Raw genomic sequence first — 113,311 nt, 5'->3', positions numbered from 1 at the left:
CCGAGTTAAGTCGAATGGCTGAAATGGGATTGGAAGTTGACGCCTAACATTCACGATTTATCGGGTTGTAGCGTAAAAACGGCGGATTTTTATCTCTTCTGTTAGAATACGGCGATTGGCGGTGTTTTGGCGGATTCGCGTTAGGAATTCGAACTTGGTCCCCGTTAACAAATTAAGCCGCGAATTTCGATATAGTCCGTTCAACTAAACGCAGGAATCGTTTGTTGCGAGCCCCCGCAACCAACGATTCAAACACTCCCGCGCGAATCCCGCCGGGAGTTTTTTGTTTTTTGCAGCCTTCAGGTAAGAATTGAACGGTTTTCTTTGGAATTCCCAACCGGCGTAAATTAAGCGGTTCAAGCGGTGAAAGTTGCCGTTTGGTGGCGTAGCGCTTTGCGACATGAAGCGCTTGCAAGGCTTCTCGTTATGCAAACAGCGATGGGCGCGAGTGCGCCGGTTGATGCTGGTATGATTGCCCGTCCCCGCTACGTGGGTAGATGAATGAATCCGAACGGCACCATGGCGGCTGCGGACGATGAACTTCTGACACGGGATATCCCAACCAGCTCGCTGTCGAAACCGCTCCCATTCGCAATAGGATATTGTGCAAGGGTCACGGTGTTAGTTGCGCAATGCGCACAGTGCTCGTGCTCTTTGTCACTATGTCGCCCATTATGTCTGCCACCCAAACATTAGCGATTTCGGAAATGTGAGAGGGCGGTTATGTTCCTCCGAATCTTTGGGACTACATGGGCGGTCGATAGAAAATGTATATTCGAAATGGGGGGCTGAGATTCCGGCCAGCTACCCATGCAGGACGGCGGGCGGAGCCAGCCAAGGAAGCGGTCTTTGGCGGCGATCAGACCCATGGCATTTCGCTGGCAGATTTCAGTGAGCTCATTTCAACGAGTGAAGCGCTTGGTTGGCGAAGCGTCTTCGTATCCCGCCAGATAGAAAACCCGTACCGGAGGTCGTTTCCCGCCTGCGGAAATCCGTTGGTGAGCTTTGTTCTCAATGGCCCGGTCGTTTTCAGCCGAACGATTGATGGCATTACGCAGGAAAAGAAATTTCTTTCCGGCAGCTTCGGGATCGTTCCCGCCGGGACAAGGTTTGAGGTGCGGAATGAGCGACGTTTCGCCTCCCTGCATATCTATGTGAAGCAAGCGCTCATCGAGGAGATTGCGGCGGAGAGTGCGCATGGTGATCCTTCCCGCGTTAGAATCCTGCCCAGGTTCGCCATGCTCGACCAGCTTCTTGAACAGTTGGCAGTCGCATTATGCGAGGCTGCGGAGAATCCGCTTGCTTCTTCGGCTCTTTACGCCGACCAGTTGGCGAGGGCTTTCGCGGCAAGACTTATCTACAAGCACTCGACCTTGGCTGTCAGCGAAATACCGGCGACGCAGGGACTCGATCCAAAACACCTTCGATTGGTCAAGGATTATATAGAGGCTAATCTGGCCTCCACTCTGTCGCTGGCGGATATGGCCCGCCAGTGCAATCTCAGCCCCAATCATTTCAGCCGCCTGTTTAAAAGGGCGACCGACCTGACACCCTATCAATATGTATTGCGCCGCCGGATGGAACGCGCGCAGCGCCTGCTTTCCGAGACAGACCTGCCCATCGCACAGATCGCGCTCGATTGCGGCTTCGGCAATCAGGTGCACCTGACCCAGACCTTCAAACGCTTTATCGGTTTGAGCCCTGCCTCGTTCCGGTCCAGACATGCTTAATCAAATATTGAAGCGTTCTTTGCGAGCGTTGCAAACCAGCAACATAAGTATCCATGTCCTCTAATATGGTGATATTCTCTAAAAGATAGGTGATTTTCGATAAGACCTCTCCGCAAGCGTATGTCTCTATGCGCTTGATGCAGATCAAGAGGGGATAGTGTGTCGAATGTCATGTTCGAGCGGACACCGCGGGTAGAGCTGCCGGCGATGTCGAGGGGCTTTTCTGCACTTGCGGTCAAGAGAACTGAGGACAAGCGCGCGCATGCGCCTGTCCTGCCGGGCATTGATGTCTTCGCTACCAAGACCGAAGCGGTCTGGAGCGTGCTTACGGGCCGCTTTGCTGAACGGCTCAGTCCAGCGGAATTCGATCATCTCTATGCGCTATTCATTTTCGGTTTGACTTCTCCAGCCTACGAAGCGGAGCAGCCTGCCGTTCATCTTGGAATTTGCCGGGAACTGCTGGAACGCAAACTTTCACCCGGCCGCGCCGACGCCGCGTTGCGCCTCGTGCCGGAGACGACGGACTCTTGGGTCCTTTCCGCCTTCGAAACGATGGAGCGCCGCGGCGTTGAAACAGGGCGCGCATTGACTGAAACATATGAGGAGGACTTGTAGATGAGTGGTTCAACTGAAATCCTTTCGTCGGCAAAGTTCCGCGGCGGCTTTTCAGGCAACTGGATGGCTGGAGCATCCGAGTCCCGTTCCCTGCGTCGCCGCCTGATGGCGGTGTTGCGTCTGGCGCATCGTGTGCTGGGGGTACGGCGCAAAAATATGGGGCTCGGCCTGTTGGGGGCTGGCGGCTCCATCCGTTCGAATCTTTTCTCATCGGCAGGCCCGGTATTTGCGCTCGGCGGCATGAGCGCGCTTCTCGCACTCGGTCTGCTTGCCGATCCAGCCTTTGCAAATAACGTCTCCGGCGGTGCAACCGTTGCGCCGGGAGTGACACGGGCCATCGCGATAGGTGCGAATGATCCGGCATGCCCCTCCGGGACCTATGCAGGGGCAAACGGCGTTACGGTAATTGGCTGCAATGCGACAGCCACCGTCACTGACCCCACCGCATACATCGAGGGCCTGGGTTTCAACGGCGGCGTCGTTATCGGTCAGGCAGCCGCGTCCACTGGCGCGAATACCGTTTCGCTCGGCAATATCGCGATCAGCCATGGGGATAACAGCATCGCGATTGGAACCGGCTCCGAGGCTGGCGTTGCGGGAGCCGCCATCTCCAACGCCATTGCCATTGGCCGCATGGCAACCGCAAGGAATGAGGCTACGACCGCCATCGGCCTTTCAGCGGATGCCAGCGGTCTGGAAGCGACAGCGATCGGTTATGATGCGTCAGCATTGGGATTTCAGTCCGTCGCAATCGGTCGCCTCAGCGCGGCTGACGGAAACAACACGCTCGCTTTCGGAACGAGCGCCAAGGCCAGCAACTTTGCTACCATAGCCTTTGGCGCCAATACCGTTTCCGATGGCAATAGCACCGTGGCGCTGGGTAACGCGGCGCAGGCACATGGTTTCCAGAGCGTTGCGATGGGTGGAACAAGCTCGGCTGACAACGGGGGCACTGCCATTGGTGGCGTGAGTGTGGCGACGGGATTGAACTCCACCGCATTGGGTCGTGCAACAACTGCTACGGGCGAATCCGCGGTGGCCCTCGGTATTCAGTCGCAAGCAACGGCAAAAGGCGCTCTTGCAGCGGGATCATCCGCAACGGCAAATGCCGAGGACGCCATGGCAATGGGAACCAAAGCCGCTGCCTCCGGCGTGCAGTCTGCTGCGCTTGGTTCCAACGCGACAGCCAGCCAGCTAGGTTCATTGGCGCTGGGAAGCGGCGCGGCTGCAGGGGCAAATGCGGGCGATGTCGCACTCGGTTCCGGCTCGGTGACGGCGACAGCGGTAGCGACGAAGAACACCGTAATCCGGGGCGCTACATATACCTTCGCCGGCGCTAATCCAACCTCGACGGTCAGTGTTGGCGCGGTGGGAGCCGAGCGCACCATCACCAATTTGGCGGCGGGCCGGATCAGCGATACGTCCACGGATGCCGTCAACGGCTCGCAGCTCTTTGCGACCAATCAGGCCATCAACACCCTGGCGACCAGCATCGCGGGTGCGACGCCGCATTATTTCAGCGTCAATGACGGCGGCTTCCCCGGCGGAAACTACAATAATGATGGTGCTACCGGCGGTCGCGCGATTGCCATCGGCGTCAATGCCAAGTCGGCCGGGATAGATGGCATCGCTCAGGGCACGAACGCTGTCGCAAGCCAGCAGAATGCCATTGGCATCGGTTTTGCTGCACAAGCGACGGGGTTGAATGCTGTCGCTCTTGGTGCCCGCACCGTTGCGACGGCTGGTGCTACAGCCGAAAGCGCTATCGCCATCGGCACCGATGTGACCGCTTCTTCAACCGATGCAATCGCCTTGGGCCGCGTGAGCAAGGCGACGGGTCAAGATGCAATCGCGATGGGCCACAACGCAAATGCCAGCTTGGATCAAGCCGTTGCAATCGGCACGAATTCCGCGGCAGTCAACAATTCCATTGCCATGGGCTATAACGCCAAAATCACGGGCGCGGGCGCTTCTGTTGCCATCGGTTACAATACCACTGTGACTGGCGCCAGCGCAGTCGCGCTTGGAAACACAGCTTCGGTCACGGGCGATTTCGGCGGTGTGGCCATTGGCATTCTTGCAAGATCCACGGCCAGCCATGCCGTGGCGATGGGACGGGAAGCGAGCGCCGAGGGCATCAATGCCATAGCGCTCGGTACGGGAGCCACGGCGACTGGCCAGAACAGCATCAGCATCGGCAAAGGTAACGTGGTGAGCGGCGCCAATTCCGCCGCCATCGGCGATCCCAGCACGGTCACCGGCTCGGGCTCCTATTCGCTCGGCAACAACAATACCATCAACGCCAACAATGCGTTTGTCGTCGGTAGCGGCGTAACCGTAGGGGCCGGCCTCGACGGAGCCGTGGTGCTTGGCAACGGCTCGACGGTCTCGGCTGCTGTGGCCACGCCAAACACTGTCATCGGCGGTAAAACCTATAGTTTTGCCGGCGGCGCGCCAGCGGCTGGTGATGTAGTAAGCGTGGGGTCGGCAAGCGCTCCGCGTCAAATCCAGAACGTTGCCGCAGGACAGATCAGCGATACGTCTACGGATGCCATCAACGGCTCGCAGCTTTATGCGACAAACACGCAGGTCACTCAGAACACCACCGACATCAGCAATCTGGACGGCCGAGTGACGACCGTCGAAGGCGATGTCGCCAATCTCGACACCCGCGTAACCAACATTGGTGACACCATCACCAACATCAACAATGGCGCGGGCATCAAATATTTCCACGCCAATTCGAGCCAGCCAGACTCGCAGGCCATCGGCACGGATTCCGTCGCCATTGGCCCGAATGCGGTCGCCAATAATGCGGGCGATGTCGCCATCGGCCTGAATGCCACAACGGAAACGACCGTTGCCGTCAGCGGCACGACCATCGGCGGAAATAGCTACAGCTTTGCTGGGGCCAACCCGGCTGGTGCCTTCTCGGTCGGTTCGGCAGGTGCCGAGCGCCAGATCCAGCATGTCGCTGCCGGACAGTTGAGCGACAGCTCGACCGACGCCGTCAATGGTTCGCAGCTTTATGCGACCAACCAGCAGGTGACGAAGAACACCACCGACATTAGCAATCTGGATGGCCGGGTGACGACCGTCGAAGGCGATGTCGCCAATCTCGACACCCGCGTAACCAACATTGGTGACACCATCACCAACATCAACAATGGCGCTGGCATCAAATATTTCCATGCCAATTCGAGCCAGCCGGATTCGCAGGCCATCGGCACGGATTCCGTCGCCATCGGTCCCAATGCCGTTGCCAATAATGCGGGTGATGTCGCCATCGGCCTGAATGCCACAACGGAAACGACCGTTGCCGTCAGCGGGACGACCATCGGCGGAAACAGCTATAGCTTTGCTGGAGCCAATCCGGCTGGTGCCTTCTCGGTTGGTTCGGCAGGTGCCGAGCGCCAGATCCAGCATGTCGCTGCCGGACAGTTGAGCGAAAGCTCGACCGATGCCGTCAATGGTTCGCAGCTTTATGCGACCAACCAGCAGGTCACGAAGAACAGCATCGACATCAATAATCTGGATGGCCGGGTGACCACGGTCCAGGGCGACCTCACCAATCTCGGCAATCAGTTCGTAACCGTCGGGGGCATGGTCAACAATATCAGCACCACGCTCACCAACATTGCCGGTGACACGTCCACGACTTATACCGACGCGAATGGCGATGGCATCCGCTATGTGCGCACCAATGACCGGACGCTTCCCGTGACCGACTCCTTCGCGCAAGGGATCGGCTCCAGCGCCCTTGGCTATGATGCGACGGCGGTGGCCGACAATTCGCTTGCGCTCGGTCGCGGCAGCCGCAGCCTGGTCGAGGACGGCGTCGCGCTCGGCTCGGGTTCGGTTTCAGACCGGGCAACGGCACCAAGCAGCGGGAAGATACCCATCGGCGCCTCGGGCATCATCGAATACAACACGACCGATAAACAGCTGCTCGGCGCGGTTTCGGTTGGAACATCGACCTCATATCGCCAGATCACCAACGTAGCGGACGGCACGGAAGCACAGGACGCGGTGACGATGCGCCAGCTGCAAGGCGCTATCGCCTCCGTCTCGGCGACGAGCACCAAATATTTCCATGCCAATTCCACGGCGGATGATTCGCTTGCGGTGGGTGAGGAGTCCATCGCCGTCGGCCCGACCACGGTGGTCAATGGCAATAATGGCATCGGCATCGGCAATCACGCGGTCGTGGATCAGACCGCGCCGGGTGGGACTGCCATCGGTCAGGGTGCGCATGTGATGCTCGCCGACGGCGTGGCGATTGGCACACAGTCGACGGCGGCCGGGGTCAACTCGATTGCTCTGGGTGCGGGAGCGACCAGCAATCACGCCAACAGCCTTGCCATCGGCGCATCTTCAGTCACGAGCGTGGGAGCACAGTCCGGCTATACGGCCTTCGCGCTGGCGGCCGCTCAATCCTCGGCAGGCGAGGTTTCTTTCGGTTCGGCAGGAGCCGAACGCAAGCTCACCAATGTAGCGGCAGGTTCGGCGGATACGGACGCGGTGAATGTTTCGCAATTGCGCGGCGTTTCCCAGAACGTCACCAACCTTTTCGGAGGCTCGACCGTCGTCAATCCGGACGGCTCCATCACCGGGCCGACTTACAATATTCAGGGCAACCAGTACACCACCGTCTATGATGGTTTCACGGCGGTGGACAACAGCCTGACCAATCTGCAGAACCAGATCAATGGCGGCGGCGGCATAAAATATTTCCATGCCAACTCCACCCTGGCGGATTCGTCCGCGACCGGCGCGAACAGCGTCGCGATCGGTCCGGAGAGCATCGCCAGCGGCTCGGGCAGCCTCGCCGCCGGCAACGGCTCAAGCGCAACCGGAAATGGTTCGGTCGCGCTCGGTGAAGGCGCCAAGGCCACCAATGGTAATGACGTGGCGCTCGGTTCGGGTTCTGTCACGGAAACGGCTGTCGGCACGGCGGGCACCACTATCCGCGGCAAGGACTATGAATTTGCTGGCACCGCGCCGGTCGGCACGGTCAGCGTCGGTGACAAGGGCTCGGAGCGGACGATCACCAATGTCGCCGCGGGGCGCATTTCTGCCGATAGCACCGATGCCATCAACGGCTCGCAGCTTCACGCGACCAACCAGGCGATCGAGGATTTGCAGGGCGGTGTCGGTGAGGTCAAGGATAACGCCGTGTTCTATGATCTCAATCCCGACGGCAGCAAGAAGAACAGCGTGACGCTCATCGGCGGGGATGTGAACGCGCCGGTTGTGATCTCCAATGTCGGCAAGGGTGTGAAGGACAATGACGCGGTGAACGTGGCGCAGCTTCATGAAAGCTTCAATGAAGCGAAGTCCTACACGGATAGCCGCGTCAATTACGCAATCGACAATTCGAAAGCCTACACCGATCAGAAATTTGACCATCTGAACCAGAAGTTTGATCAGCTGAATCAGAATCTCGATGGCATCCGCTCCGAGGCCCGTTCGGCTGCGGCGATCGGATTGGCTGCGGCATCGCTGCGCTATGATGATCGCCCCGGCAAGCTGAGCGTCGCCATGGGCGGCGGTTACTGGAAGAGCAAGGGCGCGCTCGCCTTCGGCGCGGGTTACACCAGCGAGGATGGCCGCATGCGGACCAACCTTTCGGGCACCGTTGCCGATGGCGACGTCGGCGTCGGCGCGGGTATCAGCTTCACGCTGAACTGATGGCAAGGCTCGTTCCATTTGCCATCATGGCCTCGATCCTCCTGTCCAGCGCCGCGGCGTCTGGACAGGAGACCGGCTCGCCCGGCTTCCGGATCAAACCTTCAGATGTCGCGGTTCCGGAAGGCGTCAAACCTGGCCAATACCAGCGGATCATCCGGCCCTTTGAAAACTGGACGCTGATCTGCGACGAGAATCTGCAAAAGAAGCAGCGCGTCTGCAATGTGACGCAGATCATCGAGAACCAGACGGGGCAGATGGCGTTCAGCTGGTCGCTGGCGGCGACGCAGGACGGCAAGCCATATATGATCCTGCGCACGGCTCCGGTGGCAAAGGCCGATGGCGCGGTCTCTCTGAAGTTTGACGGGCGCAAGGAGCCCGTGCAGGTGACGCTTGACGGCTGCAATCAGGCGGTGTGCGTGGGGATGCTCCCCGTTGGTCCCGTCATGCGCGAGCAGATAGCGAAAAACACGGCGCCCGTGGTTTCCTATCCCACAAGGGATGGCAGGACGATCACCGTGACCGCAACCCTCAAAGGCTTGGCGAAAGCCGTCGAATCCATCAACTGAAGGCATTTCCATGACCCGGCAATCGATTCACGATCGCATCATGTCCCGCAATCCGGCTACTTCCGCCGACGCTGGAGAAGAGCGAAAGGCCGCAGGGCGCAACTGGCCGAAGACGGCGCTTCTCTCCGCTTTCGGCGTCGTCATTCTCGGCATTGGCGGCTATGCGGCCATGCATTACGACAAGGCGGGGGCGCTGTTCTCCCAGCAGGCGGCGGCAGAAACCACGCAGCCGGATTCAGGTCAACCGGATACGCCATTCCTCCAACATGCGAAGGAGGCCGGGCTCCAAACCTGCTCGACCCTTTTCCCGGCGCTTGGTGCGCTTTTGACGAACGGTTCGCAATATAACGTCCAGTCGGCATGGAACACCAAGGCTCCCAACGAACATGCAATTCAGGCGTTCGTAGGCATGGATTATGCATCGGAGAGCTATAAGGGAAGCGCTGCGGGTATCGTTTTTGCCGCTCCGTCAGGTTCGGCCTGCGAAGGCGCGATGATCCGCGTGGCACCGTTTGCCACGTCCTGCAGCAACATTCCTTCCTTGCTGCCGCAAGGAAGCGTACTGGCCAATACGCTCGGGCAGGTGGCCGTTTATTCTCTGGCCAACAACAATGGCAGCGCGATGCTTCTGCCTTCTGGAAACAGCTGCGTGGTCATTTCAGTCGCATCGGCCAGCAAATAAGGAAATCGCACCATGAGGATCGGCTTCGCAATTTTCGCCTTGGGGTTATTCTTCACCCAGACGGGGCAGATCGCTGCGGCCGATCTGCCCGCGGCCATGGACGTTCCCGTGCCGCCACAAGAAGAGCGCGGGATCTGGGCAGCGATAGCCTATTCCGAAGCGGACCAGAAACACGGTTTCTTCTGGGGAGCCGACAAGCGGCAGGAGGCAATGGATACGGCACTGAATCATTGCAGGAATGCTGGCGGCAACGAATGCAAGGTGGCCGAGGTTTTCCGAAACCATCGCCACTGGGACGACGACGACAATACCGGTTTTCCCTATAACCATTGCGGCGCGCTTGCCGTTGCAAAAGAGCGCGCCGGGCAGATTTTCCCCTGGGCGGCTAAATCGGCCCGCACACGCAAAGATGCAGAGGACCGCGCCTTGAACGCCTGCCAAGGCGCCGGCGGTACAAAGTGCCGGGTCCGCGAGTGGGTGTGCACCTGATAGAAGAGCTTGTTACGCATTTGGCGGCGGTGACAGGGCGGAGAAATTGCATATTACCGGTTGGAGCCGAAACAGTCGGTTCGGACAAAAACAACTAGCAAATTCAATATGAAACGTTGCGTTGACCGGTAATAGCGCTCATCGCTATTTCCCCTTCCAGACAGGATCGCGCTTTTCAGCGAATGCTCGGGCGCCTTCGAGATTATCCTCCGATCCATAAAGAATGTCGACCGTCGCCAACTTGCGTCGCATGATGAGGTTCATCATGGTTTGGAAATCTGCGCTTTCCGCGCGTCGGACAGTTTCTTTGATCGCAGCGTAAACGAGCGGTGGACCGGAGGCGAGCAGACGGGCGATCTCCCAAACGCGTTCTTCGAGCTTCTCCTGAGGCAGGACTTCGTTAACGAAACCCCAGCGATGAGCTTCTTGAGCGTCGACCCAGCGGCCGGTCAGCAAAAGTTCCATGGCTATGTGGTATGGAATGCGTTTCGGAAGCCGGATACTTGCTGCATCTGCAATGGTTCCCGAGCGAATTTCCGGAAGCGAAAAGGTCGAATGGTCCGAGGCATAGATCAGGTCACAGGACAGCGCCAGTTCGAAGCCCCCGCCTGCGGCCATGCCACTGACACATGCGATGACAGGTTTGTTCAGGTCTCGCAGTTCCTGGATACCGCCGAAACCGCCACTTCCGTAGTCGCCATCGATAGGCGCGCCTTCTGCCGCGGCTTTCAAATCCCAACCGGCAGAAAAGAAACGGTCGCCAGCGGTCTTGAGGATGGCGACACGCAATTCCGGGTCATCGCGGAAGGCTGCGAAAATTTGACCCATCGCGCGCGATGTCGGCAGATCGATGGCGTTGGCCTTGGGCCGATCCAGAGTCACTTCCAGAATAGCACCGTCCCGGCGGGTTGTTATGGCGCCTTCGGCATATGTACTCATTTCATCTGCCTTTCCATACGGGATCGCGCTTTTCGACCGCTGCGCGCGGTCCTTCCAGCGCGTCTTCGCTTTCGATCAGCGATTTGAACAGTGGGAAATTACCAGCCCGCATGGCGGCGTAGCTTTCGGTCAGGCTCATATGTTCGGCCATACGCGCTGTCTGTTTGGCTGCGGCAACAGAAAGCGGTGCGGAGCGCAGGATACGGGCAGCGAGCCTACGGGCAGCACTCATCAGCTCTGCCTGCGGCACCACGTCATTGACCAGGCCCCAGCGGAGGCAGTCTTGCGCACTGAAACGCCGCCCTCCATAAAGAACTTCATTCGCTATAACCTTGGGCAAGAGCTTGGGCAGAACAAATGAGCCGATATCCGGCAGAACGCCGAGCGAAGTTTCCGGCAGCCAGAATTGCGCGTGGTCGGCGGCAATGATGAAATCGGCAGTCAGGAGAATTTCGAAACCTGCGCCGATGGCATAACCGTTGACCGCGCAGATGACAGGCTTCTCCAATCCGGGTAATTCGGAAAAGCCATAGATTCCGCCCTGACCATAGTCGGCGATATACCCATCTCCGCCGGTTGAAGCCGCTTCGTTCAGATCCCAGCCGGCGGAAAAAAACTTCTCGCCCCCGCCTGTGAAAATAGCAACGCGCAGATCCGTGTCGTCTCGAAACATGGCGAAGACATCGCCCAGCTTTCGGCTGGTTGGCTGGTCGATGGCATTGGCCTTTGGCCGGTCGAGCGTGATCTCCAATATCTGACCGTTGCGAACGGCCTTCACCTCGTCAGTCATCAAGCTCTCCTGTTGCGTATCAGGGCATCGACGGCGATTGCATCATCCGCTGTGACGATGAGCGGGTTGATGTCGAGCTCTTCAAGTTTCCCTGCCTGCGCGAGCGCATAGTTGCCAACCTGCCACGCGGCCTCGACGGCGGCTTCGATGTTGGCTTTAGGCTTGCCGCGAAAGCCGGTCAGAAGGGGAGCGGAGCGCAGGGAAAGAAGCGCCTCGCGGATTTCATCGCGGCTCGCAGGTAAGAGTAGCGAACGTGTATCATTCCAAAGCTCAACCATCACGCCGCCCGCGCCAATGGTCAGATAAAGCCCGAATTGCGGGTCGCGTGCGATGCCGATAATCAGTTCAGCTACACCGTCCTGAACCATTTTCTCGACCAGAAAATCGCATTTCAAAGCAGTAAGCGAAAGGGCGGCAGCGCGTACTGCTTCGGCATTCGCCAAATTGAGGCGCACTGCCGCCATTTCCGTTTTGTGGAGCAAGTTTTCACCAACGCCTTTGAGAGCGACGGGATAACCTAGCTTTTCGGCAAGGGCGACAGCATCATTGATAGTCGATACTACTCCGCCTGTTGGGGTTATCAGGCCGATTTCGCGCACAGCGGATTTCGATGACCACTCGTCCATTGCGGTGGCTGCAGATGGCAACGCTGGCGCTTGGTCAGCCAGCATTGGAGATTGCGGTTTCGACCAGATTTCGCCAATCCAGGCAGCATTGGCTGCTGCCGCAAGCGCAGTTGCAAGCCCCATCATCGGGGCTATTCCTGCGGCTGTCAGACGTTCGGCATGGGCTTCCGTCATGTTCTCCGGCAAACTGGCAACCAGCGCAAAGCGACCGCCTCCAGCCTTGTGCGCCGCTATCGCCGCTTCGAGCGATGTTTCGCAACCATTGTCAGCACAACGGTCCCCACGTGGAAAGTCGAACACCAGTATGGTCAGACCGAAATTGCCATCGAGCATAGCGCGATAGGTCGCAGTCAGCGACGGTCCGTTTCCCCATGTAAAGGTGTGGTAGTCGAGGGGATTCGAGATGGTGACCATCTCGGGCAGGGTGGCGCGAAGCCTGTTTGCCTCGTCCGGCGCCAGCGGTCTGAGATCGAGACCAGCGGCGCTTGCAAGATCGCCGACAAGTGAGGCTTCGCCGCCGGAACAGCTCATTGAGCCGAGGCTGTTGTCCGGTGAGGGACCAAGCACATGCAGAAGCTTCAGCGTTTCGACAAATTCGTCGAGCGTTCCAACACGCACGACGCCACATCGCGCAAAGAAAGTGTCGGCAAGCGTGTCGGCTCCGGCAAGCGATGCTGTGTGTGACAGGGTCATCGCCTGTGCCGCGGCGGAAGTTCCGACCTTGATGGCGACAACGGGCTTTCTCATCTCACGCGCTCTGGCGAAGACACGTTCCAACCGTGAAATATTGTCGAAGCCTTCTATATGCAAACCGAGAACGGTAACCCGGGGGTCTTCGAGCGCGGCTTCCGCCAATTCGGAAAGACCGGTCTGTGCCTGATTTCCGGCTGTCAGCACATAGGCAATGGGAAGACCTCGGCGCTGCATCGTAAGATTGATCGCTATGTTGGACGATTGCACGACGATGGCGGCACCGCTTTCCACCCTCTTGCCGCCGTGCTGGTCGGGCCAGAGCAGGGCTCCATCAAGGTAGTTGATGAAGCCGTAGCAGTTGGGGCCGAGGATCGGCATTTCGCCTGCCGCTGCCAGCAGGGCCTGATTGCGTTCGGCGCCGTCGGATACTTCGTTGAAGCCAGAGGCAAAGCACACTGCGCCGCCACTTCCCCGCGCTGAGAGCTGGCGAACAATATCAATTGTTCCGTCGCGGTTGACGCCGATGAAACTTACATCCGGTGCGCCGGGAAGGTCGGCGACAGATCGATAGCAGGGAATATCGTCGATAGTATCGCGGGTGGGGTGGACAGGCCAGAGTTCTCCCTCAAAGCCCATTTTACGGCATTGCCTGAGGACAGCCATAGACCATCCTCCGCCAAAGATGGCGATGGAACGGGGACGCAAGACACGAGACAGGTTCTTTTTGCTCACGATCAGGCTCCGAGCGGACGAAGGAGGTCGCGGGCGATAATGTGGCGCTGAATCTCGCTTGTGCCGTCCCATATCCGCTCGACACGGGCATCGCGCCAGAAGCGTTCCAGCGGTAGGTCGTCCATCAGGCCCATGCCGCCATGCACCTGTATGGCACGATCGGTGATGCGGGCCAGCATTTCGGACGCGTAGACTTTTGCCGAGGCAATCTCGCGATTTGCGGGCAATCGCTGATCGAGGCGCCAGGCCGCTGCCAGCGTCAGCCAGTCGGCGGCATCTATTTCGGTAATGGAGTCCGCAAGCTGGAAGCCGACGCCCTGAAAGCGACCGATAGGCTGGCCAAATTGCTTGCGCTGGGCGGCGTAGTCGACCATCAGGTCGAACACGCGGCGCGCACGCCCGACCGCCATTGTCGCAACTGTTATGCGGGTCGCGTAAAGCCACTCATTCATGACCGCAAAGCCGCCATCGACCTCTCCGAGAACCTGCGCATCGGGAAGACGGCAGTCGTCGAATTCAAGGATCATGTTCTTGTAGCCGCGATGGCTGACGGACTTGTAACCCTCTCGGATGGTGAAGCCCGGTGTTCCACGGTCCACCAGAAAGGTCGTGATCTTCTTCTTCGTTCCGGCGGAGGACTGTTCCTCGCCTGTCGCCATGAAGACAATGACGAAATCGGCGTGTTCGGCGCCTGAAATGAAATGCTTGGTGCCGTTCAGAACCCAGTCGCCACCGACGCGGCGCGCATTGGCTTTCATGCCGCGAATGTCAGAGCCAGCGTCGGGCTCGGTCATGGCAAGTGCATCCATCCTTTCGCCGCGCACCGCTGGCAGGAGATAGCGCTCGATCTGCTCTCCCCTGCAAGCCATGAGAATATTCTGCGGGCGTCCGAAAAAATGGGTGAGCGCCATTGATCCACGTCCGAGTTCGCGTTCCACCAGTGCAAACTCAAGATGGGAAAGTCCGGGACCGCCCGCCGATTCCGGGAAATTGCTGGCATAGAAACCAAGTTCGATGGTCTTCCGCTTGATGTCTTCGCCGATCTCTTTTGGCACATAACCGAGCTTTTCGACGGTCGTTTCATGCGGATAAATCTCGTTCTCGACAAAGCTTCGAACTGTCGAGACGATCATTTCCTGCTGTTCAGTCAGTCCGAAATGCATAGCGTTCCTCCCAGTCGCTTTGCCAGACCGTCCCGGCCTATGGCGTCGTTATTTCTATAAGTGCGGGCCCCTCGACAGCCTGGGCGCGGTTAAGCGCCCCGGCGAGTTGCGCAAGGTTGAGTGCGCCTGGATGAAGCGCATCCTGATTGTCTTGATTAGTGAGGCGGATATGTTCCCCCGGTATGCCATAGGCCTGCGCGAGCTTGAGAAAATCGGGAGGTGTGGGGCGCACGCCAACCGGTTCAATGCCCCGAGAAAGCATATAATCTTCGATTTCCTGATAACCATGATTGTTCCAGACGACGAAAATTACACGCGCTTTTTCGTCGGCGGCAGTGCCGAGAGTGCCGAGACAGAACTGGAATCCCCCGTCCCCCACCAGGCAAACGACTGGCGTATCAGCCTGCGCGAGACTGGCGCCCACCGCAGCTGGTGGGCCAAATCCGAGCGCGCCGTAGCCCGTTGAAGCGTTGAACCAGCGTCGCGCGCCATCGGCTTCGAAGAACAGATTGCCGGCATAGGCGAGCTGTGTGGAATCGCCGACTATGATACTGCCGGGCAGTGCATCCCGAATGGTGTCCAGAACTTCGGTCAAAGCCTGCATCTTGGGTGAGAGGAAGTCGTATGCCGCAGCCTTGGCCGCCGTTGCGCGCTCCTTTCCGTCCTCACGTGGTGCCTGAGGAAGAAGCTGCAGAGCAGAAATGAGATCTGCCGTTATTGGGGCAGCATCGCCCACGATCATCAGGCCAGCCGGGGCGCTGGTTGCCTCCGCATCCGGGTCGATGTCGATGCGGATCATGCCGGCAGGAGGTTCGAAACCTCCGTCTACATACATGTCGTAATCGGTCGGACCGAACTGGGTTCCAATCGCAATGACAAGATCGGCATCGGCGATCAGCTGGCGGATAGGCGGCAGGCTGGGGCTTGCCTCTACCGCGAGCGGATGATGGCCAAGCAAACCACGGGCGTTCGTTGTGGTCACGACCGGGGCGTCAAGCATCTGCGAAAGGACGGAAACGGCATCACCCGCCCGGTTGGCGCCTCCACCTGCGAGGATCAAAGGACGGCGGGCTTCGGCGCAAAGTGTTGCAGCGGCTTTGATTTTCCCGACATTGGAATCCACAGCCGTAGCGCTCGCAACTGCCGGGGACTTGCGCAAGTTTCCTTCAAACGGGGCTTCCATAAGGTCCGTCGGGATTTCAATATGGACAGGGCCCGGACGTCCGGATTTCATCCGGGCGAAGGCACGGCCAACCAGTTCTGCAAGATCGCCGGGCTGTTCCAGTCGCTCTGACGACAGGGCGATTGTTCGCATGGTCGCGGCCTGATCGGGAAGCTCGTGCAGGTGTCCCTTATACTGTCCGAGCGTGTGGCGCGCGTTGACGCCTGAGATGACGAGCATCGGTATGGAATCGGCCCGCGCCTGCGCCATCGGGGTTATCGCATTGGTAAGTCCCGGACCGGTAATCAGCAGGCAGATACCCGGCTTGCCAGAAACCCGCGCATAACCATCTGCCATGAAGCCCGCATCCTGTTCGTCGCGCGGGATAACATGCCGGATGCTCGATCCGGCAAGGCCACGATAAAGTTCGGCTGTGTGCACGCCCGGAATGCCAAATACAGTATCGACATCGTAGGCTTCCAGAAGGCGGATCAGCGCTTGCCCGACCGTTAATTCGCTGCTCATGAAACCAGACTTTCGGCCCTGCAGTTTAGGCTGCGGGCAAAACGGGCAATGCGGTCGCACGCCTCGATAATCCTGTCTTCGGGAACGGTAACGCTCATGCGGACCAGATTCTTCGCGACCTGACCGAAAGATGTGCCGGGCATCATCGAGACATAGTGTTCTTCAAGCAGGCGGCTGGCGAATTCCTCGCCATTCAGGCCGGTCCCGCCGATATCCAGTAACACGAACATGCCGGCTTCCGGCATCAGGGGCTTGATCCCCTGAACGCCGCGCAACCGTTCCACGATCAGCGCGGACCGCGCCTTGTATTGCGCGCGCATGATTGCTGCGGTCGGCAGATCGTGTGTCAGCGCATAGGCCGTCATGTCGGCAATGAAAGGTTGTCCACCGAAAAGCATGGATTCGGAGAAAGGCAACAGCCTTTGGCAAAATTCTTCCGAACCGACCGCCCAGCCTGCACGAAAGCCGGGGGCTGCGTGTGACTTCGATATGGAGGAGACCACTATGGTGCGGTCCGCCATTTCCGGAAGATCGAGCGGCGACGCAAATGCGGCCCCGAAAGTAAGCTCTTCATAAACCTCATCGCACACGATCCAGAGATCGTGCTTGCGGCAGACTTCGCTGATCGCAGCAATTTCGGGTTTTGTGAGAACCGCTCCGGTCGGATTGTGCGGGTTGTTGAGAAGCAATACCCGGCAGCCGGGTGTGATTGCCGCTTCCAGTATTTCCGCTCGAAGATGAAAACCATCTTCGGCCCGCAGTGGCACCGGGACGATATCGGCTCCCGGCGCTCGCACCACGCCTTCATAGGTTGCGTAATAGGGATCGGGAACGAGAACCTTGTCGCCACTCTCGACCAATCCTGTCAAAACGGCATAAAGCGCGGTTTGGGTTCCGGGAAAATAGAGGACATTATTGGTTGTGACGACACGGCCGGTGCGCTTTGAATATTTTGCGGCCAGCGCCGCCAGCACCGCCGGTTCGCCGCGACCGCTGGAATAGCGGGTGCGTCCGGCGCGCATGGCGTTATTGCACACTTCGAGCAGCGAGGCATCGGGGGCAACGTCGGGTTCGCCGATCGTAAATTCTATAACGGGATGGCCAAGCGCGCGCAGTTCCCTGCCTCGTGCGTGGACTCGCCATTTGTCCGAACCCAGCCCTGAGAGTCTATCGGTGATGGAGGCGTAATGCATGTCATTCTCTCGGAAGTGGTGGCACGTCGGGAAGCTTGATGCCGAGAAGAGCGCCGATTGAGCTTAGTCCGATGCCAATTTGCGTGGTTTCGTCGATTTCATCCGCGCTGAGACAGCCTTCGATCCAAAGGCCGTCAATCAGGGCGTTGACTGCGATGGCGAGGTTTCGGCACGATTGCGGGATCGGTTCCCGGCCTTCTGCCGATAACACCTCTGCAATCAAGGTCTCCATGGCTCGCCGGAAAGCGAGATAACCTTCGCGATGTTCGTGTTCCAGATCTGGATCAAGATGAACCTGGCTGACGAAAGTCGCCCAGAGCGAAAGCATCCGCGGATCGGCCACGGTTCCGCCGAGGCTGGCTGCGATGAACCGCGTCAGCCGGTCGTGGGGCGTTCCGCCGTCCGATTCCAGAACGCTCAACGCGGGCAGGGTCATCATTTCGATCACGCGCTGGTAAGCGGCGGCGATGAGATTGGCCTTCGATGCAAAATGATGGCGAATGAGTCCATTGCTGACGCCTGCACGCGCCGCAACCGCACGAACCGTTGTCGCCTGTATGCCGAGATCGGCAATGCAGTCGAGCGTAGCCTCTATCATGTCCGTGCGACGATCGAAGTCCGGCGCACGTCGAAACGATGCGGTCATCCTCTCCTCCCTCGATGTCTGACTATGCACTTGCGCAATACTTATTCAAGTGTATAGTCAACGTCAAGGGAACGGTTGGCCGCTTGTCGAGAAGTCGGAAGAACTCCGAAGTGGTTGACAATAAAGCAATATCCAGGTGGCTTGCGACAAACCGTAAGGGTGTCGGGCCAAGGGAGGTTTGTGCCGCATGAGTCAAGGCGAAGAGGCGATCTCCGTCGTCGACCTTCACAAGCGTTTCGGTGATCTCGAGGTGCTTAAAGGCGTTTCACTCAGGGCGCGCGAGGGCGATGTCATCGCCATTATTGGCGGATCGGGCTCCGGCAAATCGACATTTCTTCGCTGCATCAACATGCTGGAACTGCCAACATCGGGAGCGGTCACCATCCACGGTGAAACCATCGCCATGCGAAACACTGGCAATGGCGGCCAGATACCTGCGGACCGAAGGCAGATCGAGCGTATTCGCACGCGGCTTGGAATGGTCTTCCAGAGCTTCAATCTCTGGCAGCACATGACCGTCCTGGAGAATGTGATCGAAGCGCCTGTGCATGTGCTGGGTGTGCCCAAGGCCGAAGCGACAGAGCGGGCCGAAGCGCTTCTAAGGCGCGTCGGGCTTTACGAGAAGCGAGACGTCTATCCCGCCTTCATGTCCGGTGGCCAGCAGCAGCGTGCCGCGATTGCGCGGGCGCTGGCGATAGAGCCATTGGTGATGCTTTTCGACGAGCCGACATCCGCGCTGGACCCTGAACTGGTCGGCGAGGTTCTCACTGTTATAGGTGATCTGGCAAAGGAAAAACGCACTATGATCCTGGTTACGCACGAGATGAAGTTCGCGCGTAAGGTCGCCAATCATATCGTTTTTCTGCACGATGGCAGGATTGAGGAAGAGGGGCCTCCAGAAGAAGTCTTCGGGTCGCCCAAATCCGAGCGATTGAAGAAGTTTATCAGTTCAACACACTGAAATGGGAATGGGAGTAGTACCAATGAAGTGTCTATTAGCTACTTTGTGCGTCGGTGTAACAGTTGCTGTCTCGAGTGTCGGGGCGGCAAGTGCCGAACAAGTGAAGCTCGGTATCGCAGCAGAACCTTATCCCCCCTTCACGGAACCCGACGCCACGGGAAAATGGCACGGCTGGGAAATTGATTTTGCAGATGCGGTCTGCAAGGAGGCCAAGCTTGATTGTGTGATAACGCCGGTCGCCTGGGACGGCATCATCCCTGCACTCACCACTGGCAAGATCGACATGATCGTCGGCTCCATGTCGATGACGCCTGAACGTCGCAAGACGATCGATTTCTCCGACAAATATTATAACACACCGACAATCGTCATCGGCACGAAGGATATCAAGTTCGACGCCACGCCGGAGGGGCTGAAGGACAAGACGATTGGCGTGCAAGTGTCTACTATCCATCAGGCCTATGCGGTGAAGCATTTCGCGCCCGCCGGTGCCACGATCAAGGAATATCAGACACAGGACGAAGCCAACAACGACCTCACCGCCGGGCGCATCGATGCCGTGCAGGCGGATTCCCTGGCTCTGCGGACGTTTCTTGCGACGGATAACGGCAAGGCATGCTGCGAGGAAAAAGGAAGCGTCGCTCAGGATGTCGAGGTTCTGGGGCCGGGCGTGGGTATCGGATTGCGCAAGGGCGATACGGAACTCAAGGACAAGCTGAACGCCGCGATCAAGGCCATCCGCGCGAACGGAACTTACGATACGATCACCAAAAAATACTTCGATTTCGACATTTACGGCCAGTGAGTTTCATGGTCAGCCGGTGTCTCTTCGGCTGGCTTCCCCGATTTCAGCATGAACGGAACTGGCCATGGATGCGCCATTGATCAACTGGAGCCTACTTGCTCTCGACCCGCCCGGATGGGGAGGGGTACTTCTACAGGGCTTCTGGCACACGTTGCAAATTGCAGTGGGCGGTTATTCGCTCGGTCTGTTGATTGGCATGTTGGGTGCGCTGGGTAAGCTCTATGGCGGCCCGATCATTCGCGATCTTCTGGAAGTCTATACGACCGTAGTGCGTGCCGTGCCGGAACTGGTGCTGATCCTTATCCTCTATTACGCGGGCACCGACCTGTTGAACCAGCTGCTGGCTCTGTTTGGTCGTGGCAAAGTCGATATCAGCGGGCTTGCGGCCGGTATTTTCGTCATCGGGGTCGTGCAGGGTGCATATTCGACGGAAGTCCTGCGCGGTGCGATCAAGGCGATCGCACCCGGCCAGATCGAGGCGGCGCGCGCTTTCGGCATGCCACCGTCCAAGATGCTCAGACGCATCACGATACCGGCCATGCTGCCCTTCGCCATACCGGGCCTCGCCAATCTTTGGCTTATCTCAACCAAGGATACAGCCTTACTGGCCGTTGTCGGTTTCAGCGAACTGACCCTGGTGACAAGACAGGCGGCAGGCACGACCAAGCATTATCTGCTGTTCTTCATGGCGGCTGGCGTGCTGTATTTCGGACTCACCTTGATTTCGAATGTCTTCATCGGCTTTATCGAGCGGCGCGCGCGCCGGGGTTTTGCGCGGATCGACTGAGATGAGCACATCTTCAGCAGCATTTGAAAACCAGACATCCGCCAGAAACCGGCTCGAACCACACCGCCTTGTGCTGATTGTCATTGCAATCGCGCTGTTTGCTTCGGCGATTTTATTTGGCCGCTGGGACTGGCTGCCGCAATACCTGCCCCGTCTAGGCTCCGGTATTGCGGTAACTCTGTCCATGCTTTTCGGGTCTGCAATTCTGGGGTTTATGCTGGCTCTTCCCCTCGGATTGCTTCAGGTGACTGGCCCATGGTGGTTGAGCTGGCCAGCGAAAGCGTTCTGCACCGTCATCCGGGGGACGCCGTTGCTGTTGCAGCTGTGGCTGCTCTATTACGGCCTTGGGTCGCTGTTTCCCTCAATTCCCGGCATTCGCGGCTCCTTTATCTGGCCTTATCTGCGCGAGGCATGGCCGTATGGACTTGCCGCGCTGACGATCTCTTTCGCGGCCTATGAGGGGGAGGTCATGCGCGGTGCGTTTGCTGGCGTGCCATCCGGCGAGCTGCAGGCCGGTCGTGCATTCGGCATGTCACCTTGGAAAGTATTTCGCCGTATCTGGCTGCCGCGCGCGATCCATCGCGCGCTGCCGACACTGAACGGCGAATCGGTCCTTCAATTGAAATCGACGCCGCTGGTGGCAACCATAACCGTCGTCGATGTCTACGGCGTCGTTTCGCGGGTGCGCCAGGAAACCTATCTCACTTATGAGCCGCTTCTGCTGCTTGCCTTGATCTACATGATACTGACCGCAGGCTTGGTCTGGGTCTTCCGGCGTTTTGAGAACAGAATTCCGACGAGAGGTGCTTGAATGCGCGATTTTTCACCCGCTGTTCTGAACAGCCTGCCCGAGCTAATGGCGTTGCGGCATGACCTTCATGCGCATCCCGAACTGGGACTTGAAGAGAAACGAACCTCCGAGATCGTTGCGCGGCAGCTTGAGGCTCTAGGTTACAAGGTAACGCGAGGACTTGCAAAAACCGGGGTCATTGGGACTTTGACGAATGGATCGGGCCGGAAGTCGGTCGGCGTTCGTGCCGATATCGACGCGCTTCCCATTCATGAGCAGACAAATCTGCCCTATTCCAGCAAGTCCCCGGGTCTGATGCATGCCTGTGGACATGATGGCCATACGACGATGTTGCTCGGTGCTGCCAAGGCTCTGGCTGAACGGCGCAATTTCGACGGAACCATTCATCTGATTTTCCAGCCGGCGGAAGAGAATTTCGGCGGTGCCAAGATCATGATAGACGAAGGATTGTTCGACCGCTTTCCTTGTGATGCTGTTTTTGCTCTTCACAATGACCCCGGCATTCCCCTTGGCAAGTTTGCTTTTCGCGATGGGCCGATCATGGCTGCAGTCGATGAAGCGTTTATCAGGGTGAACGGTTACGGGGGACATGGTTCGGAACCGGAAAAAACTGCCGATCCCATAACAGCGGGCGCTTCGATCGTGATGGCCCTGCAGACCATCAAGTCCCGTAACGTGCCAGCGCTCGATCCGGCGGTTGTGACGGTTGCCGCATTCCATGGTGGTTCGGCCAGCAATATCATTCCATCGACGGCAGAAATCGTGGTCGGCATTCGCACTTTTTCGCCCGCCATTCGCGATCAGATCGAGCAAGGCATCAAACGTGTTGCAGCGCATCAGGCAGAGAGCTTCGGACTAACTGCTGAAGTGGAGTATCTGCGCAGTTACGATGCGACGATCAACCATTCCGCGGAAACTGATTTCGCACGCTCTCTGGCGGTGAAGTCCTTCGGTGCGTCGAACGTGATTGATCTGGAGCGTCCTTTCATGGGCAGCGAGGATTTTGCATATATGCTCCGTGAGCGACCCGGAACCTACTTCTTTGTCGGGGGCGGCAAGGGAGAGAACGATTTCCAGCTCCACCATCCGTCTTACGATTTCAATGACGACCTGATCCCTATCGGCGCGGCCTTCTGGACCGAGCTTGCTGAAACCTATCTCAAACCCGAGTGATCTCATGACCGCCGTTTATGAATTCAATGCAGCTATTGTGCGTATGCCGGGACGCTCCGTCATCAATGGTTTGCGCGCCGATAACAGGGGCAATCCGACCTACGAAGGTGTCAGGGAAGAACACGAAGCCTATGTGCAGGCGTTGCGAAACGCTGGTGTCGAGGTGACGGTACTGCCACCGATGGAGGATTTTCCCGATTCGATATTTGTAGAAGATCCGGCGCTGGTGTTCCACGAAGGCGCAGTTCTGCTGCGTCCCGGTGCACCATCGCGCATGGGTGAGACGGCCGAAATAGAACCGGTTCTGCGTTCGCTCTTTGAGAATGTCGTGTCGCTCCCTTCACCCGGTTTCGCCGATGGTGGCGATGTGCTGGTCACGCCTAGTGTGGTGATGATCGGCCTGTCGGCGCGTACCGATAAAAGTGGCGCCAAAGGGCTTCGTACAACGCTGGCTACCCTTGGTCGCACGGCAGAGATTGTCGAGACGCCGAAGGGTGTACTGCACTTCAAGACCGACTGCTCGCTGCTGGACGAGGAGACGGTGCTTGCAACGCACAGGTTGGCGGGCTCGGGCTTCTTTCGAGGCATGCGTGAAATTGTGACGCCGGAGGGTGAAGAGGCAGCCGCCAATGCGCTTCGGGTCAATGATGTCGTTTTCGTCGGCGCGGATTACCCCCGTACCATCGACTTGCTTGATAGGGAAGGCTACAGGGTTGTTGCGCTGAAGACAGGCGAAATCGGGCGGATTGATGCAGGCCTGTCATGCATGTCGCTCAGGTGGCGGCGGTAATCTCTTAAGTGCTTTCAAATGGATCGGCGCGGTAATACCGCGCCGATTTTCGTTCGATGTTGCTCAGGCCCGACGCCTCTATGATGGCGCGTTCAACGCACGAGAGACCGTTTGAAGCGAGCTTCGAGCTTTGCCTGTCCATATTCCAGAACGACGGAGAGGGCCCAGTAGATCATTGATGCCGTTATGAGCATTTCAATGTGCCGGAACTCCGTCTGACCTTGTGTGCGGGCAAGATACATGAGTTCCCATACACCGATGACAGAGACGAGCGACGAGTCCTTGAGCATCGCGATGAACTGGTTGCCCGTTGGCGGAATGATGATGCGCATCGCCTGCGGAAGAATGACCAGCCACATGGTTTGCGATGGTCCCAGACCCAGAGCGGCGGCACCTTCCTGTTGCCCGCGCGGGATGCTTTCGATGCCCGCACGAAAGATTTCCGTCATATAAGCGCCGTAACACAGCGAAAGCGCCAGAATACCGGCGGGGATCGGCCCAATGACATAACCCACCTGCGGCAAGCCCAGATAGATAATGTAAATCTGCATCAGCAATGGCAGGCCGCGGAAGAGCGAAGTGTAGAACGTCGCCAGACCGTAGACCAGACCGTTCTTGGAGAGTTTGGCCACAGCGCCGATGAGCGCCAGAATGGTTGCGAAGAAGATGGAAGCGGTGGAAATATAAAGCGTCGTGACGACACCCTGGCTGATGAGAAATCCGATCTTTCTGGCTATGAATTCAAACGAGAGATTGAATGAATAAAAGAAGATCATCAGCAGCAGGAACAGTTCCAGCCATATGGCCGTGATCTGTGCCCAACGCGGGAAAAGTCTCAAAAAGCTCCAATTGGCAAAGATGACGAGACTGAGCAGGACAGAGGAAAGCAATGTGGCCTTGGTGAAGCCGGCCTTGGCGACTTTCGGGTCAATGCCCAACAGGTTTGTTATGCCGGAGAACCGGACGTTCATGAAACAGAAGAGCGCTGTCAGAATAACAAAAAACGCTATCTGAACAGTACGTTTGGCGGCCTCAGGCCGTGTGAGAAAAAACCTCCCGAGCATATTCTTTCTCCTGTCAGCCTGCTTTTCGCTCGGCAAGCCAATCCTGCATCTGCAATTTCCAATAGGTTAGCTGAGCAGCGGCGAGCCCCGCTGCTCCTCCTGCCCAGACCAGCCCGAATTTTTCGAAAAGTTTGTAACGGTCACTTTGTCCGCAGATGGCTTCGGCAACAACCTTGCCGCCGATGGCGGTCGTGTTGAGCCCGTGGCCGCCAAATGCGGTGCAATACCAGGTGGCGCGATCCAATTGGCCGATCTGTGGCATGAGATGTCTCGCATAGGACATCAGGCCGGACCATGCCAGTTCCGTCTTCAGCGAAGCGAGCTGAGGATAGGTCCCCACCATTTCGTTGCGCAGTTCCCGCACGACGCCGGGCGTATCGGCTGCTCTTGTCGTGATGCGTCCGCCCCACAACAGTCTGCGGCCGCCATCGATCACGCGGTAATAGTCACCAGCCCGCCGGTTGTCACCAATCGCGGATGTGGTGCGGATTGCCGATGCGATCAGTTCAGGCGCTTCCTCGCTCACCATCACATAGGTTGCGATAGGCAGATAGGCCCGCTTGATCTGCCCGACCAGCCCGTCTGTGTAGCCGCCGGTGGTGATCAGCACGGCACCGGCTTTGACCTGTCCCTCAGCCGTCTTTACAAGCTTGCCATCGCCGTGATCGAGCAATTGGACGACACGGCTATGCTCGAATATCCGCCCGCCGAGCCGCTCTATCTCGCGCCCAAGTGCCCGCAGATAATTCAACGGATGGATATGAAACGCATTGGGGTCGGTGACAGACTGGAAATAGCGCCTGGAATTCAAAATGTTGCGCGTTTCGGCTGTGGTATGAAAGTCAAGCTTGTAGTCATAGTCGCGATAGAGTTCGTCGGCGTAGTGCTTCAGGCTGTCGCCATCGTCGTATCGTCGAACGCTCATAATGCCTGGTGATAGCCGGGCTTCCTCAATCTTCAGGGCGGTAATGTTCTGACGAACGAACTCGACGCCTTCGATGGACATTTTGTGGAGCGTTTTGGCAACATCGCGCCCGGCGCGGGCAGCAATCGCGTCGCCGCCCGTCGCGAAACCGGGACTGACAAACCCGCCATTGCGTCCGGACGCGCCGAAACCAATGCTTTCGGCTTCCAGAACAACGACTTTCTTGCCTGCGCGCGACATCTGCAAGGCAGCCGACAACCCGGCTAGCCCGCCGCCGATCACCGCGATGTCTGCTGTTATTTCACGCTCCAGCATCGGGCGCGCGACGTCGTCTGCCTTGGTACGGCTATAGTAAGTGACAGGATATGTCATGGTAACACCAAATAAGCGTATCGTATGAGCCATCGCATCGATGGCTCATTTCAATATCGAAGCAAGGGGCAGATCAGTCGGCGCTGTAGTCCTTGCCGTACCACTTTGCTGTGAGTGTCCCAAGCGTGCCGTCAGACTTCATCTGCTTGATGATTTCGCCAATCTTGGCGGTCCACTCGGGATCGTTCTTCTCGGCGATAACGACGAGCGGCTCGCGGAAGGCATATTCGCCTTCAAGGATTTTTACGGGATAGCCGTTCTTGATGGCGTTCTGTGCTGTCTGCTCCGGTGCGACGATGGCATCGATACGAACGCCATCTCCCAGTCTCAGATCGTCGAACGGCAGCATGGAATCCGCGAAGGTACGAATTTCGCCCGGATTGAGCTTGTACTCGATCGGCGGGAGGCCGGGTGCGTCGATCTCCAGCTGGTGACGAGCGTAATCTTCCGAAGTGGTGGCTGTTTCGACGCCGATAACCTTGCCGTTAAGGTCCGCGACCGATTTCGCCTCGCTGTCCTTATGCACGACATAGACATATGGGCTGTAGTAATAAATGCCGGCAAAATCGATGACATTCGCGCGTGCCTTGGTCGGAGTGACCGATCCGACGCCTACGTCATAGCGTCCCTGCCAGCGTCCGCCGGTCAGTGTCGCCCAGTCCGGTGTCTCGAAGGATACGGCGACGCCCAGGCGCTTGCCGATCTCGTTGGCCACGTCAACATCGAATCCGACGAGTTGGTTGGAATCGTCCAGAAAGCTTTGCGGAGGCCAGCCTGCATTGGTTGCAACAACCATGGCCTTCTTTTCCATGACGCGATCCAGCGTCTCTCCCGCATGAGCTGCGAATCCTGATGCCAAGATGGCACCTGCGATACCCATTATTGTTATGATTTTTCTCATCTTATCGACCCCTCCACTGGTCTGACGCATGAGCATTGCATAAACGCGCAAGCGTCGGCTAGGCGGCTCGAAGAAACGAATTATGAAATTAGCGTATGATTATATGCCAACTGCGCAGGATGCCGCTCGGAAGAGGGCGAGTTCGGGGCCGTTTGCTCAAGGCCCCGCTATCGTGAACTTCACTGTCCGGGCTACTGATTGCGTACCGCCATTGCTGTGACTTCGACCCGCATCTCCGGCGTGGCCAGCCCGGCTACGCCGACAGCGCAACGAACCGGAAAGGGCTTTTTGAAAAAGCGCAGATAGACTTCATTGAAGGCGGGGCGTTCGTTGATATCGGTCAGATAGATCGTCAAATGAATGACGTTTTCCAGACTGCTGCCCACCTTTTCCAGTGAAGTCTTGAGGCTGTTGAGCGTGCATTCGCTTTGGGCGATTATATCGCCGGTTTCCATTGTGCCATCGGCCCGGATCGGAATATGGGTGGTTACCAGAAAATTGCCCACGCCTGCGACATCGGAGGAAATCTCGCTTTCGTCCGTGTCTTCAAGGAAAAAGGGCGCTGTGCTGTTTGTCATGGTTCTTCTCCAAGAGTTCCAAAGGTGCGAAGCGCTTGTCGAACAGGTTGCTGCTTAACACAAGCAAAACCGCTTCGCATTTTTGCTGGAAATGCTTCGGCTAAAGACCAGAGAGCTGTTTCATCGTGCACAAGGCTGCCCAAGACGAATATGGTGGTAGCAAGAATGTGTACCGATCGGGGCGGGCAACCTATTGCGATGGCGGTCAGGCAGGTCTAAGAAACTGAGGCGGAAGCGAGGAGGCTTCCACTCAACGACGACCGTTCCGGTCTGAAGGCAATCCATGACAGAAAAACACTCTCATCGCGGGCTTGTTGTTGCCGCGATCATGGCAAGCATGGCCATGATTGCAGTCGAGGCGACAATCGTATCGACCGCAATGCCGCAGATCGCTGCGCAATTGGGCCAGCTCAATCTCTATTCCTGGGTTTTCTCATCGTTCCTTCTGACCCAGACGGCGACGACCGTGGTGTTTGGAAAATTGGCCGATATCTACGGCCGCAAGCCCGTGCTTATTTTCGGCATCAGCCTGTTCCTGATCGCGTCGATACTGGCAGGCTTTGCATGGTCGATGCCTTCGATGATTGTCTTCCGGCTGTTGCAGGGCATTGGGGCAGGGGCGATCCAGCCCGCATCCATGACTGTTGTGGCGGACCTTTTCCCGGGCGCCCAGCGCAGCAAGGTTCAGGGTTATCTGGCCAGCGTCTGGGCGCTGTCAGCCGTTGTCGGACCGTTGCTTGGCAGCTTGATCATTCACAATCTCAACTGGGCTTGGGTGTTCTGGATTAACGTGCCTGTCGGCGTTCTGGCGGCTTCGGGCTTTCTTCTCTTCCTGCATGAAGAGAAGCGCTCCAAACCCGTATCGGTCGATGTGCTTGGCGCAGCGCTTTTTGCCGTCTCGATTTCATCCCTGATGATCGCGCTTACACTCATGGAAAGCGCGGTCTCGCCGGAAGCGGTTCTGGCATTGGTTCTCTTCGGCTTGTCACTGGTTGCTTTCATCTGGCAGGAGCGGCGCGCAAAGGAACCCATGGTTGCACCGGGCTTGTGGCTGAAGCGCCCGATCGCATTCTCCAATCTGGCGGTTTTCCTGGCCAGCATGTCGATCATGGGGCTGACGACGTTTCTGCCGATGTATGTGCAGACGGTCCTCGACCGTTCGCCTGTGATCGCGGGTTTTGCCTTGACCATGCTGCTGCTTGGCTGGCCGTGCGGCGCGACGATTGCCTCGCGGCAGTTCACGCGGTTCGGATTGCGCCCAATCATGATCGTCGGAAGCATTTGCATTCCGATCGGGACTTCTCTGCTCGTCATGCTGAACCCGTCCAGTCCAGCAACACTGGCGGGCGCCGGTTCCCTCATCATGGGGTTTGGAATGGGCCTGCTCAACATCGGCGCGCTGATCCTGACGCAGGATAGCGTGAACTGGTCGGAGCGCGGCAGCGCCACGGCGTCGAACGTGTTTTCGCGCAATCTGGGCAGTACGCTTGGAGCGGCCATTCTAGGGGCCGTGCTGACCTACGGGCTCGCCAACGCCAATCACGGTCAGGCGATTACGTCAGATCAACTTCGGGACCTTCTGAATGGCGTCGATATGTTGATAGATCGGCAGGAGCTTCGGCTGGCCCTTCAACAGGCGCTGCACACCACGTTTATAGCGATGATGCTCATCGCCGTGCTCATCGTGCCCGCCTGCCTCTGTGTGCCGGGGGTTAAAAAGACCTACGAAGAAAACGTGGTGACCTGAGTGCTCTCGGATTTCTGCAAGGGAAGGGCTTAGCCGACGATTGATTTCAGGTCGGCTGGACTTGTGCGGCTACTGCAACCGCACGGGCCCACTTTGACGATGAAAAACCGCCTGAAAAGCAAAAATCCCGGACAAAGCCGGGATTTTGTTGCCGTACTTAACGGAAAACTGGAGCGGGCGAAGGGATTCGAACCCTCGACCCCAACCTTGGCAAGATTAGACTGCTCCTTCGCCACAGCACGCTACAATACGAAAACACGCGAATTTACAAAGAGTTATTGACTGCCATCGTACGCCGCCATATCCTCTCTTAACCGTCGAAACGCGTTTTTCTGGAGACATTTTGGAGACAATGACACCTCCGGAAATCTTTGTCTCCAGCGAGAGGAATGAGATGCCGACTATCAAACTGACACGGAGGGCCATCGAGGCGTTCGCACCGCCGGCCGAGAAGCAGATCGTTCACTGGGACAGTGATATTCGTGGCCTTGGCGTGCGCGTGCTACCATCGGGCCTCAAGACCTTCATCCTGCAATACCGCAATGCCGAGGGTGTGAAGCGCCGGATCAACGTTGGTCGTTATGGTGTCCTCACCGTTGAACAGGCGAGAGATCTTGCAAAAATCAAGCTCGGCCAGATCGCGGGAGGCGAGGACCCGGCTGACGAAATCCAGCAGGCCCGCAAGGCCATGACGGTCGAGGAAATGTGCGACTGGTATCTCAAGGAAGCACGAGCGGGAAACATCCTCGGCCGCAAGAACCGTCCCATCAAGACGTCTTCGCTCGATATGGACGAGAGCCGCATCAAGACCCACATCAAGCCGCTCCTGGGAAAGCGCCTTGTTCGTCATCTGACGATTGCCGACGTCGAGCAGATGCAGACTGACGTCAAGAACGGCAAAACCGCGAAGCCGCGGTCAGGCGGCCGTGGTGGGCAGGCTACCGGTGGCGCCGGCGTAGCCGGACGGTGCGTGGGAACCCTTCAGGCCATCATCGGCCATGCCAAGCATAAGGGCCTCCTCACGGAGCATCCGACAAAGGGCGCAAAGAAGCTGTCGAGCAAAAAGAAGGATCGCCGTCTGAGCGTTGCGGAGATCGGCGCCCTCGGCAAGGCGATCGCCTATGCCGAGCGCAACGGGGAGAATCCGACGGGTCTCGCGGTCATTCGGCTGCTCCTGCTGTCCGGCTATCGGCGCGAGGAGGCCCAGGCCATGCACCGCTCGTGGGTTCATCCGGAAGGCGGTTACGTGGCCTTTCCGGATACCAAGGGCGACGCGCAATTGCGCGCCATTGGTCCAGCGGCAATCCGCGTCATCGAGACGCAACCGCTCACTCTGGGCAACCCGCATGTATTTCCCTCCGCGACGGCGGATGGGCCGTTTACGGCGGTTCGTTCTTGCCTCGAGCGCGTCTGCAAGCTCGCGGGACTGAGCGGCGTGACACCCCATACCCTGCGACACACATTCGGCAGCGTGGCCGGGGATCTCGGCTTCTCGGAATTGACCATTCGCGCCATGCTCGGCCACGCATCGCAGAACGTCACACAGGATTACGTCCACATTGATGAAGCCCTGAAGCTCGCGGTTCGAATGACATCGGACGAGATTGAAAAATTGCTCGAGCAAGGCGCGAAGCAACTCGCCGCCATGCCACGGGCGGCATAATGCCCCGGATCTCCTAGAGCCGGGAGGCGACGCCAGCGCATCCCTACAGATCGGTGCCATCGCAGCGCAGACGGTACTCACGGCTTTGCCACTTGAAAAGTGTAGTCCTGAGGACTATAGATATGGGGGGGCTTCGTTCAGTATGGCCGTATTCGCAACGAGGAGTTTGCCCGGTTTGCACGCAAGTCTCGTCTCGCGGCCGACAAGCTGCTCCAGGCGGCAGCGGAGGTCATGTTCGGCCGCTTCGACGCCAATCTCGGCGGAGGCGTCTACAAGCAACGCGTTGCACGGGACGGGGGCGGTAAGTCTGGCGGCTTTCGCACGATTGTCGTGTTCAGGGCCGGAGAGCATAGCTTCTTTGTTCACGGCTTCGCCAAAAGCGAGAAGGCGAACGTGTCGGCAAAGGAATTGAAGGCGCTCAGGCAGTTGGCGAATGTGTTGCTCGGGTTTTCGGACGAGGAACTTCGCATTGCGCAAAACGCCGGTGAATTGGTCGAGGTGGTGACAGATGGCGACGAATAGGAAGGCTGACAGCCGCATCCTCGCTTCCGTTCACAAGACGGCTGCGGGTTTGCACAGGGCCGGCTTGGTCGAGAAGGCGACGATGCGCGAGTTTGATGCCATATGCCTTACGCCAGTCGAACCTCTCAGTCCGGAGGAGATCCGGGCTCTACGCGAGCGCGAGCAGGTCTCGCAGCCCGTATTCGCGCACTATCTGAATGTGCGAAAAGATGCTGTCAGCAAATGGGAGCGCGGCGAGAAACGCCCGGACGGGCCTTCGCTCAAACTGCTTAATCTGGTCAAGGCCAAGGGCCTTCGAGCTATCGCATAAAGGCGCATAGGCAGTCCCGCTCATCGAAGTGGATCCTTCTACCGGGAAGAATCCATCTCGATTCTTGGCTGCGAAAGGAGCAGGCGCATTGTGGCGGGGGCGCAAGCCGCATAGGTCACGGGCTGGGCCCCGGCATGTCTGCCGCCAAGGCGCAGGTGCTCATGCCCGGCCTGATCATGCAGGAGGCCGATCCGGTCGCCGACATGAAAGCGCTGGAGCGGCTGGCGCTGTGAAGGCTTCAGTGCGTTGCTCCGATCGCCGCGGCAGTTCCTCCGGGCGGCATCGTGATCGACTCGACCGGCGCGGATCATAGCGCGGACGGCAATCCTCCTGCTAAGAGCAGGATCGTGGTCTCCGTTTGACCAGACGGGTACTTTCTCTTCTCTTTTTCGGGTCAGACGGACAGCGTGAAATTGGCCCGGCTGGGCGCCGGGCCAGTTGCGACGTTATGCGGTCGAGAGAGGACGGTTTGTCGTGAACCAGAGGCTGATCGCTGCGAGGACCGCGACGACTAGTCCGGCGATCACATGGACCCACATCGCGGACACCACGGCCGAGAAACCGACGACCCAGGGTGCGATTACAGCCCACAGACCGAGCACGACGTTGATCCATTCCTCAGCCTGGTGAAAAGCATAGAGCGCGGCAACCGCGATCAGCGTGACTGCAGCGCCAACGATCCAGGCATTCCATGCGGCATAGGCTTCGGCTGTGTAGCCGAGATACCAGGGCGACAGCAGCAGACCGAGACCGGCAATGATGTTGACAACATCGAAGGCCGTCCGGCTATCGGCAGACAGAGATTTCAGCATTGTTGATTCCTCCTTGTCGATTGGGTTGCGTCATCAATGAACCGTCTTCCGCGAGCGGGAGGCGGGTGCGGCGACGACAGTTTCGCTGCCATCGTCGCGAAGCCGGGGAACGGGATCGAGGCGCGGAAGACGCTTTCCGTCCTGCCTGGGAAGCGACGTGTCAACTCTTCCCGCGTGAACACGCCCGCCGCGATCTCGTGTAGCGCCAGGTCGCTGACGCTGGCGTCATCTATGTCGAGCCTTGGCTCGGCACCTCGGTTGAGCGCCCGACTGCGCGCGGCAGCGGCAAGTGTGAGGGCGAATCTGTTGGGCAGAACCTTCTCGCAATCGAAGACAATATGCGGGTCCATCATCGCACCTCATGCAGCTTTTTGTGCGCCTGCATTATTCGGGTCGGCAGCAGCCTCGCGCTCGAGCGCGAGCAGCGCCAGCTCGACCTCGTGAAGGCGTGGCGGCCGGTTGTTCTCAGGCATGCCTTCGTTGGTCGCCTGATCGATCAGGTACTCCGTCCAGGCCCAGTTCATGAGAATCGACCGTTTGGCATCCAGCGTCAGCCCCGGATCACGGACCACGCCCATGGGCGTTGCCCAGCTTTCGGGGCCAGAGGGATCGTTGCGGTTCACGGCGCCATCGAGGGCGCGACCGTAGCTTGCCTGAAGACCCGAAAGTCCGAGCCGGTCGAGCGTTGCGTCTGAAAAGGCATGCGCGGAGCTGCCGTTCGGCGCAGATATCTCGCTGGCGCGTCGGCCAAGGCTGTTTCCACGCCGCCCGTTGGGCCTCTGAACAACATAGGTCAGACCCTGCCGCTCGGCGTAACGGATCGCCGATTTCAGCGTTGGGAAGCTGAGCTCGACCTGGGTCAGCGTGTCGTCGCCGCCCGTATAGCCCATCAGCGGTTCGATGAAGGGCGCGGTGCGCCGCTCGAAAACGAGGTGCCAACCCTTCGTGCGCGCCTTGCCCGAGGTCGTCACGGAACGAGACGGCTTGTAGATGCGTGCAATCGCGTCGTCCGGGAAGACCGAGCGACCCATTGAAAGGGGCTTGCGCCGATTGTCGTTCAAAGGCGCGGTTCGCGGGATATGTGGTTTCGTCGTTTCGTGTACGTGTGTGAGAATCTCCATCATTCATCCTCCCTTATGTGGCGAAGGATGCCGCCGGCGGCGGCCGAACGGCCCGCCGCTGGCGGCTGCCATGCGTCAGCTCTTGATGGCGATGCGCTTGACCTGTGACTGCGCCGTCTCGCTCTTGGGTAGGGTCACGGTCAGCACGCCGTTCTTGAACCGCGCGTCGACCTTGTCTTCCTGCACTTCATAACCGAGCGGGATGCGGCGTTCGAAGCGGCCATAGAAGCGCTCGGAGAATTGCCTGTCCTTGTCCTCCGTTTCGGAACGCTTCTCGCCCTTCAGCGTCAGCACGCCGTCGTTGAGCAGAACTTCGATGTCCTTCTCTTCAAGACCGGGCACCTCTGCCGTCACTCTGATTTCCTTCTCGCCGTCGGAAATCTCGACGCTTGGCCAGTCTCCGCCAAAAGCGGAAACGCCACCAAGGGACGGCAGGCCCGAGCCGAAGCCGCGGAAGACATCGTCGAACAGGCGGTTAACCTCGCGATGCAGCGACAGGAACGGGTCGCGCTCGCCATCGCGATAAAGGCTTGGGGTCTGATTGCCATTATTGCGACCCCAGGGAATCAGATCACGGACACTCATTTGTTTTCTCCTTTCCGTTTGTTGGACAAAGCTTTCCCTTCGGCGCCGGGCAGTGCCCGGCGCCCTGCGCGGACTACGCTGAGGGAAACGGCCTTAAGCGGCCTGCTTCTCGGCCTCGATCTGCTGCGTCTCGACCTTTGGCAGCGCCTCACCAGCGACGATCTCGATCCGGCGCGGCTTCATCTCTTCGGGAATCTGGCGCTTGAGATCGATCGTCAACAGCCCATCGGTGAGGCTGGCGCCAACAACCTTGACGTGATCGGCCAGTTCGAAGCGGCGCTGGAAGGCACGTCCGGCGATGCCGCGATGCAAATACTGGACGTTGTCTTCGTCCGCCTTCTGACCGGCGACCATGAGCATGTTCTGCTCCTGGGAGATGGTCAGATCCTTCTGGCTGAATCCGGCCACCGCCATGGTGATGCGGTAGTCGTCCTCGCCAAGTTTGGCGATGTCATAGGGAGGCCAGTTGTCGATGCTCTCGACGCGGCTCGCAGCTTCGAGCGCGTTCAGCATCCGGTCGAAGCCGACGCTCGACCTGAACAGGGGAGAAAAGTCGAAAGTGGGTCTCATAGCCACATCCTCCATTGAGCAACATGGGTACAAGTTCTCGTGCCGCCGGACGCTGTTGCATCCGCTCGGCATGCCGGTCCCCGGAATGGGCGACCAGCAAAACATTATTTAGTTCAGGCGTTTGGCTGTTCAAGAGACCTGCGTCTTCGCTGCGCAGCTTCTCACGCCTCATATCGAGCGCGGCCAGCACATTAATGCCGCGCTCGATATGAGGCGGCGGCGTCGGCCTTAGCGACGGCATTACGTTGCGCTTCGAGACGTGGCTGATGTCCAATTGGGAAAGCGCGCTCGGCCTAAGGTTGCACCTTGAACTCTGCAACGAACTCGGCACCGTCGAAATGCAGGGTCAATTCGGACCGTCCGTCCAGGGACAGGCTGATTACATCCTCCACAACGCGCGAGCCGGAAAACGCGCGAGCCGGAACCCTTGCGGGTAGGATCGGCATTGATGGTCTTGGCGCAATACTCTCGCCAGCGAAACCGGACATGCGTCCCACCGTCTTCACCCCGGCACGCGGTCCACGCTACCTTCACTTGGCCTTCGGGCGTTGCCCAGGCACCTGCCGCCGATCGACGGCAGCCTCGCCGGAGGCCCCTCGCGTCCTTTTCGTTGACCAAACATAGCCTTAAAGCTATACAGGCGGAGATTCATTGTCGGTGGAATCACGACATTGGCTAACCTGTCTTTTGGCAGCGACGTAATCACGCCAACACTCATCAAGGAAGGGCAGCAAGATGGGTAGAAGCACCGACCATATCGTTGCTCTCCTTCCTCATGACCACCAGGCCGTCATAGATGCGCCTCAGCAGGATATGACGCGAGAGATAGAGGGTTTGCGCGAACTTCGTCAGATCGCAGGCAAAGCGCAGGCGGATATTGCTTCCGCTTTGAATATCACTCAGCCATCCGTCTCCAAGATCGAGAAGCAGACCGACATGCATCTTTCGACCTTGCGAAACTACGTGGAAGCTGTCGGTGGCGAATTGGAACTGACTGTTAAGATGCCCGAGCGACCTGCACTGAAGATTCATCATCTGGGCGAACTTACGCCAGTCCGTGCCGAGTCGGTGCGAAAGAAGAGCGACGCGCCGTCGCCGAGGCGGCGTCATGGATGAGCTGCAACGGTCCATTTACGTCGACCGATTTCAACTGGCGTTCCACAAACTGAAGGGTGCAGCCTTTCAGGATTGGTTCGTGCGGCTTGCAGGGTATGCCTTCGGTCCCGACTTCGAGGAAGTGCGTCCCTATGGACGCCATGGAGATCTGAAATGCGATGGTCGCCGGATCAGTTCAGGTTCCGTGTTCCAGTGCTATGCGCCCGACGCCATGAAGGAGGTCGACCTTATCGCCAAGGTCGATGCTGACTTCCACGGCGCGCGTGCGCATTGGGGCGGTAACATGCAGGAATGGGTGTTCGTCCATAACGATGGACGCGGACTTCCGCCAAACGCGGTTCAGCATCTCGACGGGCTTCGTCGGGCCCATGCGCCGCTTCAAATCGCAACATGGTCCGAACCGGAACTGCTAGATCTCACCATGAAACTCAATCTGACCGGGCTTCAGGCCCTCTTTGGCCCAGCGGCCTCGATCGCAATCGTTGATCGGTTGGTCATGTCCGATCTAGTGCCGATCATCGAGGCGCTCCAGCGCCAAGAGCCAAATCCGAGCGATCCGCCCCTAACACCGCCGTCGCCGGAAAAGTTGGAAAAAAACGCTCTTTCTGACGAATCGGGCCTGTTTCTGCGCATTGGTCGACGGAAGTCGGCGCTCGTTGATACGTTCTTCCAGAAGATTCCCCGTCCTGATCTCGGCGAGCGCATCGCCGAGGCTTTCCGACTGCGATATGCCGAGCTGAAAGCTCTCGATCTTCCGGCCGATACGATCTTCAAGCACCTTCAAGATTATGCAGGTTTCAACGGCGAGCCGAAACGCCAGGGAGCAGCACTGGCAGTCCTCGCCTATTTCTTCGATAGCTGCGACATCTTCGAAGATCCGGCCATCATTTCCGTGGAGGCGTCATGATCCTCCCGACAAAGCATGTCCGTCCTGATCGCGCGCTCATCGGCGTCGGCGCAGAGGTTCTCGATATTTTAAAGCGGCCGATGACCATGTCGCGGCTGTGGGACGAGATGCGCGGACGCCGTTCGCTTCATGCTCCCAACGCTCCAATTGACTATCAATGGTTCATTCTCTCGCTCGATCTGCTCTTCACGATTGGTGCGGTTGACTTCGATCGCGGCCTGGTGCGGAGGGTTCAACCATGATCCGCCGTTTCGGCAGCGACCTCGCGTCCTTCAAGACACTGACCTTCAAGCCGGGTTTGAACATCCTGCTGGCCGACAAGAGCGAGGGCGCAAACGATCGCCAGTCGAGGAATGGTGCGGGCAAGACCAGTTTCATCGAGCTGATCCATTTCCTGTTTGGCGCCGACGCGCGCAAGGATAGCATATTCCGCTCTGATGCGCTGACGGCGTGGACCTTTGACGTCTCCGTCGACATAGCGAAAGAAACCATCTCGGCGGCCCGTAGCGGCGCCAAGCCGAGTCGGGTCTTTGTCAATGGCGCCGTCGAGAACTGGCCGATCCCGCCGCAGTTCGACACGCGCGCCGGCCTGTTCGAGTTGTCGAACGAGAACTGGAAAGCCAACCTCGGCCAGCTCTGGTTCGGCCTGCCCATTTCGGCGGGGGACGAAGCCGAGCGTTTCCAGCCGTCATTCCGCTCGCTCTTCTCCTATTTCGTCCGTCGTCAGAACAGCGGCGGCTTTCAGCAGCCAATGCAACATTCGGGGATGCAACAGGCATGGGATCAGCAAGTCTCGATCTGCTATCTGCTTGGCCTCGACTGGAGCATTCCCGGCCGCTTTCAGGAACTGCGCGCGCAGGAGAAGGTCGCTCAGGAACTGCGTAAGGCCGCCCGCAGCGGCGATCTTGGCCGGTTCTTCGGCAAGGCGGCCGAGCTCAGAACGAAGCTGACTGTCGCGGAGGCTCGTGCCGTGCGGCTTCGCCGGCAGCTTGAAACGTTCGAGGTTGTGCCAGAATACAAAGCTCTGGAGCGTGAGGCGAACGAAATTACCCGCGAAATTGACGGGATGAACGTCGAGAATGTGGTCGATGGCGATCTCCTGCAACAGCTTCGCGCGTCGCTGGTCGATGAGGATGCACCCGACTTGGGTGACGTTACGAAACTCTATGCGGAGGCCGGCGTCGTCCTGCCCGACATGGTGCGGCGGCGTTTTGACGAGGTGGAGCGCTTCCACCGAACTATCATCGAGAACCGGCGCGCGCACTTGACCGCCGAGATCGCCTCGGCAGAGGCTCGCATCGCTGAACGCGATCAGCGCACAGTCGAGCGCGACCGGCGGCGTCGTCAGATAATGGGTGTGCTGCGCTCCGGTGGAGCACTCGAACATTATACATCGCTGCGCGAAGAAGCTGGCCGGGCCGAGGCCGAGGTCGAGGGGCTTCGCCAGCGGCTCGAGACCGCTGAGCGGATCGAAAGCACCAAGGCTGAACTCGACATCGAACGGGCCAACCTAACCAAGGCGCTACGTGACGACATCCACGAGCGGACCGACATCATCCGCGAGGCTATCCTTATTTTCGAGTCGCTCTCGGAGTCCCTTTACGAAAAGGCGGGCAGCCTAACGATTGCCGAGACCGGAAGCGGCCCCCAATTCGAGGTCCATATCGACGGACAGCGAAGCAAGGGCATCACCAACATGCAGATATTCTGCTTCGATCTCATGTTGACCGAAATTAGCCTGAAGAATGGTCGTGGTCCCGGCTTTCTGGTCCATGACAGCCATCTATTCGATGGGGTGGACGAAAGGCAGGTTGCTAAGGCGTTGCAACTCGGCGCCGAACGGGCTGAGGCAGCCGGGTTTCAGTACATTGTCACAATGAACTCGGACGCGCTGCCGCGTGAAGGGTTCAAGGCCGGCTTCGATATCCGCTCCTATGTCATGGACACAAAGCTGACCGACGCGACGGACACCGGGGGGCTATTCGGCCTGCGGTTTGAGTAGGCCCGCCCATGCGATCAACTCCCTTCACCCGTCCGACCCTGATTGCTGCGGTGGAATTGCTCGAACAGCACAGCCAGGCGCGCTTTAATCAGGTCGTACTTCGTCTCGGGCTTGAGGATGAGATTTCGTCGAATACCGGCATCAGCGTCGCGAAAAAATGCGATCTGCTTGGACGCATTGTCGTCCAGCGCGCCGATGCAGTCCTCGACACGCTCGATGGCCGCATGACACTCGGCGAAGCCGTCGTGCGCCAAGCGGCACTGCTGGCACAACCTGACGCGCTTCATCCATTGCAGACAGCGTTTGCCCGTGGGCTTGCCCGCGATGCCTTTGTATTGGTCTGGGACGACAATGGTCGGAACCCATCCCTCCGAGCCGCGCTGCCGGGGGAAATCCAGCTTCCCGAAACCGACGATGAAGTACATCGGCTTCTAAAGTCTTTCGCTTTCATGACCCCACTCGGTCATCTCGATCAAGCGATCGAGGCGCACACCCGCGGCGATTGGGCTGCGTGCAACGGACAGCTTCGCACGTTCCTTGAAAGCCTGTTCGACGACATTGCCCGCAACGTCCGCCCGGAAGATGCAGCGAAAAGGCCCCACGCCGAAAATCGCCGGGCGTTGCTGGCGGAAATCGGCTTCCTATCGACAAGCCGCAATGAATGGACCGGAGACGGCAAGAACTACGTCAATGGCCTTTTCAAGATGCTGCACACCGAGGGATCGCACCCCGGTCTTTCGGACGAGGATCACAGCACTTTCCGTCTCCACGTCGTGCTCGTTACCGCGCGAACCTTCCTCCGGCGCTTAGCCAACGGGCAATAGGAGATGCGAATGAGTAGATGGACAGCGGACGATCTGCGCCGATTGGACCTGAAATATGCCGAGGAAGGCGTTCCCATCCACCAGAGGCCGTTCCGGGCCGCGATGGAGTTGCTCGGCTCCAGTTTCGTGATGGGTGTGGGCGGCAATCCCGAGGTCAAACGCATCATGGATGCTTATGCGGCCATGATGCCGGAAGTTGAGACGAGTTGGCCCGGCACCGGCATCGGATTGGTGGCTTCGGTTGATCAGGTGCGAAAGGCCGTTTTTCCCGTCCTGTTCGGTCAAAATTCCCTCCAATCTTGGCAGATGACGGGTTTCGAGAATGCCGAAGAATGGTGGAATTGGTGCCGCCGGGATCGGTCAATCGCCGCTGACGTCGCCCTTGCCGGCGCTGACATTCACGATTTCACAATGGGTCTCAACGAGGTTGAGCAACGCAATGCTGATGCGGTGACGCTTTGGCGGATGGCGGGATCGAATCTCGAAGACGTGGCGAACACATTACCTACCGCGTTCAGCCACGACTCGGTGGTCCAGCCAATCTGCATGGCGGCAGAGTTATCCATGAAGGCAGCACTGGTTTGGGATGGTGTTGATCCCGACTCTTTCCGAAAAGGCAAGGACGGTCATAACTTGGCTGTGCTCGCCCAGCGTATGGCTACAGCACGGCCGCACCGCGACGACGCGCGGGTCCAAGCGGTGGTGTCGAGCCTGCCGCCTTATGTTGCCAGCCGATATGAGCCCGCTGGCTTGAAACGGCTTTCGGTAGTCAGGTTGGCACTCGGTGTCCAATTCATTGCAGCGTCCAGTCTGAGGCGGATTGCGGCAGCCGATCTCGCAAGCCAGATGGAAACTGATCCCGATTGGCCGGGACCGAGACCCGCATTTACGACCTGAAAGTCTGTCCGAGAATGTGTCAACTGATCGGGTGGCACTTAGCGTTGGATGATCGCTACGCTTGGGTCGCATGTCCTTTTCGTTGATCCGACATAGCTTTGAGGCTATTTATGATAAAATGGGATTATGTATCTTTCACCTTTGACATTGAACGGCGAGCCATTGTGCTCGTAGCGGGCGATAAGCCCCGCGGGAGCCAGAAGCGCTTCTACCGGCAGCTCATCGCGAAAGCGGATCTCCGGTTTTCTGAACATCTGGAAAGCCTAAAACCCGCTAAGAAGGGACATTGAGATGGCACGGAGCCTTAACGGCATGATTGCCACGCTTCCCCTAGACGAACAGGAAACCATCGAAGCGCGGTATCAGGAGCTGAAGCACGAGGTCGAGGGCCTGCGCGAGCTTCGCCAGATTACGGGCAAGGCGCAGGAAGACATCGCAATGGCCCTCAACGTTAAGCAGCCGTCCGTCTCGAAGATCGAGAAGCAGGCGGATATGTATCTGTCCACCTTGCGTGGTTATGTCGAGGCCATCGGCGGCAAGCTAGAGCTGACGGTGAAACTTCCAGCACGTCCCGCACTTCGACTGCAAAGCCTCGGAGATGTTAGCAGCCTGAACGTCCCGGCACCTGGCGTTGCGCGGCGGCAAAAGTCGCCAACAGTGCGGTGAATCTTGATGCTCCCATTTGACAGCAGCAATTCTACGCCGACACCCAAGTGCCGCTTGTGCGGTTCAGACCTAACCGCCGCCAACGACTCAGAAGCCCACATCATCCCGAACGCCTTGGGCGGTCGGCTGAAACCGAAAGGGATTCTCTGCCGGACCTGCAACACGACGTTGGACGATCTGGCCGACAACGCGCTGGTCAAGGCTTTCGGCGATTGGCCAACGCTTCTCGATATTCCAAGGGACCGTGGCCAGAACCCACCGAAGAGGCTCGAAACCCGCGATGGCAAGGTGATACGAGTCGATCGGGACGGCTCGCTGACACGAGTAGATGTCCTCTACGATGTCGCTGCGATCGAGGACGGCCATAAGGTCCAGATCGGCGCAGGCGATATGAAGACCTTTCGGCAATTGCTTCAACGCGCGGCGAAGCAATTCCCGCAACTCGATCCAAAGGTTGCCGAACAACACGCCCGAACAGTTGGCATCGAGGACGGCGACTTGCTCAAGGTCGGTCTGGATTTCAGCCCCAAAGCTGTTTTTGGCGGAATTATCACGGTGATCTGGCTTTTCCTGATCGCGAAAACCGGCCGGGCCTTCATGGATCAGCAACAGCTTTCACAGGTGATCAAAAGGATGCAGTCCCGAGGCGGCACTTTCCGCTACCTGATCGAAGGACTACCGGGCCTGCAAGGCCCCGATGTGCCTATCGGTCACAAGATCATCGTAAGGTCCATTCCCTCCACGGGCGAGCTTATCGCCTATGTTGAGATCCTCGGCATATTGAAGGTCGGCGGGGTTTTCGCCGCAGCACCGCCACCTGGGATTCCTCTTGAGTTCATTTATGCCCACGACGTCTTGGGACGACGTGACGTTAGCGCCGACTTTTCCATCGACGCGAGCGCCTTCGAGCGGAAAGACTGGAAAACCGTTGGGCTCGGAGCTGCCGATACGGAAGCGTTGCGAGAGCATTTTCGCGAGGCTTTGGAGTCTGTCTTCGAACCGCACTATCGGAAGCGGTTCACCCAGGCGGCGGGCGATCAACTGTAATGCCGGCGTGGTCTCGCCGGCTGGCTCGCACCATGCCTTCGTCACCGCGCGACCAAACGGACTGCATTGGCATCAGGAAATCCTGAATCCCGTCTTTATGTATTTGCGATTCTGCGACCGTCGGTTTGAGGGGGAAAGCCTTCCCCCTGGCTGGCACTGCGTTGCTGGCACGCCCCTTTCTGCGGGGAGACCCGCAACGCCCCCTATAGAGTGAGAGTGCGGACGGGTTTTGCCGTGACGGGTTGAGGGCCGGAGGAGAGTCTTCCGGCGCCCGTCGCGGAGAACCGCGATGTCCAGACATGATCGCAGCGTTCGCACCGGCTCGGGCCGGACGAACCTCTATGACGAAATCACCACCAAAATCATCGCCGAGCTGGAGGCCGGTCGTGTGCCGTGGGTGCAGCCCTGGGGCACGTCGACAGCCAAGGCGCCGCTCGGCCTGCCGAAGAACGCCGCCACGTCCCGCAGCTACAGCGGCATCAACGTGCTCATCCTCTGGGGCGCTGTCATCGAGCACGGCTTTCCCTGCCAGGGCTGGCTCACATTCCGGCAGGCGCTTTCGCTCGGCGGCCATGTCCGCAAGGGCGAGCGTGGCACCACGGTCATCTATGCCGACCGATTCACGCCGGAAGACGAAAAGCGCCGCGCCCGCGAGACCGGCGAGGAAGCACATACCATCCCTTTCCTGAAGCGCTTCACAGTCTTCAATGTGGCGCAATGCGACGGGCTGCCCGACGACATCGCCACCGTCGCGCCGCCGCCACCGCCCGGCCTGACAAAGCCGAGGGTCGAGGCGCTCATCAAGGAGACCGGCGTCGATTTCCGCATCGGCGGCAACCGGGCCTTCTACGTCCCATCCCAGGACTATGTGATGGTCCCGCCGCCCCAGGCGTATTTCGAGCCGATCAACTGGCACCGGACGGCGCTGCATGAACTCGGTCACGCCAGCGGCCATCACAGCCGGCTGAACCGTGACCTGACCGGCTCGTTCGGCTCAAAGAAATACGCCTTCGAAGAGCTGATCGCCGAGCAGATTTCGGCCTTTAGCTGCGCCGCTCTCGGCATCGTGCCGACGGTGCGCCACGCCGATTACATCGGCAGTTGGCTGGAGGTCATGCGCGAGGATTCCCGCGCCATTGTGCGGGCGGCTTCGCAGGCGAGCAAAGCGGCCGACTGGCTGCTGTCCTTCCTGCCGGAAGACGAGCAGCGGCCTGCCACGCCCGAGACCGCTATCGACAGGAGGGCCGCATGATCCTCCTGACGGACGAGCTGCGTGCGCAGCTACTCGCCAATGGCCGCCAGCGCGATACCGATCATGTGCCGGTCGTCAAATTCTTCAACCCGCTCGGCGCCGGCGTCTGGCTGGCGACCGAACTCGATGCCGACGGCGACATCCTCTTTGGCCTGGCCGATCTCGGCGAGCCGGAACTTGGCTATTTCTCGCTCGAGGAGATCGCCTCGGTGCGCCTGCCTTTCGGACTCGGCATCGAGCGCGACATTCTCTTTTCCGGCGACCTTCCGATTTCGGTCTGGGCCGAGGCTGCCCGGGAAACCGGCAGCATTCGCCGCGCCGAACGGATCATCTATGCCGCGGCGCGTGCGCGGCGGGAGGGCATCTGATGCGCTTCCGCCGTTGGCATAGACCCGAACCCTATGGTGACACGTCGCGCAAGCGTGCGGCGTTTCTCCGCAAGCAGCGCCTCGAACGCGAGGCGTTGCCGCTCTTCGCCGACGAGATCGCCGCCGGCCAGCACGACGTCGACGAGGAAATGGCCCGCCGCGCCGTCTGGTGGAACGAGGCCGAACGCGAACGTCGCGGCCAGCGGGCCGCGTGGTGGCGGAAGGGTCGGGCCCGGCTCTTCGCGCTGCCCGACAGGCTGCGCGCCCGTGTCCGCGAGATCTGGCGGACCTGCCCTTATCCGGCCGACCCGGCGAGCTTCGCCGATTTCCTCCACCAGATCGCGGTTGGAAAGCTCGATCCCTGGCGCCCGCGTTGGCAGTTCCATCCCGAGCGGACTGCGCGGATCACCCGCGATCCGTCGACCTTCGGCGAAGCCTTCCGCCGGATCGGCGGCCGCAAGGCCGGCATCGGCCCGAGCGCGCCGGACGTGGACGAGTTGCTTTACTGCGGCAATCTCGGCTCCGGCATCCTGTTTCTCCGGTCGCGGCTGCGCCCGGTCGAAACGGGCGGCAATGTCCACATCGCCGCGAGCCATCACGCCGACGCCGCCGAGCGGCTCGAAATCGAGGTGCGCGGCGCGTGCTCGGATGCCGAACTGGCGCTGATCGAGCGCTTGGCGCAGGCGACCGAGACGCGGCCCGTCACGGTCCAGCGTATCGTCATGGGAGGCCGAATGTTTGAGGACCGCGTGCGGCAGCCTCAAACTGCTCAGATGTTGTTCAGCCGTTGGTATCAGGCCGATCGAGGACCATCAGTGCGTGGTGAAGCCACCGTCCACTGGCAGGGCGACCCCGACTACGAAGCTTGCTGCCGGACTGCATAGCCATAGGACCGCCGCGGCAACTTCTTCCGCCCGCCCCAGACGGCCGATTGGCTGCTCCTTCATGATCTCGGCCATTGCATCCGATTGGCCTTGGAGCATGTCCTGCACCATGGGCGTGTCGATCACCCCAGGGCAGACTGCATTGATGCGGATGCCGCGGGGGGCATATTCAACCCCGGCGCTCTTAGTCATTCCGATGACGGCGTGCTTGGTGCCGTGATAGGCGGCGCGTCCTGGCAGCCCGACTAGCCCACCCAAGGACGAGCAGTTTACGATCGCGCCAGAACCTTGCTCTCGCATGATCCGCAGTTCGTGCTTCATGCACGCCCAAACGCCGCGCTGATTGACGGCCGTGACGCGCTCGAAGCTGCTGAGGGGCTCGTCCGCGGCGTCGGACGGCGGGACTTGGATGCCCGCATTGTTGAACGCCATATCGAGACGCCCGAATTGGCTCACCGCCAGATCGACCGCCGCCGCCACCTGCGCCTCATCGGCAACGTCGCAAGCGACGGCGATCGCGCTCCCGCCCTCGCTGACGATGCGGTGGGCTTCCTGCTCGGCAAGATCGCCGTCCAGATCGGCCAGCACGACGGACGCTCCATTGTGGGCGAAAGCCCTGGCTGTTGCGAGACCCATGCCCTTTGCCGCCCCGGTAACGAGCGCGACCTGGCCTTTGAAATCGTAAGTCGGGTTCATGAATCAGTTCTCCTTTCCAGCATTGTCGGTGCGCCGCTTCTTCCCGAGGACCGGGAAAGCGCTTGCGGCCCCGTAATCCGTTTCATCCACTTGCTTGAGGGTCTCGATGTCAGCGTCAGAGATCGAGAAGTCCAAGGCAACGTTGCTCTTCATATGCGCGGCATTGGCGGTCTTCGGCAGCGGGAGCAGGCCGAGTTCAAGGCAATACCGGATGCAGAGCCGCGCGATGCTGACGCCATACTTCTCGGCGATTGCGCCGACGGTCTCGTTGGTCAGCAGCGCGCCATGGGCCACGGGCGAATAAGCCTCGACCAGGATACCTTTCGACCGGCTGTAATCGATCAGGTCGAACGGCGTGTTCCCCACATGGACGAGAACCTGATTGACCATCGGCTTGACGCTGCCGTTGTCGATGAGGTTGTCTAGGTCCACGCGCTCGAAATTGGACACACCGATCGCTCGAAGCTTGCATGCGACGTAAGCCTGTTCGAGTGCAAGCCAAGCTTCGAGATTGCCCTCGAAGAAGTGCTCGCCCTCTCTGAATTCCGCCCATGGCTGCGGGCTGTGGATCAGCATCAGATCGATGTGATCCAGGCCGAGAGTCTGGAGCGATCGGTCGATCAGTTGCCTGGCCTCTCCATAGGTCTTGCATTCGGCCGCGAGCTTTGTGGTCACGAAAATCTCACTGCGGGGAACGGCGCTTGCGCGGAGACCATTGCCCACGCCGCGCTCGTTCTCATAAGCCTGCGCGGTGTCGATGTGGCGGTAGCCGATCGCGATCGCTTCTTGCACGGCCCGTTCAGCGTCGGCATCCGGTATTCTCCAGGTGCCAAGACCAAGTTTCGGAATCTTCACGCCGTTGGCGAGAGTGAATGTTTCCTCCAGGATCATTTTTCCAGCCTTTCGTTCTGTTTGTGAGTGCTTCGTCTTCGAAGACGGCGGCCAATGACCCTACTTTCGACCGGGCGGCTCCACATCAGCGAACAGCATGAAGCAAACTTAGTTGATCAGTCCGGCTTGGATTAGCGTCCTTGCGCGCAATGAACTGATGAGCAATGCTCAGTAATAACCAGGAGGCTTCATGAAGCTGAGTCGGGTCGATCTGGCCGATTTCGCCTATTTCCTCGCCATTGCGAGGCATGGGAATTTTCGTCTTGCTGCACTGGAAATGGGCGTAACGGCCTCGGCCTTGAGCCATGCCATAAGGGGGTTGGAGGAGCGCCGTGGCGTGCGATTGTTGAACAGGACCACACGGAGCGTAACTCTCACGGCGGCTGGTGAAGAACTCCGAGCGTCGATCGAGGAGCCGCTGGAGGCCGTGAGCCAAGCCGCCGAAAACCTCAACAGGTTCCGCGATGCGCCGGCCGGCCGGGTGCGGATCAATGTCCTTGGAGATGCGGTGCCCCTCCTGCTCGAACCGGTCATGCCGATCTTCGTGCAGCACTATCCCGAGGTCGAGGTTGACGTCAGCGTGAACAACAAGATGGTCGATGTGATCGCTGGCGGCTTTGATGCTGGCATCCGCTACGGCGGAACCGTGCCGGAGGATATGATCGCGCAGCGGCTTTCGTCGGACATTCGCTGGATCGCTGCGGCCTCGCCAGCCTATCTGGAGCGGTTTGGGTTACCCCAGACGCCACAGGAACTGCAAGAACATCGCTGTATTCGCATCCGCTTGGGCAATGACCGGATCTACCACTGGGAATTCGAGCGGGGCGAAGAAAAGGCTGAGATCGCGGCTCCCGGTCCGGTTACGGTCGACGAAACTCATGCCGCGGTCGGCTTCGGCCTTAATGACGTCGGTATCATCTATGGAGCGGAGCCGGTTCTTCGCCCACATCTCGAAAGCGGCGCTCTACGAATCGTACTTGAAGATTGGGCATCCATGGGCAGCGGCTTTCACGCCTATTATTCCGGACGCCGACAGGTGCCGACCGCATTGCGTTTGCTCATTGATCTCATCCGCGAGATCGATCCGATCGGCAGAAAATAACGCCATCATTGCGCCTGGCAAAACCAAAACGAAAACAAACCAAATCTTCCAAGCACCCGACGAGCTGATACCTAACGCTGCGCCGGAAATAGCGGGGGAATGCGGAGCGACCGCAGCGCGTCGACGGGTAGCGTCGCGCCTGCGGCCCGGTCGAGAGGGAGAGGAGGGAAGGGGATTTCGTGACGGGTTGGAAGGTCGAGAGAGGGTCTCGGCCGCCCGTCGCGGAGAAACCACCATGGCCAAAGTTGCCAGGAAGTCGAAGAAGTCTGCTGTCGCGATGATCGAATTTTCGCGTTCTCGCGATATTCCATTCAACCGCATCCACCTGTCGAAGGATAATGTCCGCGAAACCGACGTCGAAGCCGGCCTCGATGATCTGACCCACGATATCGACCGGCGTGAGGACATCGTGCAGGGCCTCAATGTCCGCGCCATCCTCGATGCCGACGGCAACGAGACCGGCGATTTCGAGACCCCGGCCGGTGGCCGCCGCCACCGGGCGATCGCGCGCCTTGTCGCGGCCGGGCGCTTCCCCGAGGACGGCCTCGTCCCTTGCCTCGTCAAGAAGGCGAACGCCAAAACCTCCGCGGTCGACGACTCGCTCGCAGAAAATATGTGGCGTCTTGCCCTTCATCCGCTCGACCAGTTTCGGGCATTCAAGCGCATGTTCGACGAGGGCATGACGAAGGAGGAGATTGCCGACGCTTATCGCACGACGCCGCGCTACATCACGCAGCGCATGCGCTTGGCTTCGGTTTCGCCGGCTCTTCTGGAAATCTACGCCCGCAACGGCATGTCGCTGGCGATGCTGGAGGCGTTCACCGTCAATCCCGATCACGCGCGCCAGGAGCAGGTTTGGGAGACTGTCCAGAACGCATACAATGTCCAACCCTGGCAGGTCCGCCAGTATCTCACCCAGACGACGGTGCCCTCCACCGACAAGCGCGCGTGCTTCGTCGGCATTGATGCCTATGAGGAGGCCGGCGGCGTCATGCTGCGCGACCTCTTCTCCGACAATGACGGCGGCTGGCTGGAGGACGTCGCGCTCCTCGATCGCCTGGTCTCCGAGAAGCTGAAGGCGATTGCCGACGAGGTGGCGGCCGAAGGCTGGAAGTGGGTCTCCGTCGAGGTCAATCTGCCCTATGGCTACGACAACGGGCTTCGCGCCATCACCGGCAGCTTCGTCGACCTTACCGACGAGGAGCGTGCGGTCCGGGATGCATTGCGCGAGGAGCAGGAACGCCTCGAAAACGAGTATGCCGACCACGACGAGCTGCCCGATGAGATCGATCAGCGCTTGGCCGAGATCGAGTTGGGCCTAGCCGACTTCGAAAAGCGGCCGGTCGTCTATGATCCCGCCGAGATGGCACATGCCGGCGCCTTCATCAGCATCGACCGTAGCGGCGCACTTGTGGTCGATCGCGGCTATGTCCGTCCCGAAGACGAGCCCGTTGTCGAGATCGACGGTGAGGAAAGTGATACCGTGACGGCCGCGGCCGGGGCAGGCGACGGCGGTAATGTCCAGCGCGCTGTCATTACCATCGGCGGTCAGCCGGTCGAGACCGATGAGGAGGAGGAGGGCGTCAAACCGCTCCCCGAGCGCCTCGTCGTCGAGCTTACGGCTTATCGCACGCTCGCCTTGCAGGACGCGCTCGCCAATAATCCGCATGTCGCGATGACGGCGCTCCTGCATCGGATGGTGATGCAGCGCTATCACTATTCCGCTCCGGACGGATGCCTTGAGGTCTTCGTCCGTCAGAAGCTCTCCTGGACCCAGGGCACCGATCTCGGTGACAGCCCGTCCGCAAAAGCGATCCGCGAGCGCAATAACGCCTGGAAGTCGGACCTCCCGTCCGACGAGGCAGCGATCTGGGACTGGATCGCGGCACTCGACGATGCGAGCCGCATGGCGCTTCTCGCCCATTGCGTCAGCTATGGTATCAACGCGCTCTACGAGCGTCCGAATATCCATAGCGCCTCCGGCATCTCGCAGCATGGGCTCGACCGTCGTCTCGCCGGAGCCGACCGGATTGCCCGTGCCACCGGCCTGGACATGGTGCTCGATGCGGGATGGCGGCCGACCGTCGAGAACTATTTCGGTCGAGTGACCAAGACCCAGATCCTCGCTGCGGTGCGTGAGGGCGCGGGTGAACGGGCGGCGCAGCTTATCGACCATCTGAAAAAGGGCGACATGGCTAAGGAGGCCGAGCGCCTGCTGGCCGATACCGGCTGGCTGCCCGAACCGCTGCGCCTGGTCGATCTCGATGGTGATGCGGCCGCCGACACCGATGGCGAGGTCGAGGCTTTGCCCGACTTCCTCGCCGGCGACGGTGACGACGAGGAAGCAGCGGCTGAAGAAGAGGAAGACCGGCAGCACCTCGTCGCTGCGGAATGACCGCATACGGGGCGGCGCAGGCCGCTCCGTATCGTTTTTCAACTCGCCCGGCCATAGCGCCGGGCATTTTTTATGGAGGTCGTCATGGCTGACCACATCGACACCGACTTCATCTTTCGGGCCGACCGCGAAAATCCCCCGGCCGAGCGGTCGCTGCCCTGGGAGGAGACGCGCGACGGCATCACCGTCGTCGTCGAGCCCAAGCCGCATTGGGCCGAGGATTTGTGGGCCTTCCGCCTCGATGCCCGCGAATATTGCTACTATGCCGACTGGAGGCGGTGCGGTGCGCGCGCTCGGTTCAATGGCCATATCGATACCTGTGGCCATGACCTGCTGCTGAAGGCCCGCGCCCTGATCGTCTGCGAGATCGCCGAGGGGCATTGGAGCTGACCGTCATTCCGGTCGAGTTTCAGTTCACCAGCATCCGCCATCCTTGCGCAACCATGTGGAGATGAATTCCGTCTCCGGCCTGGAACACGTCGATCCGGTTGAGACCGGCATGAAGGGGGGCTGGCGCGGCGCGGCACCTGCGATGGGATTTCGGCATCCTGTCAAAGGCAGAACACCACCCCCGCTTCCATTCGCTGACCTTGGTCTGAGCCGTCTCCTAGTCAATCAACCCACGAGGGGTCGGCTTACGCGAGCGTGCCGCCCTCGCGGATTCGGGACATGCCCGAACGCGCGAGGGTGATTGCAGATCCGTTCAGACACTTCGGGCGCCTGTCGCGCGGGGGATGGTCCCCCGCCTCCAGAGACAGGAGCCGGAACCCATGTCCTACGCAGATGCCACCGCCTTCGCCGCCAGCCTCGCCACCACGCTGATGGTCTCGATCGTCGTGTTCCAGGCCGGAGACGGAACCCACGGCGCCATGCCCGCCGACGAATTCGACGGCGACGAGGAGATGGTGAAACTGGAACTCGATCCATGGAGCTGAGGTGCGCAAGCGCCTCATTCCCGACGGCCCGGAACGCTCAAGAGGCGTCCGGGCCCTCCGCCTTGCGATGGTCGGCCCATCGTCGGAAACGGCACCGAGGCGGACGCCTTCGGCAAGAGAGGAAGAGGTCGGGGCTTTGGCCGTGACGGGTTGGATGCGGAGAGAAAGGCTCTCGGCGCCCGTCGCGGAGTGATCCCGATGACCTATGCCAGCCAATCCACCTTCGCCCCGATCGGGCAGGTTCTCGCCGACCGGGTGCTGCCCGGATTTCGGCGGGCGCAGAAGCTGCCGCTGCGCATCTCCTGCCTCGGCACCGTCAGCTATGCCGGAGCCGCCGATGCCGATTATCGGGACCGCAGCGTCTCGCTTGGCGAGGCTGCTTCGCCGGAAGACGCCTTCGCTCTTGCTGCGCTCCGCGTTTCGCGCGGCGATCTCGGACCGGGCGACGACACCGCATTGCACTTCGAGCCGCGCCTGATCGTCATTCAGGACAGCGCGCTCGGCCTGGTTCTCGCCGGCGAAATCCGCGGCGGTATCATCCTCTGGCGGCAGCCGGTCGCCAGCGACGGCGAGGCCCGCCGCATCGTTATCGAAGCCAGCCGACAGCGCGGCGTGGCCTTCGCAGCCTCCGTCCGGGGCGATCATGCGTCGGCCCGCGCCCTGCGATTCGGAGCGGCCTTGCTGGAAGCGCGCCTGGTCGATCCGCTTTGGCGCGAGACCGCCGCCGAGCTGCTCCGGCTGCCGCAGGCGGCCTGATCCCATTTCCTTCCTTCAATCAGCCCGGCCTCGCGCCGGGCTTTGTCGTTTAGGAGCCTGACATGGCCGACTACTTCACCCATTTTTCCTGCCTGCTCGATGTGGGACGCCCGACAACGCTTCCCGCGCCCTCGATCTCTACAATCAACTTTCCGAGGAAGGCGCTTCGGAAGAGCCGCGGTCCGACGGATTCCTCCTGTCGATCCAGCCCGAGCATGGCGGCACCAAACTCTGGATGCGCGATGACGTCACGGGCGACCCGGAGCGCCTGATTCAGTTTGTGAAGCGTTGCGCCGCCGAATTCGGACTGACCGGCCGCTGGGGGTTTCAGTATGCCACCACCTGCTCGAAGCCGCGCGTCAACGGCTTCGGCGGCGGCGCTCATGTGCTCGATCTCGCCACCGGGGAAACCTTCGCCTGGACCTATACCGACGGCTGGCTTGCCGAGGTGCTGGATGGAGGTGATCCGGATGCCTGAGATCATCGAAACCACGGTCTATCGGCTCGACGAGCTTTCCGATGCCGCAAAGGACAAGGCCCGCGCCTGGTATCGTGAAGGCGGCTTCGACTATGACTGGTACGATTCCGTCTATGAGGATTTCCAGCAGATCGCGGAAATCCTCGGAATCCGCTTCAAGACCCGCACCGTCCGCCTCATGGCCGGCGACACACGTCAGGAGCCTCGTGTCGCCTTTACAGGCTTCTGGTCGCAGGGCGATGGCGCATCGTTCGAATGCTATTATTCGTATCGGAGGAATGCCGCGGCCGAGATCCGATCCTATGCGCCGCAGGACAAGAAGCTGCATGAGATTGCCGATGCGTTGCTGGCGATCCAGCGCCGGAACTTCTACCAGCTTCGCGCCGAGACCAGGCATCGTGGGCACTACTATCACGAGTATTGCATGTCCATTTCGGTCGAACGTGACAGCCCCACCTATCAGGACATGACCGCCGACGCCGAGGAGATCGTCATCGAGGCGCTGCGCGATCTGGCCCGCTGGCTCTATCGCCAATTGGAGCGCGAATACGAATACCTGTCCTCGGACGAGGCAGTCGATGAGACGATCATCGCCAACGAGTACACCTTTACCGAGACAGGACGCCGGTTCGGTTGATGCTTCCAGGCGCCCCACCTAACGGCGTCGGCGGACCATCAGGTTCGTGAAGGATTGCGATGCCGCGCTCCCCCGGCGGTGGAACGCGGCAATCCATCTCATTGGCTTCAAGAATACAAACCGTCCGCCTCATAGGCGGCGGTTCGTGTTGATCGCAAATCAGAGTTCCTGCGCCGTCGGCCGGAACAAAATCTCGTTGACGCCGACGTCCTCGGGCTCGCTGATCGCGAAGGCGACCATACGGCCGAAGGTTTCGGCGGGCACGCCGACCTGACCAACATAATCCTGGTTGGTCTTCTGAACGTCCTTTTCACTGATATGCTCAAGGAGTTCAGTCTTGACAGCGCCCGGCGATATGATCGTGACGCGAATGTTATCCGCTGCGACATCCTCTCGCAGTCCTTCGGACAGGGCTCGTACACCAAACTTCGTCGCCGAATAGACAGCGGAGCCGCCGAAAATCTTGTGGCCCGCAACGGACGAGAGATTGATGATATGGCCCGACTTCTGCGCCTTCATCAAGGGAAGAGCTGCGGCTATGCCGTAGAGCACACCCTTGAGATTGACGTCGATCATCTGATCCCATTCATCGACCTTCAGCTGGTCCAGCGGCGAAAGCGGCATCACACCGGCATTGTTGATGAGCACGTCGATACGACCGTAGGTCTTCACCGCCGCGTCCACGAGATTTTTCAGATCGTCCCGCCTGGTGACGTCCGTGACGACGGCCGTGGCCTTGCCGCCAGCTTCTCTGATTTCCGCTGCAAGCGCCTCGATCCGGTCGGCGCGACGCGCGCCCAGCACGACGCTCGCGCCTTTGGCTGCGAGATGCCGGGCGGCTGCAGCGCCCATTCCGCTGGACGCGCCGGTTATGACGATCGTTTTTCCATTGATGCCTTGTGTCATCACAGTTTCCTTTGAGTTTCGAGGTCAGGATATTGATAAGATTGGTCACGCCGCTTTCAGCAGACGCCGGCCATTGCCGATGAGCACAGCGGCGATTACGGCCAGAACCACGCTGCCGCTGAAGGTTGCGGAGATCGTCATGCCATCCAGCAGCAGTCCGCCGATCACAGCGCCCAGCAGGATCGACGACTGGATTGCCACGACCATCAGGCTTCCGGCAGCTTCGGGCGCATCGTCGGCATTCTGCGACATCCATGTCATCCAGATCACCGACATGGCTGTGTTCATCGCGCCCCAGATCGCGAGGAACAGGGCAACCGCGATCACCGAACCGCCGAGGAACAGCAGGCCGAGCGTGCAGCCGCCCATCAGCAGCGCCGGCAATTTTAGGAGGGGTGCGACGTTGCCGCTCAGAAAACGACCCGAAGCCCAGGTTCCGATGAACCCGGCGCAGCCGAGCACGAGCAGCAGCACCGAGAGCGTCGTTACGCCCACGGCTGTCACCTGTTCCAGAAACGGGCGCAGATAGGTGAACATGGTGAAGGCCGAGCCCCAGGACAGCATCGCCGCGATAAGCCCGCGCAGGAAGTAAGGACGCTTCAGCAGGCCAAGCATGGTCCGAAAGTCCTGACGTTGGCGGGCGGGCAGCGACGGCAAGGCGATCAGATGCCAGACCAGATTGATGGCGACGATGGGCACCAGTGCCCAGAACACCGCACGCCATCCGAACATACCGCCCAGATAGCTGCCGACCGGCGCTGCAAACGCTGCTGCGATGGCCTGTCCGCCATACATCAGGGCAAGCGCGCGCGGCACGTCGCCTTCGGGGACGAGGCGCATGATGATGGCGGTGGCCAAAGACCAGAATCCGCCGATGCAGATTCCGAGCAGCGCGCGACCGATCATCAGCACCGCGAAATTCGGCGCCGCCGCCACCAGAACCAGCGAGAGCAGCATGAAAGCCGTCAGCATGACCAGAACCCACTTGCGGTTCAGCGTCCCGGCCGCCGTGGTAATGACCATGCTGGCCGCGACCGCGAAGAGGCCGCTGATCGAAATCGCCTGTCCGGTCTGGCCCTCGGTTGCCCGCAGTCCTTCCGCCATCGGCGTGAGCAGGCTGACCGGCATGAACTCGGACGCAATCAGCATGGCGACACACAGCGCCATCGAGAAAACCGCACCCCAAGCTGCGGCAGGTTTCGTTCCTGCTTCTATTGTGGATTCAACCACCATTCGTTCGACTCCTGCGCGATTGTTGCAGTGCAAACATAGCCGTTGCCGCACAAAGCAATTACCGGGCAGAATTTGCATGAACTTATCGACGTGATCGAATAATGTGATCGTGCAAATAGCGAAGGAGCCGCATGTCCAGGACCGACCTCAATCAACTGACATGGTTCCAGGTCGTCGCCGAGGAACGAAGCTTCACCAAGGCGGCGGCCAAGCTCGGTGTGGCGCAGTCGACGCTCAGCCACGCCATTAAACAGCTCGAAGCGCGTATGGGCATCCGCCTTTTGACGCGCACGACCCGCAGCGTGGCGACGACCGCCGCAGGCGAACGTCTTTTCCAGACGATCACCCCGCGCTTCGCCGAAATCGAAGACGAGATCGCGGCTTTGATGGATTTCCGCGACAAGCCGTCCGGCTCGATCCGACTGACCCTTTCTGACCACGCTCTGAAAAGCGTGGTCTGGCCCAAGCTGAAGCCATTTCTCCAGAGCCATCCCGATATCAGCGTCGAACTCGTTCTGGACAGTACCTTTCGCAACATCGTTGAAGAGGGTTTCGACGCAGGCGTTCGGCTCGGTGAGAGTGTCGAGAAGGACATGATCGCGGTTCGGATCGGGCCGGACTGGCGGCTTGTTGCCGTGGCGTCGCCGGCTTATTTCGCGGCTCACGGCGTCCCCGACCATCCACAGCAACTCGTTGGGCATATTTGCATCAATATGCGCCACGAGCGCGCGGGCAGCCTTTATGCCTGGGAATTCGAGAAGGACGGAAAGGCGTTGCGCGTCCGTGTCGGCGGCCAACTGACCTTCAACAACTCCTACGCCATGATCGACGCGGCGTTAAACGGCTTCGGTATCGCTTACCTTCCGGAGGACACCGTAAAGCGGGACATAGAGAGCGGTTCGTTGGTGCAGGTTCTCGACGATTGGTCGCCGTCCTTCGACGGCTATTTCCTCTATTATCCGAACCGCCGGCAGAATATCCCTGCGTTCAAAGTGATCGTTGAAGCGCTGCGGCATCGTTAGCCCCCGGTAGAAGCGGGAATCCGGTCAAGATTTGGAATGCCTTAGAGCGAGAGTGAGGCCGGGACGGGTTTGAGCCCGTGCGGATCGAGAGAGAGCGCTGCGCGGGGTCTATCCTGTTCGCTCTCCCAAGGCTTCTCCCATGAACATGATTTCCGCATCCGCGGCGGCATCCGCCACCGCGCCGCTTTCGCTTGTCCCTGACACCGACATTCCTGCCGCCGTCTTCGCCGCGGCGCAGCTTCTCCTGCCTCACCTCGAACGCGGCCAGCGCGTCGACGCCGCTACGCTGCGCGGCGCGATGGAGGCTACCTTCGGCGCGTCCGACGCGACCGGCGCCTGGAACTGGAAAACGGCCTATGACGCCTGCGAGGCGGCGACCGTTCTTTTCCTGCGCAAATACGGCAAGGCGCTTTTCCGTAAATCCACTTCGCCGGCAGCAGTCCTGCCGCAGCTCGCCAAGATCGCCGGCCTCCTGCCGACGCATACGCGCCGCTCGGAGGAATCCCAGTCCTACCAGCAATTCTCGACGCCGATCTCGCTCGGCCTCGCGGCCGTGACGGCGGCGGCGATCACTCCGGCCGACCGCGTGCTGGAGCCGTCAGCCGGCACCGGGCTTCTCGCCATCCTGGCCGAGATCGCCGGCGGCACGCTTGTCCTGAACGAACTCGCCGAGACCCGCGCCGGGCTCCTGTCTCTTCTTTTTCCGGCCCTGTCCGTTTCCCGCTTCGACGCGGCGCAGATCGACGATCATCTCGATGCCGGCATTCTGCCATCCGTCGTGCTGATGAACCCGCCGTTCTCCGCCATTGCCAATGTCGAGGGTCGGATGGCCGACGCCGCTTTCCGCCATGTCGCCTCGGCGCTTGCGCGCCTTGCTCCCGGCGGCCGTCTCGTCGCCATCACCGGCGCCAACTTCGCGCCCGATGCTCCGGCCTGGGCCTCAGCCTATGGTCGGCTGCAGGAACGTGGTCGCGTCGTCTTCTCCGCAGCGATCGACGGCTCGGTCTATGCGAAGCACGGCACGACCTTTCCGACCCGCCTGACCGTCATCGACAAGCTGCCGGCCGACGATCCGTCCGTGTTCCCCACTGCGCCCGGCGCCGCGCCGGATGTGGCCACTCTGCTCGGATGGCTGGCCGAGCACCTCCCGGCACGCCTGCCGGTCGATCCGTCCGTCTCCGTTCCTGTGGTCGCGCCTCGTACCGTCCGCGCCTACGTAAACCGGGTGGCCAGGGCTGCGCCCGTCGTGGCGCATGCCGAGCCGAAGGGCGCTCCGCTCGATTATGAAGTCGTCGACTGGAGGCCAGCGGATGCCGGTCGCCTTTCCGATGCGATCTATGAGGAATACGGACTTCAGACCATCCGGATTTCGGGGGCACAGGCGCATCCGACCCAGCTCGTGCAGTCGGCGGCCATGGCGAGCGTCGCCCCGCCGAAGCCGAGCTATCGCCCCACATTGCCGGCGAACGTCCTCGATCTCCTGTCCGACGCGCAGCTCGAAACGGTGATCTATGCCGGCGAGGCACATTCGGATTTCCTCGCCGGTGCGTGGACGGTGGACGAGACGCTCGACAAGCTGACCGCTGCATCTGAGGACGCCAAGGACGCCGTCCGGCTGCGCCAAGGCTTCATGATCGGTGACGGCACTGGCGTCGGCAAGGGACGGGAATCGGCTGCGATCATCCTCGACAACTGGCTCCAGGGACGACGCAAAGCCGTCTGGATTTCCAAGTCGGACAAGCTGATCGAGGACGCGCAGCGCGACTGGGGCGCGCTCGGCATGGAGCGCCTGCTGGTCACGCCGCTGTCGCGGTTTCCGCAGGGCAAGCCGATCACGCTGAGCGAGGGCATCCTATTTTTAACCTATGCCACGCTGCGCTCCGACGACCGTGGTGAGAAGGTTTCGCGGGTCAAGCAAATCGTCGAATGGTTGGGCTCCGACTTCGATGGAGTGGTGATCTTCGACGAGGCGCACCAGATGCAGAACGCCGCTGGCGGCAAGGGAGAACGCGGTGACGTCGCCGCCTCGCAGCAGGGCCGCGCCGGCCTGCGTCTCCAGCACGCGCTTCCGAATGCCCGCGTCGTCTATGTCTCGGCCACCGGCGCGACCACCGTCCACAATCTCGCCTATGCCCAGCGGCTCGGCCTGTGGGGCGGGGAGGATTTCCCCTTCGCAACACGCGCCGAGTTCGTTGAGGCGATCGAGGCCGGCGGCGTGGCGGCGATGGAAGTGCTCGCCCGTGATCTTCGCGCGCTCGGCCTATACACGGCCCGCTCGCTCTCCTTCGCCGGCGTCGAATATGAGCTGGTCGAGCACGAGCTGACGCCTGAGCAGGTCCGCATCTACGACGCCTATGCCGGCGCCTTCGCCATCATCCATAACAATCTGGATGCGGCGATGCAGGCCGCCAACATCACCGGCGGCGGCGAGGGTGATTCGGGCACGCTCAACAGGCAGGCGAAATCCGCCGCCCGCTCGGCCTTTGAGAGCGCCAAGCAGCGCTTCTTCGGCCATCTGTTGACCAGCATGAAGACGCCGACCCTGCTTCGCTCGATCGCCGCCGATCTGGAGGCAGGCCATTCGGCCGTCATCCAGATCGTCTCGACTGGCGAGGCGCTTATGGAACGGCGGCTGGCGGAGCTTCCGACCGAGGAGTGGAATGACGTCCGCGTGGACATCACCCCGCGCGAATACGTCCTCGACTACCTCGCCCATTCCTTCCCGGTCCAGCTTTACGAGCCATACACCGACAGCGAGGGCAATCTGTCGTCGCGGCCGGTCTATCGTGACGGCCAGCCCGTCGAAAGCCGTGAGGCGGTCGCGCGGCGTGATGCGCTCATCGCGAAGCTCGCCAGCTTGCCGCCGGTTCCGGGCGCGTTGGACCAACTCATCCAGCATTTCGGAACGGACATGGTGGCCGAGGTGACGGGCCGGTCGCGCCGCATCGTCCGCAAGCGCAGCGGCAGCGTCACCATCGACCGGCTTGTGGTTGAGACGCGCGCAGGCGCGGCCAATCTGTCCGAGACGCAAGCCTTCATGGACGACCACAAGCGCGTCCTCGTCTTCTCGGACGCCGGCGGCACCGGCCGCAGCTACCATGCGGAGAAGTCGGCGAAGAACACGCGCCTGCGCGTCCACTACCTCCTCGAGGCGGGCTGGAAAGCGGATACCGCCATTCAGGGCCTCGGCCGGACGCACCGCACCAACCAGGCACAGCCGCCGCTCTTCCGGCCGATCTCGACCAACGTGAAGGCGGAGAAGCGCTTTCTCAGCACGATCGCCCGCCGCCTTGACACGCTGGGCGCGATCACCCGCGGCCAGCGCCAGACCGGCGGTCAAGGGCTGTTCCGGCCCGAGGACAATCTGGAGAGCCACTACGCCCGCGACGCGCTCCGCCAGCTTTATCTCCTGCTGGTTCGGGGCAAGGTCGAGGGCTGCTCGCTCGACCGCTTCGAGTCCGCCACCGGCCTGAAGTTGATGGACTCGACCGGCATCAAGGACGAGTTGCCGCTGATCACGACATTCCTCAACCGGCTGCTCGCGCTCACCATCGAGCTTCAGGGCATCCTGTTCGCGGCTTTCGAGCAACTCCTGACCGCCCGGATCGAGGGCGCGATTGCTTCGGGCACCTATGACGCTGGGTTGGAGACGCTGCGCGCCGAAAGCTTCGTCATCATCGATCGCCAGACGATCTATACGCATCCGCGTACCGGCGCGGAAACCAGCCTGCTCACGATCAACGAGCGCAGGCGCAACCGTCCGGTGACGCTCAACGCCGCTCTCGCCGAACTCGGCGATCCGCGCGCCAGGCTGCTAGTCAACGAGCGCTCGGGGCGTGCTGCTGTTCAGATCCCGGCCAGCAGCATCATGCTCGACGATGGCGAGGTCGAACGCCGCGTCCGGCTGATCCGGCCGACCGAGGCACACAACATCCCGATACGCTTCATGGGCGAGACCCATTGGGTCGAAGCTGATAGGGACACCTTCGCGTCGGCCTGGAACGCAGAGATCGCCGAGGTGCCGGAGTTCACTGACGCGACCCTCCATATGGTCACGGGCTTGCTTCTGCCTATCTGGAAGCGACTGCCGAACGACTCGACCCGCGTTTATCGGCTTCAGACCGACGACGGCGAGCGCATCATCGGCCGCAAGGTCTCGCCGGCCTGGGCCGCCAATGCGACCGCGACCGGCGCAGCCGCGATCATGCCCGACGACGCCTTCACCGCACTGATGGACGACCGCACCATCCTCGACCTCACTGAGGGACTCCAGCTTCGCCGCGTCCGCGTCATGGGCGGGAACCGCATCGAGCTGTCAGGCTTCGATGACACGATGCGCGAGCGCCTCACGGCCTATGGCCTGTTCCACGAGATCATCTCGTGGAAGCTGCGCATGTTCGTACCGACCAATGCCAATGGTCCCGCGGTTCTCGCCAGGGTGCTCGGCCGCTGGCCGATCGAGCGCATCGGCGAGAAGGAGGCAGTGTGATGGCCCGTCGCGACGCTTCCGAACTCGCATCCCTTCTCGGCCGCAACGCCGAGGCGGTTTGCCGCCACTACCTGTCGTCCGGCCAGCGCGCTGGACGATACTGGGTGGTCGGGGACGTTCAGAACAGCCCTGGCCGCTCGATGTTCGTGCGGCTGACCGGCCCTGAATCCGGCAAGGGCGCTGCGGGGAAATGGACCGATTCCGCAACCGGGGAACATGGCGATCTGCTTGACGTCATTCGCGAAACACTCGGCCTTATCGACTTCAAGGACGTGGCAGAGGAAGCGCGCCGCTTCCTTGCTCTCCCGCATCCCCAATCGGAGAACACGAGGACACCGACCGGCAGGACGTCGAACATCGCTGTCGGTTCGACCGAAGCGTCGCGGCGGCTCTTCGCCATGTCGCAGGCGATCGGCGGCACACTCGCGGAGATCTACCTGGGCGCGCGAGCGATCAACTCCCTCGTGGGAACCACCGCGCTACGCTACCATCCGCGGTGCTACTACAAGCCCGATGAGCATTCGCCCACCGAGATCTGGCCGGCGATCGTCGCTTCTGTCACCGATCTTCACGGCAACCAGACCGGCGCACACCGCACCTGGCTCGCCCCGGACGGTTCGGGCAAGGCGCCGGTCGAGTCACCGCGGCGGGCGATGGGCGACCTTCTCGGGCATGGCGTCCGCTTCGGCGTTGCCGGTGAGGTGCTCGCGGTCGGCGAAGGCATCGAGACCGTGCTGTCGCCCCGTCAGGTTCTGCCCCACATGCCGATGATGGCGGCGCTCTCCGCGGCTCACCTTGCTGCCATCCTGTTCCCGGCGACGCTGCGCAGGCTCTATATCCTCAGAGATCGCGACCCGGCGGGGGACGGTGCACGAGACAGCCTGGTCGCCAGAGCAAGGAGCGTCGGGATCGAGGCGATTTCGGTGTCGCCGATCGCCAAGGACTTCAACGAAGATCTGCGCTGGCGCGGCATCGACGCCCTCCGGGCGGCCTTGATGGAGCAGCTCCATCCTGATGACGTCCACCGTTTCGTGGAAGGGTGAGGAGCTCGGCGGGGGACAAGGCGCGGTGGAGGCGTCTCCACCTGCCGTCTCCATTCATCATCGGAAGCATCCTTCGAAGTCGGAGAGAGCGGCGCCCACGGCCTTCTGAGAGGGCGACCGGCCCACAAACGGCCCGGAGAGGCAATGGCCGCGTTCGGGCTATTTTCCGCCGGCGGGCAAGCCCGCCTTTGCATCGCGAAACAAAATAGCCCGTACCCGGCCATCGGAGCCCTCGCGAGGGCACGAGGGTGCCAGTCCAGTCCGTTTGTGGGCTTTCGACGCCTGCGAAGGCCGCGATGGGCGCGGTCTCCAGACAAAGGACGCTTCCGATGACGAACGAAGACGATAACGCAGGTTTCGAGCCGAACTACACCTCGTCCCCCACCGATCATCTCCTCACCGAACTCCAGCTCTACGGCTGGCGGCCGTATCAGGACGAACCCGATCCCAGGCCGCTCCCGGAGGGCAACGCCGTCGCCGCAGCCGTCGCAGATATCTTCGACGCCCTTGTCGCGACGCTCGGCGACACCCGCCTCGAACCCGACCTCGAGGAGTTGCTCTGGGGAACGGTCAATCTCTTCCATCGCGCAGCGAACCGGGTCGAACGCGATCTCGACGACAACGAGCAGGCGCAGCGCCGCCTCCAGCGTGAACAGGACGGCAGCGAGATCAAGTCGGTCGAGCTTGAGCGCCTAACGGCAGAAGGGCAAACCCTGATCGAGCGGCGCAACAGCATGGAACTCTTCCGCGACGTCGCCTCCGAAGCCTTCGAGCACCACACCGGCAGCGCCTGGCGGCCCCGTACCGGCTCGATGGTCAACCATCGCAACCTCACCGCCGCGATGATCGACAGCCGGGATTTCCTCGCCGCGAAACACCGGGCCGAGAGCGAGGTGATGATGCCTGCCGGTCCCAAGGTTGCCTTGACCGGAGGCGCCGACTTCAACGATCACCGCCTGATCTGGGCAAAGCTCGATCAAGTCCATGCAAAGCACCCCGACATGGTGCTGATGCACGGCGGCACGCCGAAGGGCACTGAACTGATCGCCTCCCGCTGGGCAGATAGCCGCAAGGTGTCTCAGGTCGCCTTCCGGCCCGACTGGACGAAGCACGGCAAGGCCGCGCCCTTCAAGCGCAACGACGCGATGCTCGACGTCCTGCCGGTCGGTGTCCTCGTTTTCCCTGGCACCGGCATTCAGGAGAACCTTGCGGACAAGGCCCGCAAGCTCGGTATCCCGGTCATGAAGTTCGACGGCGGCGCGTAAGCGCCGCCTCCTTGCCACTGCGCAGGCTATAGTTGTTAAAGTTGGTCCGCATTGTAAAAGATTTACGGGTAGGGGTTTAATAGGCGCATGACATCAATAGCTACCGGCAATGCCGAGCAGTATGGCAGCAGTGAGAAGCTTGCCGCTCGCGCCCGGCTCAATAGCGAATACACGATCGCCGAAATCGGCTGGTTTCCCTGGGTGGCGAAGCAGCTTCCGCTCAAGCCTGGCGACAGCATTCTAGATGTCGGATGCGGTCCCGGCTGGTTTTGGGCGGCTACCGCAAACAACCTGCCGCCAAACCTGCACCTCACGCTTTCCGACCTTTCGCCGGGCATGGTGCAGGAAGCCGTTGAACGATGCCGGCCCTTGCCATTTGCATCTGTCATAGGCCGACAGGCCGAAGCGGTAGCCTTGCCCTTTGAAGACGGCGTCTTCGATGCCGTCATCGCCATGCATATGCTCTATCACCTGTGCGACCCTGCGAAGGGAATTGCCGAAATGCACCGAGTTCTGAAGCCGGGCGGTTTCCTGGCGGTAACGACGAACGGCGCCGGGAACATGCGCGGGCTGTATGCGCTGACAACCGTGTTCGGCAGCGCGCCTGTGGATCCGGCCGGCGCTGCTTTCGGATACGACGCCGCCGAACAGCTCATGCAGACCCACTTTGGCAATGTGAACATGACGCAGCATCCGGCTCGCCTCCGCGTGACGGAGCCGGAGGACGTATTCCTGGCCCTTACGTCCTATCCGCCCGGAGACGCGGCCGACGAGGCGCAGCTTGCTGCGTTTTCGGATGCGATCACCGGAGCGTTTCAGGCCGGAAATGGTGTTCTTGAGGTCGGCAAGGAAAGCGGACTGTTCATCAGCATTAAGGCGGCTTGAACTGTCGCAGGTTTTTGAATTTCGCCACTGACGGATCCAAATTCCGAAACAATTTAGTGTCTTCTGGCTCGGAGCTCCCGCTCATTTGATTCCGATTGAGAGATTGCATGAGACGTGTTTTCAAGTTCACTGGTTTTTGCTTGGTCCTTTTGATCGTCGCAGTCGCTCTATATGGTGGAAAAGGATACTGGGACGCTCTTTCGGACGCTCCGCAACTGCGCCAGCGCGCGGATGATTTGATAGCGCAGGGACGAGGGGGAGCCTCGCTTGGTGCGGAACATCTGGCGATATTGCTGAAGGTTGAAGACCCGAATTTCGCCAACCATACCGGAGTAGATTTTTCGACCCCCGGCGCTGGGGCGACAACGATCACGCAATCGGCTGCCAAACGCCTTGCGTTCGAAGAATTCCATCCCGGTATCGGCAAGATTCGGCAAACGGGCTACGCGATTGGTTTGGAACGTCGGCTTTCCAAGGAGCAAACCCTTGCGCTCTGGCTCGACACATTGGAGATGGGCGAAGGCCCTGAAGGATGGATGAGGGGTTTTCACAAGGCGAGCTCCGCGATCTATGGCCGGCCACCCGCAGAGTTAAGCAACACGGAGTTCATTCGACTGGTGGCAGTTCTTATCTCGCCGGGGGCATATAAGCTCAGAGAGAACGATACCGCGCTTAATGAGCGTGTCGGACGGATTGAGCGTCTGGTGGCAGGAACGTGCGCCCCCGAAGGGCTTGGCGACGTTTGGCTTGAAGGATGCCGGCAAGCTTCCGATAGCTGACCGTCTGTCGCGCAATTCCCGAAACCTGCGACAGTCGCACAATGGGATTTTCGCAAAGGGTTGCACTCGGGGGATTTGAGAGCTGAACGTAGCTTCGAAAGTTCAGCGAAGGCTTGACTATTGAAGGTGTCGATGGCTCTTATGAAAAATCCTTGCAGAACCGGTACAGTAGCATAGTCGCAGGCGGAGCGTATCTACAGGCAGCCTGTCGTGATTCTCAACCGATCATGTGGAGGCTTCCATGTCGCTCATCCTGCTCGCCATCTCCTTGACGATAGCGTTCTGCATCTTTGCCTACAATCTCGCGATCTACGCTTTGCCTTTCATGGTTGGTCTGTCGGCCGCCCAATATGCATGGGGCGCTGGAGCCGGCATTTTCCTGTCCGGGTTAGCCGCCGTCGGCGCGGCATTGCTTTCGATCGGCCTCGTCATCGCGGTTCTCGGCTTCGCCAGGAATCCGGCTCTGCGGCTGATCGCTCTCGCCGTCTTTGCCGTACCCGCCGTCATCGCCGGATATGCACTCATCCACGGCGTCGCGAAGAACGCCATCGATCCCGGCCTGATGCTCAATTTGCTTTCCGGCAGCGCAGGTCTGTTCATCGGCATCGCGGCCATGGTCAATCTGAACGCCCTTGGCGTGTCGTTGTTCTCACGCTGATCGATCGGCCGCGATCCGGCATGACAATGAAAAAATCCGGCGGCTTGCTCCGCAGGGTTTCGCGGTTCCCACGCAGTAGAGGCTGTCGCGTCAACGCTGCCTTTGTCGTCCTTGCTTTCGGTTTGCTTCGCCCGGCTTGGGAAGTCGGTCATGGCTTGAGATCGGCATGCCGTGGGCAATCGATGCCCGCCAGTCCGTCCATTTCGTAATGGGGAAGCGAGGGCGAACCAGAACCTTCATGCCTTTCGCGCAATTCCGCTGAATCGGGCCATCCGTCGTCGAAGACGGTGATGCAGTGCTGTTCCGTGCCCGTAGAGCCCGACAGCCTCCTCGTTCTTCTCCCGCCATGTGTTCGTCCGAACGGCGAAGACGCAGGATGGCCGGAAGGTAAGAAGGTCGGGTATCGCTCCGAAGCGTGCAGGTCCGTGAGCCTGCCTGGTCGCTGTTACCGGCAAGGACAATGGTTCTGCTGCGCGTCTGCGTTTTCCTGCTTTCAAAGGCACCAATCCCTCCGACTGACTGATCCCCTAAGTCCGTTCGGTTTCCACCAACAACCCCCGCGGCTCCCAGCCGTGTTGCCGCGCAAGCGCGGCTGCCCGCCCCACCTGGGGCCTTAGGGGCGAGCTGCCGAAAGGTTCGGCAGTTGCGGGAGTCTCCCGACGGCCTTGGCCGGGTCTCGTCGGAGGGATGGTCCCTCCGAGAAGCAACGGAGACTTACAATGCAGAACATCGTCATTCTCGCCGGCAACATCGGTCAGGCCCCCGAAACCCGCACGCTCCAGGGCGGCACCCGGATCACCCACTTCACGCTGGCCACCTCGCGCCCCCGCTATTCCGACGGCAAGGTCGTCCGGGACGAGAAGGGCTACCGGGTCCAGGACACGGAATGGCACCGCATCACCGCCTTCAACGGCCTCGGCAAGACGATCCAGGAATATTGCGAGAAAGGCATGAAGGTTCTGGTTCGCGGCCGCATCCACTACTCGAAGTGGACCGACCAGCAGGGCAACGATCGCTACGGATGCGAGATCATCGCCGAGACGGTCGACTTCCTGAGCCGGGCGAAGCAAACCGAAAGCAACGACGGCAAGTTCATCGACGACGATGACATCCCGTTCTGAGCGGGATCCTTGAAGCCCGGCGGCGCAAGCCGCCGGGTTTTCATGTTCGCACCGGATCGCGGCCGACGCGTGTGGCACCGGCCGTCCAATAGGCTGGCCGTGCGCCGAGACGACCGAATCAGCCGCCAAACGAAGGCTGATTGCACCACCGGTCAGGCATTTCATGCTGGCCAAGAGAGCGAAGAACGACTAAATTAGTCGTAGTTCTGGAGTGCGCACAGGTCCGAATGGGAGGTGATCATGCATGATCACCGCCCGACAATCACGGGCCGCACGCGCGTTGCTGGGTTGGACGCAGGAGACGCTCGCTGACAAGGCCCGAGTAGCATTGACCGCACTGAAACGCCTTGAATCCGAAAACGGCCTCGAGGTGTACGAATCGACGCGCGATCAGGTGCGCCGGGCTCTTGAATCGGCCGGGATTGTTCTCCTTTCGACAGACAAGGGCGAAGGAGTTTTGCTCCTGCATGACAGGATCGATTCGTCCCGGTAGTCGCGCCGGGCACCGAATTAGCAAACCCTTGTCAAAAAAGGGGCTATCTCCTGTGCGAGATGGTTAACGGCCCAGCGCGTTAATATGGTGGCTCGATGGGACAGAGGACTCAAACATTTCTGGACGAACCACCGTTCAGCGAAACGATCACATCTTATGATCGTGGGCATATGAAGCTCTACATGCGGTTGCTCGACGCCCATCGAGACGGCGCAGACTGGCGCGAGGCCGTGCATGTCCTGTTCGGCCTCGATCCCGATCACGAACCCGAGCGTTGCCGCTCTATCCACGATGCGCATCTGGCGCGCGCCCGGTGGATGACGGAGCACGGATATCGCGAACTGGTGCGTGAAAGCCAGCGCGGGTCGCGATCGTGATGCGCGGGACGCATCACCTGTTGAGGCGCGACTGACTTCCCCAGATCAACCAAAACGGGAATCGTGACTCTCCCAAAGAACTAGACAGATACTTGGGAGGATCGGCCTTGACACCTGATGCTTCGACCTGGCGTTCTTCGGAATATGACCATCTGGATAAGCTGACCGCATCCGATCTGGCTTGGGAATGGCTTCGCCGTAACAACGCCTATGACGCGGATTTCGAGGCTTCCGTCTCCGCTCGCGGAACGCCTGAACCACTAACCGAGCGAATTCGACAGCGGTGGGGGTTGCGATTTCCCGGTCGACCCCCTTACACCTCCGCCGGAAGCGCCGGTTTTCTGGCTCCCGCAGGAGGATACAAGCGTTGTCGTGCTCACAGAGGCGCCACTTGACCTCGGCTCCAGTATCCCAAGCGATGCTCCCGCGCTGTGGCGGCGCGAGCCGTCGACGGGCGATGATGACGCTGCATTTCGCTTCGCTCTCGCGAATGGGCAATCGCTCCAGATCATTGACCGCGCCCTTGACGTAAAAGAAAATGCCGTTGCGGTCATTCCTCTCGGCATAGATGGCTTCGACCGGATCGAAGCCGTCTACCGATTCCTCTCGGCCTTGCATGGCCGCGCCATTCCCCCGGACACGCGTCTGACGCGTCAGCAGCGCGCCCGCCAGCGCCGGATGCTGCGGGCCTTCGACGGCTATCGCGCCGGCGCAACGCAGCAGGAAATCGCCGAGGTCATTTTTCACATCGATCATCTCGATCGCGACGACTGGCAGGCGTCGTCCATACGCCACGCCATCAAGGCGCTCCTGCGCGATGCCCGCGCGATGATCGCGGGCGGCTATCGAAAACTCCTTCGTCATCGCCGCCAACCCTAGCGCGGTATCGCCCTCTACACGGTGGGCGAATTCGATACCCTCCAACTTCGCCCTGCAACTCGCCGGCTTTCCTCCGCCACCGTGGTCGTTGTCCGCCGCTGATCCGCGACGGCTATCCCCAACAGCACGGAGGCCCGATCCATGCCACATGAACCCGTCGTTTTCCCGCCGCGTTTCCTGCGCACCAAGGAAGCGGCCGAGTTCCTCAGCCTCTCCGCCCGCACGCTCGAAAAGCACCGGACCTACGGAACCGGTCCGGCCTACCGCAAGCTTGGCGGCCGCGTCGTCTATGCCATCGACGATCTCGAAACCTGGGCCGCTCGCGGCGCGGTGACGTCGACATCCGATCCGCGCGGCTCCGTGCTGCCGGCGAAGCGCCACACGCCAGCCCAGCCGGTCCACGCCGGTCGCTACGCACGCTGACCGCGGCCGGTTCCGTTCATGGCGGTGCGGCGTCGATCCCTTTCGGAGCGCGGACAACTCGATCTGTTCCGGGCGCTTCCCGGCGACTTCGCGCCACGAGACGCGCAGGATCTCATGGCTTATCCCTTCTTCTCCCTTTCCAAGACCCATCGCGTCGCCCCGATCGATTTCGTCGCCGGCAACGTGACGATCCGGGTCGAGGCGGTCCCCGATCATGGTATGGCCACGATCTGGGACGCCGACATCCTGATCTGGGCGGCGAGCCAGATCGTCGAAGCCCGCGATAGCGGGCTTCGCACCTCGCGGCTGATGGCTGCCACGCCGTACGAAATCCTCACCTATGTCGGCCGGGGCACGAGCTCACGCGACTATCAGCGCCTGAAAGCCGCGCTCGACCGGCTTCAATCGACCACCGTTTCCACCTCGATCCGCCAGCCGACTGAAGGCCGCCGTCATCGCTTCTCGTGGATCAACGAGTGGCAGGAGCGCACCGACCGCAACGGCCGGCCCGAGGGCATCGAACTGATCGTGCCGGACTGGTTCTATCAGGCCGTCCTCGACGATGCGCTCGTGCTGACCATCGACCGGACCTATTTCGATCTGACGGGGGGCCTTGATCGGTGGCTCTACCGCCTGGTGCGCAAGCACGGCGGTCGCCAGCGCGACGGATGGCGTTTCGACTTCCGTCACCTTCACCAGAAATCCGGCAGCCTGTCGCCGTTCAAACGCTTTGCCTTCGAGCTGCGCGACATCATCCGGCGCCAGCCGCTGCCGGGTTACAGGCTCTTTCTCGAAGCCGAGATCGGCGGGCGCCTGCTGCTCGCCTTCGAGCCGCTGCCCGCCTGTGGACAGGCTGTGGACGGCCTCGTGCTATCGGGAACCCGGACTATCGTGCTATCGGGAACCCGAGGCTCGTGCTATCAGGAACCCAAACAGGGTGTAAGGCAGGGAAACTATACACGAAATCGCGCCCTTAACTTAGAGTCTAACATAGACTCTAACCTTGAAGAGCGCGCGCGCGATGTGGAAAACCTCATCCGCGACGCCGCCAGAAGCCTCAGCGTAACCGCCAGGAAGAGCGCGCCAATCGAGCAAGGCACGCCGGTTCGCACGGAAACGCGCGACCGCGATGGCTCCTCCGTTTCTGCCGACTCCGCGATGCTTGGGCTTCCTCTCAATCCACCGGGAGGACGCCGATGATCATCGCGCTCCTCAACCAGAAGGGCGGCGTCGGCAAGACGACGCTCGCCCTGCATCTCGCCGGCGAGCTGGCGATGCGCGGCAAGCGCGTGACGCTGATCGACGCCGACCCGCAGGGCTCGGCACTAGACTGGTCGCAGCAACGTTCGCGCGAGGGCCTCCCGCGCGCGTTCGGTGTCATCGGCCTGGCACGCGATACGCTGCACCGCGAAGCGCCAGAACTCGCGCGCGACGTCGATCATATTGTCATCGATGGCCCGCCGCGTGTCGCCGGTCTCATGCGCTCCGCGCTGCTCGCCGCCGACCTCGTGCTGATCCCGGTACAGCCGTCGCCCCTCGACGGCTGGGCCTCCGCCGAGATGCTGGCGCTCCTGGCGGAGGCGCGCATCTACCGGCCTCAGCTCGCCACCCGTTTCGTTCTGAACCGCTGCGGCGCCCGCACAGTCATCGCTCGCGAGACGGCCGAGACCCTGGCCGACCACGATCCGCCGGTGCTCCCAAGCACCATCGGCCAGCGCGTCGTCTTCGCCGACGCCGCGCAGACCGGGCGGCTCGCCTCGGACATCGACCGCCGTTCGCCCGCCGCGCGCGAGATCGCGGCGCTGGCGGCCGAGATCGAACGCCTCCACATCGGGAGGGCTGCGACATGACGCTCCTCACCGGCGACTGCCGCGAGCTGATGCCGCGCCGCAGCCCGTTCGACATGATCCTCGCCGATCCGCCCTATGGTGACACATCGCTCGCCTGGGACCGTCGCGTCGAGGGCTGGCTTCCGCTCGCGCGGGCTGCGCTTGCGCCAACCGGCTCCCTGTGGGTCTTCGGCTCTTTGCGCAGCTTCATGGTAACGGCAATCCGGTTCGCAGATGCGGGCTTCCGGATCGCCCAGGCGATCGTCTGGGAAAAGCAAAACGGCACGGGCTTCCATGCCGACCGCTTCAAGCGCGTGCATGAACTCGCCGTCCAATTTTACCCCGCCGAGACGCCGTGGCGCGACATCTACGTTGACGTCCAAACCACGCCCGATGCGATGGCCCGCACCGTGCGGCGCAAGCAGCGTCCTCCCCATACCGGCCAGATCGACGCCGGCCACTATGTCAGCCACGACGGCGGGCCGCGCCTCATGCGCTCGGTCATCTACGTGCGCAACTGCCACGGCCGCGCGATCCACCCGACCGAAAAGCCGTCGTCGCTCCTCGAAATCCTGATCCGCACAACCTGCCCGGAGGGCGGTCTGGTCGGTGACTGGTTTGCCGGATCGGGCGCGGCCGGGGAAGCCTGCCGGCTCTCCGGCCGTCGCTACCTCGGCTGCGAGATCGACGCGGACATGGCCGAGCGCGCCCGCGCGCGTATCGCCACCGTGCTGCCGTTCCATGACGGAGGTCCGTCATGACGGCGCGCACCGACAGGCGCGGCTTCGCGAAGCGCCCCGCCGATCCCGATGGATGGATCAAGGCCGGCAACACGCCACCGCCACGCAATGGCGCAGCCGTGACCTTCACGGCCCGCCTCACCATCGACGTAACGCCAGAGCTGCGCGGCCGGATCAAGATCGCCGCCTTCTGCCGCGGCGTCACCGTCGCCGACATGCTGCGCGAGTTGTTCGAGCGCGAATTCCCCGACACCCAAGGAGACACACCATGACCGGCAATGCGGCGCTCCGCATCGGCGGCCGCCGGTTGCCGGACGGTCCCGCCGCGTTCACCACGCTCGTCGAACTCACCTGGATCGAGAAGCGCATCGAGAACTGGATCAGGTTCGGTCGCGAAAGCTACGGGCAGAAACTCGAACGCCGTCACAGGGTCGTCGGCTTCGCGCCCGGCACGATCTTCTGCCTCGTCCGCTGGGCCGCAAACGACTACGGAACGATCATCTCGCGCCTGGACATCGTGCGCGCGGTCGACCGTGGTGAGCCGTTCCAGACGCTGCCCTTCGTGCGCCCCGGCGGCGAAATCCTTCTGAAGGTCGAGAGCTGGCCGAAGGTGGAAGACGTGCTTCGTCACGTCGACGGCATGGAGGCCCTCGGCATCGATGCCGCGGACGCCGATCCCGACCACTGGCGGCACGTCGCGCACTGGATGAATGCCGGCGAGGCGCCACGCCCGTACACGGCCGCGCGCCATCAGGCGTGGCTCCGGCGGCAGGAGATCGGGCGATGACGCGGCTCGGCTATCTCGCGGCGACATCCGTCGCCGTGCTCGGCATTGCCGTCGCCAGCGCCGCGCCGATGCCGCTGAAACTCATCTGGAACGCGACGGCGAGCGCTCCGATCGGCTTCTACACGGTATCGCCGGCCGGGCGGATCGAAGTGCCCGATCTCGTCGCCGTCATGCCGCCGGAGCCGTTCGCCTCCTTCATGGTCGAACGCGGCTATGTCGGCCGCGACGTGCCGATCCTCAAGCACGTCGTCGGTCTGCCGGGGCAGCGCGTGTGCCGCGACGGCCGCGCCATCACGGTGGACGACATTCCGCTCGGCGAGGTCCACGACCGCGACAGCCGTGGCCGCGACCTGCCGGCCTGGCTGGGCTGCCGCGTGATCGGCGGCGGCGAACTTTTCCTCATGAACCTCGAAGCCGCCGACAGCCTCGACGGCCGCTACTTCGGCCCGTTCCCCGCGGCGGCGGTGATCGGGCGGGCCACTCCGCTTTTCACCGACGAGGACGGCGACGGCCGCTTCGTCTGGCGCGCGCCGACGCGGTGAGCGCGCATCCTTCGCAATTCCACCGCAGCACAGGAGACCATCACCATAGCCCAGATTGGACATTTCACCCGCACGGAATTCGGCTTCGAAGGGCGGCTCAGGACGCTCGGCATCGACGAGGAAATGACCCTCGTCACCGCCGAACCCTCTGACACCGAGAACGCGCCGAAGTACCGCGTCCTGCTCGGTGACGAAGACGGCCTCGACATCGGCGCGGGCTGGGTGCATGTCGGCGAGCGCGCCGGCGAGTTCGTCTCGATCATCCTCTACAGCCCGCTTCTCGGCGGCACGTTTCGCGCAAATCTCTTCCGCGCCGGCGACGACGGTTCCGCCTGGGTGCTGAACACCGTCCAGCCCTCCAAGAAACGGCAGGAGGACTGAATGGCGGCGGCCCGAATCCGCGCCCGCGCCGGACGCTCTTCCGCCGTCCGGCGCTCAGCGCTCCTTCTCCTTTCCGGCCTGATCTTCGCCACAGCCACAACGCCGACGGTTCTGGCGCAAATCGCGTCCCCGGCGAGCGCCGTCGCCGCGCATCCACATGCAGCTCATATCGCTGAAGCATCGCGACGCTTCGGCATCCCGCCTGCATGGATCGTCGCCGTCATGCGCGCCGAAAGTGCGGGCGACGTGCGCGCCGTCTCCTCAGCGGGCGCGATGGGTTTGATGCAGGTCATGCCGGACACCTGGGCCGAGCTTCGCGTCCGCTACAGCCTCGGCCGCAATCCTTATGACCCGCGCAACAACATCCTCGCCGGTACTGCGTATCTACGCGAGATGTGGGATCGCTATGGCGACATCGCCGCTATGCTCACGGCCTACAATGCCGGTCCCGCGCGCTATGACGAGCACCGTTCGAAGGGCCGCCCGCTGCCCGCCGAGACGCGGGCTTACGTCGCTTCGCTCGCGCCCACGCTGCGCGGCGAGCGCCCTTTGAAGAACGGTTCGGCGGTCGCCCGGCCGCTCGACTGGCGCGAGGCGGCGATCTTCGTCGGGCGCGGTGGCGGCGCTGCCAGCGCCGATCCCGCATCTCCAGATCGCTTGCCGGACGACGCCCGTTCTCCCGTCACGGCGACACCGCAGATGCTTGTGACCACGCAGCCGGACGGGCTGTTCGTCGCTCGGAATGCCGCTGGGAACCGGCGATGAGCGGCCCGGCGACATTTCGCATCCTATCGTGCGCTGGCGTGTCGTGGAGAGCGCCGGGGGTGGCGGCAGGCGCAACAACCGGACGATGGCAGGATAAAAGGGCGCACGGTGCGCTTCGGTCGGGCGGTTGTTTTTGTTCATGTTTTCGGCGCGTTCCGCACCGTGCAGCGCTGGCGCGCACCGTGCGCTCCGCGCCCATCTTCCTGATTTCCTTTCTTGTTTTGCACCGTGCGGGGCCGCGTCATGTCCGATGACCACGAGTTTCGCATCCGTCCGGGCCGCATCAGATCGACCCGCGCGCAGCAGGCCCGGCCTTTCGTCGCGCAGGCGCTTGCCGCAGCGAAGAAGGCAGGCGGCGGCGTCTCGCGATCCGGCCGCGTCACCTCCGGCAACCGTTCGCGCTTCGGGCGCGGCCAGCGCGCCAGCATCCAGGCCAATCGCCTCATCACGTCGCGCACGCGTGGCGCCGTCGTCAAGGCGCGCGTGGTTCGCCACTCCCCACGATCCGCACCGCTCGGAACGCATCTCGACTATCTGCGCCGTGACGGCGTGACCCGTGACGGCGAGAAGGCACGGCTGTTTGGGCCGGAAACGGACAATGCGGATGCGCGCGCCTTCGCCGAGCGCTGTGGCGATGACCGGCATCACTTCCGCTTCATCGTTTCGCCCGACGACGCGCCCGACATGGCGGACCTCAGATCCTTCACCCGCGATCTCGTCGGCCAGATGGAAAAGGATCTCGGCACGAAGCTCGACTGGGTGGCCGTCGACCACTGGAACACCGAGCATCCCCATGTCCACCTGATCGTGCGTGGCATGCGCGATGACGGTCAGGATCTCGTGATCTCGCGCGACTACATCAAGGAAGGCATGCGCGACCGGGCGCGCGATTTCATCACGCAGGAGTTGGGGCCGCGCACCGATCTCGATATCCGCCGTTCCCTCGAAAGCCAGATCGAGACGGAGCGCTGGACGCAGCTCGATCGCCAGCTCGTCCGTGACGCCGGCAAGTCCGGCATCATCGATCTCGCTCCACACGCCGACCGCCAGCCGGACGAATTCCATGCTTTCAAGGTCGGCCGTCTGCGGACCTTGGAGATTCTCGGCGTCGCCGGGCAGGTCGGTCATTCGCAGTGGTTCATCAAGCCCGAGGCGGAGAGCGTCCTGCGCGAGCTTGGCGAGCGGGGCGACATCATCAAGCGCATGCACCGCGCGCTCACCGAACGCGGCATCGAGCGCGGCTCGGCGAGTTATGTCCTGGCCGGCGAAAGCCTCGACGTGCCCGTTGTCGGCCGCCTGCTCGAACGTGGTCTCGATGACGAGCTGAAGGGGACGGCCTATGCCGTGGTCGACGGCGTGGACGGCCGCACCCATCACATAAAGCTGCCGCATCTCGACGCTGCCGGCGACAGCCCGTCCGGATCGATCGTCGAGCTGCGCGCCTATGAAGATGCGCAAGGCCAGCGCCGCGTCGCACTCGCAGTCCGTTCCGATCTCGACATCCATGCGCAGGTCAACGCAACGGGCGCGACCTGGCTCGATCGGCAGGCGGTCGCTCGCGAGCCTATCGCTCTGTCGGAGGGCGGCTTCGGCGCCGAGGTGCAGCAGGCGCTGGAGCAACGGACCGAGCACCTGATCGGAGAAGGTCTCGCGGAGCGGCAGGGCGGGCGCGTCGTCTTCGCACGGCGGTTGATCAACACGCTGCGCCAGCGCGAGGTCGATACACTCGGCCAAAAGCTCGCCGTTGAGACCGGCCTTCCATTCAACCATGCTGGCGGCGGAGAATATGTCGCCGGCTCCTATCGCCAGCGCTTCACGCTCGCCTCCGGCCGCTTCGCCATGATCGACGACGGCCTCGGCTTCCAGCTCGTCCCTTGGTCGCCCTCTCTCGAAAAGCAGATCGGCCGTCACGTCTCCGGCGTCGCGCGCGACGACGGCGGTGTCGATTGGGACTTCGGGCGCAAGCGCGGGCTCGGCCTCTAAACTTGACTAGAAAAGGAACATCGCCATGTCCGCGACGAAAATCCTTTGGGGGCAGATCATCGTGGTCTTCCTCATTGTCCTCTCCACCACCTGGGGCGCGACCCAGTATGTCGCGTGGAGCCTCGGGTTTCAGGCGCAGCTCGGTCCGCCCTGGTTCGTGCTGGCCGGATGGCCCGTCTATCATCCCCCCGCGATCCTTTGGTGGTGGTTCTCCTACGACGCCTATGCGCCAGCGATTTTCCAGACGGGTGGGATGATCGCCGCGTCGGGCGGCTTCATCGCTATTGCGGTCGCCATCGGCATGTCCGTCTGGCGAGCGCGCGAGGCCAAGCACGTCGCGACCTATGGCTCGGCCCGCTGGGCCGAGAAGGCCGAGGTCAAGGCCGCCGGACTGCTTGACCCCGACGGCGTGGTGCTCGGTCGATATGAACATGAGTATCTCCGCCATGACGGACCGGAGCATGTGCTGTGCTTTGCACCGACACGCTCGGGCAAGGGTGTCGGGTTGGTCGTGCCTTCGCTTCTGACCTGGCCGGGCTCGGCCATCGTGCATGATATCAAGGGCGAGAACTGGCAGCTCACCTCCGGCTTCCGATCACACCATGGCCGCGTGCTGCTGTTCGATCCGACCAATCCGAAATCCTCGGCCTACAATCCGCTGATCGAGGTCCGCCGCGGAGAATGGGAAGTTCGCGATGTCCAGAACATCGCCGATATACTCGTCGATCCCGAGGGGAGCCTGGACAAAAGGAATCATTGGGAAAAGACCAGCCACTCACTTCTCGTCGGCGCGATCCTGCACGTCCTCTATGCCGAGCCGGAAAAGACCCTTGCCGGCGTCGCCAACTTCCTTTCCGACCCGAAGCGCCCGGTGGAGTCGACGTTACGCGCCATGATGAAGACCGCGCATCTGGGTGAGGCCGGACCGCATCCTGTCGTCGCCAGTGCTGCGCGCGAACTGCTCAACAAATCTGACAACGAGCGCTCGGGCGTGCTCTCCACCGCCATGTCGTTCCTCGGCCTCTACCGTGATCCTGTGATCGCCGAGGTGACGCGGCGCTGCGACTGGCGGATCAGTGATATTGTAGGCGGTGAGCGCCCGACCACACTCTATCTCGTGGTGCCGCCCAGTGACATCAATCGCACGAAGCCGCTGATCCGTCTCCTGCTGAACCAGATCGGTCGGCGCCTGACCGAGGATCTGCAATCGGGCGGCGGCCGGCATCGCCTGCTGTTGATGCTGGACGAGTTTCCGGCGCTCGGCCGCCTCGACTTCTTCGAGAGCGCGCTGGCCTTCATGGCCGGATACGGGCTCAAGAGCTTCCTGATCGCGCAATCGCTGAACCAGATCGAGAAAGCCTATGGGCCGAATAATTCGATCCTCGACAATTGCCACGTTCGCGTGAGTTTCGCGACGAACGACGAGCGGACTGCGAAGAGGGTGAGCGATGCGCTTGGCACCGCGACCGAAATGAAAGCCATGAAGAACTATGCCGGGCACCGGTTGTCGCCCTGGCTCGGCCACCTGATGGTGTCGCGCTCGGAAACCGCACGCCAGTTGCTCACGCCGGGCGAGATCATGCAGCTCCCGCCGACCGACGAGATCGTCATGGTCGCCGGCATTCCGCCGATCCGGGCAAAGAAGGCACGCTACTATGAGGATGCCCGCTTCCGTGAACGCCTGCTGTCGCCGCCCGACCTGAAACGCCCGGATCAGGTTCGCCCGGACGACTGGAGCAGCCTGCCGATCCCGGCGCGTCCGGAAGCGCTCGATGCGCCGCCGGCAGGCCGCTCCGACGACGAAGACCCGACCGAGTCCGAACGGCGGCTGCAACCCGAACTCAGCCGGGCGAAGCCGGTGGAGAAGAAGGCGCCGATCGAGAATGAATTCGAGATCGAGCCGCCGGACGATATCGATGAGGGCGCCATTCGCAATCGGCGCATGATCCGCCAGATGCAGGGTGTCGCACGGCAGGTCGCACTCGATCCGAATGACGGCATGGAGCTGTAGGCGCCATGACCACTCGCCGAAAGAAGATAAAGACCACGATCTATCTGGACCCTGACGTCGAGAAGACGCTGGCGGATTTCGCTGCCCGACGCGACCAGTCGCAGTCCATGATCGCGGAGGCCGCCATCGCGTCGTTCCTCTCGCCGGACGATGCCGAGCGGCGCGAGGCGATCGTGGCCAAACGCCTCGACCAGATCGACCGCCGCATGACGCGCCTGGAACGAGACATTGGCATCGCCGTCGAGACTCTTGCGGTGTTCATCCGCTTCTGGATCACCACGACGCCGGCATTGCCGGAGCCTGCCGCGCAGGCTGCTCGAGCCAAGGCCAGCGGGCGATACGAAGCGTTCATCACCGCCCTCGGGCGGCGTCTTGCGCAAGGGCCGAAGCTCCGTCAGGAGATTTCCGAAGATGTGACAGGTTCAGACCCGTAAGCGGCTGATCGAGCATCACTTTAACCAGCGGGCATGTGAACACCGCCCACTATTGAGTACGTTGAGCCAGAAGCTAATCGGTTTGGATGCTATCCGCTTCCGACCGCATCCCCGCCGTTCGTTTATTGGTTGATGCCTCCCGTTGAAAGCTGCCCGTCGTGATTGCGAGATCGCCCCGTCGATTAAGTGATTGCAATCAAAATCAAACCAGTCGCCCGATCTCGCTTCGATCATGCCGGAAAATGGCCCTGGATCCACTTGACTTCGGCTCTGCGCTCAAAGCCCCATCGGACGCAACTCTCGTATCAAATCGATCAAAAGACGCAGCCCTGTCAGAACTTGTCGACGGCTCGAACAGTAGATGTGGAAGCCGTCGCCCTTAGACACCCAGTCCGGTAATACCAGGCGCAGCCGCCCATCCGCGACGTATGGCGCAACGAGCGGTTCGGAGAAATACATGAGACGACGCCGCCAAGAACGGCGATCAAACCTGTCTCCGTCAGATAGGCGGTGATCGATGTCGGCACCGCAATCTGCAGGGCGGACAGGTGCCGCCCCTTTTTGCATCTTGTAGCGATACGCGATACAGAAAACTATAATCGTCAGCTTTCGGCACAAGGGCCTCGAAACCTTTTACCGCGCCGGTTCAACGAAAGGCACCCAACCGGCTCATGCCCGAAAACTCGGGATGATCCTGGCCATGCTCGACGTGGCCAAGGAACCGCAGGACCTGAACCAACCGGGCTTGCGGCTGGATCCCCTGAAAGGGCATTGGTCGGTGCGGGTGAACGGCAATTGGCGCATCACCTTCCGTTCTGACGGGGCCGGCGTCGAACTGGTCGATTATCAGGACTAACGCTGAGGACACGAACCATGATCCATACCCATCTTCTCCGGGCGAAATCCTCAAGGAAACGGTATTTGAGCCGTTGGAATTCTCCGTGACCGAGGCCGCCGAGCGGCTGGCCCTGTCGCGGGTGCTCAATGGCAAGGCCGGTATCAGCCCGGACCTGGCGCTGCGCTTGGAGAAGGCCGGCGTCAGCACGGCGCGCTTCTGGATCAACCTGCAGGCCAACTATGACCTGTGGGTGGCCATGCAGCATGAGCAACCGCCGGTGCGGCCGCTCCAAAACGCGGCGGCCTGAAATGGAAGCCGGCGACACTCTGGACCGGGTAAGGTCCGCAATAGCCGGTCAGCGCGACCCGCCCACGCTGACGGGCGAGGAACGGCGGTCCTACTACAGCCTGCTTGATGACGTGATGGCCAACCCAAGCCCGGATGAAGTCAGCGCGATGGCTCGTCTGGGAAGCGAGCCGGGCGCAGTGGGATATGACGATTCCGGTCGCTTGGTGCGCTCCCGCCCAGGCGGGGGAGTGGACGTTATCGAGGAATGACGGGCGACGGGATGGATCAGGATTTAAGGGCGGGCGGCGAAAGGGCGATTGCCACCTACCTGAGTGAGAATTACGGCCTCGTCGGCATCGTCTCCACCGCCATCAAGGGCGTGAACTGGACCCTTGCAGTTGAGGACGGCGGGCAAGCCGTGGCCTTCGTCCGCCTATATCGAGCTTCCGGGCGCTCGCCGGCCGACGTGGCGGCGGAATTGGCGGTGCTGCGTGCGGTTGAAGGCACCGCCGCCCTTGAAGTCTCGCGGCCGCTCTCGGATCGACGGGGCCGAACCGTCTCTGAAATAGAACTGCCCGATGGCTCTCGCCGCATGATCGCGGTGTTCTCCCGAGCGGCTGGACGTGAACTGACTCCCACCGTCTCGGATTACCGCTGCGCCGGGGCTGCGCTGGCGGATCTGCACCGGCAAAGCGGGCTGGCCAGCCTCGCGCCGAACCGGGAAATCGGGAGCGAGCTTGCCGCCAAGGAAACGCTGGCGATGATCGCGGGCCGCTCCCCACAAGTGGCTCACGCGATCGCGGAGGCAATCGGCACGCTCGAAACCCCGGGCGCGAATAAGGTCATTGGCCCGGTCGGATTCTGTCACGGCGACATGGGGCCGCTGAACATGCGCATCGAGGGCGAGCGCGTGACGTTCTTCGACTTCGATGATTGCGGCCGTGGCCCTCAATTACTCGATGTGGCAGCGATAGCGCTGTGGTTGGAAAACAGCCAGGACGACGATGCCGGCGCGCTGTGGCGGGCCTTCCTCGCGGGGTATGGCGTGGCGGAAAGCAAGCAACTGGCCCTGTTCGTGCGCTGGCTCGTGATCGACCATCAGCTGCGCATCCTGCGCTTTCTGCTCGACTACTGCGAGATAGAGGCCGGGCTATGGGACGACGTTCTGCATGACGCGCAATCTCTTATAACTACGGCGGCACGCGGCGAGCTGCGCGCCTTCCAGCATTAACAGCGCCAGTCCGCAATATACGGTGCAGAGAAAAGCCGCTGATGGGCGGCGGATTCGGATGACCATGAGAACCGCCCCCCAGATCCTTGCCCCGCTGCTCGTATGTCTCGGCGCTTTCCTTTGGGGGACGGTCGGCATCGCCTCCAAAGTCCTCTACGGTATCGAGGACGTGCCGCCGCTCGTCCTCGGTTTCTTCCGGCTGGCAATCGCGGTGCCCGCGCTGCTTGTCTGGTGCAGCTTGCGGCTCGGTGCCCAGACCTTCCGCTTTCCCGGCGCCGACGCGGTGCGCATTGGTGGCTTGGGCCTGGCGATGGCGCTCTATCAGGTTTGCTACTTCCGGGCTGTTGCCGAAATCGGCGTGGCGCTGGCCACGCTTATCACGATTTGCTCCGCCCCGATTCTGGTCGGGCTGCTGGCTCCCCTGCTCCTGCGTGAGCGCATCACGCGGCACGTCGCGTTCGCACTGTTCCTCGGCCTTGTCGGGGCGGCCCTGCTGGTTGGTGCGCCGCCGGAAACCGGAAGCGCAACCGGCATTGCCTGGGCCGGCGGCTCGGCAATCGCCTATGCCTGCTTTGTGCTGTGCAGCCGGACCTTGGCCCACCACGACCCGGGAAAGATCATTGTCGTCGGCTTCGGCACCGGAGCGTTGCTGCTCCTGCCGTTTGCGCTGATGACTCAGACCGATTTCGGCAGCTGGCCCGCCTCGGCCTGGCTCACGCTGCTCTACATCGGTCTGGTGCCGACTGCGCTCGCCTATGTGGCGTATTTCCGAGGAATGCGAGGGACGGCCGCAACACCCGCCACAATCCTCACGCTGGCCGAGCCGCTGACTGCGACCATCATCGCGGTGGGATTGTTTGGCGAGCGTTTGCCGCCCCCGGCACTAGGCGGCGGTGCCCTTCTGCTCGCCGCCCTGGTGCTCCTCGTGCGGCGACCGGCGGCGGCTTGAATGACAAGAGCACGGCCCCACGAATGGGGCCGGGTTTTTAGCTTCTGCGGCTCGCGCGGCCGTTGCGTTAGTCGCCTGCCAGCGACTACTTCTGCCGTTCGAGCATCGCCCGATCTTCTTCCGGTGTGATGAACCCGTCCCCATCCGCATCGATCACGTCGAAGTGGTCGCCAAGATTCGGATTGGCTTCAAGGGCTTCGTCCTTGCTCAACTTGCCGTCGCCATCCTTGTCAGCCGACTTGAATTCCGCCGCCCAGGCCGCTTCGTCAAACGTCTCCTGCTTAGCCCCGGTGCTCAACGTACCCTGAGCTAGGGCAGGTGCCGCCAATACCGCGATCATTACGCCACAAATGACAGTCCTCATCATTACCCCCATCTGGCCGCCCGATAAAAGAACTCCTGTTTTACCGCTCAATCACGCGGAAGACTTAGATGCCGTCGCGCTCCCACTTCTCTTCCAGGAGCTACCGATGCGGATGCTCCGGCCCCAGCAGCTTCTCGCTCACGACCGGCGTGGACTCGATCGCCAAGCGGGTCATTTCCTGCGCCAGATCATAGAGCAGCGCCTGGTGATGCAGGGTGTAGAGCGGGTTGTCCAGACGGACGCTTTCATGCAGCTCGTGCGCTGCCCGCTATGCCGCCTGATCGAAGTGCTCGTTGCGCTTGTCCAGACCGCGCGCCATGCAGCGGCGGGTCGGCAGATGGTGTATGACGAACCCAAATCCTTTCTTCTTGGTCAAGAGCCGTCGGCATGACGACAAGCGGACCATCCGGGGCCGTGGAGAAAGCTCGCGTGAAGGTTCGGTTAGGGTTGCGTTATATCTCCGGTCCGCAATGTACGGCGCGGAGAAAAGCCGTTGACTGGCAGCGGCTTCGGATGGTGCTGCGATTGGGTTTAGGCGGCCAGGCGCGAGGTGTCGGCCAGGCGCTCGCTCAGACCCCAAATGTGGCCGAACGGATCGAACACAGCGGCAGAGCGGCCGCCCCTGTCGTCCAGTTGAATGGCGTCACGGATGGTTGCGCCAGCAGCCACGGCCTTGCTGACAAAGGCGTCCAGGTCGGCGACGGTCATCCGTAGCGCAGCGCTCACTGCACCTAGCGCCTTCGGGAAGAAGGGTCCGCCAAGGGCGGGGTTGGCTTCCCGCTTGGGATTGGCCCCAGCAACGGCAATCGGCGTTGTCCCGAGTAGCATATCGAAGTCCGTCAGCTCGCCATCGTGGCTGTGGGTTTCCACCACCCGCGCGCCGAATGCGGCTGTGTAGAAGTCTGCGGCTTCCTGCTCGCGCCCATGCTCAATAACAAGGGCGAATGTGATGCTGATTTCATCGCTCATCGGTGTGCTATCCCTTTCCTGCGTTGAATCACGGGCGCACCGTAGCAGAACAAAACAGGTCCAAGAATGGCGAAAGGACTATGTTCCCCCAAATGCACAGGTCCCGGCATCTCGGGGACGCCGGGGCCTACTTGCTGCTGACTGCGATTACATGCTGTAGCCGTTGTCGTGGCTCACGGCGTAGGCGCCATCCTGGTCGCGGCTGGCCCAAACCTCGTTGCCCACCTCCAGCTCGGGGCAGTTCTCGTTAGCGGTCAAGGACGCCATCCCGCCTTAATCGTTCCGAACCACGTAGAAGGTCTGGCCGCAGTGCCTGACCACGCCGACAACGGCCTCCTGAATGTCCTCGCCGGCGGCCAGCACCGGCGGCAGATGATCGCGCTGCTGCGCGAGGCTATCGATCTCGGCAAGGATTTCTTCGACACCGCCGACGTTTATGGACCCTGGACGAATGAAGAATTGGTCGGCGAACCCCTCGCCGGCCTGCGCGACAAGGTGAAGATCGTGACCAAGTTCGGCCGGGACGTCGACCAGGTCACAGGCGAGCATCGCGGCGGTGTCGACAGCAAACCGGCGCAGATCCGCAGCGCGGTCGAAGGCAGCCTGAAACGGCTTGGAACCGACTACATCGATCTCCTCTATCAGCACCGGGTCGACCCTCCGTTTTTCATCCAATTCGGAATGGCGGCTGACTGGACGAATCAAACCGGGCTCCTCGTAGGATCGTTCACAGTCCTTGGCGGAATACCCACGCCGCCGTTTTCCTGTATTTGCACGCCACGCTACTACTACGACCGAAACTTGTTGAATCGGCCTGATCCCAGGCTTTTTTAATCATCCCCGATCCGGGGATTATCTCTTGCGTCCCCACGAAAAATGGGGACGACATGGCAGCCACTCACCTCAGACAGGAAGCGATCCAGCGCGGCGCGCGAATGCTACGCACCGCGCTCGGCAGCGCCATCGCGCGGTTTCTCGAAGACCCGGCCGTGGTAGAGGTGATGCTGAACCCCGATGGCCGCATCTGGGTGGATCGACTTTCCGAAGGGCTGGCCGACACCGGCGAGACGATGACGGCCGCTGACGGCGAGCGCATTGTGCGTCTGGTCGCTCACCATGTCGGTGCGGAGGTCCATGCCCGCTCGCCGCGCGTCTCGGCCGAGTTGCCGGAAACGGGTGAGCGTTTTGAGGGCCTACTTCCTCCCGTCGTAGCGTCACCTGCCTTCGCCATCCGCAAGCCTGCTGTCGCAGTCTTCACACTCGACGACTATGTGGCGGCCGGCATCATGACGGCCGACCAGGCGGTGAAGCTGCGTGCGGCAGTTCAGTCCCGCGCCAACATACTCGTCGCCGGCGGCACTTCCACCGGCAAGACGACCCTGACCAATGCGCTGCTCGCCGAGGTGGCGAAGACAGCGGATCGCGTCGTCATCATCGAGGATACCCGCGAGCTGCAATGTGCAGCGCCCAACCTTGTCGCGATGCGGACCAAGGATGGCGTCGCTACGCTCTCCGACCTCGTCCGGTCCTCGCTTCGTCTGCGGCCTGATCGCATTCCCATCGGCGAGGTCCGCGGTTCAGAAGCTCTCGACCTCCTCAAAGCCTGGGGCACCGGCCATCCCGGTGGCATCGGCACGATCCACGCTGGTTCCGGCATCGGCGCGCTGCGTCGCCTCGAGCAACTCATCCAGGAAGCCGTCGTCACCGTCCCACGCGCGCTGATCGCCGAGACCATCGACCTTGTGGCCGTCCTCGCGGGGCGTGGCTCATCGCGACGGCTTGCCGAGCTCGCGCGCGTCGACGGCATCGACCCTGCCACTGGCGACTACCGCATCACCCCCGCAACGATCTCGAACGGAGAAGCTGAATGAACTCGCCCGTCATTCCGAATCTGACCAATCCTCCCATCCTGTCGACGGTGCCCGTCGAACCGGAGCTGCCCGCCGGCTCCATCATGCGTAGCAGCTACAAGCTTCTCGCCAGTTCCACCGCGCTTTTCACCATCATGATGCTGGCGGCCACGCCGCCGGCCCATGCCTCCGGCTCCTCCATGCCGTGGGAGCAGCCGCTTCAGCAGATCCTCCAGTCGATCGAAGGGCCGGTGGCCAAGATCGTGGCGGTGATCATCATCATCGCCACCGGCCTGGCGCTCGCATTCGGCGACACCAGCGGCGGTTTCCGCCGTCTCATCCAGATCGTATTCGGTCTGTCGATCGCCTTCGCGGCCAGCTCGTTCTTCCTCAGCTTCTTCAGCTTCGGCGGCGGGGCGCTTGTCTGATGGCGGCCGTCCTCGAACAGCTCGACGCGGTGCCGGGGTTTACGGTGCCCCTCCATCGCGCCTTGACCGAGCACATCCTGCTCGGCGGTGCGCCGCGTTCCATCGCCATCATGAACGGCACGCTGGCCGGGGCCGTGGGCCTCGGCCTGCGCCTGTGGCTCGTCGGCCTCGCCATCTGGGCGATCGGTCATTTCGTGGCCGTCTGGGCGGCCCGCCGCGATCCGCTCTTCGTCGAGGTCGGGCGCAGGCATCTGCGCATTCCGGCTTTCCTCGCGGTGTGAGGAGGCGGCTATGATGAATCTCGCCGAATATCGACGCTCCGCCGCTCGCCTTGCCGACTATCTGCCCTGGGTCGCTCTGGTCGCGCCCGGTATCGTACTGAACAAGGATGGCTCGTTCCAGCGCACAGCCCGCTTTCGGGGTCCGGATCTGGATTCCTCCGTCGCGGCCGAGCTTGTTGCCGTTGCAAGCCGCATCAACAACGCTTTCCGCCGCCTCGGATCCGGCTGGAGTATCTTTGTCGAAGCACAGCGGCATGAGGCCGCCACTTATCCCGACAGCAACTTTCCCGATCCGGCTTCAGGTCTGATCGATGCCGAGCGCAAGGCCGATTTCGAAGAAGCGGGCGCACATTTCGTATCGAGCTATTTCCTCACCTTCTTGTTTCTTCCGCCGGCCGAGGAAGCCGCGCGCACCGAGTCCTGGCTTTATGAAGGCCGCGAGCGCTCGGGCGTCGACCCGCACGAGATTCTGCGCGCCTTTACCGACCGCACCGATCGCGTGCTGGCGCTGCTCGACGGCTTCATGCCGTCCTGCGACTGGCTCGATGACAGCGAGACGCTGACCTATCTGCATTCCTGCGTATCGACGAAAAGGCATCGCGTCCGCGTGCCCGAAACGCCGATCTATCTCGACGCTCTGCTCGCCGACCAGCCGCTCACTGGCGGCCTGGAGCCGCGTCTTGGCGACCAGAATCTGCGTGTGCTGACCATTGTCGGCTTCCCGACCGCGACGACGCCGGGCCTGCTCGACGATCTGAACCGACTGGCCTTCCCGTATCGCTGGAGCACTCGCGCGATCCTGCTCGACAAGACCGACGCGACCAAGCTTCTGACCAAAATTAGGCGGCAGTGGTTCGCCAAGCGAAAGTCGATTGCCGCGATCCTCAAGGAGGTCATGACCAACGAGCAGTCGGTGCTTGTGGACACCGACGCTGCGAACAAGGCGCTCGACGCCGATATGGCCTTGCAGGAACTCGGCGCCGACGTCGCGGGTATGGCCTATGTCACTGCCACGATCACGGTCTGGGACGCCGATCCCCGCCTTGCCGACGAAAAGCTGCGGCTGGTCGAGAAGGTCATCCAGGGCCGCGACTTCACTGCCATGATCGAGACAGTGAACGCCGTTGATGCCTGGCTCGGCAGTCTGCCCGGGCACGTTTATGCAAACGTACGCCAGCCGCCGATCTCAACACTCAATCTCGCCCACATGATTCCGCTGTCGGCGGTGTGGGCGGGGCCGGAACGGGATGAACACTTCGATGCGCCCCCGCTGCTTTACGGCAGAACCGAAGGTTCGACCCCGTTCCGGTTGTCTTTGCATGTCGGCGATGTCGGCCACACGCTCGTCGTTGGCCCGACTGGCGCGGGCAAATCCGTGCTGCTCGCCCTCATGGCTTTGCAGTTCCGCCGTTACCTCCGCAGCCAGGTCTTCGCCTTCGACTTCGGCGGCTCGATCCGCGCTGCCGCGCTCGCCATGGGCGGCGACTGGCACGATCTCGGTGGCGGCCTGACCGAAGGATCGGACGCCTCGGTATCGCTCCAGCCGCTTGCCCGCATCCATGACACCTATGAGCGCGCCTGGGCGGCTGACTGGATCGTCGCAATCCTCCTGCGGGAAGGTATCAAAATCACCCCGGAGACAAAGGAACACATCTGGACGGCGCTGACCTCGCTCGCCTCGGCGCCGGTCGGCGAACGCACGATCACCGGCCTCAGCGTCCTTCTCCAGTCCAATGATCTCAAGCAGGCGCTCCGCCCTTACTGCGTCGGCGGTCCCTATGGTCGGCTGCTCGATGCCGAAGCCGAGCATCTTGGTTCGGCGGACGTGCAGGTGTTCGAGATCGAGGGCTTGGTCGGCACGGGCGCCGCGCCGGCTGTACTCGCCTATCTCTTTCATCGGATCGGCGACAGGCTCGACGGGCGGCCGACCATGCTCATCATCGACGAGGGCTGGTTGGCGCTCGACGACGAAGGATTCGCCGGCCAGCTCCGCGAATGGCTGAAGACGCTCCGCAAGAAAAACGCCAGTGTCATCTTCGCCACGCAGTCCCTTTCCGACGTCGACAATTCGAGCATCGCGCCGGCCATCATCGAAAGCTGCCCGACGCGACTGCTCCTGCCGAACGAGCGCGCGATCGAGCCGCAGATCACGGCCGTCTATCGCCGCTTTGGTCTCAATGACCGTCAGATCGAAATCCTCGCCCGGGCGACGCCCAAGCGCGACTACTACTGCCAGTCGCGGCGCGGCAACCGCCTGTTCGAGCTGGGCCTCAGCGAAGTCGGCCTCGCGCTTTGTGCTGCATCCTCCAAATCCGACCAGACGCTGATTGCCCAGATCGTCGCTGAGCATGGCCGCGACGGTTTCCTCGCTGCTTGGCTCAAGGCCCGCGACGTCGGCTGGGCTGCCGATCTCATCCCAACTTTTCCGTCCCTTGTCCCCGAAGCCGAAAAGGAAACTGAAACATGAAGACCCGTTCTGCCCGCACGCCTGCGGTGCTTCTCGCAGCAACCATCCTTGCCACTCCGATCGCGCTTTCTCCGGTCGCGACCACGCCGGCCTATGCCTGGAGAATCGTCTTCGATCCTAGCAACTACGCGCAGAACGTGCTCACGGCGGCGCGCACGCTCGAACAGATCAACCACCAGATCACCTCGCTTCAAAACGAGGCGACGATGCTGATCAATCAGGCCCGCAATCTTGCAAGCCTGCCGTTCTCCTCGCTCCAGCAGCTTCAGCAAAACGTTCAGCGCACGCAGCAGCTCCTGACCCAGGCCCAGAACATCGCCTTCGATGTGCAGCGGATCGATCAGGCGTTCCAGCAGCAGTACGGCAACGTCTCCATGTCGACCACAGATCAGCAGCTCGTCTCCGATGCGCGTTCGCGCTGGCAGAACACCGTCGGCGGCTTGCAGGACGCCATGCGCGTCCAGGCGGGTGTCGTCGGCAACATCGACACCAACCGCACGCAGATGAGCGAACTGGTGAACCAGAGCCAGGGCGCGACCGGCGCACTACAGGCGACGCAGGCCGGCAACCAGCTCCTGGCGCTTCAGTCGCAGCAGCTCTCCGATCTGGTGGCGTTGCTTGCTGCCAACGGGCGCGCAGGCGCGTTGACTGAAGCCGAGCGCACAGCGGCTGCCGAACAGGGCCGCGAGCAACGCCGTCGCTTCCTGACGCCCGGTTCAGGCTACCAGCCGGGCAATGCGCAGATGTTCAACGGAAACTGAGGGCGGGCTTATGGACGGCAAGGTGCTGGCCCGGCTGGGCGCTGTCGTGTTCGTCGCCATCGCCATTACGGCGGCTGTCATCGAGATGACCCGTAAGGAGGAGCCGGTAGACGATTTCTCCACGCGCATCATCGAACCCCCGTACGATCCGCTGCGCGCGGGGCAGCGCCGGTGCCAGCAGCTTGGGGCAACGGCCGCGACCGACGCTGAGTGCCTACGCGTCTGGGCGGAAACCCGCGACCGTTTTTTGCGTCCGTCGCCTGCGCCCGTGTCACCGGCCTCCAGCGAAGGGCGGTGAGACATGGGCGGCTCCGGCGTCATCGACACATTTCTTGGCACCTTTACACGCTATATCGACAGCGGGTTCGGTCTGCTCGGCGGCGAGGTGGCGTTTGTTGCTACCACGCTGATCGTCATTGACGTGACGCTGGCCGCTCTGTTCTGGAGCTGGGGCGCGGACGACGACATCATCGCGCGTCTGGTGAAGAAGACCCTGTTTGTCGGGGTGTTTGCCTACCTGATTTCCAATTGGAATAACCTCGCCAAGATTGTCTTCGACAGCTTCTCCGGTCTTGGCCTGAAAGCCGCCGGCACAGGTTTCACGGCGCAGGATCTCCTTCGGCCCGGCAAAGTGGCTCAAACCGGCCTCGATGCGGCGCGTCCCTTGCTCGACGCGATATCTCCCCTGATGGGCTGGATCGCGGTCTTCGAGAATCTGATCCAGATCGTCTGCCTGCTCTTTGCCTGGGCGCTCGTTATCCTCGCCTTCTTCATCCTCGCGATCCAGCTCTTCGTGACGCTGATCGAGTTCAAGTTGAGCACGCTCGCCGGCTTCGTCCTGATCCCGTTTGGCCTGTTCGGTAAAACCGCCTTCATGGCCGAGCGCGTGCTTGGCAACGTGATTTCCAGCGGCATCAAGGTGCTGGTACTCGCCGTTATCGTCGGCATCGGCTCGACATTGTTCAGCCAGTTTACCCAGGGCTTCGGCGGCCAGACTCCGAGCATCGACGACGCCATGGCCATCGTGCTCGCCGCGCTTTCGCTCGTCGGCCTCGGCATCTTCGGTCCCGGCATCGCGTCTGGCCTTGTCAGCGGCGGCCCTCAGCTTGGCGCAGGCGCCGCGGTCGGCACCGGCCTTGCTGTCGGCGGTGCGGCACTTGCGGCTGGCGGCGGCGCAATGCTGGCCGCAAAGGGTGGAGCCGCTCTTCTTTCCGGCGGCGCCGCTGCCGTGCGTGGTGGAGCTGTGGCAGCCGGGGCGGCATCGTCGGCCTACACACTCGGTTCCATGGGCCAGTCGGAAGCGTCCGGCGTCGCGTCCGGCCTCGGAGGCGTAGCACGCGCCGCCGGATCGGCTTCTGTCTCCCCATTGCGCCGTGCCGCCTCCCGTGCGTCCGAAAGCATGAAGTCCAGCTTCTCCCACGGCGCGCGAGCAGGCGTCAGCGCCACAGGCGGCTCCTTCTCGTCCAGCGCAGACGCCGGCGAATCCGATCGCGCTTCCGTTGCTCCCGCAGCCACCCCCGACCAGCCTCCGGCATGGGCGCAGCGCATGAAGCGCGGCCGCCATGTCTCCCACGGTGTCAGCGCAGCCGCCCACGCAGTTCGCTCGGGCGACGGCCATGGCTCCGGCGCATCCGTTAACCTTTCTGAAAGTGACCGTTCATGAATCTGTTCAAACGGCCCGCCGTGCATTACGGCAAGACGCCTCAACCGGAAACGCCATACCAGAAAGCCGCACAGGTCTGGGACGAACGCCTCGGCTCCGCTCGCGTGCAGGCAAAGAACTGGCGCTACATGGCTTTCGGCTCGCTGATATTATCGGCGGGCTTCGCCTCCGCACTGGTCTATCAGTCCGCTCGTGGGACGGTCGTGCCGTGGGTTGTCCAGGTGGACAATCTCGGTCAGGCACAGGCCGTTGCCCCGGCCGCGGCGGACTATCGTCCGACCGATCCGCAGGTGGCCTGGCATCTCGCGCGCTTCATCGAGCAGACGAGAAGCATTTCTGCCGATCCGATCATCATCCGACAGAACTGGCTCAGGGCCTATGAATGGACCACGGACCGGGGCGCTGCTGCGCTCAACGACTATGCCCGCGCCAACGATCCATTCACGAAGGTCGGCAAGCAGCAGATCGCAGTAGAAGTTTCCAGCGTCATTCGCGCTTCTCCTGACAGCTTCCGTGTCGCGTGGACGGAACGGCATTTCGAGAACGGTCAGCTCGGCAAGACCGAGCGATGGACCGCGATCTTGACCATCGTCCTCCAGTCGCCGCGCGATGCGGAGCGGCTCAAGGTCAACCCGCTGGGAATTTATATCAATGCGATCAACTGGTCGCGGGAGATGAGCCAATGAGCCATCCGACGATCTGCAAACCCGCCTTTGCGGTTTTCCGTAAATCCGTATTTCCGATTCTGCTGCTTTCAACAACCGTGTTCGCCGGCTGCGCCACGCCGCAAAAGCCGCCGGAAATAAGCTATGACCGGAACGTGCCTCCTTTGCCGGCAGTGCCAGCCGTGGTCACGGACGACCGTCCGCGCCCGCTGCACGTTCCTCCCGCCTGGACCCCGGCAAAGGGCGGCGCGGCGGCCAGCACGCCGGTTGCCCGCGTCGAGAACGCGAACGCTGCCGCTCGCGTGCAGCCCCGTCGCGAAGGCTATTACAACTCGATCCAGATATACCCGTGGAGCGACGGTGCGCTCTATCAGGTCTATGCCGCGCCGGGGCAGATCACGAATATTGCGCTTGAACCCGGTGAGTCGTTGACCGGCGCCGGGCCGATCGCAGCCGGCGACACCGCTCGGTGGATCATCGGCGACACCGAGAGCGGCAGCGGTACGACCCGCCGTGTCCATATCCTTGTAAAGCCCACGCGACCGGACATCACGACCAATCTCATCGTGACCACCGACCGGCGCGTTTACATGATCGAGTTGCGTTCCGGTGAGAAGCCTTATATGCCGGCCGTTGCCTGGGCCTATCCGCAATCAAGAGCGCGCCAGGGCCAGAGCATCCCCGCCACGCCGGTTATCCCGGCAGTCGCCGCCCGCAACTATCGTTACGGTTTGACCGGCGGCAATCCGCCTTGGAAGCCCGTTTCCGTCTACGACGACGGCCGGAGGGTCTATGTCGAATTCCCGCGCGGGATCGTCCAGGGCGAAATGCCGCCGATCTTCGTCATCGGGCCGCACGGCGAAGCGCAGATCGTCAACAGCCGCATCCACCAACACATCCTGATCGTTGACCGCCTGTTCGGCGCGGCCGAATTGCGCCTTGGCAGCGGTAAGCAACAGCAGACCGTTAGGATTGTCCGTACCGACGGGAGGCCATCGACATGACCGACACGGATAACAACGCTGCGCCGATGCGGCTTCGCGCCGAGCCGCCGCGCGTCACGCGACTATCGCGCAAGGTGCTCGTCAGCGTCGGCGTCGTCGCCCTGGTCGGGATTGGCGGTGCGCTGATCTACGCCCTCCAGACCCGCGATGGAGGTCAGCACGGAGAGGAACTCTACTCGACCAACAACCGCCAGACGGCGGATGGCCTCGCCGGCCTCCCGCGCGACTATACCGGACCTGTGCTCGGCCCGCCGCTCCCCGGTGATCTCGGCCGGCCGATCCTAGATGCCCAGAACAGGGGGCAACCCGTTGTCCCGCCGACGATCGCGACGCCGGCCGTCGATGAAGCTGAACAACGCCGTCGAGCCGAAGAAGAGGCTGCGCGCACGAGCCGCGTCTTCTTCCAGACCCAGCCAAGTGCGACACCCGCGACGCCCAGTGGCTCGACCACACCAAATGTTCCCGGCTTCGATCTCGCCGGTCTCTCGGACCAACCCGGCCAGCAGACCGCTCAGGATCGCCAGCTTGCGTTTTTGAATGCGCCGGTTGATCGCCGGACCACATCGACGGATCGAGTCATGGCTCCGGCTTCGCCTTTCATCCTTCAAGCCGGGGCGGTGATCCCGGCCGCGCTCATCACCGGCATTCGGCCGGATCTGCCCGGCCAGATTACGGCGCAGGTGACGGAAAACATCTACGACAGTCCCACCGGCCGCATTCTGCTCGTGCCGCAAGGTACTCGCATTATCGGCCAGTACGATAACAACGTGCAGTTCGGCCAGAGGCGAGCACTGCTGGTCTGGAACCGGCTGATCTTCCCGAACGGCCGCTCCATCGTGCTCGAACGCCAGCCGGGCGCCGACACGCAGGGTTATGCCGGTCTTGAGGATAGCGTCGATTACCACTGGTGGGATCTCGCCAAGGCCGCTGGATTGTCCACGCTTCTCGCGGTCGGCACGGAATTAGCCGTCAGCGACGAGGACCGCTTGGTCCGAGCCATTCGCGACGGCGCGCAGGACACGATCAACGACGCCGGCCAGCAGATCGTCCGGCGTCAATTGCAGGTCGCACCAACCTTGACCATCCGGCCGGGCTTCCCGGTCCGCGTCATTGTCACGCGCGATCTTGTGCTTGAACCCTACAGGAGCTGACCATGACAAAGCTGAAACTTGGCCCCATCGCCGATGATAGGCCCGTGAAGGTGACGGTGGAACTGCCAGCGGCGCTCCACCGCGACCTGACCGAATACGGTCGCCTGCTCGCAGAGCCTGGTACTCGCCCCATAGAACCGGTCCGCCTGATCGTCCCGATGCTTGAGCGCTTCATCGCGACGGATCGAGGCTTTGCTAAGGCACGGCGTCCAGCCCTCTCGTCGGGGGCAAGCCAATAGTGCCTCCGAATTGACTCAACGTGGCCATTGAACGCGCTATGCTGAGCAGTCGCCGCAACGCTGGATTGTCGTTTCGAGGAGACCACACGGCATTGAATGGCAGTATCTCGCCAGCGATGGGACGGTAGGTGATGCCAGGGAACTGCGCTACCGTCATCGCCTCGCTGACTAGGGTCAACCCGCGGCCGATTGCGACCAGCGGTAACAGATTGTCTCGCCCAACATATTGTACTTGGATCTCCAGGTGCCGACCGAGCCCAGCAAGCCTACGAACAAGATGGTCCCGGATTTCGTGACCCGGAGGGCTTTCGCTCACGATGAAAGCCTCCTCCGCGATGTCCTGCCATTCTATCTCGTCGTGCCGCGTTAGGGAGTGCTCTAACGGCAGCACCGCGAATACGCGCTCCGACCATAAGTGTACGCTGTCACATTCCGGCCATTGCCCCGTACCCGTCAAGAATGCCACATCGAGCTTCAGCTTGCGGATAGCGGCAACATGCTCGGAAGCATCCCCATCCATCAGCTTTATCTGCACATCGCAGTGCTCGCAGCTATAGGTACGCAGTAGTTCCGCGAGGAATCCTGATGCGATTGAGGAATAAATCCCGATACGAACGCTGCCGCGCTCGGAGCGGCCAATAGCACCGGCTTCTTCCGCACCGGCATCGATCGCTCGGATAATTTGGCGAGCGCGGCGCAGAAAGCGCTGTCCGGCATAGGTCAGCTCGACACCCCATGTGTGCCGGTGGAAAACCGACGCGCCGATCTGGTCTTCAAGGTGCGCAACGGAGCGACTAATCGCTGACTGCGAAAGGCCCAGAACAGCGCCTGCTTTTCTGAAACTGCCGTGATCTGCGGCGGCAATGAAGTATCGCAGATGGCGAAACTCGATCGGGCCGTGTTGCCTCGGTGTCTTTCCAGTCATGCAGTCGTGGCCCGCTTGCTTATCAGGAAAAGCGCCGCGGCTGAATTCTCGGGCACGCTGGCTTTACCGAACCAGAGTGAGAGCAAAAGAAGCACGGCCGCCGCGGGACGACGCATTTCACTCTCCATTTCGCCGGTCCTTTGGCGAACACTCCCAGACTGAATGATGGAGATCTCACCAGCTAGTTCGCTGCCACCTTCGCGGCTCACTGATGATGGTTCAAACCCAAGCCCGAATGGCCCTCGAGAACTGCCAATTTCATTGGCAGCCGGAAGATTTCGGAAATGGCGAAGACAAATTCTCTCAAATGCTTTCATCCTTTTCCCTCCAGTATTCCGATGCCCGTCGCGCTCTCGTCGCGATGATGCCATCGCCTCGAAAACAGCCAGTAAGGCGCCAGCGCAGCATGGATTAAGGTGGACGAAGGGCTGCGTACGATTCGCACCACGCAGAGCGCAGCTATCGAGCCATTGCCAGCGCGGCCAGAACCCGCACCAGTACCAGGCAGCCTTACAGCCCCCGCCAGCCGTCCAACGTATATGAAAGACAACCTCACAAACCGCCAGAAGAAGACGGTAAGAACCGCTAGTACGACACGGACGTGACATTAAAAAGCTGCGCCGCTTTGAGCCTCCACTAGCAACCGCGTCTGCAGCCACCCCGCTGCTCTGAACGCCTCTGGCTTCAAGCACATGATCGCAAATGCCTCTGTTGGCGATCTGGCCTGGCGCAGCATTTCGCGCCGGGTTTCTCCGCGAAAGAGACGGCATGCATTTGCGAGAGTGGGCAGGAAATTGCCAATATCGGAGCGTGGCCAAAGCAGCGTCAGGAGCAGATCAACCAGGCTGCCATCCGGCGCGTCGAAGTCGATCGGACGGGCGAGTCGCGTTAGCGATGCAACGGGATGCGAAATATGTCCGAGCAGCGCATGCGGAATGGCGACACCCGCTCCCAGCGCCGTGGATCCGGTCTGCTCGCGGGCGATAAGTGCTCGTCGGATAACTCGCGCATCGACATCGGTTCGTCCCGCAAGCCGAGCCGCTATCTTGGATAGCGCCGAGCGCTTGCCTTTGACCGCGACTCCAAGCGCAATGTCCTCTTCTGTCAAAAGGTCAGCGACCTCCATAACTCACCTCCGATGCGGATCAAAGGGTGTCCCGATCGGTCGGAACATGCCCTCGCGCCCGTTCGTGACGGCGCAATTCTGATGCTGGACTTGGTGGAAAGACTATCGGTCCCGGACGCGAAGCCAGTTCTTCGAACGCGCCCGGGCTAGAATCCTGCTTTGAGCCGTTGCGGCTCGCGAATGCGGATCAGCGTCTGTCTCATCCAACTCAGGTGGTGCCAGAAACCAGAAAGTTCAAGGAATAGAGGGCTTAACAGCAATCTGGGGCGGACTGTCAGCGCCGTGCCCCTTCCGATTGAGCGCGATCGGTCAGATCGATCGTTGGCTGTATTGGAGTCGAACTCGATGTGACCGTCATCGAGGAAACCATCGACGCTCTCGGCGAGGAGCGCGGCGCTTTAGGTTTCGCCGTGGTCCTTGGAGGAAGAGCGTGCGGGAGGAGAAGACAGGGACGTGCCAAACGGCGAAGGCACCGGACCCAATCGATACGGGTATATTACTGGACGCGCGTTACTGCGACGCTGTCTGGTGAAGCTCCGCGAACCTGTCGAGCGCTGCCGAAAGACCATTGAGCGAGATGCTGAACGTAACGTCCTGCTCAGCATTGCTCGATTTTGCCGTTAGCTTGAGCGCCGACCCGGCGCGCAGTCTGTCGATGACTGGCTGGTCGAATGCGGCCGGTACGATGCAACCGACGGGCAGACAAGTCCGAAAGAATAGAGCCGCCATCGGCGACTGCTCATCGATTTGGGGCGTGACGCCGGCGTCAAGCAGAAGGCCGAAAGGCAGGATGAGATTGCCGGTGATGGTGTTGTTGGGGCCGGTTTGCAGTTCGATGGTGAGCACACGCTGTCCGTTCTTGCGGATCTGCTGCTGGGACAGCGCGCATCGTTTGGTAGCCGCCGCGATTCGGCAGGCGACCCGCCAGTCCTGATAGGTTTCCTGTAAAGAGGATGCCCCGCCTGGGAGGGAGGGAGCATCCAGCGCCAATACCGGTGTTGCAGGCAGTAATGCAGAGGCGATCAGAAGGTCAATGCTGCACGGGGAAAGAGGGATTGTCATATTGAGAGGTCTTTCCACGCTTAGAACCTGACAGCCAGATTGGCCTTGAAGCCATGATCCTGTGCGCCTGAGGCGATCTGACCGGTGTAGGAGAGGCCGAGCGTGGCCTCAGGACTGATGTTGAAATCGAGCCCGGCCTCAATGACGGCGCTGTCCCTGGCGACGGGCACCCCGGCAATCGTGAAGGCGCCGCCGGCCGTGAAGAGATGCGTGCTTTCGGGCGTGGTGTCGCCGAAGGCGTGCCGCCAGCCGATCATGCCCTTGAGCGTGGCCTCCATCATGCCGAAGGTCAGGGTGTGCTCGCCGCGCAAGCCGAGTGTGGTGAAGGTCACATCGGTGCTACCGCTATGGCCGGTCAGGGCTGCATCCCCGCCGCGCTCGGTGAAGCCGTTGGTGTGCAGGCTGACATGAGCGAGACCGGCGAAGGGCTCCAGCCGGATGCCGTTGCCTGGCTCCAGGCGATAGCCCAGCTCTCCAAACGCTTGGAAGGTGCCGGCAGAGTAGTCGGCGGCGAGACGATCGCTGAGGCCCGGAATGGCAACGGCGCGGCTGGTGCCGATGTCGTGCCAGCTATAGGCCGCCCCGGTGCGTAAGGCTATGTTGCCCCATTGGGTGCCGCCATAGAAACCGAGATGATAGTTGTCGCTGGAGCCCGAAGAGGCCCGGTCGCCGGCCTTGAAGCTCGAATGGCTATAGCCGGCCAAGAGACCGAGACGCCAGTCACCGACCAGACCATCCGCGCCGATCAGCAGGCCGCCGGTGTTGCGGTCGAGGGAGGCGGCATTGCCGTCGCTGTCGCTCGATCCCCAGGAGCCGAAGCCGCGGCTCCAGAAGACGGGGCCAATATGGTCGGCCGAGACGGCCATGGGCGTGTCGCCCCGCCCATAGGCGAGAACGGGAGCCACCGGAGCACCCGCATCGCCGAAGGCGGCGCGGATGCGGTCGTTGGCGGCGTTGCGGATGAAGCGGCTGTCCTCGACGAGCGCGGTCTTTGCCGAGCCGTGTATCTCGCCCGACAGTGCATCGAAACTGGCGCGGATCAGGCCGCCGTCATCGGCAAGCTGGGCGATCGCGTCATAGACCGCGTGCCCGGCGTCAAAGCCGATGCTTTCGACCCCGCCCGCCGTAGCGATCTGATTGCGCGTCACCGCGGCAGAGGCGAAATCGCGATCGTTACGGGAGAGCCGCAGATCGACCGAGCCCGCCCCGTAGTCGTAGATCAGCTCCGGCGTGAGGAAGGCGAAGTTCGAGGTCACATCATTGAACGAACCAGACAGCCCTCCGCCCGCGGATAAGATCGTATAGGACGAGCGAATATCGTAATTGCCGTTGGCACCGATGTGGGCGACCGAGCCGCCGTCGAGCGTCGCGGTGCCGGTAACCGTCACAAGATCGCTTTCATTTCCTTCAGGGTTCACCTCGACGGCAAATCGAGAGCCCGCCTCGAAGACAAGATTGCCGTCGACCGTCAGCGAGCCGATGGAGTTGCCCGGCGACAGCGTGCCGCCAGAGGCGATCACGACAAGGGATCCGGTTCCCGAGCCGACCGTGCCTGAGCCGCCGAGAGTCGCGCCATCAAGGACATTGAACGACCCGCCAAGCGCGCCATTGCCGTCGGCATCGCCAACCAGCAACGTGCCGGCGCCGATGTTGGTCCGGCCGGCAAAGTCGGAACTGTCGCCTGTCAGCAGCACTGTTCCTGTTCCCTCAAACGAGAACTGGCCATTGCCCGAGATCGCGCCGCCATAGACCGCGCTTCCGGCATCGCCGAAGCTGAGCGCTGTGCCCGCGCCGTCCAGATGGGCGCCGCCGGCGAACCGCGCGGCCTCCGTCGCAAGCCTGCCCTCGGAGATGGTCCAGTCGAGGGTGGAAGCGCCGCCGAGCGTGAGCGTGCCCGCGCCTGCCTTGACCATCTTGCCGTTCGTGCCGCCCAGCCCGACAATATCGCCGGCGAAGCGGGCATCGCCGCCCTGATCGAAGCGGACCACACCGGCATTCGCGAGGCTGCCCGAAATCGACCCGACATCGCCGGTTAGCGTTCCAGCTTCGACAATGGTGTTGCCATAGGCATTGTCACCCGACAGCAGCAAGGTGCCATCGCCGCGCTTCACCAGATCGCCTTTACCGCCGATCGTGCCGGTCAGACCAAGCGTGTTGCCATTTGTTACCTCGAACGTGCCCGCGCCCGACAAGGTGACAGAACGGCCCGTATCGAAACTGCCGGTTGCGGACAGCACCCCGCCATCGATGGTAAGCCCACCCGACGCCGCGCCCAGATTGGCATCCTCGGAGACTTGCACCTTGCCACCCAGGATGCGCGTCCCGCCTGCATAGGTGTTATGCCCCGACAGGATCAGCGTGCCTGCCTGCGTTTTGACGATGCCACCTGCGCCGGTGATCTCCGTCGCGATCTCGGCGCTGTCGGCCAGCACACGGATTTCCGAGCCTTCCGCAACCGTCGCAAGCGTCCCCGAGCCACGGAGCCGATAGCCTTCGTCCACAAATTGCAGGCCCTTGAAGCTCTGTGTGCCTTCGACGCTGATCGTGCCGCCGTTGAAGCCGCCCGGCTGGTTCTTGAACACGGCATGGTTGCCAGCCCAGATGACCGGAATATTGCCGTCGAGATTGAGCCATGCCGCATTTGCGGCGCTCCAGACGCCATCGCCGCCCTGCCAATGTTGGAGTGTATAGTCACCAGGATCGCTTGACGGTGCGAGATACAGATCGACCCGTCCATCGCCGCTGAGAATGCCGACATGTTCAACACCGGGAAGCGTCGGCATATCGCCAAAGCTGAGGCCAGAACCCGTCAATTCGCCGCCATAGGTCATCAGACGATAATACCCAATGCCGGCCGGGCCATCATTCGGATCGCCGCTCTGCGCAAGGTTGAGCGTACCGTTCAGCGCCAGGTCGCCAGTGACATCGATGCGGTCGCTGGTGCCGGGGGTGATGGCCGACGCTCCTGGGCTACCCAGCTCGAAATCGAGGATCGAGCCGGATGACAGCGTGAGATGTCCATTCACCGTCAACGCCCCGATGCCATCGCTGCCGGGGGCCAGGGTGCCGCCATTCTGGACGGTGGTGCTTCCGACCGTGCCTATACCACCGAGCGTGGCGCCAGCATTGACGATATGAGCAGAGTGGCCGCTGTTGCCATTGACCAGCAGAGTGCCGCCTTCCACCGTGGTGACGCCAGTGTAGGAATTCATTCCGGACAAGGTCAGCGTGCCTGAGCCGATCTTGGTGAGCCCACCCAAACCCCAAAGCTCCGCACCTATGCCAATATTGAAGCCGTTGCTGTCAATGAAGGCGCCACCGGCTCCAACAATCACGTCACCCGCCCTGAAATTGCGCAGGTAATCGATCTCGTCGCCGTTTGCGCGCAAGACGCCCCCGTCGATGGTGAAGACGGCTGCCCCGCGGCCTCTTGCCACATAGCCGGTTTCGAGTACGCCGCGCCCACCCGCCTCGCTGCCAAACAGGTTCAGCGTTCCATTACCGGAGCCGTCGATGCCAATATGGACTGTTGAGGCGTCCACCCTTCCTCCATCCGCGACGGTCAGTTGGCCGAAGCCCTCGACGCCGATAAAGAGACTGTCTGAGGCCTCCCATGTGGAGACATTGCCGTTGCCGTCCGAGCCCGAAACCACCACCGCACCGGTCGAGCCGCTGGAGTAGCCAATCCAGCCGTTCCTGCTTGTGACTTTTCCGCCGCCCTTGACGGTCAGTTCGCCGGAGCCCTGGTCCCCGATAGAGAGGCTGCCTGAAGCCTCCCATGTGGAGGCGTTGCCGTTGCCGTCCGAGCCCGACACCTCCACCGCGCCGGTCGAGCCGCTGGAGTTGCCGACAATGGCGGATCGGTTTGTGACCCTTCCACCGCCCATGACAGTCAAAGCGCCAGAGCCTTGGTCGCCGACATAGAGGTGGCCCGAATTCTCCCATGTGGAGACGTTGCCATTGCCGTCCGTACCCGACACCGTCACGGTGCCGGTGGAGGCACCAAGATTGCCGATAATGCTGCTGAAAGCGGTTGTAACCTTGCCACCATTCGTGACGGTCAGTTCGCCGACATCGTATCTACCGACGACGAGGCCGCTGTTAATGATCCACGGGCTCGGCTGCGTGCCGGTTGTTGCTCTGTCTGGATCGCTGCCATCGACGATTTCATGTGCATCATTATCGATCGAGACAGTCTGCGCCAGTGCCGGCCCTGCGGCGATCGTCAACGCCAACGCTGAAACGCCCCCCAGCAAGAGCCGGGGCCATGCGCTCCCCAGCGCGCCGTTGACGACGGTCGTCTCAGCCTTTTCGGACACATGTCTGGTACGCATCTCCGGATTGAATCGAACTCGGTCCAAACGGATCGCGGTCATCAGTATGCAAGCCCCCATCACGCGCGGGCTGTCAACCCGCCTGCAATGATCAGGCGGGCGCACATGCCCGGACAAAATCTCGGTGCTTGCACTATAAAGTCATTGAAAAATCAGCGGTAATCAGCGCGTGCCAAAAATGAAATCTTTGCGTCCCATCGGTGGGATTACCTGCCGATCGGCGCAATTTCTTTCGGGAAAGGCCCAGTTACCGGTCGTTGTTTGGGTGCTGGCGCGCCGCTGCGCGGGCTTCGCTCGGGCCCATGCCGAATCGCCTGCGGAACAGCCGATTGATGTTGGGCAGGTCGTAGAGGCCGCAGCGTTGCGCCAGGAGATGGATCGGGGCTTTGCCGTTCTCCTTTTGCAGCAGGCGCAACAACTGCTGAAGGCGCAGTTCGCGGATATATCCCTGAACCGTCAGGTCACGATCGGCGAACAAGCGGTAGAGCGTCGACCTTGAACAGCCCACCGCGGTGGCAACGCCTGCCGGGTTGAGCTCATGACTGGCCAGATGACGCCTGATATAGCGTTGAGCGGCCGCAAACAGCCCGGCATTCGAATGCTCCGATACACCGACAGCCGACGAGAACGCGCCTTCTATCGCTGTAATAGCGAAGGACTCCGAAGCGTCCAGCAATGCCAATTGCTCGCGCGGCGCCATCCCCGTGACGACACGCGGGAACTGCCGCAGATGATCGCGCAGCAAGCCGGCGATAGCGGAATTGGCGAGCGCCGCGTTTATAACCTCCGGATCGGGCATCGATCGGGGGAAGACCGATTCCAGCAACGGTCGCGAGAGATCCAATTGGATGCAGCAGTGCCGCGTGAAGCTCAGCGACAAGGGGCGTGAACCGTCGAGCAGGAAGAAGTCACCTTCGCCTGCCTCCATCGCCTGACCGCCTTCGTAGGCGTAGCGCATCCGGCCCTTAAGCATCAGGAAAAGCGCCAGTTCGTCGCAAGACGCCGACGCGATCGCTTTCTTGCCCAAGCTGACCTGATACGCATCGGACACGGCATAATGCATCTCGCCGGCCATAGTGGCGAGGGAGGTCACGCTCGCCCTGAAGTCTCGTCGCTGCCGTTCGTCCGGCGCGGCGGATTCGAAGGTGCGTATGACCTCGCTGGTCCAGTAATCATAGCGATCCGCTGGTGCCGTTTCGCTGGTCGATACCGTCTGGAAGACATGTCCTTTCGGCCGGCCCTGCGAGAAGGCGTGATGGACGGTTGATCTGTCTGTACCCACGATCACTCCTTCCGCTTTTGGGGCAGATCCGAGAGAAAGCCACGGGTGGCGCCAGTCTGCCGAGATAGCGAATGAACGGCATCAGCCGGTTGTGGGTCGCTGGCAGTTTCACGCGAGAGACGAGATGGCTATCCTGAAGACAAGGACGGGCCATCGCTTTCGACGGACGATAAAACACCTGTGGGCGCGAAACCTGATTCATGCCGGGATTATGAAGGCACAGGTTGCAATGGACAACCATAAGGAACATTCTCAAAGCTCGGGGTGCGCAAGAGATTGTTCCAGTGAAGCCAAATTAGCGGCCGGTACTTTATTGAGACACGCTAGTCGACGGACAATGGTCCCTTGCGGCCTGTGGTGCTTCCGTCAGGATTTAATCCATATTTCCGGTAGAATACTGCCTGATCCTTTGCAATCTGGGCATCCATTCTGGCGTCGGCTTGCCTGCGTTGGGCTTCACGCATGGCCAAGCCCGCAGGTGTGGTCACCAGACTGGCGGCTCCCGTGGGGTCCCACGCCGCCGGCATGCTCATGACCGCCTGCGCTGTCCCGACCGCAGCAGCTTCCGCATCGAGCTGCTTTTCCAGCGCGCGGGTCTCGTTGGAAAACATCGGATTGTCGAAACTCGATTTCGGTGCGCTTTGGCAGGCCCCAAGCGCGGTTGACGTCATGAGCGCCACAGCCACTTTCGCAGCCCTGGATAACTGCAGGGATATGGCCTCGTCTGATTCAAAACGGGACATTCTTGATCGCATGGTCGCACCTACCTCGGTTGTCTCGGTGCTAACATTGCGAAGCGAAACGCGCCCCCTACGAACACAGAGGGCGGTTCGGCCTTCAGTTGCTCAGGGACAGAGGAATCGTCGCCCGGATCAGCAAAGCGATCAGATCGGCTTGGCGATGCGTATGCGTCTTCTGGAAGAGGTTCTGTAGGTGAAAGGTGAGTGTTGTCTGCTTGACCCCGAACTCTTCCCCGATGTCTTCGAGCCGCTTTCCCGCGACCAGAGCCGCTGCCAGCCTTGCCTCCGCTGAGGTGCAACCGAACAAGGACACCAATACCTCGGCGGAAATGTCGGCCTGCTTGTCGGGGTCGACCACCAGCGCGATGGCATGGCGGGAATTGCTGCCCGGCAGGCTGACCGATGAAAGCTGTAAGACCAGCGGGTTGCCTTCCCCTCTCTCGACGGCGAGCGTCTGGCTCGCGCCGGTGTCCCGCAAGACCGTGGCAAGGGCCGCTTTCAAGGACTGCGCGGACTTTGCGAAGCGGGTAGTCAAGCCAGTGGATGCAAGGGAAAGGCCGTCTGCCTTCCCGATCAACTGTCGGCCTGCCTCATTGGTCATGCGGACTTCGCCGGTCTCCTCGAGCAGGAAGATGCCGATCGATAGCCGGTCAAGCGCGGCGGCCAAAGCCGCCAGCGTGACCTCGCCATCTAGCACCGCTTGCTCGATCATGCGTTGCTGCTGGGCCTGAAGGTCGGCAAGGAGCGATTGGCGAACCCGGTCAACAAGCCGAAGTCTCGATTTGATCGTCGCCAGGAGATCGTCGTAATCGACGGGCTTGACCAGATAGTCGTCGGCGCCGGCATTCTTGCCGTGCAGCACTTCTGCCCTGTCGGCCAGCGCAGTGAGAAAGATGAAGGGCACTTCGGCCAGATCGGGCCTGTCGGCCCTCAGTTGCGCCATGAGTTCATACCCGCCAAGCTCGGGCATGTTGATGTCGCACAAAATCGCGTCGGGGCGCAGGTCTTTGAGTTTCAGCAGGGCTTCCCGTCCATTGCCCGCTTCCACGACATTATAGCCGGCCGAAACCAGTTCTTCGACGATGTCAGAGCGGAGCGCAGCTTCATCCTCGACACAGAGAATGGTTCTCTGTCGATCGGAAGCCACAATCGCTTCAGTTGAATGATCCATAGTCATGCCGCCAACGCTTCCTCTTTTGGAATCTTGAGAACAAAGGTCGAGCCGCCTCCCTCGCGTGGAAGGGCGCTCACATCGCCGCCATGCATCTGGGCAATGGCGCGCACCATATGCAGCCCGATGCCGGTTCCCTCGATGCCGACAGCGTTTCTCGCACGAAAGAACCGCTCGAACAGCTTGTCGCTCTCATCGTGCGGAATGCCGATGCCGCGATCGCTGACCTTGATGTGAATCCAGTGCTCATCCAAGTCGGCCGTGATCTCGATCGGATTGGGCGGTGATGAATATTTGACGGCATTGGACAGGAGGTTGACGACCACCTGGTCCATCAGCAACGGATCGCACCATACCCAGCCGGGAAGCAGATCCAGCTCGATCCTGAAGTGGCGATCGGGGGTCGTTTCCCGCTGGCGCTCACACGCTTCGACAATCAGCTTGCCGAGATCGCAGCGGCGGGGAGCGAAATCGATTTCGCCCGCGTCCAGCTTGGTGGCGTTGAGGGTGCTGGAAACAAGTCGGGTCAGGCGCAGGATCGCCGTCCTGATCTTTCCCGCCCGCTCATGGATTTCCGCCTCGCTCATCTCACTTCCACGGCGGATCATGCGCTGGGCGCTAGAGTCGACGATGGAGAGCGGCGTCCTGAACTGGTGCGAAACCATCGAGACGAAACCCTTGTAGAGTTCACGCAGCTTCGTCTCTCGTTCCAGCGATTCCTCTAAGTCTTTCGTTCGCTCCTTGATGGTCGCCTCCAGTTGATCGCGATGCTCGACCAACTGCATCTGCGCAAGATGGGCGGCGGTCACGTCGCGGATGAAGAGAATGCCGCCGACGATAGCTTTTCCCGACCAGACCGGATGGGTGAACTTCTCCACATAACGGTCACCGCCGGGAATGGGATGCGCCGGCATGTGAAGGCTTTGCCCGTTCAGCGTGTCGCGCATCATGTTCAGGATGATATGGCCCTCGGGCAACCGGTAGGCGTCCTTGATCAACCGGCCGACGACATCGGAACCACAGGGAGCGGGAAACATGGCGCCCATCGCCGAGTTCCAATGCGTACACCGGCCCTCAAGGTCGAAGGCAATCACTCCGTCGCCACTCGATTCCAGAAGCAGGTTCGAGAAGTCCCTATCTCGCCGCAGGGCGTCTTCGGCGTGGGCAGCGCTTCGCAGACTGGCCAGCAGACGGGCGACGATAAAAACGCCGCAGCCGAGGATGAGAAGAACCGCGACTATAGCCTCCCACAGCACAGATGAGTAGCGGTCCCGCTGCTTGCCGATATTGTCTTGCTCCCCGAGAAATACGCGCGTCGCCGCAGCCTTGAGCCTACCTGCATCAGCCCGCAATTCTTCCAGCAGCGGCTGCGCAATCGGGCTCCGGTTCAGGATGGCGGCCTGCAAGGATTGATCGAATGCCAGCAAATTGGTGCGGGTGGACGCAATGACGCCATCCTCCCCAGCCTCCGACAAAGCCCGGCCAAGTGTCCCATGGGAGACAACATCCAGGCGGCTGATCGCAAGGTCCATCTGAAGCTGAAGCTTTTCTGCCTGCGCGGTCTGCCTTCCGCCGTTGTTCCAGTCATAGGAATCCAGTATCAGGCGCTGCTCCTCGTCGTGAGCCTGGAACAGTGCGTAAAGCAGACTCTCACCGGATCCGGTAGCCAGCTCGGCTTCGGTTTGAATCAGGCGGTGCAATGCGAAGACCAGCAGCAGGGCGCAGGCGGTCACGATCACACCCGTTATGCCCGACACCGTCCGCTTCTTTGCCGCGATGCTCATTGGACCTCAATTCTGGTGAGCTGCCAGACCCAGCGGGCATCGTGGCGTTCATCCTGGATCCGCGGGTTGCCGTCGCGCGGATAGACGATCCAGATTGGCCCCTTGTCGCGCCGCGTCAACGCCTTGCCGTCCATGCGCATGGCCAGCAACGCGCCATGTTCGATGGCTTCGGAGAACGGGGAGGTGATCGCGTACTCGTTCAGGGCTACGGTACGAAGCGTTTGCGCGTCCTTTACGCCGAGGAATTCGAACAGGTCTGACAACAGCACGCCTTCGAAGACGTTCTTGCCGTCCGTCCACGGGGTCGATGTTTCAATCCGGTGCTGCGGCAGGGCGGCGAGCATGGCCGCGTCGAAGCGCGCGCTGTTCTCGTGGTTGGTTCTTGCGAATTCGCCTGTGACGGTGAGGAGCACCGGCCCGGTCGGGGCGGCCAGGTTGCTCGCAAAAACCGCCGGAGCCATGATGAGAATGGCAAGCAAGATGCCCACGCCTCGGAGTATGATTCCAAGGCAGCGAAAGTGTCGGGATTGTTGCATCAGTAGTCTATTCCCCCCGAGTAGGTTGCAGCCCCGAGAAGTTACCATCGATGATGTTTTATCCTTAGAAAAAACTTCCGCCCCCTATGAACAGATGGGGCGGCTCCTGATTTTTCGTCCTAAGAGCAATCCGGAAACTCAACCGACGGCCAAAGTGACGCGCTCCGAAAGAGGGTGTTCAGCCAAGTGCCGTTCACGAAGTTATGGAAACCATGAGACAAATTGCGATAGTGAGCGCGGTGGCGCTTGTCCTGTCTGGTTGCAGCCAGACAACAGGTGGTGCAACGAGTGAAACAACCGCTGGTAGTAAAACGTCCGCGCGGGCGGTTGGACAGCAGAAAGTCGCGTCGCAGAAGCGCGATGCCTGCGAAGAAGCCGTGCGAGGGCAAACCAATGCGGCGATGCTGGGCAACGCGCTCGGAATGGTGGGCGGCCTCGGCGGCTTCGCCGGACGTGGCGGCGCGATCGCCGGCCAGGTAGCATCGACCGGCGGCAGCATGATCGCCCAGAGCCAGGCCAGCAACACCCGTGTCAGCATGCAGGATTGCTACTGATGACCGGCAACCTGTTTCATAAGTCGGCCGTTGCCGCCGCGATCGCCCTCGGCCTTTCCGCCACCAGCGCCGCCGCGCTCGAAAAGCGCGAGGCTGAGGCCGTCGTTGCCATTCTTGAGCGCCTTTCGTCCGAAACCGGAAAAACCGTGTTCTATGATGAGGACGCTGCGCAGGAATGGTTCGAGATCGATGACGAATCTTCCCAATTGATCCCGGCAGCCGGTTTCAGTGAGACAAGGTGGAAAGCGGCCTTTGATCAGACCATGACCGGCTTCATCGCTTCGATCCCGCAGGCCGAGCTTGAGCAGTTGATGGAGGAATTCGCGGACAAGCTCGGCGAACTCGGCAAGATGACGCCGGAGCAAAAGAAGGCGGCAACCGAAATGCTCCGCGCCCAGATGGGAAATTTCGACGTCATTCGCGAGAAAGGAGCGCCGTATCGCAATGTGGCCGCGCCATACGCCGACCGGTTGAAGCGGCTTTCAAAAACGCAATAGCAGCAAACGACAATCACGAGGAGAAATCTCCGTGGCTTTTGAAATTCCAATCTACCGCTTCAGGCCGGAAGCCCCGTTTGAAGAGGCGAAAATGGTGCTGCGGTTGAACGGGTTTCTGGCGGATGCGCCCGGCTTTCTGTCGCGCAAGACCTGTTGCGAGTTGAAGGCCAATACCTGGATCGGTCTCGTGGAACGGGAAACGAGGGAGCACGCTCTGGGCTGGTTTCAACGTTTTTTCGAGAACCGGTCTGCGCCATGGCAATCGCAGGTCCTGCGTTCAACCTGATGCATCATGCGGAAGTCGTTCAGGAGCTTCACGCGCCACGATAACCGGGTTCCCGAAGAAAATAAGCTCTCCAACAATAGTGTCCGGTTCAACGGGCCCACCTTGAAACACTCATAACGGCGGAAGCAAGTTCTTCCGCCGTCTTTGTTTCCGAAAATACCATTCCCCCTGCGAAACAATAATTTTTTCTGCCCCCTGCGAACATATGGGGCGGCCGGAAGATCGGCTTGCTAAGCCGTTCAACATTTGAACGGAGGTTTAGGGGCAATGTCGGTCACGAGAACGCGGTTGAGGGTGAAGTCGCCGTCCAAAAGGGCGGTCGAATCGATGGTCATTGCTGAATTCGGGCAAGTAATTCCCTGCATGCCGTGCCGCATCGCTCCTCAACCGATCCGAGCCGCATGAAATTTCCAAAAGCTTGAGAGTAGCACCATGGTAACCACCATCCGCGCAGCGCGTTCCGTTGCATTCACCCGTAAAAGCCGCCTTCTCTGCGCAACCGCGCTGATGAGTGTTCTGTTGCCGCTGACGGCTGCGCAGGCCCAGCAGGCGCTGCGCTATACGAGCACCGGCACCTATAATGACGACGTCACCATGCCGGATAGCTCTCACACAACAATCTCTACGGTGGAGGGGAGTGTTGCCACCTGGACCGGTAATCTCGGCTACGGACGCAATACGTTCCTCACGATTGGCGATTCCCAGGCCGACAACGGTACGGTGATATTCGCGCCCACCTCGATTTCCGGGCAACCGCCGGAGTCCGATATCCGCGGCTCTATCGAGGTGCGCGGCGGCACCCTTCAGTTCGGCAACGACGTTGGCAGAGACTTTTTCAGTCAGGAGGGAAGCTATGTTTCACTTCGGGGCGGATGGCTGGATATGGCTGGTCAGGATCAGCATATCTATTCTCTGGTCAGTGATGCCCATGTCGGCGTAGTGAACAGTGTCGCTAATACCACAGCGACCATTTCGGTCTCCGAAGGAACTGCTTACGGCACCTTCAGTGATAGCGGCGGTGGTGTGCTTGCGCTGCGCAAGACCGGCGACGGCCTTTTCAGGCTTTTCCACGAAAACGATTATTCCGGCGGCACCGAGATTGCCGGCGGGACAGTTGAAGTCGGAAACGCCAATGCTTTCGGCAGCGGCGCCATTGAATTCACGGCGAGCGGCGCGGCCAGGCCAATTGTGGATCTGGTCTTCATGAACCAGTTCACGCCGCTTCAGAACGACATCATCCTGTCCGGATCGGCGGGCGTAGGGCTCAACGTTTATGACGGTGATTTCGCCACGCTGTCCGGGTCGATCTCCGGTTCCGGCTCTCTCACGAAAGATGGTGAGGGGACGCTGATTCTGACCGGGCAGAATGACTATACCGGCGACACCATGGTCCAGGCGGGTACGCTGGTGGTCAATAGCGGCGATGCGATTGCCGATACCGGGAATGTCACAGTCAATCTCGGCGCCATGTTGCGGGTGGCCCAGAGCGAGACCTTCGACAGCCTGGTCATCAACGGCGGCGGAACTCTGTCCATCAATACAGGCTCGACGCTGACCGTTGGCGCCTTCAACGGTGACGTGTCCATCGCCGGAGAATCCAGCGGTGGCGGCGTGCTGCGCAAGGTGGGTTCGGGCTATCTAAGTTTGTCAGAGAACAGCACCCGTTCCGGCGATACCATCATCGAAGGTGGAACGGTAGCCGTAAGTAAAGACTGGGCTTTCGGTATCGGCTCGAACGTGATCTTCAAACGTCCTGCCGAGAGTCACAGCATTCTGGATCTTGGGAGCGCCCTGACGATCGCCCAGAATATGCGCTTGGAAGACCGCATCATTCTCGAGTACGACGGGTTCGGCACTTCCACAATGAGCACCCTGGCCGGTGTCATCAGCGGCCACAATCACACCATCACCAAGATGGGCCGTGGCACGGTCAGCCTGACTGGAGAAAGCCTCGACGCGCCCGGCGCCATCGTGAACGAAGGCGGTCTCTCCTTCGACGGCAACTATAGCGGCAATGTAGCGGTGGAATTTGGCGGCACCGTCACCGGTTCGGGCCGCATCGGCGGCGACGTCGAGATCGCCGATGGCGGGCGACTCTATGGCCAGCACGACCGCACGCTGACAATGGGTAGCCTGACGCTCAACGAAAATTCCGACGTCGAAATTCTGGTCGGTGCACCGAGCACGACGGCATTTTTCGAGGTGGAGGGCGATCTCACGCTCGACGGGCGGCTCACCATCGCAGATGGTACGGGAGATTTCGGTCAAGGCGTCTACCGTCTCTTCAACTATGGCGGCAATCTGACCGATAACGGGATGGAGGTCATCGGCGTGCCCGATGGCAGTCAGTATGGCATTGGCGATATCGAGATTCAGACCGCCATTGAAAAGCAGGTGAACGTCGTTGTCGGCGGCACTCCCGGCCCCGGTCCCGACCCGCGTCCCAGCACCCTGTTCTGGGATGGCCACAACACCACTGCGGATGGCGTGATTAACGGCGGATACGGGGAGTGGCGGAACGGCTCGACCAACTGGACGACAACGAACGGCGATGCCAATCACGACTGGGGCGGACGCTTCGCCGTCTTCCAGGGCGAGCCGGGAACCGTCACGGTGTACGGCTCCAGTGGCGATATTTCCGTCACCGGCATGCAGTTTGCCATCGACGGTTACCGTGTCGAGGGCGACGCCATTACGCTGACCGAAGCGCAGACCACGATCCGTGTCGGTGATGGCTCGCAGATGGGCGCTGACTATGTGGCAACGATCGCCTCCGAATTGCGTGGCGATGGCGCCCTCGTCAAGGACGATCTGGGCACCCTCGTTCTCACCGGCAACAACAGCTATCGCGGCGACACCATCGTGCGGAACGGCACGCTGGTCGGCAACACGCAGAGCATCAGGAATGACATCGCCAACAATGGCCATGTCGTGTTCGATCAAAACGACGACGGCCTGTTCGCGGGCGATATCTACGGCCGGGGCACCATGCAAAAGCTGGGCTCGGGTATGCTGACCCTGTCCGGACGCAGCGCTCTCGACTGGACGATTGATGATGGCAGGCTGGTTTCCCGAAGCGATCTTTTTGGTGGCAATGTCCACATCGAACATATTGCCTCCATGCGCTTCGAGCAAAACGGCAGCGGCACCTATAGGGGCGAGGTTTCCGGACGCGGTAAATTTGAGGTCGCAGTTGGCGATGGGAACTTCCTTCGCCTGACGGGAGACAGTTCCGACTTCACCGGCGGAACGTACGTCAGCAGCGGCGGGCTCATGGTCGATGGGAAGCTCGGCGGTGACGCCGCTATTCTCCAGATGGAGAGCGGAACCGTACTGGCCGGCAGCGGCACGATAGGGGGTTTTGTTTCTATCGAGTCTGGTGCGATCCTGGCACCTGGAAACGGTATCGGCACACTGACGATCAATGGTGACTTGGCTATGTGGGAGGGCTCGATCTACCAGGTCGAGGTCAATCGAGACGGTTTGGCGGATCTTGTCGATGTCTCCGGCGGAGTAAATCTTCGAGGTGGTTCCGTCAGCGTTATTGCCGGCACGGGAAACTATGCGGCCTCGACGCAATACACGATCCTGACGGCGGATGGCGGTGTCACCGGCACCTTCGATGAAGGCGTGACCTCCAATCTGGCTTTCCTCGATCCCTCGCTCAGCTATGACGACAACAACGTCTATCTGACGATGACGCGCAACGGCACCACGTTCGAGAATGTGGGCCAAACGCGCAACCAGATCGCAGCTGGCGGTGGCGTGGAGAGCCTTGAAGCCGGCAATGCCGTCTATGATGCCGTGCTCAATCTTTCGGCCGAACAGGCGCGCTATGCCTTCGACCAGCTTTCGGGCGAGATCCACGCTTCGGCTAAGACAGCATTGATCGAAGACAGCCGTTTCGTTCGTAACGCAGTCAATGATCGCCTTCGCGCGGCCTTTGATGGTGTTGGCGCATCGGGCGCCGCCGTCACCTACGAAAAGGGCGTACCACAGCCGGTTGCCGCCAACACCGATGGCTTCGCAGTCTGGGGACAGGGCTTCGGTTCGTGGGGGCACACATCAGGTGACGGCAACGCCGCGCGCCTCAACCGCTCGACCGGCGGTTTCTTCGTCGGTGCGGACGCCCCGGTGTTCGACACCTGGCGCTTCGGCGCGGTCGCCGGTTACAGCCATACGAGCTTCAACGCCAAGGATCGCCATTCTTCCGGATCGAGCGACAACTACCATGTCGGCCTTTATGGCGGCTCGGCCTGGGGCGATCTCGCCTTCCGGTCCGGTGCGGCCTACACCTGGCACGATATCTCGACCAGCCGCAGCGTTGCCTTCCCCGGCTTCAGCGAAAGCCTGAAGGGCGACTATAACGCCGGCACGGCGCAGGTCTTCGGTGAGCTTGCCTATGGCTTCTCGGTGGGTGCTGCCCGTTTCGAGCCCTTCGCGAACCTCGCCTATGTCAACCTGCATACGGACGGTTTCCGCGAGACAGGCGGTGCGGCGGCGCTTACCAGCGGCTCGTCCAGCACGGACACCACCTTCACGACGCTCGGCCTGCGCGGCTCGACCACTCTTGACCTCAACGGTGGCTCGGTCACGGCCAAGGGCATGCTCGGCTGGCGTCATGCCTTCGACGATGTAACGCCAAATTCCGTCCTGCGCTTCGCTGGCGGCGGCAATGCCTTCACCATCGCAGGGGTGCCAGTCGCGCGGAATGCTGCTGTCGTCGAAGCCGGTCTCGACTTCGCGCTGACGCCGAACACCGTGCTCGGCGTCGCTTATGGCGGCCAGTTCGGCTCCGGTATCGTCGATCAGTCCTTCAAGGCCAGCTTCAGCGCGAAGTTCTGAATTCCTAACCCTGTTGGTGACGCCTGAATCGGCGTCACCCAACTATTCGGATTGCCTGGAGGGGAGTGTGTTCCATGGCAAAATTATCTGATGCGCGACGCAACGATGATGAGCAAGACGATCTTGCTATGGTGTCCTTTTTCTTGGTCGTCGCTTTCGCTGCGGTGTGGTTCATCGCAGGCGTCTATATCGGTCGGCCAGTCCATATTCTCGTTCTCGACGCCCTCTGTGGCGTGGGGCTCCTTACTGTGCTGCTTGGAGCCTACGCCTCGCTCAGCACGCGATTGAACCGTCTCGAGCAGCAGATCTCGAATGGACGCGGTGTGCAGGAAGCCAATCGATGCCCACCTTTCGCGTTTGACGACGAGCTGTCCGACCCGAGCCTCGCCAGCTCTTCATCTTCCAAAGTCGGCCGGTTCTGAGGTGAGCTCATGGAGGAGCGCACCATTTCCCTCATCCAGTCGAGCCTTGATGGCCTCGGTCCGATCAGCCAGAAGGCTGAGGACTTGTTTCACAGGCGCCTGCTCGACTCCTATCCCGAGGTCTACCGTCTCTTCTTCATGGACACCGAGCCAGAGGACCGCCGCCTCGTGCATCTGCTTGGCTATGTCTCTGGCCATATACGGCATACCGGGGCGATTGCGGCAACGGTGAGAATTCTCGCGCAGTCCAACAAAGTATTCCGGTTGATCGAGGCGCATTACGAAGCGCTTGCAGAAACGTTGATCTGGACGTTGCGGCGCAGTCTCACCGACAGTTTCACGAACGAAGTGGAACGGGCCTGGATGCGCGCGCTCTGGGGAACTACCCGGTTAAGGCCAATGGTGGTGGCGTAATGCCGACAGCCGAGGCTCCGAGCGCGAGCTGCAGACGAAAGTTTAACATAAAAGGCGCGATGCGCCGGGTAGGCAATATTTTGACTGCAGACAAGAATGTGTCTTCCGGGAAGGGCCGCCTTCCGCTCTTCTACAAGGACCCCGTGGTTCTTCGCTTCGAGGAACATGGCGATGTTGGCATTACGGCCGCGGCGAATTTCGGCTTTACGCGCAATGCAGTCGCCATTCCACTCTGCGTAGGCGAGTTCGCCGTCGCCATGCGGCACTACCCGATCGTCTTCGCCATGGAAGAGAATGCTCCGCCAATTGCATTGGTCGGGGTTCGCCGTGACGACAATCTCTTCGTCGCGCATGATGGGAACTGGCATCCCGGCGCCTACGTCCCGGCCTATGTCCGTCGTTACCCCTTCATCGCTACCGAGTCCCAGGACGGGACCCGGCAATTTCTAGGCATCGATCGGAGTAGCGATCGCTTCGTCGCATGTGCTGCCGCGCACCACGATGCGGAGCGGCTGTTTCACGCCGATGGTGAGGCAAGCGCGACAGCC

Annotated in this window: 114 protein-coding genes and 2 pseudogenes (1 of these 116 cut by a window edge); 83 read left to right on the top strand and 33 right to left on the bottom strand. The window is 61.3% G+C overall.

Annotated elements, in window-relative coordinates; all coding sequences use genetic code 11:
• The first annotated feature begins 998 nt into the window (after positions 1-998).
• The 6 genes from F9K78_RS15475 to F9K78_RS15450 all read left to right on the top strand — a co-directional run bounded on the left by F9K78_RS15475 (position 999) and on the right by F9K78_RS15450 (position 9,773).
• Positions 999-1,730, top strand: coding sequence for a helix-turn-helix domain-containing protein (locus F9K78_RS15475; RefSeq protein WP_167518124.1), 732 nt, complete (start codon positions 999-1,001; stop codon positions 1,728-1,730).
• A 159-nt stretch (positions 1,731-1,889) separates the two neighbouring features.
• Positions 1,890-2,345, top strand: a complete 456-nt coding sequence (locus F9K78_RS15470) for a hypothetical protein (RefSeq protein ID WP_151682373.1) — start codon at positions 1,890-1,892, stop codon at positions 2,343-2,345.
• Positions 2,346-8,036 carry a YadA-like family protein gene (locus tag F9K78_RS15465; protein WP_167518123.1) on the top strand — a complete coding sequence of 1,897 codons (5,691 nt, stop codon included), beginning with the start codon at positions 2,346-2,348 and terminating at the stop codon, positions 8,034-8,036.
• Entirely contained in the window at positions 8,036-8,602 is a 567-nt protein-coding gene (locus F9K78_RS15460; protein WP_151682372.1) for an invasion associated locus B family protein, read from the top strand. Before F9K78_RS15465 ends, F9K78_RS15460 begins: the two co-directional genes overlap by 1 nt.
• A 10-nt stretch (positions 8,603-8,612) precedes the next feature.
• Positions 8,613-9,284 carry a hypothetical protein gene (locus tag F9K78_RS15455; RefSeq protein WP_151682371.1) on the top strand — a complete coding sequence of 224 codons (672 nt, stop codon included), beginning with the start codon at positions 8,613-8,615 and terminating at the stop codon, positions 9,282-9,284.
• A gap of 12 nt (positions 9,285-9,296) precedes the next feature.
• The gene (locus tag F9K78_RS15450) at positions 9,297-9,773 is read left to right on the top strand and encodes a DUF4189 domain-containing protein (RefSeq protein WP_151682370.1); all 477 of its coding nucleotides are present in this window, start codon (positions 9,297-9,299) and stop codon (positions 9,771-9,773) included.
• A gap of 144 nt (positions 9,774-9,917) precedes the next feature.
• On the opposite strand, the gene F9K78_RS15445 is transcribed toward F9K78_RS15450, so the two are convergent.
• Genes F9K78_RS15445 through F9K78_RS15415 form a run of 7 tightly spaced genes read right to left on the bottom strand, consistent with a single transcriptional unit; the run spans position 9,918 to position 18,242 of the window.
• Entirely contained in the window at positions 9,918-10,712 is a 795-nt protein-coding gene (locus F9K78_RS15445; protein ID WP_151682369.1) for a carnitinyl-CoA dehydratase, read from the bottom strand.
• 1 nt (position 10,713) lies between these two features.
• The gene (locus F9K78_RS15440) at positions 10,714-11,502 is read right to left on the bottom strand and encodes an enoyl-CoA hydratase-related protein (RefSeq protein ID WP_151682368.1); all 789 of its coding nucleotides are present in this window, start codon (positions 11,500-11,502) and stop codon (positions 10,714-10,716) included.
• Positions 11,502-13,559 (bottom strand): acetate--CoA ligase family protein, encoded by a 2,058-nt coding sequence (locus F9K78_RS15435; protein WP_151682390.1) that lies wholly within the window; start codon positions 13,557-13,559, stop codon positions 11,502-11,504. The genes F9K78_RS15440 and F9K78_RS15435 overlap by 1 nt, the downstream gene beginning before the upstream one ends.
• Positions 13,556-14,716 carry an acyl-CoA dehydrogenase family protein gene (locus F9K78_RS15430; RefSeq protein ID WP_151682367.1) on the bottom strand — a complete coding sequence of 387 codons (1,161 nt, stop codon included), beginning with the start codon at positions 14,714-14,716 and terminating at the stop codon, positions 13,556-13,558. The genes F9K78_RS15435 and F9K78_RS15430 overlap by 4 nt, the downstream gene beginning before the upstream one ends.
• Before the next feature lie 37 nt (positions 14,717-14,753).
• Positions 14,754-16,403, bottom strand: coding sequence for a 5-guanidino-2-oxopentanoate decarboxylase (locus F9K78_RS15425; protein WP_151682366.1), 1,650 nt, complete (start codon positions 16,401-16,403; stop codon positions 14,754-14,756).
• Positions 16,400-17,596 carry a pyridoxal phosphate-dependent aminotransferase gene (locus F9K78_RS15420; protein ID WP_151682365.1) on the bottom strand — a complete coding sequence of 399 codons (1,197 nt, stop codon included), beginning with the start codon at positions 17,594-17,596 and terminating at the stop codon, positions 16,400-16,402. Before F9K78_RS15420 ends, F9K78_RS15425 begins: the two co-directional genes overlap by 4 nt.
• A 1-nt stretch (position 17,597) precedes the next feature.
• Positions 17,598-18,242: a TetR family transcriptional regulator C-terminal domain-containing protein gene (locus F9K78_RS15415; RefSeq protein ID WP_151682364.1), complete on the bottom strand. Its 645-nt coding sequence runs from the start codon at positions 18,240-18,242 to the stop codon at positions 17,598-17,600.
• Positions 18,243-18,429: 187 nt separating this feature from the next.
• On the opposite strand from F9K78_RS15415, the gene F9K78_RS15410 reads away from it, so the two are divergent.
• The 6 genes from F9K78_RS15410 (at position 18,430) to F9K78_RS15385 (ending at position 23,569) form a co-directional block, all read left to right on the top strand.
• Positions 18,430-19,203 carry an ABC transporter ATP-binding protein gene (locus F9K78_RS15410; RefSeq protein ID WP_151682363.1) on the top strand — a complete coding sequence of 258 codons (774 nt, stop codon included), beginning with the start codon at positions 18,430-18,432 and terminating at the stop codon, positions 19,201-19,203.
• A gap of 22 nt (positions 19,204-19,225) precedes the next feature.
• Positions 19,226-20,008, top strand: a complete 783-nt coding sequence (locus tag F9K78_RS15405) for a transporter substrate-binding domain-containing protein (protein WP_151682362.1) — start codon at positions 19,226-19,228, stop codon at positions 20,006-20,008.
• A gap of 64 nt (positions 20,009-20,072) precedes the next feature.
• Positions 20,073-20,795, top strand: coding sequence for an ABC transporter permease (locus F9K78_RS15400; protein ID WP_122066991.1), 723 nt, complete (start codon positions 20,073-20,075; stop codon positions 20,793-20,795).
• A gap of 1 nt (position 20,796) precedes the next feature.
• A complete protein-coding gene (locus F9K78_RS15395; protein WP_122066990.1) occupies positions 20,797-21,606 on the top strand; it encodes an ABC transporter permease in 810 nt (269 codons plus the stop codon).
• Positions 21,607-22,779, top strand: a complete 1,173-nt coding sequence (locus F9K78_RS15390) for a M20 aminoacylase family protein (protein WP_122066989.1) — start codon at positions 21,607-21,609, stop codon at positions 22,777-22,779.
• Positions 22,780-22,783: 4 nt separating this feature from the next.
• Positions 22,784-23,569, top strand: coding sequence for a dimethylarginine dimethylaminohydrolase family protein (locus tag F9K78_RS15385; protein ID WP_122066988.1), 786 nt, complete (start codon positions 22,784-22,786; stop codon positions 23,567-23,569).
• A 92-nt stretch (positions 23,570-23,661) separates the two neighbouring features.
• Here F9K78_RS15385 and F9K78_RS15380 read toward each other — a convergent pair whose 3' ends face one another.
• From F9K78_RS15380 to F9K78_RS15365, 4 genes are all read right to left on the bottom strand, one after another.
• Positions 23,662-24,633: an amino acid ABC transporter permease gene (locus F9K78_RS15380; RefSeq protein WP_121985234.1), complete on the bottom strand. Its 972-nt coding sequence runs from the start codon at positions 24,631-24,633 to the stop codon at positions 23,662-23,664.
• A 13-nt stretch (positions 24,634-24,646) separates the two neighbouring features.
• On the bottom strand, positions 24,647-25,930 hold the full coding sequence (locus F9K78_RS15375; protein ID WP_121985233.1) for an NAD(P)/FAD-dependent oxidoreductase: 1,284 nt from the start codon (positions 25,928-25,930) through the stop codon (positions 24,647-24,649).
• A 73-nt stretch (positions 25,931-26,003) separates the two neighbouring features.
• Positions 26,004-26,810 (bottom strand): transporter substrate-binding domain-containing protein, encoded by an 807-nt coding sequence (locus tag F9K78_RS15370; RefSeq protein ID WP_121985232.1) that lies wholly within the window; start codon positions 26,808-26,810, stop codon positions 26,004-26,006.
• Between the two features lie 212 nt (positions 26,811-27,022).
• Entirely contained in the window at positions 27,023-27,409 is a 387-nt protein-coding gene (locus F9K78_RS15365) for a RidA family protein (protein ID WP_121985231.1), read from the bottom strand.
• 283 nt (positions 27,410-27,692) lie between these two features.
• Between F9K78_RS15365 and F9K78_RS15360 the strand changes: the two genes are divergently transcribed.
• The 4 genes from F9K78_RS15360 to F9K78_RS15345 all read left to right on the top strand — a co-directional run bounded on the left by F9K78_RS15360 (position 27,693) and on the right by F9K78_RS15345 (position 31,651).
• Positions 27,693-29,156: an MDR family MFS transporter gene (locus F9K78_RS15360; RefSeq protein ID WP_121985230.1), complete on the top strand. Its 1,464-nt coding sequence runs from the start codon at positions 27,693-27,695 to the stop codon at positions 29,154-29,156.
• A gap of 394 nt (positions 29,157-29,550) precedes the next feature.
• Entirely contained in the window at positions 29,551-30,819 is a 1,269-nt protein-coding gene (locus F9K78_RS15355) for a tyrosine-type recombinase/integrase (protein ID WP_151682361.1), read from the top strand.
• Between the two features lie 120 nt (positions 30,820-30,939).
• Complete coding sequence (locus F9K78_RS15350) at positions 30,940-31,341, top strand: type II toxin-antitoxin system RelE/ParE family toxin (protein ID WP_328593523.1); 402 nt, start codon at positions 30,940-30,942, stop codon at positions 31,339-31,341.
• Complete coding sequence (locus tag F9K78_RS15345) at positions 31,328-31,651, top strand: helix-turn-helix domain-containing protein (RefSeq protein ID WP_151682359.1); 324 nt, start codon at positions 31,328-31,330, stop codon at positions 31,649-31,651. Before F9K78_RS15350 ends, F9K78_RS15345 begins: the two co-directional genes overlap by 14 nt.
• Positions 31,652-32,097: 446 nt before the next feature.
• Here F9K78_RS15345 and F9K78_RS15340 read toward each other — a convergent pair whose 3' ends face one another.
• The 6 genes from F9K78_RS15340 to F9K78_RS15310 form a co-directional block, all read right to left on the bottom strand.
• The gene (locus F9K78_RS15340; RefSeq protein ID WP_151682358.1) at positions 32,098-32,463 is read right to left on the bottom strand and encodes an SPW repeat protein; all 366 of its coding nucleotides are present in this window, start codon (positions 32,461-32,463) and stop codon (positions 32,098-32,100) included.
• Positions 32,457-32,816 (bottom strand): DNA-directed RNA polymerase subunit omega, encoded by a 360-nt coding sequence (locus tag F9K78_RS15335; RefSeq protein ID WP_235925442.1) that lies wholly within the window; start codon positions 32,814-32,816, stop codon positions 32,457-32,459. Before F9K78_RS15335 ends, F9K78_RS15340 begins: the two co-directional genes overlap by 7 nt.
• 6 nt (positions 32,817-32,822) lie before the next feature.
• On the bottom strand, positions 32,823-33,584 hold the full coding sequence (locus tag F9K78_RS15325; RefSeq protein WP_208851926.1) for an ETC complex I subunit: 762 nt from the start codon (positions 33,582-33,584) through the stop codon (positions 32,823-32,825).
• 75 nt (positions 33,585-33,659) lie between these two features.
• Complete coding sequence (locus tag F9K78_RS15320; protein WP_151682356.1) at positions 33,660-34,169, bottom strand: Hsp20/alpha crystallin family protein; 510 nt, start codon at positions 34,167-34,169, stop codon at positions 33,660-33,662.
• A gap of 93 nt (positions 34,170-34,262) precedes the next feature.
• Entirely contained in the window at positions 34,263-34,739 is a 477-nt protein-coding gene (locus F9K78_RS15315) for an Hsp20 family protein (RefSeq protein WP_151682355.1), read from the bottom strand.
• A 293-nt stretch (positions 34,740-35,032) separates the two neighbouring features.
• Positions 35,033-35,227: a hypothetical protein gene (locus F9K78_RS15310; RefSeq protein WP_151682354.1), complete on the bottom strand. Its 195-nt coding sequence runs from the start codon at positions 35,225-35,227 to the stop codon at positions 35,033-35,035.
• Between the two features lie 247 nt (positions 35,228-35,474).
• On the opposite strand from F9K78_RS15310, the gene F9K78_RS15305 reads away from it, so the two are divergent.
• From F9K78_RS15305 to F9K78_RS22015, 11 genes are all read left to right on the top strand, one after another.
• Positions 35,475-35,855, top strand: coding sequence for an XRE family transcriptional regulator (locus F9K78_RS15305; protein ID WP_151682353.1), 381 nt, complete (start codon positions 35,475-35,477; stop codon positions 35,853-35,855).
• A complete protein-coding gene (locus F9K78_RS15300; protein ID WP_151682352.1) occupies positions 35,848-36,762 on the top strand; it encodes an ABC-three component system protein in 915 nt (304 codons plus the stop codon). The genes F9K78_RS15305 and F9K78_RS15300 overlap by 8 nt, the downstream gene beginning before the upstream one ends.
• The gene (locus F9K78_RS15295; protein WP_114076052.1) at positions 36,759-37,004 is read left to right on the top strand and encodes an ABC-three component system middle component 6; all 246 of its coding nucleotides are present in this window, start codon (positions 36,759-36,761) and stop codon (positions 37,002-37,004) included. Before F9K78_RS15300 ends, F9K78_RS15295 begins: the two co-directional genes overlap by 4 nt.
• A complete protein-coding gene (locus F9K78_RS15290; RefSeq protein ID WP_151682351.1) occupies positions 37,001-38,764 on the top strand; it encodes an ABC-three component system protein in 1,764 nt (587 codons plus the stop codon). The genes F9K78_RS15295 and F9K78_RS15290 overlap by 4 nt, the downstream gene beginning before the upstream one ends.
• Before the next feature lie 8 nt (positions 38,765-38,772).
• Positions 38,773-39,588, top strand: a complete 816-nt coding sequence (locus F9K78_RS15285) for a hypothetical protein (protein ID WP_151682350.1) — start codon at positions 38,773-38,775, stop codon at positions 39,586-39,588.
• A 9-nt stretch (positions 39,589-39,597) separates the two neighbouring features.
• Positions 39,598-40,485: a hypothetical protein gene (locus tag F9K78_RS15280; protein ID WP_151682349.1), complete on the top strand. Its 888-nt coding sequence runs from the start codon at positions 39,598-39,600 to the stop codon at positions 40,483-40,485.
• A 291-nt stretch (positions 40,486-40,776) separates the two neighbouring features.
• Positions 40,777-41,151, top strand: a complete 375-nt coding sequence (locus F9K78_RS15270; RefSeq protein ID WP_151682348.1) for an XRE family transcriptional regulator — start codon at positions 40,777-40,779, stop codon at positions 41,149-41,151.
• 6 nt (positions 41,152-41,157) lie between these two features.
• Positions 41,158-42,198 (top strand): HNH endonuclease, encoded by a 1,041-nt coding sequence (locus F9K78_RS15265; protein ID WP_151682347.1) that lies wholly within the window; start codon positions 41,158-41,160, stop codon positions 42,196-42,198.
• A gap of 289 nt (positions 42,199-42,487) precedes the next feature.
• Entirely contained in the window at positions 42,488-43,450 is a 963-nt protein-coding gene (locus F9K78_RS15260; protein ID WP_151682346.1) for an ArdC family protein, read from the top strand.
• On the top strand, positions 43,447-43,818 hold the full coding sequence (locus F9K78_RS15255) for a DUF2958 domain-containing protein (protein WP_151682345.1): 372 nt from the start codon (positions 43,447-43,449) through the stop codon (positions 43,816-43,818). Before F9K78_RS15260 ends, F9K78_RS15255 begins: the two co-directional genes overlap by 4 nt.
• Positions 43,818-44,702: a hypothetical protein gene (locus F9K78_RS22015; protein WP_208851924.1), complete on the top strand. Its 885-nt coding sequence runs from the start codon at positions 43,818-43,820 to the stop codon at positions 44,700-44,702. Before F9K78_RS15255 ends, F9K78_RS22015 begins: the two co-directional genes overlap by 1 nt.
• On the opposite strand, the gene F9K78_RS15245 is transcribed toward F9K78_RS22015, so the two are convergent.
• Positions 44,631-45,398 (bottom strand): glucose 1-dehydrogenase, encoded by a 768-nt coding sequence (locus F9K78_RS15245; protein ID WP_151682344.1) that lies wholly within the window; start codon positions 45,396-45,398, stop codon positions 44,631-44,633. The genes F9K78_RS22015 and F9K78_RS15245 overlap by 72 nt on opposite strands.
• Before the next feature lie 3 nt (positions 45,399-45,401).
• Positions 45,402-46,289 (bottom strand): aldo/keto reductase, encoded by an 888-nt coding sequence (locus F9K78_RS15240; protein WP_151682343.1) that lies wholly within the window; start codon positions 46,287-46,289, stop codon positions 45,402-45,404.
• A gap of 190 nt (positions 46,290-46,479) precedes the next feature.
• Here F9K78_RS15240 and F9K78_RS15235 point away from each other — a divergent pair, with 190 nt between their 5' ends.
• The 7 genes and pseudogenes from F9K78_RS15235 (at position 46,480) to F9K78_RS15205 (ending at position 52,592) form a co-directional block, all read left to right on the top strand.
• A complete protein-coding gene (locus F9K78_RS15235) occupies positions 46,480-47,391 on the top strand; it encodes a LysR family transcriptional regulator (RefSeq protein ID WP_151682342.1) in 912 nt (303 codons plus the stop codon).
• A 235-nt stretch (positions 47,392-47,626) separates the two neighbouring features.
• Entirely contained in the window at positions 47,627-49,786 is a 2,160-nt protein-coding gene (locus F9K78_RS15230) for a ParB/RepB/Spo0J family partition protein (RefSeq protein WP_151682341.1), read from the top strand.
• Between the two features lie 84 nt (positions 49,787-49,870).
• Complete coding sequence (locus tag F9K78_RS15225) at positions 49,871-50,176, top strand: hypothetical protein (RefSeq protein WP_151682340.1); 306 nt, start codon at positions 49,871-49,873, stop codon at positions 50,174-50,176.
• Between the two features lie 380 nt (positions 50,177-50,556).
• On the top strand, positions 50,557-50,721 hold the full coding sequence (locus F9K78_RS15220; RefSeq protein ID WP_167518121.1) for a hypothetical protein: 165 nt from the start codon (positions 50,557-50,559) through the stop codon (positions 50,719-50,721).
• A 150-nt stretch (positions 50,722-50,871) separates the two neighbouring features.
• A complete protein-coding gene (locus tag F9K78_RS15215) occupies positions 50,872-51,477 on the top strand; it encodes a hypothetical protein (RefSeq protein ID WP_459562229.1) in 606 nt (201 codons plus the stop codon).
• A 62-nt stretch (positions 51,478-51,539) separates the two neighbouring features.
• Positions 51,540-51,955: pseudogene (locus F9K78_RS15210) on the top strand (hypothetical protein).
• Positions 51,948-52,592: an antitoxin of toxin-antitoxin stability system gene (locus F9K78_RS15205; protein ID WP_151682338.1), complete on the top strand. Its 645-nt coding sequence runs from the start codon at positions 51,948-51,950 to the stop codon at positions 52,590-52,592. Before F9K78_RS15210 ends, F9K78_RS15205 begins: the two are co-directional and overlap by 8 nt.
• A gap of 159 nt (positions 52,593-52,751) precedes the next feature.
• Here F9K78_RS15205 and F9K78_RS15200 read toward each other — a convergent pair whose 3' ends face one another.
• On the bottom strand, positions 52,752-53,498 hold the full coding sequence (locus tag F9K78_RS15200; RefSeq protein WP_151682337.1) for an SDR family oxidoreductase: 747 nt from the start codon (positions 53,496-53,498) through the stop codon (positions 52,752-52,754).
• Between the two features lie 45 nt (positions 53,499-53,543).
• The gene (locus F9K78_RS15195; protein ID WP_151682336.1) at positions 53,544-54,731 is read right to left on the bottom strand and encodes an MFS transporter; all 1,188 of its coding nucleotides are present in this window, start codon (positions 54,729-54,731) and stop codon (positions 53,544-53,546) included.
• Positions 54,732-54,862: 131 nt separating this feature from the next.
• Between F9K78_RS15195 and F9K78_RS15190 the strand changes: the two genes are divergently transcribed.
• From F9K78_RS15190 to F9K78_RS15045, 29 genes are all read left to right on the top strand, one after another.
• Entirely contained in the window at positions 54,863-55,753 is an 891-nt protein-coding gene (locus F9K78_RS15190) for a LysR family transcriptional regulator (RefSeq protein WP_151682335.1), read from the top strand.
• A 139-nt stretch (positions 55,754-55,892) separates the two neighbouring features.
• Positions 55,893-60,242 carry a strawberry notch-like NTP hydrolase domain-containing protein gene (locus tag F9K78_RS15185; RefSeq protein ID WP_151682334.1) on the top strand — a complete coding sequence of 1,450 codons (4,350 nt, stop codon included), beginning with the start codon at positions 55,893-55,895 and terminating at the stop codon, positions 60,240-60,242.
• A complete protein-coding gene (locus F9K78_RS15180; RefSeq protein WP_151682333.1) occupies positions 60,242-61,285 on the top strand; it encodes a DUF7146 domain-containing protein in 1,044 nt (347 codons plus the stop codon). Before F9K78_RS15185 ends, F9K78_RS15180 begins: the two co-directional genes overlap by 1 nt.
• Positions 61,286-61,614: 329 nt before the next feature.
• Complete coding sequence (locus tag F9K78_RS15175; protein WP_151682332.1) at positions 61,615-62,550, top strand: SLOG family protein; 936 nt, start codon at positions 61,615-61,617, stop codon at positions 62,548-62,550.
• A gap of 87 nt (positions 62,551-62,637) precedes the next feature.
• Positions 62,638-63,435: a class I SAM-dependent methyltransferase gene (locus F9K78_RS15170; protein ID WP_151682331.1), complete on the top strand. Its 798-nt coding sequence runs from the start codon at positions 62,638-62,640 to the stop codon at positions 63,433-63,435.
• A gap of 149 nt (positions 63,436-63,584) precedes the next feature.
• Positions 63,585-64,214 carry a transglycosylase domain-containing protein gene (locus F9K78_RS15165; RefSeq protein ID WP_235925440.1) on the top strand — a complete coding sequence of 210 codons (630 nt, stop codon included), beginning with the start codon at positions 63,585-63,587 and terminating at the stop codon, positions 64,212-64,214.
• Positions 64,215-64,455: 241 nt separating this feature from the next.
• On the top strand, positions 64,456-64,872 hold the full coding sequence (locus tag F9K78_RS15160; RefSeq protein WP_151682329.1) for a hypothetical protein: 417 nt from the start codon (positions 64,456-64,458) through the stop codon (positions 64,870-64,872).
• A gap of 719 nt (positions 64,873-65,591) precedes the next feature.
• The gene (locus F9K78_RS15155; RefSeq protein ID WP_036742963.1) at positions 65,592-65,993 is read left to right on the top strand and encodes a single-stranded DNA-binding protein; all 402 of its coding nucleotides are present in this window, start codon (positions 65,592-65,594) and stop codon (positions 65,991-65,993) included.
• Positions 65,994-66,237: 244 nt separating this feature from the next.
• Positions 66,238-66,486 (top strand): helix-turn-helix domain-containing protein, encoded by a 249-nt coding sequence (locus tag F9K78_RS15150; protein ID WP_151682328.1) that lies wholly within the window; start codon positions 66,238-66,240, stop codon positions 66,484-66,486.
• Positions 66,487-66,581: 95 nt separating this feature from the next.
• On the top strand, positions 66,582-66,863 hold the full coding sequence (locus F9K78_RS15145; RefSeq protein WP_151682327.1) for a DNA -binding domain-containing protein: 282 nt from the start codon (positions 66,582-66,584) through the stop codon (positions 66,861-66,863).
• Positions 66,864-66,955: 92 nt separating this feature from the next.
• Positions 66,956-67,258 carry a transcriptional regulator domain-containing protein gene (locus tag F9K78_RS22100; RefSeq protein ID WP_328593520.1) on the top strand — a complete coding sequence of 101 codons (303 nt, stop codon included), beginning with the start codon at positions 66,956-66,958 and terminating at the stop codon, positions 67,256-67,258.
• Complete coding sequence (locus tag F9K78_RS15135) at positions 67,236-67,742, top strand: DUF2285 domain-containing protein (RefSeq protein WP_235925439.1); 507 nt, start codon at positions 67,236-67,238, stop codon at positions 67,740-67,742. Before F9K78_RS22100 ends, F9K78_RS15135 begins: the two co-directional genes overlap by 23 nt.
• Positions 67,743-67,883: 141 nt before the next feature.
• On the top strand, positions 67,884-68,165 hold the full coding sequence (locus F9K78_RS15130) for a helix-turn-helix transcriptional regulator (RefSeq protein ID WP_151682325.1): 282 nt from the start codon (positions 67,884-67,886) through the stop codon (positions 68,163-68,165).
• An 18-nt stretch (positions 68,166-68,183) separates the two neighbouring features.
• Complete coding sequence (locus F9K78_RS15125) at positions 68,184-69,365, top strand: replication initiator protein A (RefSeq protein WP_151682324.1); 1,182 nt, start codon at positions 68,184-68,186, stop codon at positions 69,363-69,365.
• Complete coding sequence (parA, locus tag F9K78_RS15120) at positions 69,362-70,015, top strand: ParA family partition ATPase (protein ID WP_151682323.1); 654 nt, start codon at positions 69,362-69,364, stop codon at positions 70,013-70,015. The genes F9K78_RS15125 and parA overlap by 4 nt, the downstream gene beginning before the upstream one ends.
• Positions 70,012-70,755, top strand: a complete 744-nt coding sequence (locus F9K78_RS15115) for a DNA-methyltransferase (protein ID WP_151682322.1) — start codon at positions 70,012-70,014, stop codon at positions 70,753-70,755. The genes parA and F9K78_RS15115 overlap by 4 nt, the downstream gene beginning before the upstream one ends.
• On the top strand, positions 70,752-71,006 hold the full coding sequence (locus F9K78_RS15110; RefSeq protein WP_151682321.1) for a hypothetical protein: 255 nt from the start codon (positions 70,752-70,754) through the stop codon (positions 71,004-71,006). Before F9K78_RS15115 ends, F9K78_RS15110 begins: the two co-directional genes overlap by 4 nt.
• Positions 71,003-71,521: a DUF2840 domain-containing protein gene (locus F9K78_RS15105; protein ID WP_151682320.1), complete on the top strand. Its 519-nt coding sequence runs from the start codon at positions 71,003-71,005 to the stop codon at positions 71,519-71,521. The genes F9K78_RS15110 and F9K78_RS15105 overlap by 4 nt, the downstream gene beginning before the upstream one ends.
• Positions 71,518-72,063: a S26 family signal peptidase gene (locus tag F9K78_RS15100; RefSeq protein ID WP_151682319.1), complete on the top strand. Its 546-nt coding sequence runs from the start codon at positions 71,518-71,520 to the stop codon at positions 72,061-72,063. Before F9K78_RS15105 ends, F9K78_RS15100 begins: the two co-directional genes overlap by 4 nt.
• A 6-nt stretch (positions 72,064-72,069) precedes the next feature.
• Complete coding sequence (locus F9K78_RS15095; protein WP_328593522.1) at positions 72,070-72,444, top strand: DUF736 domain-containing protein; 375 nt, start codon at positions 72,070-72,072, stop codon at positions 72,442-72,444.
• Positions 72,445-73,209: a lytic transglycosylase domain-containing protein gene (locus F9K78_RS15090; protein WP_151682317.1), complete on the top strand. Its 765-nt coding sequence runs from the start codon at positions 72,445-72,447 to the stop codon at positions 73,207-73,209.
• A 243-nt stretch (positions 73,210-73,452) separates the two neighbouring features.
• Complete coding sequence (locus F9K78_RS15085; RefSeq protein ID WP_151682316.1) at positions 73,453-75,192, top strand: relaxase/mobilization nuclease domain-containing protein; 1,740 nt, start codon at positions 73,453-73,455, stop codon at positions 75,190-75,192.
• Positions 75,193-75,217: 25 nt separating this feature from the next.
• Positions 75,218-77,203 carry a conjugal transfer protein TraG gene (locus tag F9K78_RS15080; protein WP_151682315.1) on the top strand — a complete coding sequence of 662 codons (1,986 nt, stop codon included), beginning with the start codon at positions 75,218-75,220 and terminating at the stop codon, positions 77,201-77,203.
• 5 nt (positions 77,204-77,208) lie between these two features.
• On the top strand, positions 77,209-77,637 hold the full coding sequence (locus F9K78_RS15075; RefSeq protein WP_151682314.1) for a CopG family transcriptional regulator: 429 nt from the start codon (positions 77,209-77,211) through the stop codon (positions 77,635-77,637).
• 583 nt (positions 77,638-78,220) lie between these two features.
• Entirely contained in the window at positions 78,221-78,493 is a 273-nt protein-coding gene (locus F9K78_RS15065; RefSeq protein WP_328593521.1) for a type II toxin-antitoxin system RelE/ParE family toxin, read from the top strand.
• Positions 78,494-78,578: 85 nt separating this feature from the next.
• On the top strand, positions 78,579-78,782 hold the full coding sequence (locus F9K78_RS15060) for a HigA family addiction module antitoxin (RefSeq protein ID WP_235925438.1): 204 nt from the start codon (positions 78,579-78,581) through the stop codon (positions 78,780-78,782).
• Positions 78,739-79,032: a hypothetical protein gene (locus tag F9K78_RS15055; protein WP_151682311.1), complete on the top strand. Its 294-nt coding sequence runs from the start codon at positions 78,739-78,741 to the stop codon at positions 79,030-79,032. The genes F9K78_RS15060 and F9K78_RS15055 overlap by 44 nt, the downstream gene beginning before the upstream one ends.
• Positions 79,029-79,994, top strand: coding sequence for a phosphotransferase (locus F9K78_RS15050; protein ID WP_151682310.1), 966 nt, complete (start codon positions 79,029-79,031; stop codon positions 79,992-79,994). The genes F9K78_RS15055 and F9K78_RS15050 overlap by 4 nt, the downstream gene beginning before the upstream one ends.
• A 58-nt stretch (positions 79,995-80,052) precedes the next feature.
• Complete coding sequence (locus tag F9K78_RS15045) at positions 80,053-80,943, top strand: DMT family transporter (protein WP_151682309.1); 891 nt, start codon at positions 80,053-80,055, stop codon at positions 80,941-80,943.
• Positions 80,944-81,028: 85 nt separating this feature from the next.
• Here F9K78_RS15045 and F9K78_RS15040 read toward each other — a convergent pair whose 3' ends face one another.
• On the bottom strand, positions 81,029-81,310 hold the full coding sequence (locus F9K78_RS15040; RefSeq protein ID WP_167518120.1) for an EF-hand domain-containing protein: 282 nt from the start codon (positions 81,308-81,310) through the stop codon (positions 81,029-81,031).
• Positions 81,311-81,413: 103 nt separating this feature from the next.
• Here F9K78_RS15040 and F9K78_RS15035 point away from each other — a divergent pair, with 103 nt between their 5' ends.
• Entirely contained in the window at positions 81,414-81,698 is a 285-nt protein-coding gene (locus F9K78_RS15035; protein WP_151682307.1) for a hypothetical protein, read from the top strand.
• A 140-nt stretch (positions 81,699-81,838) separates the two neighbouring features.
• Here the strand turns inward: F9K78_RS15035 and F9K78_RS15030 are convergent, their stop codons facing one another.
• The gene (locus tag F9K78_RS15030; protein WP_151682306.1) at positions 81,839-82,276 is read right to left on the bottom strand and encodes a VOC family protein; all 438 of its coding nucleotides are present in this window, start codon (positions 82,274-82,276) and stop codon (positions 81,839-81,841) included.
• Positions 82,277-82,639: 363 nt separating this feature from the next.
• Between F9K78_RS15030 and F9K78_RS22280 the strand changes: the two are divergent.
• The 12 genes and pseudogenes from F9K78_RS22280 to F9K78_RS14970 form a co-directional block, all read left to right on the top strand.
• Positions 82,640-82,936: pseudogene (locus F9K78_RS22280) on the top strand (aldo/keto reductase); the annotation flags it as partial.
• Positions 82,937-83,163: 227 nt separating this feature from the next.
• Entirely contained in the window at positions 83,164-84,147 is a 984-nt protein-coding gene (gene trbB, locus F9K78_RS15020) for a P-type conjugative transfer ATPase TrbB (RefSeq protein WP_151682305.1), read from the top strand.
• An 83-nt stretch (positions 84,148-84,230) separates the two neighbouring features.
• Entirely contained in the window at positions 84,231-84,554 is a 324-nt protein-coding gene (locus F9K78_RS15015) for a TrbC/VirB2 family type IV secretion system protein (protein ID WP_412842097.1), read from the top strand.
• Complete coding sequence (locus F9K78_RS15010; protein WP_151682304.1) at positions 84,554-84,835, top strand: VirB3 family type IV secretion system protein; 282 nt, start codon at positions 84,554-84,556, stop codon at positions 84,833-84,835. The genes F9K78_RS15015 and F9K78_RS15010 overlap by 1 nt, the downstream gene beginning before the upstream one ends.
• A 10-nt stretch (positions 84,836-84,845) precedes the next feature.
• Entirely contained in the window at positions 84,846-87,302 is a 2,457-nt protein-coding gene (gene trbE, locus F9K78_RS15005; RefSeq protein WP_151682303.1) for a conjugal transfer protein TrbE, read from the top strand.
• Positions 87,299-88,063 carry a P-type conjugative transfer protein TrbJ gene (trbJ, locus tag F9K78_RS15000; RefSeq protein WP_151682302.1) on the top strand — a complete coding sequence of 255 codons (765 nt, stop codon included), beginning with the start codon at positions 87,299-87,301 and terminating at the stop codon, positions 88,061-88,063. Before trbE ends, trbJ begins: the two co-directional genes overlap by 4 nt.
• A gap of 10 nt (positions 88,064-88,073) precedes the next feature.
• Complete coding sequence (gene trbK-alt / locus F9K78_RS14995) at positions 88,074-88,361, top strand: putative entry exclusion protein TrbK-alt (RefSeq protein WP_151682386.1); 288 nt, start codon at positions 88,074-88,076, stop codon at positions 88,359-88,361.
• A gap of 3 nt (positions 88,362-88,364) precedes the next feature.
• Positions 88,365-89,726: a P-type conjugative transfer protein TrbL gene (gene trbL / locus F9K78_RS14990; RefSeq protein ID WP_151682301.1), complete on the top strand. Its 1,362-nt coding sequence runs from the start codon at positions 88,365-88,367 to the stop codon at positions 89,724-89,726.
• Positions 89,723-90,412, top strand: a complete 690-nt coding sequence (trbF, locus tag F9K78_RS14985; protein ID WP_151682300.1) for a conjugal transfer protein TrbF — start codon at positions 89,723-89,725, stop codon at positions 90,410-90,412. The genes trbL and trbF overlap by 4 nt, the downstream gene beginning before the upstream one ends.
• Complete coding sequence (trbG, locus tag F9K78_RS14980) at positions 90,409-91,395, top strand: P-type conjugative transfer protein TrbG (RefSeq protein WP_151682299.1); 987 nt, start codon at positions 90,409-90,411, stop codon at positions 91,393-91,395. Before trbF ends, trbG begins: the two co-directional genes overlap by 4 nt.
• Positions 91,392-92,546: a TraB/TrbI/VirB10 family type IV secretion system protein gene (locus tag F9K78_RS14975; RefSeq protein ID WP_151682298.1), complete on the top strand. Its 1,155-nt coding sequence runs from the start codon at positions 91,392-91,394 to the stop codon at positions 92,544-92,546. The genes trbG and F9K78_RS14975 overlap by 4 nt, the downstream gene beginning before the upstream one ends.
• Before the next feature lie 2 nt (positions 92,547-92,548).
• Complete coding sequence (locus F9K78_RS14970) at positions 92,549-92,785, top strand: DUF2274 domain-containing protein (RefSeq protein ID WP_151682297.1); 237 nt, start codon at positions 92,549-92,551, stop codon at positions 92,783-92,785.
• Here the strand turns inward: F9K78_RS14970 and F9K78_RS14965 are convergent.
• The 10 genes from F9K78_RS14965 to F9K78_RS14920 all read right to left on the bottom strand — a co-directional run bounded on the left by F9K78_RS14965 (position 92,742) and on the right by F9K78_RS14920 (position 105,688).
• Complete coding sequence (locus F9K78_RS14965) at positions 92,742-93,710, bottom strand: LysR family transcriptional regulator (RefSeq protein ID WP_151682296.1); 969 nt, start codon at positions 93,708-93,710, stop codon at positions 92,742-92,744. The two genes, F9K78_RS14970 and F9K78_RS14965, sit on opposite strands and share 44 nt — an antisense overlap.
• Complete coding sequence (locus tag F9K78_RS14960; protein WP_151682295.1) at positions 93,707-94,027, bottom strand: hypothetical protein; 321 nt, start codon at positions 94,025-94,027, stop codon at positions 93,707-93,709. The genes F9K78_RS14965 and F9K78_RS14960 overlap by 4 nt, the downstream gene beginning before the upstream one ends.
• A gap of 290 nt (positions 94,028-94,317) precedes the next feature.
• Positions 94,318-94,836 carry a PTS sugar transporter subunit IIA gene (locus F9K78_RS14955; RefSeq protein WP_151682294.1) on the bottom strand — a complete coding sequence of 173 codons (519 nt, stop codon included), beginning with the start codon at positions 94,834-94,836 and terminating at the stop codon, positions 94,318-94,320.
• 510 nt (positions 94,837-95,346) lie between these two features.
• Positions 95,347-95,898 (bottom strand): invasion associated locus B family protein, encoded by a 552-nt coding sequence (locus tag F9K78_RS14950; protein WP_151682293.1) that lies wholly within the window; start codon positions 95,896-95,898, stop codon positions 95,347-95,349.
• A 20-nt stretch (positions 95,899-95,918) separates the two neighbouring features.
• Positions 95,919-100,217 (bottom strand): autotransporter domain-containing protein, encoded by a 4,299-nt coding sequence (locus F9K78_RS14945; protein ID WP_167518119.1) that lies wholly within the window; start codon positions 100,215-100,217, stop codon positions 95,919-95,921.
• A 262-nt stretch (positions 100,218-100,479) separates the two neighbouring features.
• Entirely contained in the window at positions 100,480-101,514 is a 1,035-nt protein-coding gene (locus F9K78_RS14940) for a helix-turn-helix domain-containing protein (RefSeq protein ID WP_151682291.1), read from the bottom strand.
• A 323-nt stretch (positions 101,515-101,837) separates the two neighbouring features.
• A complete protein-coding gene (locus F9K78_RS14935; RefSeq protein WP_151682290.1) occupies positions 101,838-102,257 on the bottom strand; it encodes a hypothetical protein in 420 nt (139 codons plus the stop codon).
• A gap of 94 nt (positions 102,258-102,351) precedes the next feature.
• Positions 102,352-103,431 (bottom strand): response regulator, encoded by a 1,080-nt coding sequence (locus tag F9K78_RS14930; protein ID WP_151682289.1) that lies wholly within the window; start codon positions 103,429-103,431, stop codon positions 102,352-102,354.
• Complete coding sequence (locus F9K78_RS14925; RefSeq protein ID WP_151682288.1) at positions 103,428-105,209, bottom strand: sensor histidine kinase; 1,782 nt, start codon at positions 105,207-105,209, stop codon at positions 103,428-103,430. The genes F9K78_RS14930 and F9K78_RS14925 overlap by 4 nt, the downstream gene beginning before the upstream one ends.
• Entirely contained in the window at positions 105,206-105,688 is a 483-nt protein-coding gene (locus F9K78_RS14920; protein WP_167518118.1) for a putative pterin-binding protein, read from the bottom strand. The genes F9K78_RS14925 and F9K78_RS14920 overlap by 4 nt, the downstream gene beginning before the upstream one ends.
• A 269-nt stretch (positions 105,689-105,957) precedes the next feature.
• Between F9K78_RS14920 and F9K78_RS14915 the strand changes: the two genes are divergently transcribed.
• From F9K78_RS14915 to F9K78_RS14885, 7 genes are all read left to right on the top strand, one after another.
• Positions 105,958-106,299, top strand: a complete 342-nt coding sequence (locus F9K78_RS14915; RefSeq protein WP_151682286.1) for a hypothetical protein — start codon at positions 105,958-105,960, stop codon at positions 106,297-106,299.
• Positions 106,299-106,796, top strand: coding sequence for a hypothetical protein (locus F9K78_RS14910; RefSeq protein ID WP_151682285.1), 498 nt, complete (start codon positions 106,299-106,301; stop codon positions 106,794-106,796). Before F9K78_RS14915 ends, F9K78_RS14910 begins: the two co-directional genes overlap by 1 nt.
• A gap of 31 nt (positions 106,797-106,827) precedes the next feature.
• Complete coding sequence (locus F9K78_RS14905) at positions 106,828-107,082, top strand: hypothetical protein (protein WP_151682284.1); 255 nt, start codon at positions 106,828-106,830, stop codon at positions 107,080-107,082.
• Between the two features lie 432 nt (positions 107,083-107,514).
• Entirely contained in the window at positions 107,515-111,927 is a 4,413-nt protein-coding gene (locus F9K78_RS14900) for an autotransporter outer membrane beta-barrel domain-containing protein (protein WP_151682283.1), read from the top strand.
• Positions 111,928-112,001: 74 nt separating this feature from the next.
• Positions 112,002-112,349: a hypothetical protein gene (locus F9K78_RS14895; protein ID WP_151682282.1), complete on the top strand. Its 348-nt coding sequence runs from the start codon at positions 112,002-112,004 to the stop codon at positions 112,347-112,349.
• A gap of 9 nt (positions 112,350-112,358) precedes the next feature.
• Complete coding sequence (locus F9K78_RS14890) at positions 112,359-112,763, top strand: globin family protein (RefSeq protein WP_151682281.1); 405 nt, start codon at positions 112,359-112,361, stop codon at positions 112,761-112,763.
• Positions 112,764-112,843: 80 nt separating this feature from the next.
• On the top strand, positions 112,844-113,311 hold the 5' portion of the coding sequence (locus F9K78_RS14885) for a SapC family protein (RefSeq protein ID WP_167518117.1). The gene runs 321 nt beyond the window's last position; the window shows 468 of its 789 coding nt (coding positions 1-468); its start codon is at positions 112,844-112,846; its stop codon lies beyond the right edge, outside the window.

The sequence above is a fragment of the Brucella pseudintermedia genome (assembly GCF_008932435.1).
GTDB lineage: Bacteria > Pseudomonadota > Alphaproteobacteria > Rhizobiales > Rhizobiaceae > Brucella > Brucella pseudintermedia.
The sequence above is the reverse complement of the archived record's forward strand: the minus strand, read 5'-3'. Positions and strand labels throughout refer to the sequence as shown.

What these genes read in the sequence shown, in the direction of transcription:
- F9K78_RS15320 (WP_151682356.1), bottom strand. Translation starts at nt 34,169, where the DNA reads ATGAGTGTCCGTGATCTGATTCCCTGGGGTCGCAATAATGGCAATCAG.
- F9K78_RS15265 (WP_151682347.1), top strand. Translation starts at nt 41,158, where the DNA reads ATGCTCCCATTTGACAGCAGCAATTCTACGCCGACACCCAAGTGCCGC.
- F9K78_RS15180 (WP_151682333.1), top strand. Translation starts at nt 60,242, where the DNA reads ATGGCCCGTCGCGACGCTTCCGAACTCGCATCCCTTCTCGGCCGCAAC.
- F9K78_RS15220 (WP_167518121.1), top strand. Translation starts at nt 50,557, where the DNA reads ATGTCCTACGCAGATGCCACCGCCTTCGCCGCCAGCCTCGCCACCACG.
- F9K78_RS15145 (WP_151682327.1), top strand. Translation starts at nt 66,582, where the DNA reads ATGGGACAGAGGACTCAAACATTTCTGGACGAACCACCGTTCAGCGAA.
- F9K78_RS15370 (WP_121985232.1), bottom strand. Translation starts at nt 26,810, where the DNA reads ATGGGTATCGCAGGTGCCATCTTGGCATCAGGATTCGCAGCTCATGCG.
- F9K78_RS15230 (WP_151682341.1), top strand. Translation starts at nt 47,627, where the DNA reads ATGGCCAAAGTTGCCAGGAAGTCGAAGAAGTCTGCTGTCGCGATGATC.
- F9K78_RS15040 (WP_167518120.1), bottom strand. Translation starts at nt 81,310, where the DNA reads ATGATGAGGACTGTCATTTGTGGCGTAATGATCGCGGTATTGGCGGCA.
- F9K78_RS15270 (WP_151682348.1), top strand. Translation starts at nt 40,777, where the DNA reads ATGGCACGGAGCCTTAACGGCATGATTGCCACGCTTCCCCTAGACGAA.
- F9K78_RS15285 (WP_151682350.1), top strand. Translation starts at nt 38,773, where the DNA reads ATGCGATCAACTCCCTTCACCCGTCCGACCCTGATTGCTGCGGTGGAA.
- F9K78_RS14930 (WP_151682289.1), bottom strand. Translation starts at nt 103,431, where the DNA reads ATGACTATGGATCATTCAACTGAAGCGATTGTGGCTTCCGATCGACAG.
- F9K78_RS15190 (WP_151682335.1), top strand. Translation starts at nt 54,863, where the DNA reads ATGTCCAGGACCGACCTCAATCAACTGACATGGTTCCAGGTCGTCGCC.
- F9K78_RS15155 (WP_036742963.1), top strand. Translation starts at nt 65,592, where the DNA reads ATGCAGAACATCGTCATTCTCGCCGGCAACATCGGTCAGGCCCCCGAA.
- F9K78_RS15085 (WP_151682316.1), top strand. Translation starts at nt 73,453, where the DNA reads ATGTCCGATGACCACGAGTTTCGCATCCGTCCGGGCCGCATCAGATCG.
- F9K78_RS15390 (WP_122066989.1), top strand. Translation starts at nt 21,607, where the DNA reads ATGCGCGATTTTTCACCCGCTGTTCTGAACAGCCTGCCCGAGCTAATG.
- F9K78_RS15010 (WP_151682304.1), top strand. Translation starts at nt 84,554, where the DNA reads ATGGCGGCCGTCCTCGAACAGCTCGACGCGGTGCCGGGGTTTACGGTG.
- F9K78_RS15035 (WP_151682307.1), top strand. Translation starts at nt 81,414, where the DNA reads ATGCGGATGCTCCGGCCCCAGCAGCTTCTCGCTCACGACCGGCGTGGA.
- F9K78_RS14935 (WP_151682290.1), bottom strand. Translation starts at nt 102,257, where the DNA reads ATGTCCCGTTTTGAATCAGACGAGGCCATATCCCTGCAGTTATCCAGG.
- F9K78_RS15195 (WP_151682336.1), bottom strand. Translation starts at nt 54,731, where the DNA reads ATGGTGGTTGAATCCACAATAGAAGCAGGAACGAAACCTGCCGCAGCT.
- F9K78_RS14900 (WP_151682283.1), top strand. Translation starts at nt 107,515, where the DNA reads ATGGTAACCACCATCCGCGCAGCGCGTTCCGTTGCATTCACCCGTAAA.
- F9K78_RS15185 (WP_151682334.1), top strand. Translation starts at nt 55,893, where the DNA reads ATGAACATGATTTCCGCATCCGCGGCGGCATCCGCCACCGCGCCGCTT.
- trbK-alt (WP_151682386.1), top strand. Translation starts at nt 88,074, where the DNA reads ATGGACGGCAAGGTGCTGGCCCGGCTGGGCGCTGTCGTGTTCGTCGCC.
- F9K78_RS15355 (WP_151682361.1), top strand. Translation starts at nt 29,551, where the DNA reads ATGCCGACTATCAAACTGACACGGAGGGCCATCGAGGCGTTCGCACCG.
- trbG (WP_151682299.1), top strand. Translation starts at nt 90,409, where the DNA reads ATGAGCCATCCGACGATCTGCAAACCCGCCTTTGCGGTTTTCCGTAAA.
- trbF (WP_151682300.1), top strand. Translation starts at nt 89,723, where the DNA reads ATGAATCTGTTCAAACGGCCCGCCGTGCATTACGGCAAGACGCCTCAA.
- F9K78_RS15305 (WP_151682353.1), top strand. Translation starts at nt 35,475, where the DNA reads ATGGGTAGAAGCACCGACCATATCGTTGCTCTCCTTCCTCATGACCAC.
- F9K78_RS15205 (WP_151682338.1), top strand. Translation starts at nt 51,948, where the DNA reads ATGCCTGAGATCATCGAAACCACGGTCTATCGGCTCGACGAGCTTTCC.
- F9K78_RS15380 (WP_121985234.1), bottom strand. Translation starts at nt 24,633, where the DNA reads ATGCTCGGGAGGTTTTTTCTCACACGGCCTGAGGCCGCCAAACGTACT.
- F9K78_RS15445 (WP_151682369.1), bottom strand. Translation starts at nt 10,712, where the DNA reads ATGAGTACATATGCCGAAGGCGCCATAACAACCCGCCGGGACGGTGCT.
- F9K78_RS15200 (WP_151682337.1), bottom strand. Translation starts at nt 53,498, where the DNA reads ATGACACAAGGCATCAATGGAAAAACGATCGTCATAACCGGCGCGTCC.
- F9K78_RS14965 (WP_151682296.1), bottom strand. Translation starts at nt 93,710, where the DNA reads ATGACTGGAAAGACACCGAGGCAACACGGCCCGATCGAGTTTCGCCAT.
- parA (WP_151682323.1), top strand. Translation starts at nt 69,362, where the DNA reads ATGATCATCGCGCTCCTCAACCAGAAGGGCGGCGTCGGCAAGACGACG.
- F9K78_RS15425 (WP_151682366.1), bottom strand. Translation starts at nt 16,403, where the DNA reads ATGAGCAGCGAATTAACGGTCGGGCAAGCGCTGATCCGCCTTCTGGAA.
- F9K78_RS15080 (WP_151682315.1), top strand. Translation starts at nt 75,218, where the DNA reads ATGTCCGCGACGAAAATCCTTTGGGGGCAGATCATCGTGGTCTTCCTC.
- F9K78_RS15130 (WP_151682325.1), top strand. Translation starts at nt 67,884, where the DNA reads ATGCCACATGAACCCGTCGTTTTCCCGCCGCGTTTCCTGCGCACCAAG.
- F9K78_RS15100 (WP_151682319.1), top strand. Translation starts at nt 71,518, where the DNA reads ATGACGCGGCTCGGCTATCTCGCGGCGACATCCGTCGCCGTGCTCGGC.
- F9K78_RS15090 (WP_151682317.1), top strand. Translation starts at nt 72,445, where the DNA reads ATGGCGGCGGCCCGAATCCGCGCCCGCGCCGGACGCTCTTCCGCCGTC.
- F9K78_RS15430 (WP_151682367.1), bottom strand. Translation starts at nt 14,716, where the DNA reads ATGCATTTCGGACTGACTGAACAGCAGGAAATGATCGTCTCGACAGTT.
- F9K78_RS15465 (WP_167518123.1), top strand. Translation starts at nt 2,346, where the DNA reads ATGAGTGGTTCAACTGAAATCCTTTCGTCGGCAAAGTTCCGCGGCGGC.
- F9K78_RS15105 (WP_151682320.1), top strand. Translation starts at nt 71,003, where the DNA reads ATGACCGGCAATGCGGCGCTCCGCATCGGCGGCCGCCGGTTGCCGGAC.
- F9K78_RS15280 (WP_151682349.1), top strand. Translation starts at nt 39,598, where the DNA reads ATGAGTAGATGGACAGCGGACGATCTGCGCCGATTGGACCTGAAATAT.
- F9K78_RS14910 (WP_151682285.1), top strand. Translation starts at nt 106,299, where the DNA reads ATGACCGGCAACCTGTTTCATAAGTCGGCCGTTGCCGCCGCGATCGCC.
- F9K78_RS15345 (WP_151682359.1), top strand. Translation starts at nt 31,328, where the DNA reads ATGGCGACGAATAGGAAGGCTGACAGCCGCATCCTCGCTTCCGTTCAC.
- F9K78_RS15400 (WP_122066991.1), top strand. Translation starts at nt 20,073, where the DNA reads ATGGATGCGCCATTGATCAACTGGAGCCTACTTGCTCTCGACCCGCCC.
- F9K78_RS15365 (WP_121985231.1), bottom strand. Translation starts at nt 27,409, where the DNA reads ATGACAAACAGCACAGCGCCCTTTTTCCTTGAAGACACGGACGAAAGC.
- F9K78_RS22015 (WP_208851924.1), top strand. Translation starts at nt 43,818, where the DNA reads ATGCGCTTCCGCCGTTGGCATAGACCCGAACCCTATGGTGACACGTCG.
- F9K78_RS15415 (WP_151682364.1), bottom strand. Translation starts at nt 18,242, where the DNA reads ATGACCGCATCGTTTCGACGTGCGCCGGACTTCGATCGTCGCACGGAC.
- F9K78_RS15325 (WP_208851926.1), bottom strand. Translation starts at nt 33,584, where the DNA reads ATGGAGATTCTCACACACGTACACGAAACGACGAAACCACATATCCCG.
- F9K78_RS15150 (WP_151682328.1), top strand. Translation starts at nt 66,238, where the DNA reads ATGATCACCGCCCGACAATCACGGGCCGCACGCGCGTTGCTGGGTTGG.
- F9K78_RS15055 (WP_151682311.1), top strand. Translation starts at nt 78,739, where the DNA reads ATGAGCAACCGCCGGTGCGGCCGCTCCAAAACGCGGCGGCCTGAAATG.
- F9K78_RS15115 (WP_151682322.1), top strand. Translation starts at nt 70,012, where the DNA reads ATGACGCTCCTCACCGGCGACTGCCGCGAGCTGATGCCGCGCCGCAGC.
- F9K78_RS15175 (WP_151682332.1), top strand. Translation starts at nt 61,615, where the DNA reads ATGACGAACGAAGACGATAACGCAGGTTTCGAGCCGAACTACACCTCG.
- F9K78_RS15360 (WP_121985230.1), top strand. Translation starts at nt 27,693, where the DNA reads ATGACAGAAAAACACTCTCATCGCGGGCTTGTTGTTGCCGCGATCATG.
- F9K78_RS15225 (WP_151682340.1), top strand. Translation starts at nt 49,871, where the DNA reads ATGGCTGACCACATCGACACCGACTTCATCTTTCGGGCCGACCGCGAA.
- F9K78_RS15240 (WP_151682343.1), bottom strand. Translation starts at nt 46,289, where the DNA reads ATGATCCTGGAGGAAACATTCACTCTCGCCAACGGCGTGAAGATTCCG.
- trbJ (WP_151682302.1), top strand. Translation starts at nt 87,299, where the DNA reads ATGAAGACCCGTTCTGCCCGCACGCCTGCGGTGCTTCTCGCAGCAACC.
- F9K78_RS15125 (WP_151682324.1), top strand. Translation starts at nt 68,184, where the DNA reads ATGGCGGTGCGGCGTCGATCCCTTTCGGAGCGCGGACAACTCGATCTG.
- F9K78_RS15300 (WP_151682352.1), top strand. Translation starts at nt 35,848, where the DNA reads ATGGATGAGCTGCAACGGTCCATTTACGTCGACCGATTTCAACTGGCG.
- F9K78_RS15460 (WP_151682372.1), top strand. Translation starts at nt 8,036, where the DNA reads ATGGCAAGGCTCGTTCCATTTGCCATCATGGCCTCGATCCTCCTGTCC.
- F9K78_RS15170 (WP_151682331.1), top strand. Translation starts at nt 62,638, where the DNA reads ATGACATCAATAGCTACCGGCAATGCCGAGCAGTATGGCAGCAGTGAG.
- F9K78_RS14955 (WP_151682294.1), bottom strand. Translation starts at nt 94,836, where the DNA reads ATGGAGGTCGCTGACCTTTTGACAGAAGAGGACATTGCGCTTGGAGTC.
- F9K78_RS14950 (WP_151682293.1), bottom strand. Translation starts at nt 95,898, where the DNA reads ATGACAATCCCTCTTTCCCCGTGCAGCATTGACCTTCTGATCGCCTCT.
- F9K78_RS15405 (WP_151682362.1), top strand. Translation starts at nt 19,226, where the DNA reads ATGAAGTGTCTATTAGCTACTTTGTGCGTCGGTGTAACAGTTGCTGTC.
- F9K78_RS15290 (WP_151682351.1), top strand. Translation starts at nt 37,001, where the DNA reads ATGATCCGCCGTTTCGGCAGCGACCTCGCGTCCTTCAAGACACTGACC.
- F9K78_RS15315 (WP_151682355.1), bottom strand. Translation starts at nt 34,739, where the DNA reads ATGAGACCCACTTTCGACTTTTCTCCCCTGTTCAGGTCGAGCGTCGGC.
- F9K78_RS15255 (WP_151682345.1), top strand. Translation starts at nt 43,447, where the DNA reads ATGATCCTCCTGACGGACGAGCTGCGTGCGCAGCTACTCGCCAATGGC.
- F9K78_RS15340 (WP_151682358.1), bottom strand. Translation starts at nt 32,463, where the DNA reads ATGCTGAAATCTCTGTCTGCCGATAGCCGGACGGCCTTCGATGTTGTC.
- F9K78_RS15310 (WP_151682354.1), bottom strand. Translation starts at nt 35,227, where the DNA reads ATGTCCGGTTTCGCTGGCGAGAGTATTGCGCCAAGACCATCAATGCCG.
- F9K78_RS15160 (WP_151682329.1), top strand. Translation starts at nt 64,456, where the DNA reads ATGTCGCTCATCCTGCTCGCCATCTCCTTGACGATAGCGTTCTGCATC.
- F9K78_RS15295 (WP_114076052.1), top strand. Translation starts at nt 36,759, where the DNA reads ATGATCCTCCCGACAAAGCATGTCCGTCCTGATCGCGCGCTCATCGGC.
- F9K78_RS14890 (WP_151682281.1), top strand. Translation starts at nt 112,359, where the DNA reads ATGGAGGAGCGCACCATTTCCCTCATCCAGTCGAGCCTTGATGGCCTC.
- F9K78_RS14960 (WP_151682295.1), bottom strand. Translation starts at nt 94,027, where the DNA reads ATGAAAGCATTTGAGAGAATTTGTCTTCGCCATTTCCGAAATCTTCCG.
- trbE (WP_151682303.1), top strand. Translation starts at nt 84,846, where the DNA reads ATGATGAATCTCGCCGAATATCGACGCTCCGCCGCTCGCCTTGCCGAC.
- F9K78_RS15385 (WP_122066988.1), top strand. Translation starts at nt 22,784, where the DNA reads ATGACCGCCGTTTATGAATTCAATGCAGCTATTGTGCGTATGCCGGGA.
- F9K78_RS15455 (WP_151682371.1), top strand. Translation starts at nt 8,613, where the DNA reads ATGACCCGGCAATCGATTCACGATCGCATCATGTCCCGCAATCCGGCT.
- F9K78_RS15045 (WP_151682309.1), top strand. Translation starts at nt 80,053, where the DNA reads ATGACCATGAGAACCGCCCCCCAGATCCTTGCCCCGCTGCTCGTATGT.
- F9K78_RS15440 (WP_151682368.1), bottom strand. Translation starts at nt 11,502, where the DNA reads ATGACTGACGAGGTGAAGGCCGTTCGCAACGGTCAGATATTGGAGATC.
- F9K78_RS14970 (WP_151682297.1), top strand. Translation starts at nt 92,549, where the DNA reads ATGACAAAGCTGAAACTTGGCCCCATCGCCGATGATAGGCCCGTGAAG.
- F9K78_RS15075 (WP_151682314.1), top strand. Translation starts at nt 77,209, where the DNA reads ATGACCACTCGCCGAAAGAAGATAAAGACCACGATCTATCTGGACCCT.
- F9K78_RS15050 (WP_151682310.1), top strand. Translation starts at nt 79,029, where the DNA reads ATGACGGGCGACGGGATGGATCAGGATTTAAGGGCGGGCGGCGAAAGG.
- trbB (WP_151682305.1), top strand. Translation starts at nt 83,164, where the DNA reads ATGGCAGCCACTCACCTCAGACAGGAAGCGATCCAGCGCGGCGCGCGA.
- F9K78_RS15410 (WP_151682363.1), top strand. Translation starts at nt 18,430, where the DNA reads ATGAGTCAAGGCGAAGAGGCGATCTCCGTCGTCGACCTTCACAAGCGT.
- F9K78_RS15030 (WP_151682306.1), bottom strand. Translation starts at nt 82,276, where the DNA reads ATGAGCGATGAAATCAGCATCACATTCGCCCTTGTTATTGAGCATGGG.
- trbL (WP_151682301.1), top strand. Translation starts at nt 88,365, where the DNA reads ATGGGCGGCTCCGGCGTCATCGACACATTTCTTGGCACCTTTACACGC.
- F9K78_RS15395 (WP_122066990.1), top strand. Translation starts at nt 20,797, where the DNA reads ATGAGCACATCTTCAGCAGCATTTGAAAACCAGACATCCGCCAGAAAC.
- F9K78_RS15450 (WP_151682370.1), top strand. Translation starts at nt 9,297, where the DNA reads ATGAGGATCGGCTTCGCAATTTTCGCCTTGGGGTTATTCTTCACCCAG.
- F9K78_RS15375 (WP_121985233.1), bottom strand. Translation starts at nt 25,930, where the DNA reads ATGACATATCCTGTCACTTACTATAGCCGTACCAAGGCAGACGACGTC.
- F9K78_RS14975 (WP_151682298.1), top strand. Translation starts at nt 91,392, where the DNA reads ATGACCGACACGGATAACAACGCTGCGCCGATGCGGCTTCGCGCCGAG.
- F9K78_RS15335 (WP_235925442.1), bottom strand. Translation starts at nt 32,816, where the DNA reads ATGATGGACCCGCATATTGTCTTCGATTGCGAGAAGGTTCTGCCCAAC.
- F9K78_RS15015 (WP_412842097.1), top strand. Translation starts at nt 84,231, where the DNA reads ATGCGTAGCAGCTACAAGCTTCTCGCCAGTTCCACCGCGCTTTTCACC.
- F9K78_RS14895 (WP_151682282.1), top strand. Translation starts at nt 112,002, where the DNA reads ATGGCAAAATTATCTGATGCGCGACGCAACGATGATGAGCAAGACGAT.
- F9K78_RS15235 (WP_151682342.1), top strand. Translation starts at nt 46,480, where the DNA reads ATGAAGCTGAGTCGGGTCGATCTGGCCGATTTCGCCTATTTCCTCGCC.
- F9K78_RS14925 (WP_151682288.1), bottom strand. Translation starts at nt 105,209, where the DNA reads ATGAGCATCGCGGCAAAGAAGCGGACGGTGTCGGGCATAACGGGTGTG.
- F9K78_RS15260 (WP_151682346.1), top strand. Translation starts at nt 42,488, where the DNA reads ATGTCCAGACATGATCGCAGCGTTCGCACCGGCTCGGGCCGGACGAAC.
- F9K78_RS14915 (WP_151682286.1), top strand. Translation starts at nt 105,958, where the DNA reads ATGAGACAAATTGCGATAGTGAGCGCGGTGGCGCTTGTCCTGTCTGGT.
- F9K78_RS15110 (WP_151682321.1), top strand. Translation starts at nt 70,752, where the DNA reads ATGACGGCGCGCACCGACAGGCGCGGCTTCGCGAAGCGCCCCGCCGAT.
- F9K78_RS15245 (WP_151682344.1), bottom strand. Translation starts at nt 45,398, where the DNA reads ATGAACCCGACTTACGATTTCAAAGGCCAGGTCGCGCTCGTTACCGGG.
- F9K78_RS15420 (WP_151682365.1), bottom strand. Translation starts at nt 17,596, where the DNA reads ATGCATTACGCCTCCATCACCGATAGACTCTCAGGGCTGGGTTCGGAC.